Source organism: Leifsonia sp. NPDC058230 (assembly GCF_042882245.1).
Lineage (GTDB): Bacteria > Actinomycetota > Actinomycetes > Actinomycetales > Microbacteriaceae > Leifsonia.
In genome coordinates this window covers 886,098-981,128 of the sequence record NZ_JBHVWM010000001.1, presented here as the reverse complement: position 1 = coordinate 981,128, position 95,031 = coordinate 886,098, and the positions used below count along the sequence as shown (strand labels likewise).

At 67.5% G+C, this 95,031-nt stretch carries 93 protein-coding genes, 1 tRNA gene and 1 pseudogene; 42 read left to right on the top strand and 53 right to left on the bottom strand.

Going from position 1 to position 95,031, the window contains the following annotated elements; translation table 11 throughout:
* Positions 1–142: 142 nt before the first annotated feature.
* Positions 143–484, top strand: coding sequence for an Lsr2 family protein (locus ACFVV0_RS04965; protein ID WP_387059041.1), 342 nt, complete (start codon positions 143–145; stop codon positions 482–484).
* A gap of 12 nt (positions 485–496) precedes the next feature.
* On the opposite strand, the gene ACFVV0_RS04960 is transcribed toward ACFVV0_RS04965, so the two are convergent.
* The gene (locus ACFVV0_RS04960) at positions 497–2,380 is read right to left on the bottom strand and encodes an ABC transporter ATP-binding protein (RefSeq protein WP_387059038.1); all 1,884 of its coding nucleotides are present in this window, start codon (positions 2,378–2,380) and stop codon (positions 497–499) included.
* A 164-nt stretch (positions 2,381–2,544) separates the two neighbouring features.
* On the opposite strand from ACFVV0_RS04960, the gene ACFVV0_RS04955 reads away from it, so the two are divergent.
* The 5 genes from ACFVV0_RS04955 to ACFVV0_RS04935 all read left to right on the top strand — a co-directional run bounded on the left by ACFVV0_RS04955 (position 2,545) and on the right by ACFVV0_RS04935 (position 7,134).
* Positions 2,545–3,822, top strand: coding sequence for an ABC transporter substrate-binding protein (locus ACFVV0_RS04955; RefSeq protein ID WP_387059036.1), 1,278 nt, complete (start codon positions 2,545–2,547; stop codon positions 3,820–3,822).
* A gap of 84 nt (positions 3,823–3,906) precedes the next feature.
* Positions 3,907–4,944 carry a carbohydrate ABC transporter permease gene (locus tag ACFVV0_RS04950; RefSeq protein ID WP_387059033.1) on the top strand — a complete coding sequence of 346 codons (1,038 nt, stop codon included), beginning with the start codon at positions 3,907–3,909 and terminating at the stop codon, positions 4,942–4,944.
* Positions 4,941–5,855 (top strand): carbohydrate ABC transporter permease, encoded by a 915-nt coding sequence (locus ACFVV0_RS04945; RefSeq protein WP_387059030.1) that lies wholly within the window; start codon positions 4,941–4,943, stop codon positions 5,853–5,855. The genes ACFVV0_RS04950 and ACFVV0_RS04945 overlap by 4 nt, the downstream gene beginning before the upstream one ends.
* Positions 5,856–5,859: 4 nt before the next feature.
* Positions 5,860–6,111 (top strand): hypothetical protein, encoded by a 252-nt coding sequence (locus tag ACFVV0_RS04940; protein WP_387059027.1) that lies wholly within the window; start codon positions 5,860–5,862, stop codon positions 6,109–6,111.
* 15 nt (positions 6,112–6,126) lie between these two features.
* A complete protein-coding gene (locus ACFVV0_RS04935) occupies positions 6,127–7,134 on the top strand; it encodes a LacI family DNA-binding transcriptional regulator (RefSeq protein ID WP_387059024.1) in 1,008 nt (335 codons plus the stop codon).
* Between the two features lie 104 nt (positions 7,135–7,238).
* Here ACFVV0_RS04935 and ACFVV0_RS04930 read toward each other — a convergent pair whose 3' ends face one another.
* The 8 genes from ACFVV0_RS04930 to ACFVV0_RS04895 form a co-directional block, all read right to left on the bottom strand.
* Positions 7,239–8,477 (bottom strand): MFS transporter, encoded by a 1,239-nt coding sequence (locus tag ACFVV0_RS04930; RefSeq protein WP_387059020.1) that lies wholly within the window; start codon positions 8,475–8,477, stop codon positions 7,239–7,241.
* 92 nt (positions 8,478–8,569) lie between these two features.
* The gene (locus tag ACFVV0_RS04925; protein WP_387059017.1) at positions 8,570–9,040 is read right to left on the bottom strand and encodes a MarR family winged helix-turn-helix transcriptional regulator; all 471 of its coding nucleotides are present in this window, start codon (positions 9,038–9,040) and stop codon (positions 8,570–8,572) included.
* Positions 9,041–9,071: 31 nt separating this feature from the next.
* Positions 9,072–9,722, bottom strand: a complete 651-nt coding sequence (locus tag ACFVV0_RS04920; protein ID WP_387059015.1) for a class I SAM-dependent DNA methyltransferase — start codon at positions 9,720–9,722, stop codon at positions 9,072–9,074.
* Between the two features lie 65 nt (positions 9,723–9,787).
* Positions 9,788–9,931, bottom strand: coding sequence for a hypothetical protein (locus tag ACFVV0_RS04915; RefSeq protein ID WP_387059012.1), 144 nt, complete (start codon positions 9,929–9,931; stop codon positions 9,788–9,790).
* 280 nt (positions 9,932–10,211) lie between these two features.
* Positions 10,212–10,598 carry a 50S ribosomal protein L7/L12 gene (gene rplL / locus ACFVV0_RS04910; RefSeq protein WP_387059009.1) on the bottom strand — a complete coding sequence of 129 codons (387 nt, stop codon included), beginning with the start codon at positions 10,596–10,598 and terminating at the stop codon, positions 10,212–10,214.
* Positions 10,599–10,658: 60 nt separating this feature from the next.
* Entirely contained in the window at positions 10,659–11,174 is a 516-nt protein-coding gene (gene rplJ, locus ACFVV0_RS04905; protein ID WP_387059006.1) for a 50S ribosomal protein L10, read from the bottom strand.
* Between the two features lie 256 nt (positions 11,175–11,430).
* Complete coding sequence (locus tag ACFVV0_RS04900) at positions 11,431–13,041, bottom strand: sensor histidine kinase (RefSeq protein ID WP_387059003.1); 1,611 nt, start codon at positions 13,039–13,041, stop codon at positions 11,431–11,433.
* A complete protein-coding gene (locus tag ACFVV0_RS04895; RefSeq protein WP_387059487.1) occupies positions 13,038–13,793 on the bottom strand; it encodes a response regulator transcription factor in 756 nt (251 codons plus the stop codon). Before ACFVV0_RS04895 ends, ACFVV0_RS04900 begins: the two co-directional genes overlap by 4 nt.
* 208 nt (positions 13,794–14,001) lie before the next feature.
* On the opposite strand from ACFVV0_RS04895, the gene ACFVV0_RS04890 reads away from it, so the two are divergent.
* The 3 genes from ACFVV0_RS04890 to ACFVV0_RS04880 all read left to right on the top strand — a co-directional run bounded on the left by ACFVV0_RS04890 (position 14,002) and on the right by ACFVV0_RS04880 (position 17,163).
* On the top strand, positions 14,002–15,549 hold the full coding sequence (locus ACFVV0_RS04890) for an ABC transporter permease (RefSeq protein ID WP_387059000.1): 1,548 nt from the start codon (positions 14,002–14,004) through the stop codon (positions 15,547–15,549).
* 26 nt (positions 15,550–15,575) lie between these two features.
* Positions 15,576–16,247: an ABC transporter ATP-binding protein gene (locus ACFVV0_RS04885; RefSeq protein ID WP_387058997.1), complete on the top strand. Its 672-nt coding sequence runs from the start codon at positions 15,576–15,578 to the stop codon at positions 16,245–16,247.
* Positions 16,248–16,317: 70 nt separating this feature from the next.
* Positions 16,318–17,163, top strand: a complete 846-nt coding sequence (locus tag ACFVV0_RS04880) for a phosphotransferase (protein ID WP_387058994.1) — start codon at positions 16,318–16,320, stop codon at positions 17,161–17,163.
* A gap of 38 nt (positions 17,164–17,201) precedes the next feature.
* Here ACFVV0_RS04880 and ACFVV0_RS04875 read toward each other — a convergent pair whose 3' ends face one another.
* The 5 genes from ACFVV0_RS04875 to ACFVV0_RS04855 form a co-directional block, all read right to left on the bottom strand.
* Positions 17,202–17,783: a pentapeptide repeat-containing protein gene (locus ACFVV0_RS04875; protein WP_387058991.1), complete on the bottom strand. Its 582-nt coding sequence runs from the start codon at positions 17,781–17,783 to the stop codon at positions 17,202–17,204.
* A gap of 48 nt (positions 17,784–17,831) precedes the next feature.
* Positions 17,832–18,890 (bottom strand): sugar phosphate isomerase/epimerase family protein, encoded by a 1,059-nt coding sequence (locus ACFVV0_RS04870; RefSeq protein WP_387058987.1) that lies wholly within the window; start codon positions 18,888–18,890, stop codon positions 17,832–17,834.
* The gene (locus ACFVV0_RS04865) at positions 18,887–20,056 is read right to left on the bottom strand and encodes a Gfo/Idh/MocA family protein (protein ID WP_387058985.1); all 1,170 of its coding nucleotides are present in this window, start codon (positions 20,054–20,056) and stop codon (positions 18,887–18,889) included. The genes ACFVV0_RS04870 and ACFVV0_RS04865 overlap by 4 nt, the downstream gene beginning before the upstream one ends.
* 69 nt (positions 20,057–20,125) lie before the next feature.
* On the bottom strand, positions 20,126–21,220 hold the full coding sequence (locus tag ACFVV0_RS04860) for a Gfo/Idh/MocA family protein (RefSeq protein WP_387058982.1): 1,095 nt from the start codon (positions 21,218–21,220) through the stop codon (positions 20,126–20,128).
* Positions 21,217–21,939 (bottom strand): sugar phosphate isomerase/epimerase family protein, encoded by a 723-nt coding sequence (locus ACFVV0_RS04855; RefSeq protein WP_387059484.1) that lies wholly within the window; start codon positions 21,937–21,939, stop codon positions 21,217–21,219. The genes ACFVV0_RS04860 and ACFVV0_RS04855 overlap by 4 nt, the downstream gene beginning before the upstream one ends.
* 179 nt (positions 21,940–22,118) lie before the next feature.
* Here ACFVV0_RS04855 and ACFVV0_RS04850 point away from each other — a divergent pair, with 179 nt between their 5' ends.
* The 5 genes from ACFVV0_RS04850 (at position 22,119) to ACFVV0_RS04830 (ending at position 27,396) form a co-directional block, all read left to right on the top strand.
* On the top strand, positions 22,119–23,324 hold the full coding sequence (locus ACFVV0_RS04850; RefSeq protein WP_387058980.1) for an ROK family protein: 1,206 nt from the start codon (positions 22,119–22,121) through the stop codon (positions 23,322–23,324).
* A gap of 137 nt (positions 23,325–23,461) precedes the next feature.
* Positions 23,462–24,625 carry a Gfo/Idh/MocA family protein gene (locus ACFVV0_RS04845; RefSeq protein WP_387058977.1) on the top strand — a complete coding sequence of 388 codons (1,164 nt, stop codon included), beginning with the start codon at positions 23,462–23,464 and terminating at the stop codon, positions 24,623–24,625.
* A gap of 2 nt (positions 24,626–24,627) precedes the next feature.
* A complete protein-coding gene (locus ACFVV0_RS04840) occupies positions 24,628–25,371 on the top strand; it encodes a ThuA domain-containing protein (protein ID WP_387058974.1) in 744 nt (247 codons plus the stop codon).
* Between the two features lie 227 nt (positions 25,372–25,598).
* Positions 25,599–26,657, top strand: coding sequence for a Gfo/Idh/MocA family protein (locus ACFVV0_RS04835; RefSeq protein ID WP_387058971.1), 1,059 nt, complete (start codon positions 25,599–25,601; stop codon positions 26,655–26,657).
* A gap of 19 nt (positions 26,658–26,676) precedes the next feature.
* A complete protein-coding gene (locus ACFVV0_RS04830) occupies positions 26,677–27,396 on the top strand; it encodes a YqaJ viral recombinase family protein (RefSeq protein ID WP_387058968.1) in 720 nt (239 codons plus the stop codon).
* A 29-nt stretch (positions 27,397–27,425) separates the two neighbouring features.
* On the opposite strand, the gene ACFVV0_RS04825 is transcribed toward ACFVV0_RS04830, so the two are convergent.
* Positions 27,426–28,154, bottom strand: coding sequence for a DUF998 domain-containing protein (locus ACFVV0_RS04825; protein WP_387058965.1), 729 nt, complete (start codon positions 28,152–28,154; stop codon positions 27,426–27,428).
* Between the two features lie 140 nt (positions 28,155–28,294).
* Here ACFVV0_RS04825 and ACFVV0_RS04820 point away from each other — a divergent pair, with 140 nt between their 5' ends.
* Entirely contained in the window at positions 28,295–29,263 is a 969-nt protein-coding gene (locus ACFVV0_RS04820; RefSeq protein WP_387059481.1) for an NADP-dependent oxidoreductase, read from the top strand.
* A 16-nt stretch (positions 29,264–29,279) separates the two neighbouring features.
* Here ACFVV0_RS04820 and ACFVV0_RS04815 read toward each other — a convergent pair whose 3' ends face one another.
* From ACFVV0_RS04815 to ACFVV0_RS04785, 7 genes are all read right to left on the bottom strand, one after another.
* On the bottom strand, positions 29,280–29,831 hold the full coding sequence (locus ACFVV0_RS04815; RefSeq protein WP_387058962.1) for a GNAT family N-acetyltransferase: 552 nt from the start codon (positions 29,829–29,831) through the stop codon (positions 29,280–29,282).
* Between the two features lie 78 nt (positions 29,832–29,909).
* Complete coding sequence (locus ACFVV0_RS04810) at positions 29,910–31,907, bottom strand: protease pro-enzyme activation domain-containing protein (protein ID WP_387058960.1); 1,998 nt, start codon at positions 31,905–31,907, stop codon at positions 29,910–29,912.
* A gap of 243 nt (positions 31,908–32,150) precedes the next feature.
* Entirely contained in the window at positions 32,151–32,840 is a 690-nt protein-coding gene (gene rplA / locus ACFVV0_RS04805) for a 50S ribosomal protein L1 (RefSeq protein ID WP_387058957.1), read from the bottom strand.
* A gap of 91 nt (positions 32,841–32,931) precedes the next feature.
* On the bottom strand, positions 32,932–33,363 hold the full coding sequence (gene rplK, locus ACFVV0_RS04800; RefSeq protein ID WP_387058953.1) for a 50S ribosomal protein L11: 432 nt from the start codon (positions 33,361–33,363) through the stop codon (positions 32,932–32,934).
* 104 nt (positions 33,364–33,467) lie between these two features.
* Positions 33,468–34,391, bottom strand: coding sequence for a transcription termination/antitermination protein NusG (gene nusG / locus ACFVV0_RS04795; protein WP_387058950.1), 924 nt, complete (start codon positions 34,389–34,391; stop codon positions 33,468–33,470).
* A gap of 51 nt (positions 34,392–34,442) precedes the next feature.
* Complete coding sequence (gene secE / locus ACFVV0_RS04790; protein ID WP_387058947.1) at positions 34,443–34,715, bottom strand: preprotein translocase subunit SecE; 273 nt, start codon at positions 34,713–34,715, stop codon at positions 34,443–34,445.
* A 42-nt stretch (positions 34,716–34,757) separates the two neighbouring features.
* Positions 34,758–34,830 (bottom strand) — tRNA-Trp (locus ACFVV0_RS04785).
* A gap of 216 nt (positions 34,831–35,046) precedes the next feature.
* On the opposite strand from ACFVV0_RS04785, the gene ACFVV0_RS04780 reads away from it, so the two are divergent.
* Both ACFVV0_RS04780 and ACFVV0_RS04775 read left to right on the top strand, forming a co-directional pair.
* Positions 35,047–36,258 carry a pyridoxal phosphate-dependent aminotransferase gene (locus ACFVV0_RS04780; RefSeq protein ID WP_387058944.1) on the top strand — a complete coding sequence of 404 codons (1,212 nt, stop codon included), beginning with the start codon at positions 35,047–35,049 and terminating at the stop codon, positions 36,256–36,258.
* A 153-nt stretch (positions 36,259–36,411) separates the two neighbouring features.
* The gene (locus ACFVV0_RS04775; RefSeq protein ID WP_387058942.1) at positions 36,412–37,407 is read left to right on the top strand and encodes a hypothetical protein; all 996 of its coding nucleotides are present in this window, start codon (positions 36,412–36,414) and stop codon (positions 37,405–37,407) included.
* On the opposite strand, the gene ACFVV0_RS04770 is transcribed toward ACFVV0_RS04775, so the two are convergent.
* Positions 37,373–38,080, bottom strand: a complete 708-nt coding sequence (locus tag ACFVV0_RS04770; RefSeq protein WP_387058940.1) for a LuxR C-terminal-related transcriptional regulator — start codon at positions 38,078–38,080, stop codon at positions 37,373–37,375. The genes ACFVV0_RS04775 and ACFVV0_RS04770 overlap by 35 nt on opposite strands.
* Positions 38,077–39,336, bottom strand: coding sequence for a PspC domain-containing protein (locus ACFVV0_RS04765; protein ID WP_387058937.1), 1,260 nt, complete (start codon positions 39,334–39,336; stop codon positions 38,077–38,079). The genes ACFVV0_RS04770 and ACFVV0_RS04765 overlap by 4 nt, the downstream gene beginning before the upstream one ends.
* Before the next feature lie 113 nt (positions 39,337–39,449).
* Here ACFVV0_RS04765 and ACFVV0_RS04760 point away from each other — a divergent pair, with 113 nt between their 5' ends.
* The 4 genes from ACFVV0_RS04760 to ACFVV0_RS04745 are packed head-to-tail and all read left to right on the top strand — an operon-like array spanning position 39,450 to position 43,393.
* Positions 39,450–41,129, top strand: a complete 1,680-nt coding sequence (locus tag ACFVV0_RS04760) for a PspC domain-containing protein (protein ID WP_387058934.1) — start codon at positions 39,450–39,452, stop codon at positions 41,127–41,129.
* Entirely contained in the window at positions 41,126–41,683 is a 558-nt protein-coding gene (locus ACFVV0_RS04755) for a hypothetical protein (RefSeq protein ID WP_387058931.1), read from the top strand. Before ACFVV0_RS04760 ends, ACFVV0_RS04755 begins: the two co-directional genes overlap by 4 nt.
* A gap of 7 nt (positions 41,684–41,690) precedes the next feature.
* The gene (locus ACFVV0_RS04750) at positions 41,691–42,584 is read left to right on the top strand and encodes an ABC transporter ATP-binding protein (RefSeq protein WP_387058929.1); all 894 of its coding nucleotides are present in this window, start codon (positions 41,691–41,693) and stop codon (positions 42,582–42,584) included.
* Complete coding sequence (locus ACFVV0_RS04745) at positions 42,581–43,393, top strand: ABC transporter permease (RefSeq protein ID WP_387058926.1); 813 nt, start codon at positions 42,581–42,583, stop codon at positions 43,391–43,393. The genes ACFVV0_RS04750 and ACFVV0_RS04745 overlap by 4 nt, the downstream gene beginning before the upstream one ends.
* 6 nt (positions 43,394–43,399) lie before the next feature.
* On the opposite strand, the gene ACFVV0_RS04740 is transcribed toward ACFVV0_RS04745, so the two are convergent.
* The 7 genes from ACFVV0_RS04740 to ACFVV0_RS04710 all read right to left on the bottom strand — a co-directional run bounded on the left by ACFVV0_RS04740 (position 43,400) and on the right by ACFVV0_RS04710 (position 50,368).
* A complete protein-coding gene (locus ACFVV0_RS04740) occupies positions 43,400–45,493 on the bottom strand; it encodes a RecQ family ATP-dependent DNA helicase (RefSeq protein ID WP_387058923.1) in 2,094 nt (697 codons plus the stop codon).
* A gap of 180 nt (positions 45,494–45,673) precedes the next feature.
* Positions 45,674–46,438, bottom strand: a complete 765-nt coding sequence (locus tag ACFVV0_RS04735) for an ABC transporter permease (RefSeq protein ID WP_387058921.1) — start codon at positions 46,436–46,438, stop codon at positions 45,674–45,676.
* 46 nt (positions 46,439–46,484) lie between these two features.
* Positions 46,485–47,447 (bottom strand): ATP-binding cassette domain-containing protein, encoded by a 963-nt coding sequence (locus tag ACFVV0_RS04730; RefSeq protein WP_387058919.1) that lies wholly within the window; start codon positions 47,445–47,447, stop codon positions 46,485–46,487.
* A 185-nt stretch (positions 47,448–47,632) separates the two neighbouring features.
* Positions 47,633–48,310 (bottom strand): PadR family transcriptional regulator, encoded by a 678-nt coding sequence (locus ACFVV0_RS04725; RefSeq protein ID WP_387058916.1) that lies wholly within the window; start codon positions 48,308–48,310, stop codon positions 47,633–47,635.
* Positions 48,311–48,327: 17 nt separating this feature from the next.
* Positions 48,328–49,503: a UDP-N-acetylmuramate dehydrogenase gene (locus ACFVV0_RS04720; protein WP_387058913.1), complete on the bottom strand. Its 1,176-nt coding sequence runs from the start codon at positions 49,501–49,503 to the stop codon at positions 48,328–48,330.
* Positions 49,500–49,922 carry a MaoC family dehydratase gene (locus ACFVV0_RS04715; protein WP_387058910.1) on the bottom strand — a complete coding sequence of 141 codons (423 nt, stop codon included), beginning with the start codon at positions 49,920–49,922 and terminating at the stop codon, positions 49,500–49,502. The genes ACFVV0_RS04720 and ACFVV0_RS04715 overlap by 4 nt, the downstream gene beginning before the upstream one ends.
* Positions 49,922–50,368: a MaoC family dehydratase N-terminal domain-containing protein gene (locus ACFVV0_RS04710; protein ID WP_387058907.1), complete on the bottom strand. Its 447-nt coding sequence runs from the start codon at positions 50,366–50,368 to the stop codon at positions 49,922–49,924. Before ACFVV0_RS04710 ends, ACFVV0_RS04715 begins: the two co-directional genes overlap by 1 nt.
* A 648-nt stretch (positions 50,369–51,016) precedes the next feature.
* Between ACFVV0_RS04710 and ACFVV0_RS04705 the strand changes: the two genes are divergently transcribed.
* The 5 genes from ACFVV0_RS04705 to ACFVV0_RS04685 all read left to right on the top strand — a co-directional run bounded on the left by ACFVV0_RS04705 (position 51,017) and on the right by ACFVV0_RS04685 (position 54,690).
* Positions 51,017–51,373, top strand: a complete 357-nt coding sequence (locus ACFVV0_RS04705; RefSeq protein WP_387058904.1) for a hypothetical protein — start codon at positions 51,017–51,019, stop codon at positions 51,371–51,373.
* Positions 51,374–51,567: 194 nt separating this feature from the next.
* Positions 51,568–51,897, top strand: coding sequence for a hypothetical protein (locus tag ACFVV0_RS04700; protein WP_387058902.1), 330 nt, complete (start codon positions 51,568–51,570; stop codon positions 51,895–51,897).
* Positions 51,898–51,929: 32 nt separating this feature from the next.
* Entirely contained in the window at positions 51,930–52,961 is a 1,032-nt protein-coding gene (locus ACFVV0_RS04695; RefSeq protein ID WP_387058899.1) for a peptidoglycan-binding protein, read from the top strand.
* Positions 52,958–53,593 carry an ABC transporter ATP-binding protein gene (locus tag ACFVV0_RS04690; RefSeq protein WP_387058896.1) on the top strand — a complete coding sequence of 212 codons (636 nt, stop codon included), beginning with the start codon at positions 52,958–52,960 and terminating at the stop codon, positions 53,591–53,593. Before ACFVV0_RS04695 ends, ACFVV0_RS04690 begins: the two co-directional genes overlap by 4 nt.
* 68 nt (positions 53,594–53,661) lie before the next feature.
* A complete protein-coding gene (locus tag ACFVV0_RS04685) occupies positions 53,662–54,690 on the top strand; it encodes an FtsX-like permease family protein (protein ID WP_387058893.1) in 1,029 nt (342 codons plus the stop codon).
* A gap of 94 nt (positions 54,691–54,784) precedes the next feature.
* Here ACFVV0_RS04685 and ACFVV0_RS04680 read toward each other — a convergent pair whose 3' ends face one another.
* Complete coding sequence (locus tag ACFVV0_RS04680; protein WP_387058890.1) at positions 54,785–55,384, bottom strand: TetR/AcrR family transcriptional regulator; 600 nt, start codon at positions 55,382–55,384, stop codon at positions 54,785–54,787.
* A gap of 163 nt (positions 55,385–55,547) precedes the next feature.
* Between ACFVV0_RS04680 and ACFVV0_RS04675 the strand changes: the two genes are divergently transcribed.
* Both ACFVV0_RS04675 and ACFVV0_RS04670 read left to right on the top strand, forming a co-directional pair.
* Complete coding sequence (locus tag ACFVV0_RS04675) at positions 55,548–56,201, top strand: NAD(P)H-binding protein (RefSeq protein ID WP_387058887.1); 654 nt, start codon at positions 55,548–55,550, stop codon at positions 56,199–56,201.
* 30 nt (positions 56,202–56,231) lie between these two features.
* Positions 56,232–56,696 carry a nuclear transport factor 2 family protein gene (locus ACFVV0_RS04670; protein ID WP_387058884.1) on the top strand — a complete coding sequence of 155 codons (465 nt, stop codon included), beginning with the start codon at positions 56,232–56,234 and terminating at the stop codon, positions 56,694–56,696.
* Between the two features lie 26 nt (positions 56,697–56,722).
* On the opposite strand, the gene ACFVV0_RS04665 is transcribed toward ACFVV0_RS04670, so the two are convergent.
* Complete coding sequence (locus ACFVV0_RS04665; RefSeq protein WP_387058881.1) at positions 56,723–57,385, bottom strand: hypothetical protein; 663 nt, start codon at positions 57,383–57,385, stop codon at positions 56,723–56,725.
* Between the two features lie 177 nt (positions 57,386–57,562).
* Between ACFVV0_RS04665 and ACFVV0_RS04660 the strand changes: the two genes are divergently transcribed.
* The 3 genes from ACFVV0_RS04660 to ACFVV0_RS04650 all read left to right on the top strand — a co-directional run bounded on the left by ACFVV0_RS04660 (position 57,563) and on the right by ACFVV0_RS04650 (position 62,091).
* On the top strand, positions 57,563–58,777 hold the full coding sequence (locus ACFVV0_RS04660; RefSeq protein ID WP_387058879.1) for a HupE/UreJ family protein: 1,215 nt from the start codon (positions 57,563–57,565) through the stop codon (positions 58,775–58,777).
* Positions 58,778–58,969: 192 nt separating this feature from the next.
* Positions 58,970–60,901 carry a fibronectin type III domain-containing protein gene (locus ACFVV0_RS04655; protein ID WP_387058876.1) on the top strand — a complete coding sequence of 644 codons (1,932 nt, stop codon included), beginning with the start codon at positions 58,970–58,972 and terminating at the stop codon, positions 60,899–60,901.
* Between the two features lie 110 nt (positions 60,902–61,011).
* On the top strand, positions 61,012–62,091 hold the full coding sequence (locus ACFVV0_RS04650; protein WP_387058874.1) for a WxL protein peptidoglycan domain-containing protein: 1,080 nt from the start codon (positions 61,012–61,014) through the stop codon (positions 62,089–62,091).
* 120 nt (positions 62,092–62,211) lie between these two features.
* Here ACFVV0_RS04650 and ACFVV0_RS04645 read toward each other — a convergent pair whose 3' ends face one another.
* Positions 62,212–65,307: a DUF5107 domain-containing protein gene (locus ACFVV0_RS04645; RefSeq protein ID WP_387058871.1), complete on the bottom strand. Its 3,096-nt coding sequence runs from the start codon at positions 65,305–65,307 to the stop codon at positions 62,212–62,214.
* Between the two features lie 92 nt (positions 65,308–65,399).
* On the opposite strand from ACFVV0_RS04645, the gene ACFVV0_RS04640 reads away from it, so the two are divergent.
* A complete protein-coding gene (locus tag ACFVV0_RS04640) occupies positions 65,400–66,260 on the top strand; it encodes an AraC family transcriptional regulator (RefSeq protein ID WP_387058868.1) in 861 nt (286 codons plus the stop codon).
* A 16-nt stretch (positions 66,261–66,276) separates the two neighbouring features.
* On the opposite strand, the gene ACFVV0_RS04635 is transcribed toward ACFVV0_RS04640, so the two are convergent.
* The 6 genes from ACFVV0_RS04635 to ACFVV0_RS04610 are packed head-to-tail and all read right to left on the bottom strand — an operon-like array spanning position 66,277 to position 74,874.
* Positions 66,277–67,206: an aldose epimerase gene (locus tag ACFVV0_RS04635; protein ID WP_387058865.1), complete on the bottom strand. Its 930-nt coding sequence runs from the start codon at positions 67,204–67,206 to the stop codon at positions 66,277–66,279.
* Entirely contained in the window at positions 67,203–69,332 is a 2,130-nt protein-coding gene (locus tag ACFVV0_RS04630) for an alpha-galactosidase (protein ID WP_387058862.1), read from the bottom strand. The genes ACFVV0_RS04635 and ACFVV0_RS04630 overlap by 4 nt, the downstream gene beginning before the upstream one ends.
* Before the next feature lie 2 nt (positions 69,333–69,334).
* Positions 69,335–70,198 carry a carbohydrate ABC transporter permease gene (locus ACFVV0_RS04625; protein ID WP_387058859.1) on the bottom strand — a complete coding sequence of 288 codons (864 nt, stop codon included), beginning with the start codon at positions 70,196–70,198 and terminating at the stop codon, positions 69,335–69,337.
* The gene (locus ACFVV0_RS04620; RefSeq protein ID WP_387058856.1) at positions 70,191–71,147 is read right to left on the bottom strand and encodes a carbohydrate ABC transporter permease; all 957 of its coding nucleotides are present in this window, start codon (positions 71,145–71,147) and stop codon (positions 70,191–70,193) included. Before ACFVV0_RS04620 ends, ACFVV0_RS04625 begins: the two co-directional genes overlap by 8 nt.
* Positions 71,147–72,409: an ABC transporter substrate-binding protein gene (locus tag ACFVV0_RS04615; RefSeq protein WP_387058853.1), complete on the bottom strand. Its 1,263-nt coding sequence runs from the start codon at positions 72,407–72,409 to the stop codon at positions 71,147–71,149. The genes ACFVV0_RS04620 and ACFVV0_RS04615 overlap by 1 nt, the downstream gene beginning before the upstream one ends.
* Before the next feature lie 26 nt (positions 72,410–72,435).
* Positions 72,436–74,874 (bottom strand): glycoside hydrolase family 97 catalytic domain-containing protein, encoded by a 2,439-nt coding sequence (locus ACFVV0_RS04610; RefSeq protein ID WP_387058850.1) that lies wholly within the window; start codon positions 74,872–74,874, stop codon positions 72,436–72,438.
* 338 nt (positions 74,875–75,212) lie between these two features.
* Here ACFVV0_RS04610 and ACFVV0_RS04605 point away from each other — a divergent pair, with 338 nt between their 5' ends.
* Complete coding sequence (locus tag ACFVV0_RS04605) at positions 75,213–76,133, top strand: NADP-dependent oxidoreductase (RefSeq protein ID WP_387058847.1); 921 nt, start codon at positions 75,213–75,215, stop codon at positions 76,131–76,133.
* 30 nt (positions 76,134–76,163) lie between these two features.
* Here ACFVV0_RS04605 and ACFVV0_RS04600 read toward each other — a convergent pair whose 3' ends face one another.
* The 6 genes and pseudogenes from ACFVV0_RS04600 to ACFVV0_RS04575 form a co-directional block, all read right to left on the bottom strand.
* Positions 76,164–76,913, bottom strand: coding sequence for an SDR family NAD(P)-dependent oxidoreductase (locus ACFVV0_RS04600; RefSeq protein ID WP_387058844.1), 750 nt, complete (start codon positions 76,911–76,913; stop codon positions 76,164–76,166).
* Positions 76,910–77,770, bottom strand: a complete 861-nt coding sequence (locus ACFVV0_RS04595) for a fumarylacetoacetate hydrolase family protein (RefSeq protein WP_387058841.1) — start codon at positions 77,768–77,770, stop codon at positions 76,910–76,912. The genes ACFVV0_RS04600 and ACFVV0_RS04595 overlap by 4 nt, the downstream gene beginning before the upstream one ends.
* Before the next feature lie 168 nt (positions 77,771–77,938).
* On the bottom strand, positions 77,939–78,871 hold the full coding sequence (locus tag ACFVV0_RS04590; protein WP_387058839.1) for a LysR family transcriptional regulator: 933 nt from the start codon (positions 78,869–78,871) through the stop codon (positions 77,939–77,941).
* A 104-nt stretch (positions 78,872–78,975) separates the two neighbouring features.
* Positions 78,976–79,839 (bottom strand): annotated as a pseudogene (locus ACFVV0_RS04585) (ROK family protein); the annotation flags it as partial.
* A complete protein-coding gene (locus tag ACFVV0_RS04580) occupies positions 79,836–80,744 on the bottom strand; it encodes a cupin domain-containing protein (RefSeq protein WP_387058836.1) in 909 nt (302 codons plus the stop codon). The pseudogene ACFVV0_RS04585 and the gene ACFVV0_RS04580, both read right to left, overlap by 4 nt.
* 73 nt (positions 80,745–80,817) lie before the next feature.
* Complete coding sequence (locus ACFVV0_RS04575; RefSeq protein WP_387058833.1) at positions 80,818–81,567, bottom strand: GntR family transcriptional regulator; 750 nt, start codon at positions 81,565–81,567, stop codon at positions 80,818–80,820.
* A gap of 100 nt (positions 81,568–81,667) precedes the next feature.
* Here ACFVV0_RS04575 and ACFVV0_RS04570 point away from each other — a divergent pair, with 100 nt between their 5' ends.
* The 5 genes from ACFVV0_RS04570 (at position 81,668) to ACFVV0_RS04550 (ending at position 86,240) form a co-directional block, all read left to right on the top strand.
* Complete coding sequence (locus ACFVV0_RS04570; RefSeq protein WP_387058831.1) at positions 81,668–82,786, top strand: Gfo/Idh/MocA family protein; 1,119 nt, start codon at positions 81,668–81,670, stop codon at positions 82,784–82,786.
* A 21-nt stretch (positions 82,787–82,807) separates the two neighbouring features.
* Positions 82,808–84,169, top strand: a complete 1,362-nt coding sequence (locus tag ACFVV0_RS04565; protein ID WP_387058828.1) for an ABC transporter substrate-binding protein — start codon at positions 82,808–82,810, stop codon at positions 84,167–84,169.
* 94 nt (positions 84,170–84,263) lie between these two features.
* On the top strand, positions 84,264–85,103 hold the full coding sequence (locus ACFVV0_RS04560) for a carbohydrate ABC transporter permease (protein WP_387058826.1): 840 nt from the start codon (positions 84,264–84,266) through the stop codon (positions 85,101–85,103).
* The gene (locus ACFVV0_RS04555; RefSeq protein ID WP_387058823.1) at positions 85,100–85,912 is read left to right on the top strand and encodes a carbohydrate ABC transporter permease; all 813 of its coding nucleotides are present in this window, start codon (positions 85,100–85,102) and stop codon (positions 85,910–85,912) included. The genes ACFVV0_RS04560 and ACFVV0_RS04555 overlap by 4 nt, the downstream gene beginning before the upstream one ends.
* 4 nt (positions 85,913–85,916) lie before the next feature.
* Positions 85,917–86,240: a DMT family transporter gene (locus ACFVV0_RS04550; RefSeq protein WP_387058820.1), complete on the top strand. Its 324-nt coding sequence runs from the start codon at positions 85,917–85,919 to the stop codon at positions 86,238–86,240.
* A gap of 7 nt (positions 86,241–86,247) precedes the next feature.
* On the opposite strand, the gene gap is transcribed toward ACFVV0_RS04550, so the two are convergent.
* The 7 genes from gap to ACFVV0_RS04515 all read right to left on the bottom strand — a co-directional run bounded on the left by gap (position 86,248) and on the right by ACFVV0_RS04515 (position 92,195).
* Positions 86,248–87,246: a type I glyceraldehyde-3-phosphate dehydrogenase gene (gene gap, locus ACFVV0_RS04545; protein ID WP_387058817.1), complete on the bottom strand. Its 999-nt coding sequence runs from the start codon at positions 87,244–87,246 to the stop codon at positions 86,248–86,250.
* A 102-nt stretch (positions 87,247–87,348) separates the two neighbouring features.
* Positions 87,349–88,314, bottom strand: a complete 966-nt coding sequence (locus tag ACFVV0_RS04540) for a GlxA family transcriptional regulator (protein ID WP_387059478.1) — start codon at positions 88,312–88,314, stop codon at positions 87,349–87,351.
* Between the two features lie 15 nt (positions 88,315–88,329).
* Positions 88,330–89,526 carry an MFS transporter gene (locus ACFVV0_RS04535; protein ID WP_387058814.1) on the bottom strand — a complete coding sequence of 399 codons (1,197 nt, stop codon included), beginning with the start codon at positions 89,524–89,526 and terminating at the stop codon, positions 88,330–88,332.
* A 69-nt stretch (positions 89,527–89,595) separates the two neighbouring features.
* Positions 89,596–90,822, bottom strand: coding sequence for an RNA polymerase sigma factor (locus ACFVV0_RS04530; RefSeq protein WP_387058811.1), 1,227 nt, complete (start codon positions 90,820–90,822; stop codon positions 89,596–89,598).
* A gap of 29 nt (positions 90,823–90,851) precedes the next feature.
* The gene (locus tag ACFVV0_RS04525) at positions 90,852–91,274 is read right to left on the bottom strand and encodes a YciI family protein (protein ID WP_387058808.1); all 423 of its coding nucleotides are present in this window, start codon (positions 91,272–91,274) and stop codon (positions 90,852–90,854) included.
* Positions 91,275–91,418: 144 nt separating this feature from the next.
* A complete protein-coding gene (locus ACFVV0_RS04520) occupies positions 91,419–91,556 on the bottom strand; it encodes a hypothetical protein (RefSeq protein WP_387058806.1) in 138 nt (45 codons plus the stop codon).
* 108 nt (positions 91,557–91,664) lie between these two features.
* Positions 91,665–92,195 carry a DUF302 domain-containing protein gene (locus tag ACFVV0_RS04515; RefSeq protein ID WP_387058803.1) on the bottom strand — a complete coding sequence of 177 codons (531 nt, stop codon included), beginning with the start codon at positions 92,193–92,195 and terminating at the stop codon, positions 91,665–91,667.
* A gap of 46 nt (positions 92,196–92,241) precedes the next feature.
* Between ACFVV0_RS04515 and ACFVV0_RS04510 the strand changes: the two genes are divergently transcribed.
* The 4 genes from ACFVV0_RS04510 to ACFVV0_RS04495 all read left to right on the top strand — a co-directional run bounded on the left by ACFVV0_RS04510 (position 92,242) and on the right by ACFVV0_RS04495 (position 94,974).
* Complete coding sequence (locus ACFVV0_RS04510) at positions 92,242–92,667, top strand: hypothetical protein (RefSeq protein ID WP_387058801.1); 426 nt, start codon at positions 92,242–92,244, stop codon at positions 92,665–92,667.
* 88 nt (positions 92,668–92,755) lie between these two features.
* A complete protein-coding gene (locus tag ACFVV0_RS04505; protein ID WP_387058798.1) occupies positions 92,756–92,986 on the top strand; it encodes a DUF2283 domain-containing protein in 231 nt (76 codons plus the stop codon).
* A 135-nt stretch (positions 92,987–93,121) separates the two neighbouring features.
* Positions 93,122–93,871: a sugar phosphate isomerase/epimerase family protein gene (locus ACFVV0_RS04500; protein ID WP_387058796.1), complete on the top strand. Its 750-nt coding sequence runs from the start codon at positions 93,122–93,124 to the stop codon at positions 93,869–93,871.
* Entirely contained in the window at positions 93,868–94,974 is a 1,107-nt protein-coding gene (locus tag ACFVV0_RS04495; protein WP_387058794.1) for a Gfo/Idh/MocA family protein, read from the top strand. The genes ACFVV0_RS04500 and ACFVV0_RS04495 overlap by 4 nt, the downstream gene beginning before the upstream one ends.
* Positions 94,975–95,031 lie beyond the last annotated feature (57 nt).

The following is a 95,031-nucleotide window of genomic DNA, read 5'->3' as shown; positions in this document are numbered from 1 at the left end:
CCCCCCGCCCCCCGCCCCGCCCCCCGCCCCCCCCCCCCCCCCCCCCCCCGCGACTGTGCGCAGTGGGCGCGGGCGAAGCAGCACGGGCATGCACTAGATTCATCGACAACGTCAGCACACGGCAGATCCACGAGGAGACACCATGGCCCAGAAAGTGATCTACCAGTTGGTCGACGACCTCGACCAGAGCCCCCTCGGCGATGGCGACGGCGAGACCGTCAGCTTCGGGCTCGACGGCGTGGAATACGAGATCGACCTCTCCGCCGCGCACGCGAAGGACCTCCGGGATGCGCTCGAGCCGTTCGTCTCCGCGGGCCGGCCCCGATCCCGCCGCTCGACCACCACCACGCCACGCCGCGCGACGCCGGTCAAGCGAGACCTCGAATCCGTGCGTGCCTGGGCGAACGAGAACGGCTTCACGGTGTCCAGCCGTGGACGCATCCCCGCCGCCGTGTCCGAGGCGTACCACGCCGCGAACAAGTAACCGCGGCGCCGCTCAGTCGTCGAGCAGCGCGGTCTCGGTCTGCTCCCGGTAGAGCCGGGAGTAGACGCCGCCGAGCTCGAGCAGCTCGCGGTGGCTCCCCCGCTCGACCACCTCGCCGTGGTCGATCACGAAGATCACGTCGGCGCCGACGATCGTCGACAGGCGGTGCGCGATCGCGATCGTCGTGCGTCCTCGAGACGCCGTGTCGAGCGCAGCCTGCACGACCCGCTCCGAGATCGAGTCGAGGGCGCTCGTCGCCTCGTCGAGGATCAGCACTTCCGGGTCTTTGAGCAGCACGCGCGCGATCGCGATGCGTTGCTTCTCCCCGCCCGAGAGCCGGTACCCGCGCTCGCCGACGATGGTGTCGTAGCCATCCGGGAAGCCGGCGATCGTGTCATGGATGTTCGCGGCGCGCGTCGCCGCCTCGACGTCAGCCTGCGACGCATCCGGCTTCGCGTAGCGGAGGTTCTCGCCGATGGTCGCGTGAAAGAGGTAGGTCTCCTGGCTCACCACTCCGATGTGCGACACCAGGGACTCCTGCTGCAGGTCGCGCAGGTCGGTGTCGCCGAACACGATCCGCCCGCTCGTCGCGTCGTAGAAGCGAGGGATGAGGTACGACACCGTCGTCTTGCCTGCCCCAGACGGCCCGACGAAGGCCGCGAACTCGCCGGGCTCGATCACGAACGAGACATCGTCGAGCGTGTTGCGCTCGCCGGCCCGCGCATCCGGATACCGGAAGACCACGTGATCGAACTCGATGCGGCCGAGGTCACGGCTCGGGTCGACGGGCACCGCTTCGGGCGCGTCTGCGATGGCGGGCTTGAGGTCGAGGTACTCGAAGATGCGAGCGAACAGGGCACCCGAGGTCTGCAGGTCGAGCGCCACGCGCATGAGGCCGAGCAGCGGGAACAGCAACCGCGCCTGAACGGTGGTGAAGGCGACGATCGTGCCGGCCGTGATGTCCGTCGCTCCGCCGAGCACGAGCCATCCGGAGACCAGGTACACGATCGCCGGGATCGACGACAGGAAGATGTTGACCATCGCGAAGAACCACTGGCCGCTCATCGACTGCGACACCTGCAGCCGGATCTGGTTCTGGTTCTCATCGGCGTAGCGCCCGACCTCGGTCGCCTGACGGTTGAAACTCTTCGACAGCAGGATGCCGGACACACTCAGCGTCTCCTGCGTGATCGCCGTCATATCGGACAGCGACTCCTGCGTCTTGGTCGCGATGCGCGCGCGCACCTGACCCACCCGCCGCTGAGCGATCACCAGGATCGGCATCAGCACGACGGCCACGACCGTCAGCTGCCAGTTGAGCAGCAGCATCGCCACGAACGCGGCGATCACCGTGACGGTGTTGCCCAGGATGCTCGACATCGTGTTCGTGAGCACGTTCGCCACGCCACCGACATCGTTCTGCAGCCGTGACTGGATGATGCCCGTCTTGGTCTTGGTGAAGAAGCTCAGCTCCATCGACTGCAAGTGCGAGAACAGCCGCACGCGCAGTGCGCCCATCACCTTGTTGCCGACGGATGCGGTCAGGTAGGTCTGCCACACGCCGAGCAGGGCGGACCCCACGTACACGACGATCATCAGCACGACGATCTCGATCAGCACCGGCATGTTCGGTGTTCCCGACGGGGGGAACAGTCCGTCGTCGAAAGCCCGCTGCGTGAGCAGCGGCGGAACAACCGACAGCGCCGCGCCGATCAGCACCAGCACCATCGTCATGACGATCGCCGTCTTGTGCGGAGCGAACAGCTCCCCGATGCGACGCAGAAGATGCGGGATCTTCGGCGCTGTGGCGTTCAGCGCCTTCTGCGCCGCCGCGTCGCCACCGCTCACGCGGCCGCGCCCGCCGCCTCCGCCGCCAGCTCCGCGCATCCCGCTCATGAGTTCAGGGTAACCCCGCCTTCCGACGCCGCAGACCAGCCCATCCTGAGACCCAACCGTGATGCAAGCGCTTGACGTAAACGCTTGCACAAGTCGCAATGCCCAGGTACGTTGGCGGCGGGCGCAACAGCGCGCCTGCACCAAGAAGCTCAACGAGGAGTGAAATGAAAGCAGCACGTCTCTCCGTGATAGCCGGAGTCGCTGTCGTCGGCCTCGCTTTGGCGGGATGTACCGGCGGAGGATCGGGTGGTGGTGCGAGCGGAGACGCCGGCGCCAACATGACCAGCCGAGGCCCGATCACCTACGTTCAGGGCAAGGACAACTCCAATGTCGTCCGTCCGCTGATCGACAAGTGGAACTCGGCCCACCCCGACGAGAAGGTCACCTTCAAGGAGCAGTCCGACCAGGCCGACCAGCAGCACGACGACCTCGTGCAGCACTTCCAGGCCAAAGACGCCAACTACGACGTGGTCGACGTCGACGTCGTCTGGACCGGCGAGTTCGCCGCCAAGGGCTGGTTGCAGCCGCTGACCGGCGACTTCAAGATGGACAACTCGAAACTGCTCGCACCGACGGTCAAGTCGGGCACGTACAACGGCACGCAGTACGCGGCGCCGCAGACATCCGACGGCGGCATCCTGTACTACCGCAAGGACCTGGTCCCGACACCTCCGGCAACCTGGGATGAGATGCTCAAGGACTGCGACATCGCCAAGGCCAACAGCATCAACTGCTACGCCGGACAGTTCGCCAAGTATGAGGGCCTGACGGTGAACGTGGCCGAGGCCATCAACACCGACGGCGGCACCATCGTCGGCGACGACGGCAAGACGGTCACGGTCGACAGCCCCGAGGCCGCAAAGGGCCTGACCCGACTGGCTGACGGCTTCAAGGACGGGACCATCCCCGCCGAGGCCATCACCTACCAGGAGGAGCAGGGCCGCCAGTCGTTCGAGGCAGGCAAGCTCTTGTTCCTGCGCAACTGGCCGTACGTGTACAACCTCGCCAAGACAGACGGAGACTCGAAGGTCAAGGACACCTTCGGCGTCGCCCCGCTGCCCGGCGTCTCCGGACCCGGCGTCTCCAGCCTGGGTGGTCACAACGCCGCGATCAGCGTCTACTCGAAGAACAAGGCGACCGCCTTCGACTTCGTGAAGTTCCTGCAGACCGAAGAGACCCAGCGCTTCTTCGTGACGCAGGGATCGCTGGCTCCGGTCGTCGCCTCGCTCTACGATGACGCCGACCTGAACACGCAGCTGCCCTACCTGTCGACCCTGAAGACGTCGATCGAGAACGCGGTTCCGCGTCCCGTGTCGCCGTTCTACCCGGCCATCACGAAGGCCGTCCAGGACAACTCGTACGCCGCACTCAAGGGCGACAAGTCGGTTGAGGACGCGCTGAAGGACATGGCTGCAGCCATCAAGACGGCGAGCGCCGGCTAACCATAGATACGGCAACCGGGCGGCGGGATCCATCCCGCCGCCCGGTCCCCCTCTACCCGAGACAGAACTTCCCGGAGGCCTCACATGTCAGCGTCGAACGTCGTCGCCCCACCCGGAACCCGCAACCCCAAGTCGCCCGAGAAACGCGCCGGGGTCAAGAAGAACCGCCAGCAAGAGGGCCGCTGGGCCTTCTACCTCATCATCCCGACCATCATCCTTCTGGCCATCGTCATCGGCTACCCAGTGGTCAGCGCGATCATCATGTCCTTCCAGAAGGATGCCGGACTCGATCCCGCGACCGGCCTGTTCGTACAGGGCGGATTCGCGGGCTTCCAGAACTACGCGCACTGGTTGTTCCAGCAGTGCTCCGGGCCGAACGGCGAGACGATCTCATGTCCGCCCGGCAACCTGGGGTCCCAGTTCTGGAACGCCGTCTTCGTCACGTTCTTCTTCACCGTGACGACGGTCGTGTTCGAGACCCTGCTCGGCCTGTGGTTCGCGCTCATCATGAACCGCGCGTTCCGCGGACGCGGCCTCGTCCGGGCCGCCATCCTGGTGCCGTGGGCCATCCCCACCGCCGTCACCGCGAAGCTCTGGTTCTTCATCTTCTCGGTCGCAGGGGTCGCCAACGCCGTGCTGGGTGCGCACATCCTGTGGACCAGCGACGAATGGGCATCCCGGTTCGCCGTGATCATCGCCGACACCTGGAAGACGACGCCGTTCATGGCGCTGCTCATTCTGGCCGGCCTGCAGATCATCCCCGAGGAGGTGTACGAGGCCGCCAAGGTCGACGGCGCCACCACCTGGCAGCGTTTCTGGCGGGTCACCCTGCCCCTCCTGAAACCGGCCCTTCTCGTAGCAGTGCTGTTCCGCGTGCTCGACGCGCTGCGCATCTACGACCTCCCGCAGATCCTCACCGGCGGAGGTGGTGGCACCGGTAATGCCACGACCACGCTCTCGATCCTGGTGGTCGATCAGATCAGGCAAGGCTTCAACAGCGCCTCCGCCCTGTCGACGATCACTTTCATCATCATCTTCCTCGTCGCTCTGATCTTCGTCCGGTTCCTCGGAACGAATGTGGCGCAAACGCAGGAAGCACAGCAGAAGGGAGCGAAGAAATGACCGCCGTAGCCGGCCCGGCGTCCGCGACAGCGGAGGCCGAAACCCTCCCCCGCCCGAAGACGAAGACCAAGGCCAAGAGCCGCAACCGCAACCAGGGCATCCGCACCGGGGTCAGCGCTATTGTGATCGTTCTCTGGTGTCTCCTCCCGTTCTACTGGATGGTTGTCACATCGTTCCGTGACGTCGGGTACACCTTCGAGACGACGCCGGCGCCCACGCACTTCACCTGGGACAACTACATCACCGCGTTTTCGACCCAGCTGGGCAACCATCTCGGTCAGGCCCTGCTGAACTCGCTGTTCATCGGTGCCTGCGTCACGATCATCGCCCTGGCCGTCGGCACGTTCGCCTCATACGCGCTCGCCCGGCTCGACTTCAAGTTCAAGGCCATCGTGCTCGGCATCATCCTCGGAGCCTCGATGTTCCCGGGCGTCGCCCTCATCACCCCGCTGTTCCAGCTGTTCACGAACATCGGGTGGATGGGCACGTACCAGGCGCTGATCATCCCGGAGATCTCGTTCGTGCTGCCGCTCGCGGTGTACACGCTCACGTCGTTCTTCCGGGAGATGCCGTGGGACCTCGAAGAGGCGGCCCGCATCGACGGCTGCACCCGTGCGCAGGCCTTCCGAAGGATCATCCTTCCCCTGGCGGCGCCCGCCGTGTTCACGACAGCCATCCTGGCGTTCATCTCGTCGTGGAACGAGTATCTGATCTCGAGCCAGCTGTCGAGCGACGCGACGCAGCCGGTCACCGTGGCCATCGCCTCCTTCGCCGGCAGCCAGCCGCACCAGGAGCCGTACACCGCGGTCATGGCAGCGGGCACGATCGTCACGGTTCCGCTGGTGATCCTGGTGCTGATCTTCCAACGCCGGATCGTCGCCGGGCTGACCGCCGGCGGCGTGAAGGGCTGACGCGATGCGCTGGAACGATTCGCTGGAACTGGTCGACGTCGGGATCGGCATCGTCGGGTTCTTCGCGTTCGCCTTCCTGATCGTGACGATCGTGGTGGAGTTCACGGGCGCCGACGCCCTGGGCTGGGCGTTGACGTTGCTGGCGCTGGTACTCATCCTCGTCGTCCTCTGGCAGGCGCGGCGCCGCATCGTGGCGTCGCGTCGGCCGGTGGAGGAGACGGAGCACACCGCGCACCTGCCGAACAAGAGTTCCTGAGCAGGGAGCGACCAGATGGCAGGGATCGACGAGGTCGCGCGCGCGACGGGCGTCTCCACAGCTACGGTCTCCCGGGCCCTCCGGGGGCTGCCGAACGTCTCCGACACGACCCGTGCCGCGGTGCGGAGGGCGGCCGACGAGCTGGGTTACGTGGCTTCGTCGAGCGCATCGGGCCTGGCGAGCGGACGCACTCTCGCAATGGGCGTCGTCGTGCCGTCGGTGAGTCGCTGGTTCTACACCAGCGTGCTGGAGGGCGTCGACGCCGCGCTCCGAGCGGCCAGCTACGACATGATCCTGTTCAACCTGGGCGGGCATCGCGGTGACCGCGAACGGGTCTTCCACCGCAGCATCCTTCGGAAGAGAACGGATGCGCTGCTCGCGCTCTGCCTGGACTTCACCGCTGACGAACGCCATCAGCTCGCATCCCTCGGCCACCCGACCATCGTCGTCGGCGGGCCGGTGAAGGGTCTCCGCAGCGTGGGGATCGACGAGAAGCACACGGCCAGCGCGGCGACGGAGCACCTGATCCAGCTGGGCCACCGGGACATCGCCCACATCGGCGGTGAGGACGAGGAGGGCCTCAACCGGCAGGTGCCGATCGGCCGCCTCCACGGTTTTCAGCAGGCGATGCGCTCTGCGGGCCTGACGGTGCGTCCCGAGTGGGTTCTGCCGGGCCGGTTCTCCCTTCCCGACAGCCGCGCCTCGATGAACGCACTGCTCGATCGGCCCGGGCCGCGCCCCACCGCGGTGTTCGCCGGCTCGGACGAGATGGCGATCGGCGCCATTCTCGCCGCCCACGACCACGGACTCTCCGTTCCGCACGATCTCTCGGTGATCGGCATCGACAACCACGACTTCGCGGAGTCGTTCGGACTGACCACGATGGCGCAGAACCCGTTCGAGCAGGGGGCCGCCGCCACCCAGATCCTGCTCGACGAGCTCGCGGGCGCCGAGCCACGCACCCGCTCCGTGCGCTCCCCCGTCACCCTCATCACGCGCACCTCCACCGCCCCACCCGCCTGACCCCAACAGCCGAGTACGCGGATTCTCTGCGTACTCGACAGTTTTCGGGCGACTTCTCGCGTACTCGCGAGGTAGTTCGTGCGGACTCGGGGGCGGCGCCGCGGTCAGGAAGCGTCGGCGAGGGTGAGGGCCTGGGCCTCCTCGACGGGCGACTCCTCGACGCCGTCGACGCGCTTCAGGTGCTTGTGGCCGATGAGCAGGAGCGCGACGGCGATGAGAACCGCGATCGCTCCCCCGAAGAACGGCGTGGCCGGCGAGATGGTGGAGGCGAGCAGGGTCGCGGCAGGCGGGGCGATCGCTCCGCCGAGGAACCGCACGCCCGAGTATGCGCTCGACGCCACCGTGCGGGGCAGGTCCGTCGACTCCATCACGCACTCCGTGAGCACCGTGTTCAGGATGCCGAGCAGCAGTCCGCCCACGATGACGCAGACGATCAGGCCGACGACGGATGCGATGAAGAGTGCGGCCGCCGCGAGGTCGATGGCGAGCAACGGCATGACGATCCAGAGCACACGGGTGCGCGGCATCCGGTTGGTCAGCAGTGGAGCACCCCACACCGAGGTGATCGCGAGCGCGACGCCCCAGCCGAAGAAGATGAACCCGAGGCTGATGGCCGAGTCGATGCCCAGCGGCACCAGTGCGAACGGCGTGTAGGCCAGCAGCACGAAGAAGCCGATGTTGTAGAAGAGCGCGGCGGCGGCGAGGAAGCCGAGGGCCGGCCTCGCGAGCGCCTTGAACGGCGCGCTCAGGGAGGTGGGGGTCGGCTTCTCGGGGTTCTTCTTGAGCAGGAGGACGATCGCGATGAACCCGATGGCCATCAGCACCGCCGTACCGAAGAACGGCCCGCGCCAGCTCCAGCTTCCAAGCAGACCACCGAGCAGCGGCCCGATCGCGATGCCGAGGCCGAGCGCCGCCTCGTAGAGGATGATCGCCGACGACGTTCCGCCGGATGCCGCTCCGACGATGGTCGCCAGCGCGGTCGAGATGAAGAGCGCGTTTCCGAGCCCCCAGCCGGCGCGGAACCCGATGATGGCTTCGACGTTGGGCGACAGCCCCGCAGCGAGCGCGAACACGACGATCAGAGCGAGCCCGATCAGCAGCGTCTTCTTCGCGCCGATCCGGCTCGAGATCCAGCTCGTGAAGAACATCGCTGCGCCCGTGATGAGCAGGTAACTCGTGAAGAGCATCTCCGTCTCGGTCGGTGTCGCCTTCAGGCTGGCCGCGATGGCCGGCAGGATCGGGTCGACCAGGCCGATGCCCATGAAGGCGATGACGGACGCGAATGCGACCGCCCAGACGGCGGTCGGCTGTTTCAGGATGCTCGTGGGCTTGTCGTGGGACATGAAGGGTTCAGGGCTCCGATCGTCGGTGTGACGGCGTAGTGGTCGAGGTGGTGGCACGGGAAGGTGCCGTGCGGGATGGGTTGTGCAGCGGGTCAGTGCGAGCCGGTGACGGCCTGGGACGTCGCCGTCGAGAGGTCGACGCGCGACCCGATGATCTCCACGGTGCGGCGCAGTGCAGCGACCTCTTCTTCGCTGAGGTCGGCGAACATCGGCACGAGAGCGCTGGTCAGCTCGTCGCGCCAGTCTTGCAGGGCCGTGGCCCCCTTGGGCGTGATCGCGATCTGCCAGGCGCGGGCGTCGTCGGTGTCGGCGATCCGTTTCACCCATTCGGAGTCGACCAGGTTGCGCACGATCTTCGTCATCGTCGGCTGGGACACCCGGCTGTTCGCGGCGAGCTCCCCCAGGCGCATCGCGCCGCCGGTCTGCAACACACTGAGCGTGCGCCAGGTCGCCGGGGATTCGGTGTTGCCGGTCACCCGGGCGGCGAGCCGGGCTAGTCGGTGGCTGGCGACGACGAGGTCGCCGAGTGTCTGGTGGAGTTCGCTGAGGTCGGGTCGAGACATGTCACCAGTATATATAGCTTGTCTATATAAATCAAGCGTGCAATGAAACTGCCAGCACGTACGCCTGAGCCGACTTCTCCGGCGCAACGGGCTCACGCACGGTCCGCGCGAACTCCGCGAGCCCGGCGCCCTCGAGCAACTCCCGGATGCGCTCCGGCGACTGCCGCCGCGTGTGGAGGTCGATCTCGTGGCCGTACGCGCGCTGCAGATGCACGACCTCGTCGCCGACCTGGAAGGCGAGCAACAACCAGCCGCCCGGCCGCAGCACGCGGGCGAACTCCGCGAAGATCCCCGCCTGCCGCTCGGGTGGCGTGTGGATGATCGAGTACCAGGCCACCACTCCGGCGAGTGACGCATCCGGGATGTCCAAAGACGCCATCGTTCCCACGTCGAACCTGAGCTCCGGATGCGCGGCCCGGGCCACACCGACCATCCCGGGCGACAGGTCCACGCCGAACACGTCGAGCCCGAGGTCCGCGAGGTACGCGGTCACCCGGCCGGGACCACAGCCGAGATCGGCGACCTCGCCGCCGCCGGACGCGACCACATACTCGGCGAACGCACCGAGCACCGCACGGTCGATCGGCTTCTGCGCCAGTTCGTCCCGCAGCAGCTCCTCGTAGTCGGCCGCGACCGTGTCGTAGGCGTTGCGAGTGGCGGCGACATCGAGCGGTTCGGACATGACTCCGAGTGTAAAGAGAGAGCCCCCGGCCGTTCCAGGGCCGGGGGCTTTCGAAGGGATGGAGGCTACCGCAGGATCGGCCCGTGCTGGGCCGAACTGCGGTACAGATCCGGCGGGTGCGCTGTGCGCGCCCGCACCTCCCCCGTGAGGACGGCGACAGCGAGCTGCCGCCAGTACACGGCATAGCCGCGCAACTTGTCGGTGTTCATCGTGGTTCTTTCTCGGATGTGCGTCCTTGCACACCTTCCGCCCGCAGGCGGGCGCGATCGGACGCTGGGTGAGCCGCCACCGGTTGGTGGCGGCCGGCCCGGGCATCCGCGCTGCCTGACCCTGTGGTTCGGCCCAGACGGGCTTAAAACACAGAGGGCGTCGTTCCCGTTGCGGGGAACGACGCCCTCGCAACGCGGATACTCGGTATGAAGGAGTCCGCGTCGCGACGTGCGTCAGGCGTGTCAGCCTGCGGTAGAAAGAGCCCCGATGGGGCGCAGACTACTTAAGGGTGACGGTGGCGCCAGCTTCTTCGAGCTGAGCCTTCGCCTTGTCAGCGGCTTCCTTGGTGGCGCCTTCGAGCACGGTGCTCGGGGCGCCGTCAACGAGTGCCTTCGCCTCACCGAGGCCGAGGCTGGTGAGGGCGCGCACCTCCTTGATGACCTGGATCTTCTTCTCGCCGGCCGCCTCGAGGACGACGTCGAACGCCGTCTTCTCTTCGACCTCTTCGGCGGGGGCAGCAGCGCCGGCGCCGGCCGCAGCAACGGCGACGGGGGCGGCGGCGGTGACCTCGAAGGTCTCCTCGAACTTCTTCACGAACTCGCTCAGTTCGATGAGCGTGAGCTCCTTGAACGCGTCGAGCAGCTCGTCAGTCGACAGCTTTGCCATGATTTTCTCCTTAGATTTTTTCGTGTACTCAACCGCTTGGTAGGCATCCCGGGGGATGGACTACGCAGCGGACTCCTGCTTCTCACGCAGCGCGTCGACCGTGCGAACGGCCTGCGACAGCGGTGCGTTGAACAGATATGCGGCTCCGAACAGCGAGGCCTTGAAGGCGCCGGCGAGCTTCGCCAGCAGAACTTCACGAGACTCGAGGTCGGCGAGCTTGCCTACCTCTGCTGCGGTCAGCGGGTTACCGTCGAAGTAACCGCCCTTGACCACCAGGAGAGGGTTTGCCTTGGTGAAGTCACGCAGCGACTTCGCGACGGCGACAGGGTCTCCGTGCACGAAGGCGATCGCGGACGGCCCAACGAGCTCCTCGTCGAACGACGAGATGCCGGCGTTGTTGGCCGCGATCTTGGTCAGCGTGTTCTTCACCACGGCGTACGTCGCGTGCTCACTGATCGATGTGCGCAGCTGCTTGAGCTGAGCGACAGTGAGACCGCGGTACTCGGTCAGCAGAACGGCGGTCGAGCTCTTGAAGAGATCCTCAAGCTCGGCAACCGCGGCTTCCTTGTTCGCCATGGCCTACTCCTCTGATTTTGCGTCGCACACCGCGGGAGCGATGTGCGCCTCGACCGCGGGCAAAGAAAAAAGCTCCGGCGCAAGGGCACGGAGCTGGCGGCGCAAACGGGAGCTTGCGAAACTTGCTTCACACACCTGCGCGGGCCCTCACCTGAGTGAATCTTCGTTCGCATGCTTGCGCACGCGACGACCAGCGGTCTTTGGCTTCGTACAGGCTACGGGATGCGCGGGCACAGAAGCAAATCGAGTCGGCGCCTCACGCGGTGGCGTCGGCCGAATTTTCGTGAGCGGAGGCCTCGTGAGCGGGCGCCTCGTCGCCGGTCGCCGTGCGCGCGGGCAGCGACACCGTGAACACGGTCTCCCCCGGATCGCTCTGTACGGTCACGTCGCCTCCGTGCGCTTCGACGACAGCGTGCACGATCGCCAGGCCGAGCCCGGTCGACCCCGTCGCACGGTTGCGCGAGCTGTCGCCGCGGGCGAACCTCTCGAACAGCGTCGCCTTGAGCTCCTCCGGGATGCCGGGGCCGTTGTCGGTGACCGTCACGATCGCCCGGCCACTCTCTTCGTCCAGGCTGAGCGCCGCGGTCACCTGGGTTCCTTCAGGCGTGTGCACGCGGGCGTTCGCGAGCAGGTTCACGACCACCTGGTGCAGTCGGGCGCGGTCGCCCAGAACCTCGACCGGCTCCTCGGGCAGCACGATGGACCACGTGTGATCCGGACCAGCGGCGTGCGCGTCGCTCACGGCGTTCACCAGCAGCATCGACAGGTCCACCGGGTCGCGATCGAGCTCGCGGCCCTCGTCGAGCCGGGCGAGCAGCAGCAGGTCCTCGACGAGCGAGGTCATCCGCGTAGCCTCCGACTCGATGCGGCCGAGCGAGCGCGTCACGTCGCCCGGGAGCTCGTGCGGTGAGCGCCGCGTCAGCTCGGCGTAACCGCGGATGGACGCCAGCGGTGTTCGCAGCTCGTGGCTGGCGTCGGCGACGAACTGCCGCACCTTCTGCTCGCTCGCCTGCCGGGCGGTCAGCGCGGAGGCGACGTGGCCGAGCATCCGGTTCAGCGCCGCCCCGACCTTGCCGACCTCGGTGTGCGGATCGGTGTCGGCGTCGGGAACGCGCACCGAGAGCGCGACGTCGCCGCGGTCGAGCGGCATCTCGGCCACTTCTTGCGCCGTCTCCGCGACGCGTTCCAGTGGCCGGACGGCCAGCCGCACGATGAAGCTCGCAATGAGGAACGCGAAGATCAGCCCGGAGAGCGACACCAGAACGATGACGAACGTCAGCTGGCGAACGGTGGCGTTCACATCGTTCAGCGGCAGGCCGATGATGACGCTGTCGCCGTTCGTGAGACTCGCCGCGGCCACTCGGTATTCGCCGAGCGTGGGACCGAGGTTCACCGTTCGCGGCTTGCCGTCCGAGGGGAGCGTGTAGAGGGCCGTCGCGGTGATCGGGACGTTCTGCGGACCGAGGTCGTTCGGGGCGCCACCGGCCGTCTGCTTGGCCAGGATCACCGGATACAGCAGCAGGCTTCCGCTACGCACGAGTCCGAAAGTGCCGACCGGCTGTCCGGGAGCGGCGACGATACCGGTCACGTCCGGACCGGTGGGGGCATTCCCGTAGATCCTGTTCGCCGCACGCTGACCGCGTTCGACGGCGCTCGTGAGCTGCCCGTCCAGGCGGCTCATGAGATATCCCTGCAGCGCGAACACACTGACCGTGCCGATCACTGCGCCCAGCACCGCCAGCATTGCGACGACGACGAGCACCACCCGGCTCCGGATGGTCCACGAACGGAACGGGCGGATGCGCAGTCTTGCGCCGCGCTTCCGCGTCTCCGATGTGTGCTCACCCGTCGCAGGGGCAGCGGTCACGTCGCAGCCTTCACCATGTAGCCGGCACCGCGCACCGTGTGGATCATCGGCGCACGGCCGGAGTCGATCTTCTTGCGGAGGTAGGAGATGTAGAGCTCGACGACACTCGACGATCCGCCGAAGTCGTAGCTCCACACGCGGTCGAGGATCTGCGTCTTGCTCAGCACCCGGCGGGGGTTGCGCATGAGAAACCGCAGCAGCTCGAACTCGGTGGCTGTCAGCTGGATGGCCTCGCCGTCGCGGTGCACCTCGTAGCTGTCCTCGTCGAGCACGAGATCCCCGACGATGAGCACAGGATCGCTGTGGTCGGCCACTGCCGCACGCGAGCGACGGAGGAGGCCGCGCAACCGGGCGACGAGCTCCTCGAGGCTGAACGGCTTCGTCACATAGTCGTCGCCGCCCGCGGTCAGGCCGGCGATGCGGTCGTCGAGCGAGTCCTTCGCCGTCAGGAAGAGCACGGGTGCCTCGTTGCCGTCGGCGCGCATCCGGGACAGTACCTGCAGACCGTCGATGTCGGGGAGCATGATGTCGAGCACCACGACGTCGGGCTTGAACTCGCGGGAGATGCTGAGGGCCTGCTGGCCGTTGGAGGCCGTCTTCACGTCCCAGTCCTCGTAGTGGAGGGCCATCGAGAGCAGGTCGGTGAGCGTCGACTCGTCGTCGACGACCAGCACGCGGATGGAGCTGCCGTCGGCACGGCGCAGCAGGGTGCGGGTTTGGCTGGGGGTGCCGGGCACGGCGCGGGAGTTCATGGTCACCTTTCCTATTATCGCGAGCCGCCTCCGCGCGGACTATGCGAAACCTATGTGAAGTCTGTGAAGTATGCGCGCCGATCCGGGTCGCCCGGATGCGTGACGTCAGCCAACCCATAGGTACGGCAAAGCGCCGACAAATAGCGCGACTCTACCGTCGCACCGTTCACCTCGAACATGTCAGTCCTCGAAGAGAAACCGGAAGCCTATGTTCGGCACCTATCTGCGCCGCGAGCTCGTCAACCGCCGCAAGCAGACGATCATCATCGCCGTGGGCATGGCCCTCGCGATCGCCCTCGTCATCATCGTCAACGCCGTCTCGGCCGGGGTCAAACAGGCCCAGGCCAGCGTGCTCGAATCGGTCTACGGGGTGGGGACGGACATCACCGTCACCGAGCCGGCGACGGCTCAGGCCGCGACGGCCCAGCAGGGCGCGGGCGGCGGACCGCGGTTCGACTTCGGAGCGGACGCCGGAACGGATACGGGCGCGGGCCGGGCGGTCGACACGTCCCGGCTGGAGCCGACGCGCGGCGCCACCGTCATGGACGCGAAAGCCCTCGACACAGCGCAGAGCGTCTCCAACGTGTCGGCTGCCGCCTCGGTGCTCTCCCTGACCAACACGAGCTTCAGCGGAACGCTGCCCGACTTCCAGCAGCTCCGTGACCAGCGCCAGGGTGGCGGCACCGACGGATCCACCGCCGTCCCGGCGCCCGCGCCCACCGGCGGCGCAGACGGCGCCGGCGGCAGCTCGTTCACCGTCGACACGTTCTCGGTGATGGGGCTGGACCCATCGGGCGCGTCCGTCGGCCCGCTCGCATCCGTCACCCTGTCGAGCGGTCGCACGTTCACCAAGGCCGATGTGGGGGCGGATGTGGTGGTGCTCGATGCGGGATACGCCAAGACCGCGAGCAAGGCGGTCGGCGACACCATCACGATCGGCGGAACGGACTTCACGGTCATCGGGATCGTGTCGGCAACCGGCAACGACGCCACGACGGCCGCCAACACGTACATCCCGCTGGACGTCGCCCAGACCCTCTCCGGTCAGGCGGGCAAGATCAGCGCCGTGTACGTGACCGCCGCCTCATCCAGCGACATCGGCCAGATCAAGACCGATCTCGCCAAGGCCCTGCCGACGGCGACCGTGAGCACCCAGGCCGACCTGGCCTCGAGCGTCTCGGGCTCGCTCGGCACCGCGGGCGACCTGATCGCCGACCTCGGCACCTGGCTGTCCATCATCGTGCTGGCGGCGGCGTTCCTCATCGCCATCCTCTTCACCATCTCGGGCGTCACCCGGCGCACCCGCGAGTTCGGCACCCTCAAGGCGATCGGCTGGAGCAACCGCCGCATCGTCGGGCAGGTCGCCGGCGAATCGGTCGTTCAGGGTCTCATCGGCGGCGTCATCGGCATCGCCGTCGGGTTGATCGGCGTGCTCGTCGTCAACATGATCGCGCCGACTCTCTCCGGCGGCGTCGGCAACGGCTTCGCCGACGCCGCCGGAGGGGCTGACCGCATCGCTACCGGCGGGAGCACGGCGGCGCCGGGCGGAGGCGGCGGGTTCGGTGGCGGGGCGTTCCAGGCTGCCGCCAACGCCGCATCCACGAGCACCAGCATCGCGCTGCACGCCCCCGTCACCCTGTGGGTCGTCCTCATCGCCGTCGGCCTCGCCGTTCTCGGCGGCCTCCTGGCCGGAGCGATCGGCGGATGGCGCGCCTCGCGTCTTCGCCCCGCCGCCGCCCTCCGCTCGGTCGCCTGACCCCTCACCCCATCCCGGAGAAGATCATGTACATGCTCACCGACGTCACCAAGACGTACACCCAGTCGAAGCGCCGAGTGACCGCGCTCGACAACGTCAGCCTCGAGATCCCGGACGGCCAGCTCGTGGCGATCCAGGGCCCGACGGGCGGCGGCAAGTCCACGCTGCTGCAGATGCTCGGCGCCCTCGACCGGCCCACCTCGGGCACGGTCGAGCTGGAGTCGTCGAGCCTGTCCGGCCTGCGCGACAGCCGGCTCACGCGCATCCGCGCCACCGAGATCGGGTTCGTCTTCCAGGGTTTCAACCTGATCCCGACGCTGACGGCGCAGGAGAACGTGGAGACGGCCCTCGCCCCGCTGAAGGTGGGCGCCGCGGAACGCAGGCGGCGCGCAACAGAAGCCCTCGCATCCGTGGGCCTGGGAGATCGCGGCACCCACCTGCCATCGGAGCTCTCCGGCGGTCAGCAGCAACGGGTGGCCATCGCCCGCGCTCTCGTGAAGGACCCGGATGTGCTGCTCGCGGACGAGCCCACCGGCAACCTCGACGAGGAGACCCGCGACGAGATCATGGACCTCCTCGAGGGGCTCTGGCGTGACCGCGGGCTCACCCTGATCGTCGTCACGCACGACAGCGCGGTGGCCAAGCGCGCGCAACGGCGGCTGCACATCAAGCACGGTCAGGTGAAGGAAGTCGCTTGAGCGCGTCGCCACGCGACTCGCTCGAGCGGTGTCATCCCGCAGCCGGACGACACTCTGGCAGCATGAGGGGATGACCGCCGAGCCCCTCCGTTACGTCGAACCAGCCGATCCGGACCCCGAGGTCCCCCTGCTCGGCGGTGACGTGACGGAGGGGCTCGTTCGCGTCGGAGACACGGTCCGCCGCCCGGTGAGCGACGCCTCGCGCCGGGTGCGCGGTGTTCTCGACTTCCTCGCAGCGGCCGGGTTCACGGCTGCGCCACGCTTTCTGGGCGTGGATGCGGCGGACCGGGATGTGCTGACCTACGTCCCCGGCGAGGTCGCCGGCCGGCCCTGGCCGTCGTGGGTGGGCGACGAGACGCGCGCGCTCAGTGTCGCCCGCCTCGTTCGTGCGTACGACGACGCGGTGCAACCTCTCGGCGTTCCCGAGTGGGCGCTCGGCCCGCGACGGGTCGACCCGCCCGGATGCCCGGCGTCCATCTCCGGCACCCCCGGCTTTCTCGCCCACCTCGACATCACCCCGGAGAATGTGGTCTTCCGCTCGGGTCGCGCCGTCGCCCTCATCGATTTCGACCTGGTGCGGCCGGCTACGCGGCTGGACGAGGTCGCCAATCTGCTGCTGTGGTGGGGCGCCTGGATGTCGCCGGAGGACCGCGACCCGGCCGTGCGCGACGTCGACCCGGTGTCGCGGGGCGCTGCCCTTCTCGACGCCTACGATCTCTCTGCGGCCGACCGTGAACGCGTGGTGGACGTGGCTCGTAACGGCGCCGAGCGATCCTGGCACACGATGCGGCGGAACGCCATCGAACGCGGCGGGGGCTGGAAACGGATGTGGGACGACGGCGTCGGGGACCGCATCCTGCGCCGCCAGGGCTGGCTCGCCGACAACGCGCCCGCGCTGCACGCCGCCATCACCTGACTCCGCGCGGATGACCGGATGCGGTCAGCGGATGCGGGTCAGCCGATGACGATGAGACCGAGGGACTCGACGATGGTCACGGCCTGGCGTTCGTCGATGGTGGCGTTGGTGAGCGTGACGGTCTGTGGGTCGAGGCCCGTGAGGTCGCTGCCGCGGAGGTCGGCTTTCGTGAAGTCCGCGCCCTCGAACGTCGAGGCGGAGAGATCGCATCCGGTGAACGTCGCTCCGGTGCAGCGCGCGCGGGCGAGGTCGGCTTCGCGCAGGCGCACTCCGGTGAAATCGGCGCCGGCGAGTTCTGCGCGGGGTAGGCCGACGAACGACCAGTTGCCTCCGTCGACCGTGAGGAGCCCGAACTCGCATCCGTCGAAGGTGCTGCCGGTGAGTTTGCAACGGCGAAAGGTGGCGTCGAAGAAGTTGCACCGGAAGAACGTGCAGTTCACGAACGCGCTGTCGGTGTGCTCGCTGACGTTGAACTTCACGTTGCGGAAGGTGCACCGAGTGAAGACGGCCGCCCTGCTGACGAGTTCTGTCAGGTCGACATCGATGAACTCGACGTCTTCGAACTCGTCGCCGTCGAGCTCGCGCCCGTACCAGTCTTCGCCCCGAACCGTGCTCTCCATGCGCTCATCCAAGCAGGAGCCGCCGACCCTCGTCGCCGCAGTCGCCGGTCAGTCCTGGTTGCTGAAGGCGGCGTCGAAGGATGCGGTCGGCAGCTTCCAGAGCAGCGACCGGATGTAGCCCACGGCCTCCTTCGCCCCGTGCAGCCTGTCCATCCCCGCGTCCTCCCACTCGATCGAGATCGGGCCGGTGTAGCCGATCGATTCGAGCGCGCGGAACGAGTCCTCCCAGGGAACGTCGCCGTGGCCGGTCGACACGAAGTCCCAGCCACGACGCGGGTCGCCCCACGGCAGGTGGGACCCGAGCACGCCGGCCCGCCCGTTCTTGGGGCGCAGACGAGTGTCTTTGCAGTCCACGTGGTAGATGCGGTCCTTGAAGTCCACGATGAAGCCGACCGGGTCGATGTCCTGCCACATCATGTGGCTCGGGTCCCAGTTGAACCCGAACGCTTCGCGGTGATCGATCGCCTCGAGCGAGCGGACACTCGACCAGTAGTCGTAGGCGATCTCCGACGGGTGCACCTCGTGCGCGAACCGGACGCCCTCACTGTCGAAGACGTCGAGGATGGGGTTCCAGCGGTCGGCGAAGTCCTGGTAGCCGGCGTCGATGACCGACGCGGGAACGGGCGGGAACTGAGCGACGTACGGCCAGATCTTCGAGCCGGTGAAGCCCACCACGGTGTCCACTCCGAGCTTGCGCGCGACCGTGGCGGTGAGCTTGAGCTCTTCTGCGGCCCGCTGACGCACACCCTCCGGGTCGCCGTCGCCCCACACCTTCGACCCGACGATCGCCTGATGGCGGAAGTCGATGGGATCGTCGCAGACCGCCTGGCCCTTCAGGTGGTTGGAGATCGCCCAGACCTTGAGGCCGTACTTGTCGAGGATGTCGAGCCGACCCTGCAGGTAGGCGTCGTCCTCCGCCGCGCGCCACACGTCGAGGTGCTCACCGGAGCATGCGATCTCGAGGCCGTCGTATCCCCAGTCGCTCGCGTACTTGGCGACCTCCTCCAGGGTCAGGTCGGCCCACTGCCCGGTGAAGAGCGTGACCGGATGCGTGCTCGCCAGCTCCTTCGCGGCGCCGGAATCGGTCGTGCTCGTCGTGTCAGTCATTTCTCTGTTCCCATCTCGATCCAGGTGCCCGCCTCGGCCGAGTCGAGCACCGCATCCGTCACCCGAACCGCGCGGAGGCCGTCGGCGAAGCGCGGCAGTCCCTCGGGTTCGGCGCCATCGACCGCCGCGTAGGTGTCGGCGACGAAGGCGTTGAACGCATCCTGATAGCCCTGCGCGTGCCCGGCCGGCACGACGCAGAGACGCGCGGCATCCGCATGCAACTGATCGGCGTCACGCGGAAGCAGGATGCTGCCCTTCCGTTTGCCGACCCAGAGGGTCTCGGGCTGCTCCTGGTCGAAGCCGACGCTTTCTGCGCTGCCGGCGATCTCGAGGTACAGCCGGTTCTTGCGCCCGGGGGCCACTTGCGAGACCAGGAGGGTGCCGAGCGCGCCGGAGCGGGTCTCGATGACGACCGCGACCGCGTCTTCCGTGGTGATCCCCGAGTGCGACGCCCGCTCGCTGAAGACCGTCTTCTTGGTGGCGGCCACGCGAGACACCCGGTCGCCGCTGACGAACTCGACCAGGTCGACGAGGTGCGATCCGATGTCGGCGAAGGCACGCGAACGACCGCCCTGAGCCGAATCGACCCGCCAGTTGTCGTCGTCCACTCCGAGCAGCCAGTCCTGCAGGTAGGAGGCGTTGATGCTGAGCACCTCGCCCGCTTCGCCGGAGCGGAACCGTGCCCTGGCCTCGCGGACCATCGGGTGGAACCGGTACACGAATGGCACGGTGGCGGTCAGCGGGCCGACCGCCGCGACGAGCGCCTCGGCGTCCGAGACCGTCGTCGTGAGCGGCTTCTCGCACACCACGTTCTTGCCGGCTGCGAGCACCGCGGCCGCCTGTTCGGCGTGCAATGTGTTCGGCGTGCAGATGTGGACGACATCGATCGTGTCGTCGGCGAGGAGTTCGTCGAGCGATCCGTAGGAGCGATCGAACCCGAGCGCCTCCGCTGCTCGCGCGGACTTCTCGGGCGTCGACGACACGATTCCGACGAGCTGCGCCCGGGCTGCCCGCGCAGCACGTGAATGCACCTCTGCCATGAAGCCGCCACCGACGACCGCGATCCGGGGCGGGCGCGAACCCGATCCGCTCACGCCGCCGCCGTGTGGACCGCTCAGACTCGAACCACCTGAACTCGGGCCACCCGGGCTCTCACTCTTCGCCATACATCCATCCTCTCGGCGACGACGCGCGCCGCCCTCCATCCCGCCGGTCTTCCACTGCGACGCCGACTGCTAGAGAGTCGCCGCCCGCGGGTCCCAGTCCTCCGGAAGAGCCGGTGCGACCGTGACCGTGCTTTCGACGGTGACCGGCAGGCCGCTCAGGCCGGCTTCGATGGTCGAGACCATGACGTCGAGCACGTGGTACGCCTGCTCACCGGAAGCGCGTTCCGGTACGCCGGCGCGGATGGCGCGGGCAAGCTCGACGACGCCGGTACCGCGGCTGCTGGTCGAGCCTGTCGAGGGGATCGTCTCGATGCCGTCGGCGCCGTGCACGATGAGGTCTCCCACGAAGGTGTTCGGATCGGGGACCACGAGCGTTCCGTCGACTCCGGCGACCTCGAACTGCGTGCGGCCCAGCTTCGAGTCGAAGCTGAAGATGCTCTGCGCCGTCTGACCGGCCTCGAACTCGTACAGCGCGCTCACATGGGTGGGCACGGTGACGGCGAATTCTTCGCCCGCCCGTGGGCCCGAGCCGATGATGCGCGTCTCGCGCGACCTCGAAGCGACCGCGGTCACTCGCGCGATCGGCCCGAAAAGCTGTACGAGGGTCGTGAGGTAGTACGGCCCGATGTCGAAGAGCGGTCCGGCGCCCTCCTGGAAGAGGAAGTCGGGGTTCGGGTGCCAGGACTCGGGACCGGGGCTCTGCATCAGGGTGAGCGCAGTGAGCGGTGCACCGATCGCGCCGCTCTCGACCAGACGACGCGACGACTGGATGCCCGCACCGAGGAACGTGTCGGGCGCTGTCGCCACCCGCAGCCCCTTAGCGTGCGCCGCCTCGAGCAGCTGCTTTCCGCTCTCGCGGTCGAGCGCGAACGGCTTCTCGCTCCAGACGTGCTTGCCCGCCTCGAGCGCCCGGAGCGCCACCTCGACGTGCACCTTCGGCAGAGTGAGGTTGACGACGATCTCGATCTCGTCATCGGCGAGGAGCTCGTCCACCGAGCCGGAGCCGGCGATGCCGAAAGCCGCAGCCTGGGTGCGGGCGCGCTCCTCGTCGATGTCGGCGACGAAGCGGACCTCGACGTCGGGGAACGTGGTGAGATTCTTCAGGTATTCCGAGCTGATGACGCCGGCGCCGATGACACCGACGCCGACGCGGCCGCCGCTCATGCCAGTCCCTTAGAGGTGAGGAAGGTGTAGCTGTCGGCGATGGCCTGGAATCGGTCACCGCGGGAGTCGTCGAGCTCGATGACGCGCAAGGCGTCGGGCGCCGCAGCGACGATGGCTTCGATCGGCAGCGAGCCGTGACCGACGGCGACCTGGTCTTTCGTCTCCGTCGTGCCGGGACCGTCTTTGACGTGCAGCGCGACGACGCGGTCGCCCAGCTTGTGCAGCAGCTCGACGGGGTCGTGCCCGCCGACGACCACCCAGTAGGTGTCGAGTTCGAGCACGACCTTGTCGGACAGCTTGCCTGCGAAGTACTCGAGCGCGGTGACGCTGTCGATGGTGCTCTCGAGCTCGTGAGCGTGGTTGTGATAGCCGACGCGCACACCGTAGCGGGCAGCGACCTCGGCGGCCTCGTTGAGCTGGGCGGCGATCTGGTCGACGCTCTCGGCGGTCTGCCAGCGGGTGGGATCGACGAACGGGTCGATGACCGTCTCGATGCCGAGCGCCTTGGCTGCTTCGAAGACGGGCTCGAGCTCGGCGCCGATGAAGCTCTGGTGGGTGGTCGGGGCGGACAGGCCGGCCTCGCTGAGACCGCGACGGAGGTCGTCGCCGAAAGACAGGAATGCGAACGGCTCGACCTGGGTGAACCCCAGGTCGGCGATGCGCTTGAGCGTGCCTACCGTGTCTTCGGTGAGAAGTTCACGCACGGTATAGAGCTGCACGGAGAGTTTGGACGTCGACACTGTTCTCCTCGTCGAGTGATTCATTGGGAGCGCAAGAGCGCGGATCGCGCAGTAGCGCGCTTGACCATTCAAGCAGACTTCTGCCGATTGTCAATCAAAAGGTGACGCAAGCAAAACAGACTTTGGATCGCTGAGGAACGGTGTGCTTCAATGACCTCATGACCGATAGCGTGCGCGAGTCGACGCTGGTCGCGCCGGACGCCGCCCAGCTGCTCTCGATCCTGCGCGACGGTGTCCCACGCACGCGCGCCCAGCTCGCCGAACTCACCGGACTCGCGCGCTCGACCATCGCGGTGCGCATCGACAGCCTGACCGCGAGCGGCCTGGTCGCGCCCGCGGGCGACGACGTGTCGACCGGGGGTCGGCCGCCCGCCCGGATCGCCTTCAATCCGAGCTCGCGCATCGTGATCGCCATCGACCTCGGAGCGACGCACGGGGTTGTGGCGATCGCAGATCTCGCGGGCACCATCCTGCACAGCGATTCCCGCCGCATCCTCATCTCCGACGGGCCCGAGGTCGTGCTCGACTGGGCGCTGACGACGGCCGGCATCCTGTTCGCAGAGTCGAATCGGCCCGACGGCGATCTGATCGGGATCGGGATCGGTGTGCCGGGGCCGGTCGAGCACTCGAGCGGCAAGCCCGTGAACCCGCCGATCATGCCCGGATGGGATCGCTTCGACATCCCCGCGTATGTGCGCAGGAGTTTCGACGTTCCCGTGCTCGTCGACAATGACGTGAACCTGCTCGCCCTGGGCGAGCACGCCACCAGCTGGCCCGACCAGTCGGACCTGCTCTTCGTCAAGGTCGCCACCGGTATCGGGGCCGGCATCATCAACGGCGGCCGGCTGCAGCGCGGCGCTCAGGGATCGGCCGGTGACCTCGGACACGTGCGCGTTCCCTTCGGCGCCGAGACGCCGAGTCACGGCGCCCAGGACGCCGACCTCGAGGCGCTCGCGAGCGGCCCGGCCATCGCGCGCGCCCTGACCGGCGCGGGCATCCCTGCCGAAACGAGCGAAGACGTGGTCACCCTCGCCCGCACCGGCAATCCGATCGTGCTGCAGGCCATCCGGCAGGCGGGGCGCGACCTCGGCGAGGTCGTCGCGACCTGCGTGAACCTCCTCAACCCCTCCGTCGTCGTGGTGGGCGGCAGCCTGTCGCGCGTCGGCGAGCAACTCCTGGCCGGCGTTCGCGAAGTCGTGTACCAGCGCTCCACCCCGCTCGCCACGCAGTACCTCACGATCACGCAGTCGCGCGCTGGCGCCACCGGCGGCGTTCTCGGCGCGGCGATCATGGTCATTCAGAACGCCCTCGATCCGGATGCGGACCGCCGCGCATCGGCGCCCCCCAGATCCTTGGGCCGCTGAGCCCACCTCCGCCGAACGAGACCCCTCGCCGCTCCATCTCGCCGATCGAATCGTTTCGAGTCCCCTCGGATCACTAGCAACCCACGACCAGTAGCGGTACAACGAGAATCACCATCGAGAGAACCGGAAGGACCGTCGTGACCACCACCGCGGAAGAACCAACCACAACGAGCACACCCCTGCGAGCCGGCGTGATCGGCCTCGGCTGGGCCGGCCAGCAGCACATGGAGGCGTATTCGAACCTGCCCGGCGTCGAGCTGGTGGCCATCGCCGGCATGGAGGACGGTCCGCGCGCCACCCTCGGCACGAAGTACGGAGTCACGCGCCTCTACCGCGATTGGAAAGACCTCGTGGCCGACGGCGACCTCGATGTCGTCAGTGTCGCCGTGCCCACCTTCCTGCACGCGCCGATCGCGGTCGGTGCACTCGAGGCGGGCATCCACGTGCTCAGTGAGAAGCCCATCGCACGCACCGCCGTCGAGGCGCAGGCGATGGTGGATGCCGCCCACTCCAGCGGTCGCGTGCTCGAGGTCGCGTTCAACCACCGCCGGCGCGGCGACATCGAGGCGCTCAAAGCTGCGATCGATGCGGGACAGATCGGCCGGCCGTACCACGGGCGCGCCACCTGGCTTCGCCGCGAAGGCATCCCGGCCCTGGGCAGCTGGTTCACGAACCGGGAGATGGCCGGCGGCGGCCCGCTCATCGACATCGGCGTGCATGTGCTCGACTACGCCATGTTCCTCTTCGGCGAGCCGCGCGTGACGGCCGTCTCAGCCGTAACGCACTCCGAGCTGGGGTCGCGCGGCCGGGGTGGCGCATCCGCCGACAAGCAGGACGTCGGCTCCGCGTACGAGGTCGAAGATCTTGCCAGCCTGCTGCTGCGGCTCGAGGGCGGCGGGTCCCTCGTGCTCGAGACGAGCTGGGCCGCCTATCGCCCCGCCGGCGACGAGTTCGGGATCACCCTCTACGGCACCGAGGGCGGCGCCGACCTGCGCGTGGTCGACTACGCTCCAGCCGGCGAGTTGACCATCTTCACCGGTGACGGCGAATCGACGGCCGATGTCCACGTCGCCGCCGACCCGGGTCGCGGCCACACCGCCGTGGTCGAGACGTTCCTCGAGCATGTCTCGGACGAGCCGAACTGGTCGCGCTACGACGGTTCGGTCGCGCTCGAACGCGCCCGCATCATCGACGCGGCGTACGAGTCCGCCGCCCGCGGTGCCGAGGTGCGATTGGATGCGGAGCCCGGCGACGCCGGCACGGCGACCACGAACTCACTCACCGCTTCGAAGGGAGCCTGACCATGTCCGCTCTGCGCGTCACCGTCTGGAACGAGGGTGTCCACGAGACCACCCAGCCCGAGATCGCCGCGATCTACCCCCACGGAATCCACGGTGCGATCGCCGAGGGCCTCGGCGAACTGCTGGGACCGGACGCGAGCATCCGCACCGCCACGCTCGCGGACCCTGAGCACGGCCTCTCCGAGGAGGCGCTCGCCGACACCGACGTGCTGCTCTGGTGGGGTCACATCGCCCATGACCAGGTCTCCGACGAGGTCGTCGAGCGCGTGCGGCAGCACGTGCTCGGGGGCATGGGTCTGATCGTGCTCCATTCCGGGCACTTCTCGAAGATCTTCATCCGGATGCTCGGCACCACGTGCTCCCTCGCCTGGCGCAATCCGGAGGGCGGCGAGCGCGAGCTGGTCTGGACGGTCGCCCCGACGCATCCGATCGCCGAGGGCATCGAGCAGCCCATTCTGATCGAGGCGCAGGAGATGTACGGCGAGTTCTTCGACATCCCCACTCCAGACGACCTCGTCTTCATCAGCTCGTTCACCGGCGGCGAGGTCTTCCGCTCGGGTGTGACCTTCACCCGCGGCCGCGGCAAGATCTTCTACTTCAGCCCGGGCGATCAGGAGTACCCCGTGTACTTCCACCCGCAGGTGCGTCGCGTACTCGCCAACGGCGTCCGCTGGGCGGCGCCGCTCCCCGGCCCGCGCCGGTCGCCCGAGGTGTCGAATCCGGATGCGGGGGTCTGGCCGCGCTGAACCCCGGAGGGGCGCGCGGTGGGGTTTTGGGGGGAATCGAACCGCGCGCCCCGTCTCATAGCCGACGAGCGCGCCGACGATGTCGCGCCCGGTCAGCAAGTCTGAAGCACTGTGTGAGTATGGCTTTTATGCCTTAGGTACGTCTACCTTAATGCACTTCGAACGATCGTCAAGCGAAAGTCGCGCGATCGGCGCCGGAATACGTGCATCTAGTGCAGACTGGAGACATGACCCGTGTCTTCCAGACCCTGCCCAGTCCCCGGTTTCCCGACCCCGCGGATGCTCCTGCGCTGCGCTGGGGTGTTCTGGCCCCGGGCGCCATCGCCGCAGACTTCACGGATGCGCTGCACACGCACTCAACCCAGCGCGTCGTGGCCGCCGGTTCCCGCTCCGCCGACCGTGCAGCCGCCTTCGCCGCCGCGCACGGCGTCGAACGGTCGTACGGCTCGTACGAGCAGCTCGTCGCCGATCCGGAGGTCGACGTCGTGTACGTCGCCTCACCGCATCCGCAGCACGCAGAGCTCGCCCTTCTGGCGATCGCGGCGGGCAAGAACGTCCTCATCGAGAAGCCGATCGCCGTGCGGCCGCACGAGGCCCGGGAGATCGCAGCCGCCGCACGGGAGGCAGGCGTCTTCGCGATGGAGGCCATGTGGACGCGCTACCTCCCGCAGACCGACATCCTGCGCCAGCTCCTCGCCGACGGCGTGTTCGGTGAGGTGCGCGTCGTGACCGCCGACTTCGGATTCGCCGCCACCTTCGACCCCGCCAGCAGGCTCTTCGACCCGGCCCTGGGCGGCGGCGCACTGCTGGACCTGGGCGTCTACGCGGTCTCCTGGGCGTCGTTCGCCCTCGGCGCCCCCGCCGGCGTGATCGCCAGCGGCACACTCGCCCCGACCGGCGTCGACGAGCAGGTCGCCCTCATCCTGAACTCCGCCGACGGCGCCCAGGCACTGCTGAGCACGGGGCTGCGATCCGGCACGCCATCGCTTGCGACGATCTGCGGATCGGCGGGCCGGGTCGAGACCGACAGCCCGTTCTGGGCGCCGAGCGGGCTGCGGTTCCACGAAGCGGACGGCACGCTCTCCATCCACTGGGAGGACCCGTACGGCCGGCCCGGTCGCGAAGGGATGGTGTACGAGGCCGCGGCGCTGGCCCGCTACGTCGCCGAGGGCCTCACCGACTCCCCGCTGCATCCGCTCGACGAGGCGATCAGCACCCTCGAGACCATCGACGAAGCGCGGCGGCAGATCGGTGCGCTGGGCGTGGGCGCTGCCGCAGCCGGGTGACACGGGGCAGAATGGGAGCATGTTCGACCTCGCTCTGACCCGCCCGCTCGCTCTCTCCGAGCCGGCGGCGCCGGAGCTCGACCTCGGACTTCCCGAGCGCACCCCGCCGGGCGCGCGTGCGGGCGCGGGAACCGCATCCGGGGCTCCCGTCGTGACCGGGCACCTCGGCCGCGTGGTCGCCCGCTCGAGCGACCGCGTCGCCTGGCTGCGGGCACGTAGCCGCGGGATCACCGCGACCGATGTCGCGAAGCTCTCCACTCCCCGTTCCGTGCAGAGCGCCGCATACGACAAGCTGCACGGCACGGGCTTCGGCGGGAATGTCTACACCCAGCACGGGCGGGACCGCGAACCGCAGATCGCCTCGTGGGTCGCCGCGACTCATGGCATCCACCCCAGCGACGCGCTCTTCCATGCTGAACGGGATCGCCGCCACCTGGCGACGCCCGACGGTCTCGCGCTGCGGTCGACGGGATCGCTCGAGCTGGCGGAGATCAAGACGACGAACAAGGAGTTCCGCAGCATCCCGCGCAACTACCTGCGTCAGATCTGGTGGCAGCAGTACGTGCTCGGCGCCGAGCGAACCCTGTTCGTCTGGGAGCAGCACGTGAACTTCGTCCCGGTGCACGAGGAGCCCCAGTGCCAGTGGGTCGACCGCGACGACGCCGAGATCGCCACGCTCGTCGCGCTGGCAGGCGACCTCATCGCGGTGCTCCGGCAGCGCACGCAACCCGCCGGCTGAACGGCCGGCCGCACGGTCGGGCGGCGCAGCTAGCGCGTATCCCCGACCAGCACGCGAACGCGCGCCAGAGACACTCCGTAGACCGCCAGCCACGCGATCGCGACCGTTGTGCCCGCGAGCTCGAGCCAGGCGCCCACCTCCACCGCGACGTGCACCAGCGCGAACAGACCACCGACGATCGTGATCGACGCGACCAAGACGCAGCAGAGCAGCGAGAAGCGCGCGATGCGTGGCAGTGCGGCGGCGAAGGCGACCTGCAGCATGGCATAGCAAGCCGCCGCGAATCCGAGAACGGCTGTCAGGGTGTGCACCAGGTCTTGCACGGTCGAGCGCGGGTCGATGAGGGGAACCGGGCAGGCCGCTGTGCATGTGATCTGCGATGCGACCACGAAGCACAACCCCGCGAATCCAAGAGTGAGCGCGGGTGCCCAGCGTCCGAGCACCGGCGCGGCCGACCGGATGTGCCCGCTCGCCAACGCGATCGAGAACCCGCCCGCCGCGATGCTGAGCAGAGCCACCGCGAAGGGTTCGGCCGTCGGCGCTCCGTTCGCACCGAGCTCGCTCACGTACACCGGATACGGCACCGTGAGCCGCGCAGCCCAGATAACGGTGAGGCCGCCGAGAACCGCGATGGTCCCGATCGCGAGCAGCACCGGAACGGCGCGCTGCCAGCCGCGGGCGAGCAGTGGAACGGCGAACGGCTGACGAACGATCCGCAACAGCCGCACTCGGCCATCGGATCGGAGCAGTCGGGTCACGTGCAGCATCATAACCAGCGAAATCGGGAAGACGGCCTGGGGGTATCCGAAACGGATTGTTCACAAGCGGTGACGCCCTCGTAACACCGGCGAATCATTGGCGGGCTTGACTGAGGAACGAACCGACGATGGGACGACGAATGTTGACGACGATGCGGGCAGCTCTCCTCCGCCGGCCCGGCACTCCCGACGAGCTCGAGATCGCCGAGACGGCCGTGCCCGACCGGGTGAACGCCGAATTCCTCGTGAAGGTCGTCGCCTCGAGCGTCAACCCGATCGACGCCAAGACACGTGCCGGGCGCGGAGTGTTCGGCGCCATCCACACCCTTCCCGCGGTGCTCGGCCACGACTTCAGCGGCGTGGTCGTGCAGTCGCCGTACAGTGCGCATCCGATCAAACCGGGCGACGAGGTGTTCGGGATGGTCATGGTGCCCCGGTTCAGCGGAAGCTACGCCGAGTACGTCTCGGTGCCGAGCCTGAGCGTCGTGCGCAAGCCGAGCACCCTCTCCCACATCGAGGCGGCCGGAGTCCCGCTCGCCGCCCTGACGGCGTGGGGCATGGTCGTCGAGGTGGCGAAGGCCCACGAGGGGCAACGGATGCTCATCCACGCCGGCAGCGGAGGCGTCGGCCACTTCGCGGTGCAGTTCGCCTCGTACTTCGGTGCGCACGTGATCGCCACGACGTCGACGCCGAACCTCACCTGGCTGCGCTCGCTGGGCGCGACCGAGCTGATCGACTACACGACGACGCGTTTCGAAAACGTGGTGCGCGATGTCGACGTCGTCATCGACCTGGTCGGCAACGTGCACGACGACACGGGAACCCGGTCACTGAAGGTGGTGCGGCCCGGCGGACTCATCGTGAACGCGCCGACCGGCAGCTGGCCGACCTTCCAGGAGGATGTGGCGGCGGCCGGGATGCGCGGCACCGACTTCAAGGTCGCCCCCGACGGCAACGCTCTCGCCGTGATCGCGCGTCTGCTCGAATCGGGCAATGTGAAGGTTCACGTGCAGCAGATCTTCGCGCTCGACGAGATCGCCGACGCCCACCGCGCCATCGAAAGCGGACACACCCGGGGGAAGATCGTCGTCAAGGTCGCCGAGGGCTAGGCGGGGCGCGCTCGGTTCACGGCAGCGATCGCTCCATCACCCAGTCGTCCTCCCAGCGCTCCCCCACCAGGAACCGCTTCGAGCCGACCCGCTCGAACCCGTGCTTGCCGTAGAAGCGCTGCGCCCGCCCGTTCTCCTCGTTCACGCCGAGCCAGATTCCCTCGGCTCCGCGGGCCGCGGCGGCTTCGAGGCTCGCCGTCATCAGCGAGGCAGCGACACCGCCGCCGTGGTGACCCGCGAGCACGTAGCACTTGCTGAGCTCGCTGGTGGGCCGGATGCGGATCGCCGACTGAACGTCCGCATCCGCCGGCTCGCCGACGTTCACCATGGTGTAGCCGAGCGCGACCGCACCGCCGTCCTCCTCGTCGACGTCCTCGGCGATCAGGAGCACGCGCCGGTCATCGGCGAGGTACTCCTCGAACCGGGTCTCGGAGAGCACCGTCGCGATGAACTGGGCCTTCGCCTCTTCGGTGGTGTGCGGCGGGCAGGCGAGCGAGAAGGTCTCGGCGGCGACGGCGGCGAGCGCCCCCGCATCCTGAACCCCTGCGGGGCGGATCGTGACGGTCATCTCTTCACTGTATCGCCGTGCGCGGGCACGGAGAGGGCCGGCCACCTGGTGAGGCGGCCGGCCCGGTGATCCGTGGCGCTAGTGGCGCCCAGAGGCCACCAGAGACAGCAGCGAGAACGAGACGCCGCCGAGGCCGGTGACGTTGTCGTATCCCTTCGCCGTCTTCAGCGAGGTGTCCTGATCGAACGAGACGAGGTAGCTGTTCCCACTGCTCGCACTCGTGTAGGCGACCGCCTGCGTCGGGTTCTGCGGTACGACGTCGCGGAAGCTCTTCGGCAGCACCCGGTCGACCGCATACAGCGTCGGGTTGGCGAACCCGATCGACGTGTGGGTCGACTGCTGCACGATCGCGATCTGCGCGGCGACGATCGGCGAGGCGAGCGAGGTTCCGCCGTACGTCTCGTTGATGAAGTCGCCCGTCTCGAGGGTGTCGTCGTCGATGATCGGACGGATCCCGATCTGGAACCCGGTGTACGGGTCGGCGAGCGCTGCGACATCAGGCGAGACCCGGTGCCCACCGGCGAGCGCGGCCGGAACCGCGTACTTCTGGTAGTCCGGCTGAGCGAATACTGCGCTGGTCCCGCCGCCGGCGCCGCCGACGAACCGCGTACCGGGCAGCGTCTCCGCGTAGGCGAGGTTGCCCGACGCGTCCTTCACGATCTGGTCGACCTTGTCGCCCCAGCCCGTCTCGTAGAGGATCTTGCCGTTCTTGTCGATGGCCATGCTGGTTCCGCCCACCGAGGTGACCCACGGCGACGAAGCCGGGAAGTCCGGCGACGGGTAGCCGAGGTTCGCAACCTCGTCACCGTTGTCGCCGCTCGAGAAGTAGAGTCCGATGCCCTCGCCGGCGGCCTGGATCTGCAGGTTCGCCTCGCCCTGGAGCACGTCGGCCGGAACCGCCTCGCCAACATTGCCGTAGCTGTTGCTCACGATGGTGGCGAGCTTGTTGTCGAGGATCTTGGACATCGCCACGTCGAGCCCGCCGCCGCAGTTCGTGCCGCCGACATACAGGATGCGCGCACCGGGTGCGACGCCGTGGACGGATTCGACGTCGAGCGTCTGCTCACCCTGCCATCCGCTCGGGAACTGGCACGCCGCCTGGTCGGTGAACTCGCTCGGCTTCGGCACCAGCTGCTGGTAGCTGGAGTTGGTGAGGCCGGGCTCGCCGTTCGCGGCCGAGTAGGTGTTCACATCGTTCAGGATGGTCGGGCTGGCGTAGGCATCGATGATCGCCACGGTCTGCCCGGAGCCGTTGATGCCCTGCTTGCTCAGTCCGTCGAGGCCGTAGGCCGAACGCAGCTGAGCCGGGGTGTAGCCGCAGTTGAAGGTGCTGTACTGCGTCTGCCCGTTGTAGCTCGGCGGCACGGTGACGACGTGCTCGCCGATGTAGTGCGAACACGGGGTGTCGACGACGGGAGCTGCGGCTGCCTTGCGGCTGAGCTGCGGTTCACCGGATGCGCCCAGGTCGCCCTGCTTGATCGAGTCCGGCTTGGTCAGCATCCGGGACTGCTCGATGCTGATGCCCGACACCTTCGAGCCCACCGCTGCCGGAAGCGACGGGGCCGAGGTCGGGGCGACGAGCTGACGGCCCGCGTAGTTGAACGCGTGCAGCGAGGTTCCGAAGATCGAACCGAGCTGCTCGGCCGTTCCGCGGAACACCACGTACTGACGGCTCGCCGGAACTGCGGAGATGGTCAAGCCGGCCGTCTTGAGAAAGCTCACGATCGCATCGGAGTCCGCCTGGGTCGGCGAGAACCGGTTGATCCACTGGCTGGGGCTGAGCGATTTGCGGAACGCCAGGTTGATGGGAGACGACACCGCCTTCGCCAGCGCCTCCGCGCCCCGCTGGTCGCGCAGCGGGAGGTAGATCTCCCCTTCGAACGTCTCGTCGGTCGGGGCAGCTCCGGCGTCGTTGGCGGAGGTCGCCCAGGCGGGAACCGAATCGGCGAAGGCGACCCGGTCGGCGGCGTTGGCCGCCCCCACGCCGGATAGCGACAATGCCACCACGGCGGTCACGGTGGCAACGATTCCGACGGCCCTCTTGTGGAGTGGCCGCCGGTTGATGCGAGTTGTCATCTCAAGCAATCCTTACTGGGGCAGTGAGCCCCTACTCGACTGTGAGCTGGCACGCGGTGCGTACCAAGCGCGAGAGTAGACCCGAGTGTTCTACCACCACAAGAGGGGGTAGACAGGTCTGTCATTATGATTGCCCCAAATGAACTATCCTCATGTCGCTCGAGGGGTTCCGGATGCGTACACGCCCCCACAACGACGAAGGCCCGCTCCTTCACGGAGCGGGCCTTCGAACGAGCACGAGGACTAGATGGCGTTGACGTCCAGCGGGATGCCCGGGCCGAACGTGGTCGACACGGCGCCCTTCTGGATGTAGCGGCCCTTCGACGAGGACGGCTTCAGGCGCATGACCTCTTCGAGGGCGGCGCTGATGTTGTCCTGGAGCTGCTCGGTGGAGAAGCCCGCCTTGCCGACGACGAAGTGCACGTTGGCGTGCTTGTCGACACGGAACTCGATCTTTCCGCCCTTGATGTCGGAGACGGCCTTGGCCACATCCGGGGTCACGGTTCCGGTCTTCGGGTTCGGCATGAGGCCGCGCGGGCCCAGAACCTTTCCGAGACGACCGACCTGGCCCATGAGCTCCGGGGTGGAGACGGCCGAGTCGAAGGCGGTGTAGCCGCCGGCGACCTTCTCGATGAGCTCGGCGCCGCCGACCTCGTCCGCACCGGCTGCGATGGCGGCCTCGGCGGCCGGGCCCGTCGCGAACACGATGACGCGCGCGGTCTTACCGGTACCGTGAGGAAGAATCACGGTGCCGCGGACCATCTGGTCCGCCTTGCGCGGGTCGACGCCCAGCTTCAGCGCGACCTCGACGGTCGAGTTGAACTTGCTCGAGCCGGTCTCGCGGGCAAGCGAGACGGCCTCTGCGGGGGTGTAGTACTTTCCGGCCTCGATCTTCTCGGCCGCGGCCCGGTAGGCCTTTGACTTCTGTGCCATTTGTTTCTCCTATCGAGAATGTGGTGCGAGCCTGGCGAAGCTCTGCCACGAATGTGTCTGTGCTGGCGTCCTGGGATGGACGGAGGGCTGTTTAGGCCTCGACCGTGATTCCCATGGAGCGGGCCGTGCCGGCGATGATCTTCGACGCAGCGTCGATGTCGTTCGCGTTGAGGTCGACCATCTTCTGCTCGGCGATCGAGCGCACCTGCTCCTGGGTCAGCTTGCCGACCTTGGTGGTGTGCGGAACTCCGGAGCCCTTGGCGACGCCTGCGGCCTTCTTGATGAGCTCTGCGGCCGGCGGGGTCTTGAGGATGAACGTGAACGAACGGTCCTCGTAGACGGTGATCTCGACCGGGATGACGTTGCCGCGCTGCGACTCGGTCGCCGCGTTGTACGCCTTGCAGAACTCCATGATGTTGACGCCGTGCTGACCCAGCGCCGGACCGATCGGCGGAGCGGGGTTGGCGGCGCCGGCGTTGATCTGAAGCTTGATCAGACCAGTGACCTTTTTCTTCGGTGCCATGTTTCTTCCTTCTTTGTGTATTCGAGCGTTCAGGATGCATCCCGAACGGCTCTCCCGGTTTCTCGGCCGTTCCGAGACCCGGTGTTCTGAAAATCTGGGGGCGGTTAGAGCTTCGTGACCTGGTCGAAGCTGAGCTCGACCGGCGTCTCGCGCTCGAAGAGGGAGACGAGCACGGTGAGCTTGCCGCTCTCGGGCTTGATCTCGCTGATCGAACCGGGAAGGCCCGCGAACGAACCCTCCTTGATGGTGATGGTCTCGCCGATCTCGAAGTCGACCTCGGCCGGGATGACGCGCTGAGCGGTCTTGGCGCCCTTGGCGGCGCCGCCCTTGGCCGGAGCCTCCTGCACCTGCACGAGGCTCTTGAGCATCGAGAAGGCTTCTTCGAAACGAAGGGGGGTGGGGTTGTGCGCGTTGCCGACGAATCCGGTGACGCCCGGCGTGTGACGGACGACGGACCAGCTGTCTTCGTTCAGGTCCATGCGCACGAGCACGTAGCCCGGGATGCGCACGCGGTTGACCATCTTGCGCTGGCCGTTCTTGATCTCGACCACGTCTTCCATGGGAACCTGCACCTCGAAGATGAAGTCCTCCATCGACATCGAGACCATGCGGTTCTCGATGTTCGACTTCACGCGACGCTCGAAGCCGGCGTACGAGTGGATGACGTACCACTTGCCGAACTTGGCGCGCAGCTCGGCGCGGAACTCTTCGTACGGGTCGGTGGCGTTCTCGTCTTCGTCTTCGACGGCTTCGAGAGCAGCCTCGGCCTCGTGGTCGTCGTCCACTTCGAGAGCCTCGTCGACGGCGCGGTCGGCCTCGGGGTCGACGGCCTCGGCCATCGCGTCGAGCACGGCATCGAGATCGATCTCGGTTCCGTCTTCGGCGACGACGTGGAGAGCCTCGTGCTCGGCGGCGTCGACGGAGTCTTCATCGGCGGCCAGAACGTTGCCGGTCTGCGCCTCATCGTCTTCGGAGGACTGCTCGGCTGCGGTCGCCCAGTCCACGTCGTCGCGATTTGTCTCAGACACTGAATTCATTCCATTTCTGTCGTTGGCCGCATGCGGCGCAGACTGCCGTCGTTAGGACGGATTGCCGAACACCCAGACGACTGCGAGCCCGAAGACCCAGTCGAACAGGGAGACGATCCCCATCATGATCACCACGAAGACCAGCACGACGCCGGTGTAGCTCAGCAGTTCTTTGCGGGTAGGTGTGACCACCTTCTTGAGCTCACCGATGACCTGCCGGATGAACAGGGCGATCCGTGCGAAGGGTCCACGCTTCGCAGCGCGCTCTTTCTTCGCGTTTGCGACGACTTCCTCGCTCGGCTCGTCGATAACTTTTCGGGCCACCTCGTTACACCTTTCGTGGGCCGGCATCGGAATGCCGGCTTGCAGGGCGGACAGGACTCGAACCTGCAACCTGCGGTTTTGGAGACCGCTGCTCTACCAATTGAGCCACCGCCCTAGGAAAGTGGAAACCGCGACACTCGATCGCGCACATCCTCGGACAAGGCTAACCGATCACACTCCGAGATTACTCCGGGAGGATTTCGCAGTCGCTCTGCCGCTGTGTTTTCACGTGACGTGCTTACACATGAAAATGGGCGCAAAAAAGCATGGCAGATTTCAACTACCGCGACCAAGTGTATGTGACGGATGCGGGACTGTAAAGTTGGGCACCGTGACCGACCAGCACCGTGATCTCCCCCGCATCTCCCGCCGGATCGGCGCCATCGCCGAGTCTGCCACCCTCAAGGTCGACGCCAAGGCGAAGGCCCTCCGGGCGCAGGGCCGTCCGGTCATCAGCTTCGCCGCGGGCGAGCCCGACTTCGTCACTCCGTCGAACATCGTGGACGCGGCGCTGGACGCCGTCGGCGACCCGCGCAACTACCGGTACACCCCCGCGGCCGGGCTGCCCGAACTGCGTGAGGCGATCGCCGCCAAGACGCTGCGCGATTCCGGCCTGGCGGTGTCCCCGTCGCAGGTCGTCGTCACCAACGGCGGCAAACAGGCCGTCTACCAGGCATTCGCCACTCTGCTCGACCCGGGCGACGAGGTGCTGGTCCCCGCGCCGTACTGGACGACGTATCCCGAAGTCATCAAGCTCGCCGGCGGAACGCAGGTCGACGTGTTCGCGGGCGCCGACCAGGACTACCTCGTCACCGTCGATCAGCTCGAGGCGGCCCGCACCGACCGCACGAAGGTGCTGCTCTTCGTGTCGCCCTCGAACCCGACCGGTGCCGTGTACTCGCCGTCGCAGGTCGAGGAGATCGGGCGATGGGCGGATGCGCACGGCCTGTGGGTCATCGCCGACGAGATCTACCAGAACCTCACCTACGACGGCGTGAGGGCGGTCTCGATCGTGGAGGCGGTGCCCGAGCTCGCAGACCGCACCATCCTCGTCAACGGCGTCGCGAAGACCTACGCGATGACCGGTTGGCGAGTGGGCTGGATGACCGGGCCCGCCGATGCCATCGCGGCGGCAGCGAACCTCCAATCGCACCTCTCGTCGAATGTGTCGAACATCTCCCAGCGCGCAGCGCTCGAAGCGCTCACGGGGCCGCAAGAGCCGGAAGAGCAGATGCGCCTCGCCTTCGACCGGCGCCGCCGAACGATCGTGGCCGAACTCAACGCGATCCCGGGCATCCGCACCCCCACCCCGCTCGGCGCGTTCTACGTCTACCCCGACGTGTCGGGACTGCTGGGACGACCGTGGGGTGGAATCACCCCGACGACATCGCTCGAGCTCGCCGACCTGATCCTCGACCAGGCCGAGGTCGCCGTCGTGCCCGGCGAGGCGTTCGGGCCCTCGGGCTACCTCCGCCTCTCCTACGCGCTCGGCGACGACGAGCTGCTCGAGGGCGTGCGTCGGCTGCAGCGGCTCTTCGTGTAGCGCGCCTTTTCCTGGCTCGCTTTTCGTCGAGTCGCGGCAAATCGACCTTCCGGTGTCGCGGGAAGGTCGATGTGCCGCGACTCGGGCTGTGGATGGGTGAGAGGCCCTGGGGATAACCCGGGCGGAGCGTGCTTCGGCGGGCAGTGTGGAGGCATGAGACCACGCATCGAACTCCCCCCGCCGTTCCGGGAGGCGCCGTTCTCGGTGCGTGCTGCGCGCCAGGCGGATCTCGGCGAGCGACGCCTCTACGGCAGCGACCTCACGCGCCCGTTCCATGGGGTGAGGATGCCCGCGGAGGTCGAAGACGATGTCCTGGCCCGATGCGTCGCGTTCGCCCTGAAAGCGCCGCCCGAGGCATTCTTCAGTCATGTCACGGCCGCCGAGATCTGGGGCGTTCCGCTGCCGATCGGTGCGACATCCCCCACGATCGACGTCTCGGTCGAGTGGCCACGCCGGGCACCCGAGGGGCGCGCGGTGAGGGGGCACGCGGTACGGTTCCACGCGACGGACGTTGTCAGCCGGAGTGGGTTGCGCGTCAGCTCGCCGCCGCGCCTGTGGTGCGAACTCGGGTCACGTTTGAATCTCGAAGACCTGGTCGCTGCGGGCGACTTCATCATTCGACGCGCGAACCCGCTGGCTTCGCCGGAAGAGCTCGCGGCTGCGGTGGAAGAGTACCCGGGGCGACGCGGTCGGCGAACGCTCCAAGCGGCCCTTCCCCTGGTGCACGAACGCTCCGAGTCGCCGCAGGAATCGCGAATCCGGATCGCACTCGTTCGAGCCGGCGTTCCCGGACTCAGCATCAACGCCCCGGTGCATGGCGCGAGCGGGCGCGAATATCGCGCAGACTTCGCCTTCCTCGACCGTGGGCTGATCCTCGAATACCAAGGCGACCACCACCGCGAACGCGGACAATTCCGCCGCGATCTGACACGCACGCTCGACCTGCAGGCCGCAGGATCGACCGTGGTCCTGCTCGGGCCCGACGACATCCGTTCCGAGGCCGCCGTCGTCACCCTCGTACGGGACCTTCTCCATATGCGCGTCGAGTCGCGGCAGATCGATCTTCCCGCGCTCCGGGAAGGTCGGATTGCCGCGACTCAGCGGAGTCGCGGCGCTAGAGGAGCTTTCGCTCCAAGGCCCAGGCGGTGAGCTCGTGACGGGAGGAGAGCTGCAGTTTGCGGAGAACCGCGGAGACGTGGGTCTCGACGGTCTTGATCGAGATGAAGAGGTCGGCGGCGACCTCTTTGTAGGAGTGGCCTCGTGCGATCAGCCGCATGACCTCGCGCTCGCGTGCGGAGAGGCGATCGAGCTCGTCCGTGGTCTCGGCCTGCTCGCCCGCGGCGACACCGAACGCGTCGAGCACGAACCCGGCGAGGCGTGGCGAGAACACGGCGTCCCCGCTCGCGACGGCCACGACGGCGTCGCTCACCTGGCTGCCGGAACTTCCCTTCGTGAGATAGCCGCGGGCGCCCGCGCGGATCACGCCCACGACATCCTCGGCGGCATCGGACACGCTCAACGCCAGGAAACGGGTGTCGGGGCAGTGGGCGATGGTGCGGCGGACGACCTCGGCGCCCCCGCCACCGGCGCCTCCGGGGAGGTGCACGTCGAGCAGCACCACCTCTGGGCGGGAGCCGAGGATGGCGGCGACCGCAGCATCCACGTCAGCCGCTTCAGCGACGACGGAGAGACGCGCGTCGAGGTCGGCACGCAGCCCCGAGCGGAAGATCGAGTGGTCGTCGATGATGGCGACCGAGATCGGGGTGGTGGCCGGGGTCGCCGGGGTGGCCGGATCGGTCGGGGTGGTGTGGTCGTCGCTCATGGTGCCTCGTTCGCAAACTCGATGCTCAGGTGTACTTCGGTGCCGGAATCACGGGAGGAGACGGTCGCGCCCCCGCCGGCGCGTTTCATGCGGCCGATGATCGACTCCCGAACGCCGAGGCGCCCCTCAGGCAGGGAGTCCACGTCGAACCCGGCACCGCGGTCTCGCACGAAGACATCGACCGCGCCAGGGCGGCTTTCGACGTACACCGAGATCTCGCCGCCGGCGTGGCGTGCGGCGTTCAGCATCGCCTCGCGCGCGGCGGCGGCGAGTTCAGCCGTTCCCCGCTCGACCGGTTCCCCCACTGCGACGACATCGATGTGCACCGGATGGTCGATCTCCAGTGCCGCCGCGAAGTCGCGCAGGTCGGTGGCCAGGTCGCTCGACGGAGCCTCGGCGCCGGCGAACAGCCACTCGCGCAATTCGCGCTCCTGGGCGCGGGCGATGCGTGCCACCTCGCTCGACGCGCCGGCCCGGTTCTGGATGAGGGCGAGGGTCTGGAGCACCGAATCGTGCAGGTGGGCGGCGATCTCGGCGCGCTGCTCCTCCTTGATGCGGGCGGTGCGTTCCGAGATGAGTTCGCGCCAGAGGCGGAAAGCCCACGGGGCGAGTAGAACGGCCGCGCCGGCGAACGTGACGGCGATGATCGACGCCCAGACCCATCCGGAACCGACGCGGCTCGGAGTGGCGGCCAGCGCGACCGCGATGAAGAGGAGGAATGCACCCGAGACGACTCGGAGGAGGGCCGAGGATGCGCGACCGCGCGCCGCATCCCCGACGTCCACGAGCTGGTCCCAGCTCACGGCGGCGACGGCGAAGGCGATCATCAGACCGACCAGCGCGAGCAGGCCGAACGGGTTCCCGCCGAAGACCGCGGTCACGATCGTGCCGATTCCGGCTACGGCCGCAAGCGCGAGAAGGACCCAGGCCACCGGGACCGTGCGCTGCACACCGTCGACCGGCCCGCCCGGTGTTGGCGCGCCCGCTGGGTCGGCGACTACCGGAGCACGCAGGGGCGTGAGTGCCCACAGCCAGAGGTAGAGGAGCACCCCGGCGCCTCCGAACAGCGAGAGTCCGACGAAGATCCACCGCACGGCCGTGACGGGCCACCCCAGGTGGTCGGCAAGCGCCTGACTCACCCCGCCGAGCACACAGACCCGCGGTCGCGCGAGCGGCATCCGCGAGGCGGATTGCCCGCGCGGCGCCCGCGGAGCCCGCGGCGAGCGCGGAGCATGCGAGGAAGCGGTCTGGGTCATGGTGAAATCCAAGCAGACTCGGGAGAGCCCCGACACCCCAGTCGGAGGGAATCAGGGGCGGCTCAGGGTGATACCCCATAGCAGGCCGTCCGGCGGAAGGCCACGATCGAAGCATGTCACAGCACGAATCGACGCCTCCGCCTCCCCCACCGCCGCCCAATGCAGGCGCCGGCACACCCTCATCGCCGTACGGCGGCCCTCAGACCGGTCTCTCGGGGCGCGGCACCCGCTTCTTCGACTGGATGCGCGGGCTCGGGCTCGTGCGCACAGACGGCTGGATCGGCGGTGTCTGTGCCGCGATCGCCAACCGGCTCGGGATCGACCCGATCATCGTGCGCGGCATCGTCGTCGTGGCGGCCATCCTCGGCGCCCCTGTGCTGCTGCTCTACGCGGCGGCGTGGGCGTTACTCCCCGACCGGGAGAACCGCATCCACCTGCAGCGGCTGATCGAAGGCGACTTCCAGCCCGCGATCGTCGGGATCGGCGCGATGGCTCTGCTGTCACTGCTCCCGATGGCACAGGGACTGTGGTGGGTCGGAGGCGGGTTCTGGAACACGCCATCCTGGGCCGACGCTGTCGGACGGATCATCTGGACGCTGATCGTCCTCGGCGCGCTCGTCGCCCTGGTGATCGTCGCCACGCGCCGAGGCGGAACCTGGAGCGGGTTCCCTGCGTCGGCGTCTGCCCCCGCGGGGGCGCCGTACGCCTCGACGGCGGCGCCGGCCACTGCGGCCGCGGGTGCGGGTGCTGCGGCCGCCGGTGCGAGCGCATTCGCAGCTGCTGCGGCACCGACCGAGTCACCGGCCCCGGCGTCGGCAGCATCGGACGCTCCGGCCTCCACGGGAGCCGCCGCTGGTGCAACGGGCACGGACGCGACCGTGCCCGCCGCCCCATCCCTCGACACCTCTTCCGAGCCCTCGGAGCCGCCGGCCCCCACGGTCGGGGCATCCAACCAGGACGTCGCCGACTGGCAGGCCCGGCACACTGCCTGGCAGGCCGAGCACGCCCAATGGAAACAGCGGCTCAACGAGGACATGCGCGCCGTGAAAGCCCAGCGTTCGGCTGAGATCCGGGCACAGTCCGCGGCGTTGTCCGCACGGGCCGCCGCCGAACGGAGGGCGCGGCGCGCCGCGAACCCTCGCGTCGGCGCAGCCGTCGGCTGGGTCGTCATCGGAGTCGCTCTCGTCGGAGCCGCGCTCACGCAGGCTCTGTGGCAGATGACCGATCTGCCGGACTACGGCCTCACCGCCGCCTTCGCTGTGGCGACCGGCGTGTTCGGGGTGGCCGTGCTGATCGCGGGCCTCGCCAAGCGCCGGAGCGGCTTCCTGATCTTCCTGGGCATCCTTCTGGCGGCAGTGACGGTGGTGAGCGCCCTCATCCCCCGGGATCGGCAGCTCGTCTTCGACGGCGCCTACCTGAACGTATCGGGGAGCAAGAGCATCGCGCAGCCGTACGGCTACACCGACCTGGTCCTCGACCCGGGGCTCGCTGCCTATCCCACAGCGCCCGTGGTGGACCTCGTCAAGGGCGCAGGCACGACCACGGCGACGGTTCCGTCCGACCTGACCGTGGAGATCAAAGCGGAACTGCACGGCGGGAGCCTTTACGTCGTCGACGAGTCGAACGGGCAGTCCGTTCAGCACAGCTGCACTCCGGATCGGAGCGGCACCTGCACTCTCGACGTGTTCGTCGGGCCGGGTGGCACGCCCGACTCGATCCTCCGCATCCAGCAGACCGGAGAACTGACCGTCCAGATTCTCGACCCCGACCAGAACGAGGGAGCCGAACAATGAGCACCAACGGAGACAACCCGACCACGGAAACCGGCGCCGGCGCCCGCAAGGCCGCTGGCAAGCCCGCCGGAAAGGCCACGGGCACGCCCGAAAGCACGACCGAAATTGTCCCCGAACCCACGACCGAAACCACTCCCGGGGCGAGCGGGCCCACCGAGCAGCTCGAGTCGATCGCGACTCCCGCGGCGGATGAGGCGACGGGCGAGACCTCGCCGACGTCGCCCGACCCCTCTGCGCCGGCCGCGCCGGTTCCGCCGACGCCTTCGCCTGCGTGGACGTACGCTTCCACACCCATCGCGACGGAAGCCGTCGCGGTCGGTCGGCCGCACGTCCGCTGGGGCGGGGTCGTGTGGGGCGCGATTCTCGTGGCGATCGCCGGCTTCGTGCTCTACACGGTGTCGTCCCCCGATCGTAAGCTCGCGTTCGAGTCGTGGGTGGAGGCTCTGACGCCGGGAGCGGCGTGGACGCTGGCCGTCGTCGCGGTCGGGGTGTTCATCCTGATCCTCGCCTTGTTGGCAGTGGTGAGGAGCGCTCAACGCAACCGCCGGGCATGATGGTCACATGACCTCCTCCCCCGCCGTCGCGGTCCGCGAGCTCCGCAAGGAATACGGCGCGTTCGAGGCGCTCCGGGGGGTGAGTTTCGAGATCGCCGCCGGGGAAACGTTCGCCCTGCTGGGGCCGAACGGCGCGGGCAAGAGCACGACGATCGAGATCCTCGAGGGCTACCGGGATCGCAGCGGCGGCGAGGCCAGCGTTCTCGGCGTCGATCCGCACCGGGGCCGACTCGACTGGAAGGCGCGGATCGGAATCGTGCTCCAATCGAGCGGCGAGGCCGGCAACGTGAGCGTTCGGGAGCAGTTGACCCATTTCGCGCGCTTCTATCCCAACCCTCGCGATGTCGAGGAGGTCATCGCGGCCGTCGGACTCGCCGACAAGGCGAAGACCCGCATCAAGAATCTGTCCGGCGGGCAGCGGCGGCGCGTGGATGTGGCCCTCGGGGTGATCGGACGACCGGAGCTGCTGTTTCTCGACGAACCGACCACTGGTTTCGACCCGGAAGCGCGCCGCGACTTCTGGGAACTGATCCGCGGGCTGAAGCGGGAGGGCACGACGATCCTCCTCACGACGCACTACCTCGATGAGGCCGCCCAGCTGAGCGACCGGGTCGCGGTGATCGCCAGCGGCCGGCTCATCGACATCGGCGATGTCGATTCGATCGGGGGTGCGGATGCGCGGGTTCCGATCGTGCGCTGGCGCGATCAGAACGGTCAGGCACGATCCGAGCGCACGGATGCGCCTGCCGCGGTCATCGCGCGGCTCACGGCCGAGCTCGGCGGCGAACCACGGGACCTCGAGGTGATCCGGCCCAGCCTGGAGGACATCTACCTCGACCTGGTGCGGGAGGCGACCGAGGCGGAAGCGCTCGGGCAGCCGGGAGCGGGGTCGGCCCGATGAGGACTGTCGCGCTGGGGATCAACCGAGTGAGCTACGAGGTCGCCGTCTACTTTCGTCAGGGTGACACGATCTTCTTCACCTTTCTCTTTCCCGTTGTCATGCTCGGGATCTTCTCCGTCGCGTTCCAGGGTCTGGGCAACGTCGGCGCGGCGCCTGACGGCACAGGCGGGATCACTCAGGCCGCCTACTATCTGCCCGGGATGATCGCCGCCGGCATCCTGCTCAGCGGCGTGCAGAACCTGGCGGTCGATATCGCCATGGAGAAGGGCGACGGAACTCTGAAGCGCCTCGGTGGCACCCCGCTTCCGGTCGTCTCCTACTTCTTCGGCAAGATGGGCCAGGTCATCGCCACGAGCGCTCTGCAGGTCCTGCTTCTGCTGCTCGTAGCCCGCTTCGCATTCGATGTCGCCCTGCCGACCGACCCCGCCCTCTGGCTGCGGTTCCTGTGGGTCTACCTGCTCGGAATCTTCACCTCCGCTGTGCTCGGTATCGCTCTTTCGTCCGTGCCCCGCACCGGCAAGAGCGCGACCGCTGTGGTCATCCCGATTGTGCTGATCCTTCAGTTCATCTCTGGGGTGTACCTCGCCTTCAATCTGCTTCCGGAGTGGCTGCAGAACATCGCCAGCATCTTTCCGCTCAAGTGGATCGCGCAGGGGATGCGCAGCGTCTTCCTCCCGGCGAGCTTCGAGTCGCAGGAGCCCAGCGGGAGCTGGCAGCTCGGCCTGATCGCTCTGGTGCTCTCCGTCTGGCTGGTGGTCGGACTCATCGTCTGCCGCCTGACCTTCCGGTGGATCCGCAAGGACCGCTGACGCCCGTCAGCTCCGCAGCGCAGCGGCGAACGGCAGCACAGCGGATGCGCCTGCGCGTCTGAGTTCGCGTCCCGCGACCGTGATGCTCCACTTGCTGTCCACCACGTCGTCGACGAGGAGCACCGGCTGCCCCACCGGCAGCTGAAGGCCGCCCACGCCGAACCGTTCCCACACCGACGCCAGCCGGAACGCACTGTTGCCGCCCGGACCGCCGGTCGGCCCTCCCGCCAGCATGTCGAGCGACCCGAGGTATGGCAGCCGCCCCGCCTCAGCGAACCCGCGCGCCAGCGAGGAGACGAACTCCGGCCGGCGCCGTGACGGCATGCTCACCACCGCTGCCGGACGCTCGGCCCAGTTCCAATCCGCGAGCACCCGGATGCACGCCGCGAGCACCTGCGCCGGGATCGGCTGGTCTGCCGCATCCGCACCCAGCAGCTCGCGCAGCGGTCCGCCCCAGCCGAGGTCCGTCAGCCGGGCCAACGCGCGTCCCGGCGCGAGGGTCTCCTCGGGAGCGATCTTGCCCCGCACCGGCACACCGAGTCGGTCGGCTCCCGTCGGCCAGAGCTTGCGCGGCTCGATCTCCACGCCCACCCGGTCGAGCGCGGTGGCAACGGATGCCGCCGCCCCCGACGCGACCTCGCTCGGGTACCAGGGGCCGGCGCAACGATCGCACCGGCCGCACGGCTCGCCACTGACATCGTCGAGCGCCCGCTGGAGGAAAGTCATGCGGCATTCGGCGGTCGTCTCGTACTCGAGCATCGACTGCTGCTCGGCCTGGCGCGCGGCGGCTATCCGGCTGTAGCGCTCCTCGTCGTAGACCCACGGCTCGCCCGTCGACACCCAGCCCTTGGGCACGCGCCGAACGGCACCGTCTACGTCGAGAACCTTGAGGAGGAGTTCCAGCGTGGAAGCCTTGAGGTCCACTTGGCTCTCGAGCGCTCGGGTCGACTGAGGATCGGTGCCGAGCGCGCCGAGCACCGCATCCGCTTTCGGTTTCGAAGGCATGGATGCGGTGGCGAAGTAGTCCCAGATGGCGCGGTCCTCCGGCCCCGGCAACAGCAGCACATCCGCGTTGTCGGTCGCCCGGCCGGCGCGACCGACCTGCTGGTAGTAGGCCACCGGCGACGAGGGCGCTCCCAGGTGCACGACGAACCCGAGGTCGGGCTTGTCGAATCCCATGCCGAGCGCACTGGTGGCGACGAGGGCTTTGACCTCGTTGCGTTTGAGTTTCGACTCCAGCTCTTCGCGTTCGGCCGTGTCGGTCTGACCCGTGTAAGCGAAGGTCTCGTGTCCGGCGTCGCGGAGGAGGCGCGCAGTGTCTTCGGCGGCCGAGACGGTCAGCGTGTAGATGATGCCACTGCCGGGGAGGGCGCCGAGGTTGCTCACCAGCCACGCGAGCCGGGCCCCCGCATCCGGAAGCGTCAGCACGCCGAGCCGCAGTGACTTCCGCGCCAGCGGCCCGCGCAGGGTGAGCACGTCGCTGTGTGCGCCGGCGCCCATCTGCTCTGCGACATCGGCCACCACGCGCTCGTTCGCCGTGGCGGTCGTGGCGAGCACCGGAACACCGTCGGGCATGGTTGCGATGAGATCGCGCAGCCTGCGGTAGTCGGGACGGAAGTCGTGACCCCAGTCGGAGATGCAGTGGGCCTCGTCGATCACCAGAAGACCGCTGCGCGCGATGAGGGCCGGGAGGTACTGGTCGCGGAACTCCGGGTTGTTGAGCCGCTCGGGTGAGACGAGCAGCGCATCCACCGTGTCGTCGCGCAGTGCCTGCATGACGTCTTCCCACTCGTGCCGATTGGCCGAGTTGAGCGTGACCGCGCGCACGCCGGCGCGTTCAGCGGCCGCGACCTGGTCGCGCATGAGCGCCAGCAACGGCGACACCAAAATAGTCGGCCCGGCACCGCGGGCCCGCAGCAGCATGGTGGCCACGAAGTACACGGCGGACTTGCCCCAGCCCGTGCGCTGCACCACGAGAGCCCGACGCCGTTCGTCGACGAGTGCGGCGATCGCCTCGAACTGCCCGTCGTGGAATGCGGCATCTTCTCGGCCGACGAGGGCACGCAGGGTGGCGAGGGCGTCTTCTCTGGTGGTGCTCATGGCTCCATCGTTTCAGAGCCCACCGGCACTCCCCCCGGAGGAGCCGGAATCTGTGGAGAACCGGAGGATGTGGATGCCGCAGCAACTCCGGAGATTTCAGCCGACGCGCCGACAAAACGTCCGTCAGGACGGAGTATGCAGGCCGAAAAGCGCCGAATCTCCGGAGTTGCGAACGCGCGGCTAGGCGTTGTCTTTGCGGAAGGTGCGCGTGCCGACCCACAGGCCGAGGGTGAACAGGATCAGGGTCCAGACCACGCCCCAGAGCACGGTCGTGGTCCAGAAATCGCCCGTGAAGGTGGACCGGATCCCGCTCACGATGTACTTGATCGGCATGAAGTCGCTCAGGGTGACGAGCCACTGCGGCGCTCCCGTCTCCACACTGATCGGCAGCAGGATGCCCGACAGCAGCAGCACGGGAAGCGAGATGCTGTTCAGGATCGGGGCGAGCGCATCCTCGCTCTTCGTCGTCAGCGCCAGGGCGTTCGACGCCGCCGAGCACGCACCGCCGAGCAGCACGGTCAGCACGAGTCCGAAGATCATGCCCGGGATCGAGCCGGTGAGGCCGAAGGCGAACCCGAGGGCGACGAGCACGATGCCCTGCACGGTCAGCAGAGCGAGATCGCGGAGCACCCGGCCGAGGAGCAGTGCGGTGCGGCTGGCCGGGGTGACGCGTTCCGCCTCGATGACGCCCTCGCGCCACTCCGAGATGAGGCCGAAGCCCGCGAACAAGGCGCCGAAGAGGGCGAGCTGAACGAGGAGTCCGGGCACGAAGAAGGTGTAGGCGTTGTCCGTTCCGATCTGGGAGGCCAGCGGTTCCAACAGCGGGCCGAACAGGCAGAGATACAGCACCGGCTGGGCGAGTCCGATGATGACCCAGGCGGGGTTGCGGAGGGCGAGGCGCATCTGGCGCCTGAAGATGATCCAGGTCTGGGCTGCGAAGCTCATGGTCGTTCCTTCGAGGTCGAGAAGTTCAGTAGCGGGGATGCGCGACTCAGGCGTCTTCGCGGAGCGAGCGACCGGTCATGGTGAGGAAGACGTCGTCGAGGGTCGGCCGGCGCACCTCGATGGCGGCCAGTTCCACCCCCGCGGCGTCGAGCGAACGCAGCAGCGGTGGAAGCTCGGTGCCGGCGTTGGGCACGCGGACGCTGACGACGCGATCGCTCACGTCCGCATCCACGCCCGCCAGACGGCTGAGCTGTGCGGCGGCGACGCCGACCTGGGCCTCGTCGTGCAGGACGAGTTCGATGAGGTCGCCCGCGACCTGGCGCTTCAGGGCGTCCGGGGTGTCGGAGGCGACGATCGAACCGTGATCGATGACCAGGATGCGGTCGCAGAGCGCATCCGCTTCGTCCAGGTAGTGGGTGGTGAGGAACACGGTGCTGCCCCGTTTGGTGCGGAGGTCGGAGATGTGTGTCCACAGGTTGGCACGCGCCTGCGGGTCGAGCCCCGTGGTCGGCTCGTCGAGGAACACGAGCTTCGGGTCGTGCACGAGGCCCATGGCGATGTCGAGGCGGCGGCGCTGACCGCCGGACATCGTCTTGGGCTGCCGTGCCCACATCCCGTCGAGGTCGAGCTGCTCGAACAGCTCCTTTCCCCGGCGTGTGGCCTGAGCGGCGCTGATGCCGTAGAGCAGCCCGTGGTCGACGATCTCTTCGCCGGCCCGGGCCTCGGATGCGGTCGAGCCGCTCTGCGAGACGTAGCCGATGCTCTTGCGCACGTTGATCGGGTCTTTCGCGAGGTCGTAACCGGCGACCGTCGCGGTTCCCGTCGTGGGTTTGAGCAGGGTGGTCAGCATGCGCAGGGTCGTGGTCTTGCCTGCCCCGTTCGGGCCGAGGAAGCCGACGATCTCGCCCTCTTCGACGTCGATGTCGACGCCTGCGACCGCCTTGACGGCGACCTTCTCCCTGCCTCGCTTGGTGTCGAATGTTCGGGCGAGCCCTCTGGCGTGAATCACCGCGGATCCCTTCGGTTGGGTTGGATTCTGACTGTTGACGCGTGAACCACGGATCGAGATATAACGTGATCGACGGCACTCACGTTATATCGCGAAAGCGAACCCGCGCAAGCAAATAGTGGAACTTAGTCAAAATTGATTATTCAAGTTTGAATAGACGTTGTCAAAGGCGGTGCGGCGACGCCCTACCGGTGCGTTTCGGTGACTGTTTTGTGCAGCTGTTCGAGCTGTTCCCGGTAGCGGTCGCCCTCGTGGGCCATCTCCCACCCGGCATCGTCGGGTGGGGCGACCCAGCCTCCCGGCTCGCCGGAGAATTCGAGCCCTCCCCCGCGCACCGTGGCGAGGAGGTCGTCGATCCAAGACGCCTCGGCATCGAGGAGCCGCCCCTCCAGGCTCAGCGAGTACGAGACGTGCGGCGGCGCGTACTTCACCGCGAGGATGCGTTCGGCCTCCGCCTTCAGAGTGACGGCGTCGACCCGCACGGTGGCGAGCCGCTCCTCGAGCAACGCGACGAAGTCGTCGCGCTCGAGCAGGGGCGCGAAGCTGAGGGCGACGCGGAATCCGGTGGGGTCCATGGCCGCGACCGTGCGCATCCCCTCACGGATGAGGCGGTCGAGCTCCTCGATGCCCGCCTCGGTGATCGTGTAGACCGTGACCGTGCGGGCGCCGTCGGGGAGCACGTGCGCGTCGAGCATCCCCTGCTTCGTCAGGGTCGCCAGCATGGAGTAGATCGAACCCGGGTTGACCTTGGCCCAGTGCTCGACGTTCCAGGAAACGAGTTCGCGACGCAGCTGATACCCGTTGGCGGGCGAGAAGAGGCGGAGCACTCCCAGCACGAGCGTGCGTGTGGAGGTGGCGGCCATGTGGCCATTCTAGGGAGCTAGAGAACGACGCCCACGAGGATGGGCTCCGGCTGGAGCAGCACCCCGAACTCCGACTGCACGCGTGCTTGCACGTAGGAGGCGAGCTGCACGATCTCCGATGCGGTCGCGCCTCCGCGGTTGGTGAGGGCGAGGGTGTGTTTGCTCGAGATCGCGGCTCGCGATCCGGGCAGCGAGAACCCGCGGCGGATGCCCGACTGCTCGATCAGCCACGCGGCGCTGAGCTTGACGTCGTACGGCCCGCCGGCCAGCTTCGGGATGTCGAGGGGATGCACGCCGCCGGCGCCCAGCCCGAGCACCGTGTCGGGCTCGGCCGCGGTGACCGGCCAGCGCGGCGCGTTCGAGGGAAGGGAGCGCGCGAAGTTCTCGGACACGATCGGGTTGGTGAAGAAGGATCCGGCGCTGACGGTGTCCTGGTCGTGCGGGTCGAGCACCATGCCTTTCGAACTGCGGAGCGCGAGCACGGAGCGGCGCAGTTCGGCGACAGGCACCCGCGATCCGAGTGCGACGCCGAGCGAGTCCGCGAGCTGCCCGTAGGCGACGGGCGCGCTCAGCGGCGCCCCGATGCCGCCCGGTGCGTTGCCGTCTGCGAGCTCGAGATCGACGGAGAGCACGACTCCGCGCATCCCCCGCTTGAGCGCGGACGTGCGGTAACCCAGCCCGAGGTCGGCGCGGGTGAGCCGGCGGACGTCGTGGGTCGCTTCGTCGAGGAATTCGATCGCGAGCAGGCTCGACTCGAGTTCCTGCCCGTAGGCGCCGATGTTCTGCACGGGTGCGGCGCCGGTGGAGCCTGGGATGCCGGAGAGCGCCTCGATCCCCGACCAGCCGTTGCGGACCGCGTGGGCCACGAGCTCATCCCACGGCTCCCCCGCCTCCACGCGGAGTCGCACAGCGCCGGCCGGTGCGTCGAGGCGTTGGATGCCGCGCGTGACGATCCGGATGACCGTTCCCGCGAATCCGTCGTCGCTGGCGATCGTGTTGGAGCCGCCGCCGAGCAGCAGCCAGTCGCCGCCGTCGGACCAGACCTCGCGTGCGGTGGCGACGAGCTGGTCGCGGGTTGCGGGGGCGAGCATGCGCTCGGGGGCGCCGCCGACCTGCATGGTGGTCAGCGACGCGAGTGCCGGAGCCCGCTCCGCGCCCCGGGCAGCGGAGTGGTCGTCGGCGCTGTCGGTCATCGCGGAAGCGTGACGCGCACCTGCGCCTTGCCGAGCACGGTGTCGCCGTTGAACGTGACGGTGAGGTCGATGCGGGCGACGTGCGCTTCCGCATCCAGCTGCCCCACCTTGGCGGTGATCGAGACGGATGCGCCCTCCGCCGGGTCGACGACGACCGGCCGGGTGAACCGCACCTGGTAGTCGGTGACCGCGGACGGGTCGCCGGCCCAGTCGACGACGGGCTGGACGGCCAGTCCCATGGTGAGCATCCCGTGGGCGATCACGCCCGGGAGTCCGACGGACTTGGCGATGTCGTCGCGGTAGTGGATGGGGTTGAAGTCTCCGGATGCGCCCGCGTACCTCACGAGGGAGTCGCGGCTGATTGCGGTGACGCGTTCGGCGACGACATCGCCGACCGTGAGGCTGTCGAAGTCGGGCATCACTCGTCTCCTCGGACGACCAGGGTGGACGTGGCGGTGACGACGTGCCCGCCGTCGGCGCCGACGATGGTGGATTCGGCGGTCACCATCGAGTGCGCTCCGAGCGTCTTGACGCTGGTCACCGTGAGTGTCGCGGTGAGCTCGTCTCCGGCCACGATGGGGCGGGAGTAGGTGAAGCGCTGGTCGCCGTGGACGACGCGGCTGAAGTCGATCCCGGAGTCCTCTTCGGCCAAGAGCTGAGCGAGCGTGCGCTCTTGCACAACGATCGGGAAGGTGGGCGGCGCGACCAGGTCGGCGTGACCGGCGGCGCGTGCTGCCTCGACGTCGAAGCTGAGCGGGTTGGTGGCGTAGACGGCGGCCGCGAACTCGCGGATCTTCTCCCGTCCGACTAGGTAGGGGCTGACCGGCGCGAACGCCCGCCCCTGCAACTCTGGGTTCACTGGCACCCGACCATTCTACGGACGCGCCTGCGGCGGCCTGGAAACGGGAGAACCCCGGCGGCCTTTCGGCTGCCGGGGTTCTCGAGCTCGGTGCTAGCGCCTTACTGGCAGCTATCGCACTGCAGCAGGTCCATGGGGTCGACGGGAACCGAGTAGCCGCCAACGCTGTCACTGTTTTCGTAGTCCATGATGGCCTCCCCTTGAAGTCTTTTTGTCACCGCGTCTTGCGGTGTTCACCCACTATATAACCCGAATGACACTCTTGTCATTCCACTACATGTAGTGTTTCGGAACTTTTTTTGATCTTCTTCCAGAGTAGCCGGGACCACCGACATTGGAGCGTCTGCCGCGTGCACTCAACATCTCCGGGTTCTGTGAGTCGTGCCCGATTAACGGCGGATGCATCTGGGCAAGGCGGTTCACAGCGCCAACGTGCCGACCCCCAATCACGCGCAGGCGACAGAAGCGTGACCGACACCGCCGGTGCCTCCAAACTGCGCCATTAGGACAACGGGCTACCCGATAGGCGACTTCGTTCAAGCACACGAGGAATGGGCGCTGTGGCTGCCTAGCAGTCTTGCGCGAGCTTGGTTACATCTAATATGTTTGTAGATGTCTCGCGGCGGGGGTCCGCGATACAGAAGGGAAATCCAATTGAAAAAGTCGAAGTTCATCCTGGGTACGGCTACCGTGCTACTGATCAGCGCGGGGGTCATTGCGATTCCCTCGGCTGCGAACGCGGCTGAGCGGGCGACCGGCGCGATCAACTGCCAAGGGAACTCCTTCGCGATCAAGGAGATTCACACAGTGTCGAATTCCAAGGGGAACGTCACCCACCAGATCTATGGCTCGATCGGGCACAGCACCCCCTTTGATCACACCAATTCAGTGACGGCAGGCTATTCGGCCACGTATGCGTCGTGGAACACCCACCACGTGTGGGAGTTCAAAGCCAAGGGCGGAAAGGTGTTCGCGACTGGCGTCACATCCGCACGGGTGCAATGCGAGTAGCGATTCGTTCGCTTGCCAGGGGAGGCGGCGCCAGCGCGCTTGCGCTGGTCGCCGCCTCCCTTCTCGCCGGCTGCACGATTGGATCCGACATTCGGGCGAGCGCAAGCTCACTCAGCCCCTTGCGTAGTCAATATCCTGAGCCGGTCGACCTCGCCCGCGCCCGCGCAAAATGCTTGGAAGAGCAAGGCTGGGTCGTGAAAGTCGGCGGCGACGCGACGATCACCGCGCAGCTGAAACCAGGCACCGAAGTCGAGTACAGAAAGGACGACACAGAGTGTCTCAGGAAATTGGGTGTTGATCCCGACGCTCCGCCGACTGAAGCCCAATATAAGCAGGCATACAGCGACTCGAAGAGTGGGGCGGTTTGTCTTCGAGAGGGCGGCTGGCACATCAGCGAACCGCCAACATACCTAACCTTCAAGGACACGTACGACACTGATCCGTGGTACCCGTGGGCGCAGGTTCCGGAAATCGACTTTGAGGAAGCAGTAAAGAAGTGTCCGACTCCAGAACCGACATATTGAGGAGTAGCCGTTCAAGCACTAAACGGCTTTGGGTGATCATCGCGCTCCTGACTGCGATCAGTGTCGGATCCGTGACCTGGGCGAGCGCTATCGTGATATCAGCAACGTCTGCACTTCCATCACAAAAGCCCTTCGCTACGGTCACTGCGGCCAACGGCACGATTGAACTGACGCTGCCTTTGCGGGCCGAAGCGCGTTGGGAACGCATGCTTGTTGCCCGCAACATGATGCAAGGGACCGTAACGTCGCTCGACCTGGATTCAACGGCGCGGACGAGTACTGGCGACAAACTGTACTCAATCGACTTGAAGCCGGTCTTCGCAGCAGAAGGGACCGTGCCTACATTTCGTGCTTTGGAGGAGGGCGCCAGCGGGCCCGACGTCCGACAGCTTCAGGCAATGCTAAAAGTCAGGGGTTGGTTGCATTCGGCGATCGACGGTGCGTTCGGCGCGTCGACAACGGCGGCAGTTAAGCGATGGCAAGCCCACGAGGCAATGGAAGCGACAGGCGTTGTCGAGCCGGGTGTCGTGTTGTTCATCGCTGAGCTGCCCGCTCGCCTTGTCGTCGACTCGGAGACGCTTGCACCGGGTAAGTCAGTCGCAAGCGGAGAACCCGCGATCCTGAAGCTCAGTGAGCAGCCGGCTATCGATGCTCCGATTGCGAACGACGTTCTAAGCGAGATCGAGCAAGGCACAGCGGTACATCTGCTGGCAGGCGAGACCACGTGGACAGGACTAGTCAGAGCCATAGAGGCTCACGAGGACGGAACTACGGTTGCGACCCTTTCTGCACCAGATGGAAGCAGCTGCGGCGAGACATGCCCGTTCGCCCATACCGGGGAGGACAGATTGCAGCTCCGGGGTTTCGTCGTCCTAGTGCCACGCACATCGGGCGTAATCGTCCCTACTGCTGCCATTCGGACCGCCTCTGACAGCCAATTCGTGATTAACGCCACCGGCCGAAAGCACCAGGTCAAAGTCACCGCAACAGCGTTGGGCGAGTCCGTAGTCAAAGGTATCGACGCAGGTACACGAGTAAGGATCAGCCCATCAATGAGCGAGTGATCAGCGCGCACGGTGTCGGCCACTCGTATGACAGCGACGCGCAGGTCCTCGATGCGATTGACTTCACCGCGTCCGCAGGCGAAGTGATCGCCTTGACCGGCCCCTCTGGTCGCGGTAAGTCGACCCTGCTTTTCATTCTCGGGATGTTGCTCAGGCCGACGCGAGGTGAACTACGGGTTCTCGGGCAGGACGTCCAAGAAATTCCAGATCGGGCGCGCTCGCGAATGCGCTCGACGATGTTCGGCTATCTCTTCCAAGACGCCGCACTCGATGCGACTCGATCGGTCATCGACAATGTCACGGAGCCCGGCCTCTATGCAAACGGGCTCGGGCGCAGTGCTTTGCGACCTACGGCCGAAGCGCTGCTAAAGGAGTTTGATGTTTCAACGCGGTCGCGCGCGCGTCCCGGCCGGTTGTCGGGAGGTCAAGCGCAAAGAATCGCTCTCTGTAGGGCGCTAGTGCTCGACCCCAAGATTGTGATCGCAGACGAGCCGACGGGCAATCTGGACCAGGAGACGTCGAACCTGGTCATCAATGGACTGAGAAGCCGCGCCAGAGCGGGGAGCACAGTGATCATCGCGACTCATGATGAGCGAATAGTCTCCGCGTCCGATCGGGAAGTGCGACTGTGAACCACTTGAGGTCATTCGCTTTCGAAATCGTCGTCGGGCTCCGCGCACGATGGATACTGTCGACAATCGTGGCGTTGACCGCCGGCGCCGCAATTGCGATGAGCTTGATTTCAGCCGGCCGCAGCGCCTCGCTGGCCGAAGACGTTCGGGCCCGAATCGAGTCCGCCGAGGCACGCACCATCGTCGTTCAAGCATCACCTGCCGACCGCCTGACCGCCAAAACGATGAGGCCGATCGAACGAGTTGATGGATTGGAAAGCGCCGTGGCATTCGGCCAGTCGACCGACGTGTCGAATGAAGCCCTCTCTGGAGGCGCCGCCGTTCCTGCCCGTCGAGTGTGGACCTCGGATTGGGCTGCCCTCGGAGTACCAGCACCCACATCCGAGAGTACGAGCACAGCCTGGGCCGACAGCTCATCGGTGTTAAGACTCGGCATCGCCGCATTCCCCGCCGCGGTTCGCTCGCCTAGTGGATCGAGTATCGCCATCGCAGGCCCAACCCAGGTATCTCTGTCGCTGACCGAATACGCCAACGGCGTCCTCATCCCAACGAACCGGTCGCGCGACTCCGAGCCTGTAACTGCGATCGTCATCGTCGCAAAAAGCGCGGATGACGTACAGTCCCTTCTGCGAATAGTTCGCACGACACTTCACAACACCAGCTCGTCGACGATCAAGATCAGAACAAGCTCGGCTCTCGTCGAAGTGTCAGGCGTTGTCCGATCCGTATTGGACTCATATGGCCGCAACACACTCGTAGGTTCATTCATTGGCGCCGCTGCGCTGGTCGCAACCCTTCAAATTGGCGTAGTGCTCGCTCAACGACGCGATTTCGGAAGACGGCGGGCAATCGGCGCCACACGGTTCATGATCGCCGGACTCGTCATTGGACATACAGTGACGAGCACAGGGATAGGCATCCTGTTCGGTTTCCTCGGCTCATGGATCTATCTCACGGCTACCAGTGCTGCGGCTCCCCCACCTGACCTCTGCGTAGCGTTCGCCGTCCTACTGCTGGCGGCGACGGGATTCCTCGCTGTGATCCCCGCTTCCCTTGCAGCGCGCCTCAACCCGGCGACCGAAATGCGAGTCCCTTGACACCCCCGGACTACTCTCACCAATTCTGAGCCAGCGAATACCAACAGCAAAGGCGCACGATCAGTCAGAGTGGATCCCCACGGACATCGGAGCCCTACGGCACCCGCGGCGATTCGTCGCTGGGCCGTCGGCGGAAGAATCCGTACCATTGCGCGGCGCCGAGGTCGCGGGCCAGGGCGGCATCCTCATCCGCGTCGCGGCGGATGACATGGGTCGCGATGACGTACTCGCCTCCGCTGATGAGGATGTCCGCCGCGGCCTCGGCGTCGAAGGTGTCGTCCGTGAGGCCGCGCTCCTGCTCCGTCCTGAGGATGTCGGCGACCCACGCGATGTACCGGTTCTGAGCGGTGACCCACTGCTCCCCGACCCGATCGTCGAACTGGATCGCATGGTTCACCGCCGCGAGCAGCGCAGCGTGCTCCCGGTACCGTCCGATGATCCGTTCCAGAGCGGTGACATAGGAGGCGAGATCGTCGAGGGAACGATCCTCTTGCGGGGCGACGCGCACCTCGAACAGCTGATCTTTGAGCCAGTGTGTCGCCAAGGCCAGCAGCTCGCCCTTGTCTGCGAAGTAGAGATAGAAGGTGGACCTGGAGATGCCCGCGCGCGTCGCGATCGCATCGACGGGGACCTCCGCCAGCGGTGTCCCGTCCCCGAGCACGTCCTCGAGAGCGGCGATGGCCCGCGATTCCACTTCTGCTCGCCGAACCGGAGAAGAGGACGCACGTTTCACCGGCTTCGACACGACTCCCCCTCTCGATCCGCCCGAGACTTCGGCTGCCAGCCTATCGGACACTGTGTCCGAATTTGGGAGTATTCTTGTTTCGGACACAGTGTCCGAAAGAGCGAGGTGTGGAATGGGCCGGTACGCGGTCTTCGGTGCAACGGGCGGCACTGGCCGAGATGTCGTCGCTGTTCTTCTGGCCGGCGGAGACCAGGTGGTCGCCATCGGCAGGAGCACCAAGCGGCTGCAGGCTCTGGCCAAGCGGAGCGTGGAAACGGTCGCCCTCGATCTCACCCGTGCCACGGTTGAAGAACTGACCACGATTCTGACGGGATGCGACGGAGTCGTCTTCCTGGCGGGCAGCACCGACCCAGGGAAGGTGATGGCCGTCGATCGTGACGGCTCCTTCCGCGCCATCGCGGCTGCTCAGCTCGCGGGTGCCGAACGGTTCGTGCAGATCTCGTCGATCGGCGCCGGCGATCGGATTCCCGCTGAAATCGACACTCCGATGTTCGCCCCGTTCTACGAGGCAAAGCGAGCGGCCGACGAGCGCCTGCGCGCATCCGGTCTGAAGTGGACCATCATCGAGCCCGGCTATCTCGTCGATCGGCCGCCCACTGCGTGCATCGAGCTTGGCGAGCGCGGGATCCCGCTGGGCGAGATCCCCCGGGCAGACGTGGCCGCCACCCTCGTGGCCGTGCTCCACGACAACCGGACCATCGGCCGTCAGTGGCAGCTCGTCGGGGGCGATACGCCCATCCGTGCGGCGATCGACGCTCTCGTCTAGTCCAGCTATCCAGAACAGAAAGAAGAAGGTATGAACCCGACCGCCCCCGAAATCCAGCAGCTGACCGACCAGGAGCAGATCCGCCACCTGATCGACGCGTATGCCCACAACGCCGATCGCAGAAACCCCGCAGCTCAAGCAGCCCTCTTCACCGAGGATGGGCGGGTCACCGTCTACGGTGGCGACCCGGCGGTCAATGAACCCGCCCAGATCGTCACCGGCCGCGCCGAGCTCGAGGCCGCGTTCTCCGGGCTGAACGCCTACGCAGCGACGACGCACTTCAACGGGCAGAGCACCATCACCGTCAGCGGTGACACCGCGACCGGAGAGACCTACTGTCTCGCGCATCACCTGCACGACGTCGACGGTGTTCGAACCCTGATGGTCATGTCGATCCGCTACGACGAGAGCATCGTGCGCGTCGAGGGACAGTGGCTGTTCGCCGAGCGCAAGCTGATCATCGACTGGACCGACAGCCGGCCCTCCGCCGGCTGAGCCAGGTGCTCAGCTGACCCAGCTTTTCAGTCGATCCAGAGCACAATGCCGGTGAAGTCGTGCAGTACCGCCGCGACCCCGGCTCGCACGGCCGCGCCGCAGCGCTCGGCCGTGAACGACTCCGGATCGTAGGTCGACGATGTGCCGAGCCCCTCGCCTCGGAACGACGCCCCGGTCCAGTCGACCGCCGTCACGTTCTCGGTCGGTTCGGCGACCTCGGCTCCGACGACGAGGAACTGCTGGTCGAGGTGATTCGCGGTCACGGTCGCGAGCGGGTCGATCAGGTCGTTGCCCGCACTCACGATGAGGTCAGGCTTCAGTTTCATGGCCTGGACGATCGCATCCAGGGGGTTCGCCTCGACCGTCACGGTGCGCAGGTCGACGTCTTCGTCGGCCGCCCAGCGCTCGACTGCCCCGACCACGGTACGCGTCGGCTTGTCGTCGCCCGCGGTGATCAGGACGACCCGGTAGCCGGCTGACGGGCGCACGTCGTTCCACGACCCGGGTCTCGGAACGACCGTCGCCTCGGGGCTGGGCGAGGCCGAGGGTTCGAAGCCCGCACCGAGGGCGCCCACCGGGGTGGGCGCGGCGTGCGGTTCGGACCAGCTGTCGGCGGCGCATCCTGTGAACAGAAGGGCGGTGACGACCGCTGTCGCGAGAAGGGTGGCGGTCCGCGTTGGGGGGCGCAAGGGGATCGTCCTCCGGGGGTGCGATATCTGCAGAAACGTGCTTTGCGAGTCTGCGTCACATCCCGCCCGGAACACCAGCCGCCCCGGTGACTGTTCCTCAGTTGTTTATCGACGATCTTCCTTTCGTTCACGGATGCTCGACAGCCTTCTCCCAAACCGGTTCACTGAAGGAGATCCATGTCGCACGGCATCCGCCGCACCGTTCTGGCCGTATTCGGGGGCGTGCTGGCTGTCGTGGTCGCTGTGCTCGTCGCGGAGCCCGCCTCAGCTCACGGATTCTCCTCGGTCGTGTACGTCGACGTCAGCTCCGACAAGACGGGGCACGTCCGCACGGAGCTGCAGCTGGAATACGACCTCCTGGTGGTCTCGGCGGCGGACGCCGGGCACGACGATCCGTTGTTCCGCGACGGCACCGCCGCCTTCGACGACGGGGACGCCACTGCCCAGGCGGCCGCACTCGAACAGCACGCCGACACGGTGTCCCGCTACATCGGCGACCGCTTCACCATCACCTCGGACGACGTGCCCTGCACGCCGAAACGTGTCGGCGACATCACCATGACGGAGCAGCAGGGTGTGCCGTACGCCGTGCTCGTCTTCGACAGCACCTGTTCCCGGCTGAACGACGCGCACGTGGTGACGAGCAAGCTGTTCGCCGATTCAGAGGGGTACGTGACCGGGACGAAGACGATCCTCACCTATGAGATCGACAGCCGGTCGGGAAGCGCCGCGCTCGATTCGGAGCAGCCTTCGTTCTCGACGGAGCAGAGCACCGCCGAACGCTTCTGGGAGTTCTTCCGCCTCGGTGCCGAGCATCTGCTGACGGGGATCGACCACATCCTGTTCCTGCTCGCGCTCATCGCGGGATCGAGGCGGCTTCGCGAAGTCGTGCTCGCGGCGACCGCGTTCACCATTGCGCATTCGGTGACGTTCATCCTCGCCGCGACCGGCCTGATCTCCGCGTCGGCCCGGATCGTCGAGCCGACCATCGCGCTGTCGATCGCCATCGTGGCCGCCTGGCACCTGTGGAGGCTCTGGCGTCGCGGCGGCGCGGCCAACGAGCTCGACGCATCCAGTGGTCCGCTCGGCCTCGACCGTGCCGGGTGGCTGCGGCTCGCCGTGGTGTTCCTGTTCGGCCTCGTCCACGGTCTCGGGTTCGCGAGCGCGCTGGGCATCGACGAGCCCTGGTCGTGGACACTGCTCTGGTCGTTGCTGGTCTTCAATCTGGGGATCGAGGTCGTGCAGCTCACGATCATCGCCCTGGTCTTCCCGCTGCTGATCCTGTTGCGCCGGCGTGCGCCGCGGCTCGGCCTGTGGGCGACGGGGGCGCTTGCCGTGTCCGTCTCCGCGGCCGGTCTGATCTGGTTCGTGCAGCGCGTGTTCAGCCTGTGAGACCTCTCAAGTTGAGTGTTCCCCATGATGCAACTGTGAGGGAGCCTCATGTTCAACAAAAGTTCATTTGGGAGGCAAATCGTACTGAGTGCCCACCGTTCCCACCCCGGGAACCTCAAAAGAGAACGGACGACAATGTCTTCCCTCAGTGCAACAGCACAACCGCGGCGGCGCCATCACCGCCGCGTTTCTGTGTGGCTCACCGCCGTCGCGATCGGCACATCCTTCGCCGTCGGCGGCTTCCTCGCCGCCCCGGCGACGGCCGTGGAGACCGCGAACCTGACCGGCGTCATCCTCGGCGTCGGTGCGAACGAGTCACAGCGCATCGTCACCTGGTACTCGTCGGCTGACGCCGCGCAGTCGGTGCAGGTCGCGCCGACCTCGTCGCTCGTCGCCGGTCAGTTCCCGGCGGACGCCGCGACCTTCTCGGCCACCGGCGGCGCCAACCTCGCAACAAGCGGCGGCTTCAACCGCCACGCCACCATCTCGGGCCTCACCGAGAACACGGCGTACTCGTACCGGGTCGGCTCCGACGGCAACTGGTCGACGGCCTACGAGTTCAAGACGCAGTCGTTCGACGGCGCGTTCGACTTCCTGTTCTTCGGTGACCCGCAGATCGGTTCGTCGGGCGACGTCGCCAATGACGGAGCAGGCTGGAAGGACACGCTGGACGTGTCCCTCGCGGCCAACCCGAACGCCGAGCTCCTCGTGTCTGGCGGTGACCAGGTCGAGACCGCGAACAACGAGACTCAGTGGGATGCGTTCCTCGCTCCCGACAAGCTGCGTCAGTACCCGTGGGCCGCGACCATCGGAAACCACGACGTCGGCGGCAAGGCGTACGAGCAGCACCTGTCCACGCCGAACACCGACCGCAGCGCCGCGTACTACTCCAACGGCACCCCTACGTCGAACACGTCGGGCGGCGACTACTGGTACATCTACAAGGACGTGCTGTTCATCGACCTCAACAGCAACAGCTACGCGACCGCGCAGGGCGGCGGCGGCGACGCCGCTCACGTCAGCTACGTCACCGACGTGATCAACCAGCACGGTGCTGAGGCCAAGTACAAGGTCCTCGTCTACCACCACTCGATCTACTCCCCGGCCGACCACGCCAAGGACGGCGACAACAAGGTGCGACGTGTCGACTTCCCGACGACGTTCTCCAACCTCGGTGTCGACCTTGTTCTGCAGGGTCACGACCACAGCTACTCGCGGAGCTACGAGATCAAGAACGGCGCGAAGGCGAACCCCGACGAGCAGCCGGGTGCGGCCGAGGTCTACCCCGGCCCCGGCGGCGTCATCTACGTGACCGCCAACTCGGCCTCGGGATCGAAGTACTACGACATCACGGCTCCGGACTCGAGCGGCACCAGCGGTGCCGGTAACGGCGCGGACCCGCTGAACCCGGGCAACTACTGGTACAACTCGGTTGAGAACCAGGAGCACGTGCGCAGCTACGTCAAGGTGCAGGTGCAGAACGACCAGCTCGTCGTCGAGGATGTGCGCAGCGGCACGTGTGCCGCTCCGAACGCCGCCGTCGAACGTGGCAACGTCGACTGGTGCGGTCCGGACAGCGGCGCTTCGGCGGCCCAGCCGGTCGGCTCGATCGTCGACTCGGTCACGATCCACGCCAGCCACGGCAACGGCGAGGACATCCAGGTCGCGGTTCCGGATGCGGCTCCCGGTGAGTTCGGCTGGACTGTCGACGGCCACAACGGCCTCGTCGACCTCGGTACGGCCGTCGAGCACGGCGACTACTTCGAGGCGTCGGGACAGCTGAACCCGATCACCGTCTCGGACACGCGTCACTCGCAGGCTCCGTGGTCGATCTCGTCGTCGGTCGGCGACTTCCAGGACGGCACGAACACGTTCTCCGGCAAGTACCTCGGATGGACGCCGAAGCTGGTTCAGACCGGTGCCGGCGCCACCCCCGGTGACGCAGTGCAGTCCGGATACGACTCGGGCGACGGTCTGTCCGTCGCACGCGAGCTCGGCTCGGCATACCAGGGTCACCCGCGCGGCACCGCCAAGCTCGGCGCCGACCTCGACCTGAAGATCCCGAACACGGTCGACAAGGGTAGCTACCGCGGCACCCTGACCATCACGGCTCTGAGCAACTGAGCACCGAGCAGTTGATCAGTACCGACTGACCCCGGTGGGGTGGACGCCGCACGGCGCCCACCCCACCGGGCATTCGCCATTCACCCTCCCCCGGACCGTTGAGGAACACCATGAACGCGCTCGCAACGCATCCCATCCGCGCACTCGTCCACATCGTCGTCATCGCCGTGCTCGTCGCGCTCGGCCTCTCGCTGGTTCCCGCCGGCTCGGCGCAGGCCGCCGGCGACGACGTCACGTGGACGGTGCGCACAGCATCGAACGGCTTCGGCGCCGAGCGCACCGGCTACAACTACACGATCAACCCCGGCTCCAAGGTCGACGATGCCCTGGTCGTCTCCAATCACGGCGACACCGCGCTCGAACTCGGCATCTACGCGGCCGACGGGTACACGACCGAAAGCGGTCAGTTCGACCTGGTCGTCGGCGGCGCGAAATCCGTGAGCATCGGTGACTGGGTTCACGGCGGAACCGACCACATCACCGTCGCCCCCGGCCAGTCGGTCGACTATCCGTTCACGGTGACCGTCCCCAAGAACGCGACCCCGGGCGACTACGCCGGCGGCATCGTCACGTCGCTCGCGCAGGAGGGTGAGACTCAGGGCATCACGGTCGACCGCCGCCTCGGCATCAAGATCACGCTGCGCGTGAGCGGCGACCTCAAGCCCTCCCTCGCGGTCGAGAACCCGCACGTCGACTGGAACGGTGGGCTCAACCCGTTCGCCGGCGGCGACTCGACCATGACCTACACGATCCACAACACGGGCAACGCGCTGGTGACCGCCAAGCAGGTCGCGGGTCTCACGGGACCGTTCGGCATGCTGCCCACCTCGGCCGGAACGATCAAAGCCCCGCCGCAGCTGCTTCCCGGGGAGAAGTGGGACGTGTCCGTCCCCATCCACGATGTGCCCGCTTCCGTGTGGCTCGCTGCGACGGCGACCGTGACGCCGGTGGTGACCGACGCATCCGGATCGACGAACACGCTCGACCCGATCACGGCGACGGCGACCGGATGGGCGGTCCCCTGGATGGTGCTGCTGATCGTTGTCGTTCTGGCCGCCCTGGTCTTCGTGGCTCTGCGCCTGCGCACACGCCTGCGCGCGCAGCAGAAGGCGCGCGAGGACGCCCGCGTGAATGACGCGGTCGAACGTGCGCTCGGCACGAAGGGAGCCTCGGCGTCGAGCGCCGGGTGACCGAACGGCTCACGTACACACGACGTCGATTGTCAACTGCGGCCCGACGCGATGTGAATTAACCTGGCGTTTGCAGTCGACTGACGGCACAGCTCCTCGCCATGGTCGCCAAGGAATGCCTTACGAGAATGCGGCTTCCGCCTCATCGGCTGGACGATTCGCTGACAGTTTCGGGGCGGACCGGAACAGCAGCAGTTCAGGCAACGAGGTCGCGAAATAGTCGGGTGCCGGCGAGCGGTCCGGGGTCACCGGATCCTGCCTGTCTGCGATCTCCCTCGCCTCGCGAGCTGTCGTCTCAGCGCCCACCATCGTGGCGAGCTCCGCGATGCGCAGATGGATCTCCCTCGTGTTCGCCAGCGGGTGCCGGGCCTCGCCGAGCGTCTGCGGAGGAGTCAATGCCGCCGACGCCACGGCGAGCGCGGCTTCGATGTCGCCAGCGGCCTCCGCATCGGAGCTCAGGGCGAGATGAACCTGTTCCCACGCTGCGAGCGCGAGCCCTTCTCCGCCCTCCCACGGTGCGAATTCGCGCGTGCTCAGAATGGCGAGGGCGCGTTCGGACCGTCCCGCTGCGGTCAACAGCCCGCAGTACGCGATGGTGAGGTCGTCCCGCTCGAACACTGCATCCGGATGCCGCTCGAGGGACGAGATCCGCCGCGAGACGTCGGCTCCGGTGCGCTCGAGGAGCTGGTCGTATTCGTAGAGGAGCCGCGCCGACGCTTTCACACCGATTGCCGCCTCGTACCAGCGAACCGCGTCATCGGTCTCGCCGGTCAGGTTGACGGACGCTATTGCAGCGTTGCGCAGGGTGACCGGGTCGGCGTCACCGTTGCCGATCACCCTCTCCCACAGGTTCAGTGCCTCGGACTCCCGTCCTGCGTCGTAGAGCAGCATGCCCAGGAGGCTCGCTGCCAGACCGTCCTCGGCATCCCGGGCGACGATCGACTGCAGGAGGTCGTGATCGGCGAGGCCCGACGGGAAACAGCGCGTGGTGTCGCTGCGATGGGCGCGACGGAGCGCGTCGAGGGAATCTCGGTGCCGGCCGCTGTTCTCCAGGATCAGCGACTGGTGGAGGTACGCCAGCGGGACGACGTTGCCTGCGGTCGTGGAGGGCGCGTCCGCGGCTTTCTGCAGCATCCGGATGCCGTGGTCGGTCTCGCCGTACGCGGCCAGCTCCAGGGCGACGTCCATCATGGTTCGCGGGTCGGCGCTGGCCGGGCGGCCGGCGAGCACGAGCGACACCTGGTCGAGCGGGTCGATCGCCAATCGGCGCTGCAGCTGGAGCTCGGCGTCGTCCGCACGCCCGACGCGGCGCAGCAGCACGGCACGGAGGGCATTCGCGCGCGAGTCTTCCGGATTCTTCGCCAGTGATCGCTCGACGGCGACCAGTGCGGCATCGCTCCTGCCGCCGCGCGCGAGGAGTTGCGCGATCTCGAACTGCGCCGGCGCCTCCCATCGTGCGTCCCACGCCGCTTTCGCGAACGCGTCGATCGCCTCTCGTTCGCGCCCGGTTCTCGCGAGGATGAGGCCGAGGAGATACCGGGCCTCACCATCGCGCGGGTTGCCGTTGCGTCGCGTCTGCCGTTCCAGCGCCCTCCGGATGTGGATCTCGGCGACGCCGTACTGCCCGCGGCGGTAGAAATGGTCGGCGACGGCGGTGTTGCACCGGCTGTCCAGCGGGTCACGCGCCAGTGCCTCCATCCAGTACGGTAGCGGCGAGCGCGTCGGGTGCCGGTTCTGGGCGAGGTGGATCCCGGTGTAGTACAGCTCGTCCGCGCTGTCGATCTGCTGCGGCGCCGGCGGCTCGGTCGCTGTCCACGGCTCCTCCCCGACGCTGTCCGGCCGAGGCCGCCACCGGATCAGCTCCTGACCTGCCGAGGACACGATCAGTTCGTAGTCCGGGCCGTATGACGTGGGCACCTCGACGTCGAAGGCGAACGGCGCGCCCGGTGCGATGCGGACGGAGTTCTCGTAGAGCACGCTGGAGCCGGTGACAAGCCGGATGTCGGCGACATGCTCGCCGGTGACCGCGACGCCCGCGGTCAGCACGCCCCCGTCGATGTCCATGCGGACCGCGGCGTCGGCAGTGGCCTGGTGCGCGGGCCCGATCCGGTGGATCGGATACCAGAGCTGCGTGAAGTCCTTCGTCTCGCCGGGTTCGAGCCAGGCGAAGTCCGGCTGGTTGTCGGTGTAGACGCCGGCCATCAGCTCGACATACGGACCGTTCTCGTCGGTGAGGAGGCGGTCCCACGCCTGCCCGAATTCGGCGTTGCCCCAGGTCCACTGCTTCTTGCCGGGCGCGATGTGCCGGTCGGCGACGTGGACGAATCCCGCGCCGGCCTTGTGGTCGTATCCGCCGAAGAAGTCGTCCTCCGTGTCGGTGACCATGTACGACGTCGGCACGGGGATGTTGCGGTAGAAGTCGATCCGGTCGCCGCCGGTCGCCGCGCGCGCCGGGTAGTCGATGCCGTAGTACGGCCGGTCGGCGGCGGGGAACGCGGTGATGGCGCGACGGGCGTGATCGGCGACGTAGTGCACATCCGTCGGGAAGAACGATTGATAGTCGTCGTGCACCCGCGCAGCGACGTTGGCCCACCAGAGGAACGTCTGAACCTCGCTGGTGCGGTTGTGCAGCCGTGCGACGAGCTCGACCACGGCCTTGTCCGGGTGGAGCCGGATGCCGTGCATTCCCTTCATCCGGGTGAACGGGTCGTGGTCGGAACACCACACCGTCACAGCGCCGTCCTCGTGCTGCTCGATGGTGACGTCGACGGGGAGGAAGGTTGCCGGCCGGTGGTGCTGCGGCCAGTTGAACTCGACTCCCCCGGAGATCCACGGTCCGGCAAGACCGACGAGTGCGGGCTTGATGACGTCGTTGCGGTAGAAGAAGTCGTAGCCGGCGGTCTTGTCGTAGCCGATGTGGATGCGGCCGCCCAGCTCGGGGAGGATCACCAGGCGCAGCCAACGGTTCTCCAGGTGAATGGCCTGCCACTGACGTGGATGCGCCTCGGAGGCGACGCGATCGATGAACGGAATCGGGTAGACGCGGCCGCTCGAGCCCTGATAGACCCGCCGATCGAGGAACATCGGGAACTCGTCGGGTTCGGCCGGTTCGTAGGTGTCGATCACGACCGGCGCACTCCAGGCGATGCTCCCTCCCTCGGCGAGGCGGGAACGGAGGTCTTCGGGTGCGTCCGGGCATAGGTCATCGCTGAGCATGTCCTCATCCAATCGGGGGAGAACGCCTCGCTGAATGCATGATGATCGTTGCCCCCTGGACAATTCGACTGTTCTGCCGACAGAATGTCGCCATGCCCATCCAAGAAGGCTTCCGCGGTCAGCGGCTGGTCGTCGTTCCGCGCCCGGTCGTCGCGGAGGCGTTGAAGCGCCCGGTAACCCGCCGCCTTCTCGTCACCGATGTCGGCTACTACCCGGTCGCCCTGGACCACCAGATGAACCGGCCGCGCGGCACGGAGGAGACCATCGTGATGGTCTGCGCCTCCGGCACCGGATGGGCGCGCATCGGTGACTCGGAACATCGGGTGGGCGCCCAGCAGGCCCTCGTCATCCCGCGGGGTGTTCCTCACGCATACGGCGCGGACGCTACCCACCCCTGGACGATCTGGTGGGCGCACGTCGCCGGAACCGACGTGTCGGACCTCCTGGAGGGGATGGACGTATCGCCGGGTCGCCCGATCGTGCCGATCCGGGGGATCGAGCGCGCTGTCGCCCTTCTCGATGAGATCGTGTCGAACCTCGAACGCGACCAGTCGCCGCCGCGCCTGCTGTCCGCCTCGGGGTCCGCGTGGAAGCTGCTCACTCAGCTCGCGGTCGACAGGCTCCTCCCCGAACCGGACGATCCGCTGCAGCGCGCGATGAACTACCTCGGCGAGCGTCTGGACGGATCGGTGCGGGTCCCCGATCTCGCTCGCTTGGTCGGTGTCTCCTCCTCACATCTGACCGCCCTGTTCCGCCGGGCCACCGGCGGCGGTGTGCTCGCCCACCACACGGCCCTGCGGATGGCGCGGGCCAGACAGCTGCTGGACACGACCGACGCGACGATCGCGGAGATCGGTCGCGAGGTCGGCTACGACGACGCGTTCTACTTCTCCCGGCACTTCCGCAGGCACCATGGGATGAGCCCGTCCAGCTTCCGCGACCGCGACGCGTGAGTCAGCGGCTCGTGAGTCAGCGGCTTCTGAGCCTGATCCCCCACGACACCTGCCATCGTTCGCCGGGTTCCAGCCAGGTGAGGCCCTCGCCGCTTCGAAGCGCGTTGGGCGGGGCGGTCATGGGTTCGATCGCGACGGCTTTGCGCGGCCCGTCGTCCGAGGGGAAATCGCTGTCGATGTACAGCTGGGTCCACCGGTAGGCGGGGTCCGCCCACAGTTCGACGCCTTGCCCGTCCTCCGTCTGCAGGGAGTGGACGATCGTGCCGGTCGCCGGGGCGAGCTCGAACGTTCCGTGAGCGGGGGCCGCGGCGATGTTCGTGGGCTCGCGAAGATCCCACTGCGTTCCGTTCACGGCGAATCTGTCGCGAGGGATGTGCCGCTCGTCGAGCTGATAGGCATGCGTCGCCTCGACCGTCACGAGCAGACGGTCGGCGGGTGTCGCCCCGACGCGGAGGTACGGGTGGGCTCCCAGCGCGACCGGTGCGCGTTCGCTGCCCCGGTTCTCGACCGTCGTCGTGACGGTGACCCCCGATTCGGCCATGGTGTACGTGACAGACAGGTCGAGCGAGAAGGGATAGCCCTGCGGGTGACGAATCCTGGTTCGGAGGGTGGCCGCGTGGTCCGCGGAATCGGTCACCTCGAAGTCGTCGTGCGTGACGAGCCCGTGGTTCGCGTTCCCCAGTTCGGGTTCCGTCAGGTTCAGCCTGAGCTCGTTCCCGTTGTGCCACCAGGTCGCATCTTCGACACGGTTCGGCCACGGCGCCAGGGTCGCTCCGGCCATTCCGGGGTGGCCGCCGGCGGCCACGGCCGGCTCGACCAGGTCGAGACCGTAGACGGTGAGCATCCGCAACGATGCGGCCCGGGGCGAGATGACCGCGAACGCCCGCCCGGTGCGATCGACGATCCTGACCAGGGACCGCGGTGATGCGATCGTTTCGACGGTCATACCGCGACGAGGTGGAACAGGGCCGTCCGATCGGTGTCCAGCGACGGGGCTTCCAGTCCCAGTGCGGCGAGTACCTCTCCGGAGATCGTCACGTCGGCAGACATCCACGGCGGCTGCTGGCCGGTGGGGACTGCTCTGCCGGGGCTCATGAGCCGAACCGTGTAGCGGCGGGTGGGATCGAGGCCGGGCAGGCGGAGCCGCGGGGGCGGCCAGGCCGCCGGCCGGCTGAGGACGGTGTAGGAGAAGATCGCTTCCGCGTGGTCCTGTGCGACGACGCCGTCGACGCGGATCTCCGGGATCGTGTCGGCGTGCACGACTCGACCGGTGTGGAGGAGCCCGCGGTGCTTCTTGTGGGCGTCGACCCATCCCTTGAGCGCCTCGAATGTCTTCGGGTTCAGCTCTGTGAGGTCGAGCTCGACCCCGAGGTTGCCCCAGAATGCCGTCGACGCCCGGAAATCGAGCGTGGAGACGCGATGCGTGGTGTGCGATTCGCCCGCACCGATATGGGTGCCCTGCAACTCCGGTGGGAGCAGGAGCGAGGTCCACCTCTGTATGTCGACGCGCTCGTGCGGGTCGTTGCAGTCCGAGGTCCACACCCGGTCGGTGCGTTGGAGCACCCCGAGATCGATCCGTCCTCCGCCGCTGGCGCACGATTCGATCTCGAGGTTCGTGTGCCGTCGTCGGAGCTCGTCCATCATCGCGTAGGCGGCGAGTGTCTGATCGTGGACTCCCGCCCGACCGGAGCCGCTGTGGCCGGCGTCGGTGAGGTAGCGGTTGTGATCCCACTTGATGAAGTCGATACCCAGACGTTCCACGAGCGTCGACATGTGTGCGAGCACGTGCTCGTATGCTTCCGGATGCGCCAGGTCGAGAACGTGCTGGTGCCGCGACGGCAGACCCGGACCGTGCCCGGCGTCGAACACCCACTCCGGATGCGCGCGGGCGAGTTCCGAGTCGAGGTTGACCATTTCCGGTTCGAACCAGAGGCCGAACTGAAGGCCGAGGTCGTGAACGTGCGCTGCGAGCCCGTCGAGCCCGTCCGGCCAGACCACCGGGTCGACCTCCCAATCGCCGAGCGAGGTGTGATCGTTGCGTCGGCCGAGGAACCAGCCGTCGTCGAGCACGAACCGCTCGATGCCGAGTTCAGCGCTCTTGTCGGCGAAGGCCTTCAGCTTCGCGAAGTCGTGGTCGAAGTAGACGGCCTCCCAGGTGTTGGACAGGACGGGCCGTGGCTGCGAGGGATGCGACGGCCGAGCGCGCAGCATGGCGTGGAACCGGTCGGCGACCTGATTGAGACCGTCACCCCACGATCCGTACAGCGTCGGCGACTGGTAGCTCCCGCCGGCTGGGAGGACGATTTCCCCGGACAGCAGCAGCTCGCCTGCTCGGAGGATCCTGGTGCCCGCAGGAGTGCGTTCGGCGGCGAGGAGCTGGTTTCCGCTCCACCCGAGATGGATGCCCCACACCTGCCCGCGTTCGAACCCGAAGCCCTTGACTCCGGCGGAGAACAGGGTGGAGTGGTCGAGTCCCGGCTTGCCCCCGCGGCTTTCGCGGACCCACGATCCGATCGGGAACTCGTGACGCTGCGGGACGCGTTCCCGAGCCCAGCGCCCGGTGAGGTCGAGGAGTTCGTCGGCGACATCCGGAACCGGGAGTGTCAGTTCGAACGCGTCCAGAGCGTACGGTTCCGCCCCGTCGTTCCGGATGCTCCCGGCCGCGGTGACGAGTCCCTCGGACCCCAGGCGGAGCAGGATCGTGACGGAGAGCTCCGATTCCGGGTCGGTGGCGGTCGTCTCGATCGACGCATCCGTGACCGTACTCACTGCGTTGCGGAACAGCGGTGCGAAGTCGCGGCCGGCTCGATTGCCCGCCACACCGGGACGGCCGAGCCAGCCCTCCGCGAGCTGCGGAATCACGGGCACGGGTTGCGGATACGTGACGATGCTGTCGCCGACGGTCGGTCGCGTGATCGTACGGAGCTGCTCGAGCTCGGCGGCTTCGAGTTCGCCGAGGTCGGAGCCCCAGTGCAAGATCCGGGGAAGCCTGCCGTCGCTCAGGTCGACGACGAGGCTGGTGCCGCCCCCGCGGAGGTGTACGAGTTCGTGGTGTGTGGACGTGTCGCCCATCCCTAACCTTTCAGTCCGCTGCTGGCGATGCCCGCGAAGAACTGGCGCTGCAGCACGATGAACACGATAACGAGTGGGAGCGTGCAGATCAGTGCGCCCGCCATCAGAGCCGGATAGTTGGTGCCGAACTGCCCCTGCATGCTCGCCAGGCCGACCGTCAGCGGCCGGTTGTCTCCCGCGGGTGTGACGATCAGCGGCCACAGCAGGTCGTTCCACGAGTACAGAGACGTGAGCACGGCGAGCGCCGCGAGCATGGGTCGCGCCATCGGGAGCATGACGCTCCAGAACACCCGGAGGGTGCCCGCGCCGTCGAGGCGAGCCGCCTCCTCGTACTCCTTCGGCATCGTGACGAAGGCCTGGCGCATCAGGAAGGTCCCGAACGCACTGAAGATCCCGGGGATGGCGAGGGCGGGAATGGTGTTGAGGAGCCCGAGACCCTTCATGATGTCGAACTGTCCGAGGAGGAAGAGCTGACTCGGCACCATCAGCATGAGCAGGAACAGCGCGAAGATGACATTCCTGCCGGGGAATCGGAGCCGGGCGAACGCATACCCGGCGAGCGCCGCGACGAGCACCTGCCCGATGACGCGCATGATCAACGACATCGCGGAGACGCCGAACTGCATCCAGAACGGAACACTGGCGAAGAACGTCTCGAAACCGGCGAACGTCGGGTTGGACGGGAAGATCGTCGGAGGCAGCGACGAGACCTCGTTCGAGGTCTTGAACGAGGTCAGGATCTGCCAGACGAACGGGATGACCATGAGCACGACGGCGATGATCAGGAACAGATGGATGCGCCACTGGCCCCGGCTCGATGCCGAGCGACCGGTCGCGCGCCGAGGACGGCTGACGACTTCAGTCATAGTTGACCCACCTCTTCTGCAGACGGAACTGGATCGCTGTCGCGATCATGATGATGATCAGCAGAACGATCGCGATCGCTGCGCCGTAACCCTGCTTGAACTGCACGAACGCCGCCTCGTAGAAGAGGTACACGATGGTCTTCGATCCGTCGATGGCCGTGTTGTTGACGCCGCCCAGCATCACGAACACCAGGTCGAACATCTGGAGCGCCGAGATCGTGGTCAGCACGGTGACGAAGAACACGCTCGGGCTGAGCAGCGGCAAGGTGATCGAGAAGAACTGGCGGATGCGTCCGGCGCCGTCGAGCGCGGACGCCTCGTAGAGGTCGACGGGGATCGACTGCAGACCCGCGCCGAGGATGATCAGGTTGATTCCGAGGCCCATCCAGATGCCGACCGCGGCGAACGCGTAGATCGTGAAACGTGCATCCGCCACCCAGTACTCGCCGGGGATGCCGACCAGCGACAGGAGGTAGTTGAGGATCCCGAAGTCGCCGTTGAGGATGAACCGCCACACCATGCCGACGGCGACGGGAAGCGTGACCACCGGGAGAAAGAGGAGGACCCGGTAGAAGGTGCGGCCCTTGGCCACCTGTTCGATCAGCGCCGCGAGCACGATCGCGACGGGGACCCCCAGAAGCACGAGGACCGTGTACAGCGCGGAATTGCCGAGAGCGCGCCAGAAGTCTTCGTCGCTCAGCAGTTTGCTGTAGTTGTCGAGTCCGTTGAACGTGCCCTGGCCGAACACGGGCACATTCATGAAGCTCTTGAAGAACGTGGAGAGGAACGGCCAGAGGTACAGTGCGCCGAGGCCGAGCAGCGCCGGCGCGATCATGGCGTACGCCCACCAGTCGATCCTGTTCCGGCGACGCCGCTGCGGCGATGGGGCGGGGGTCAAGCCGGGGCGGTCGGCGTTCAGCCGCCCCGGCTTGGTGAGAGTGGAGGTCATTACTTCTCGGCCAACACCTTGTCGATCGCGTCCGCGTACTGCTTGGTCGCGTCGGCGACACTGGTGGTGCCGTCCCAGGCGCCCGTGAGGTACTTGGTCTGGTCGCCCTGCCATTCGGCAGCGTTGCCCTGCACGGGCAGCGGCACCGAGTACTTCTTCGCGTCGATGAAGACCTGCAGGTTCTTGAAGTCGGGCATCGCTGCCATCCACTTCTTCTCTCCGCCTTCGTACGCGGGGAGAACAGCGCCGGTCTTGGCCTGGATGTCGGCCGCCTCCTTGCCGCTCGCGAAGAGCAGGAACTTCTTCACTGCATCCGGGTGCTTGGTGTTGGCGTAGCCGACGTTCTCGATGCCGCTGGTCACGGTCGCCTGCTTCACTCCGGTCGGCATCGGAGCGATGTCGACGTTCGGTGCGATGTCCTTGTTGTTGTACAGCTGAAGGGCCCAGTATGCGCCGGACATGTACATTCCGATCTTGCCCTGCTCGAACAGCGTCTCGGCCTCCGTGTCGGACAACTGCTTCAACGTCGGCGATGACTTGTCGGCCTGCAGGTCGGTCCAGAACTTGATGCCGGCCTGCGCCTCCGGGGAGTCGATCTCGGCCTTCGTGCCGTCCTTGGAGATCACCTGTCCACCGGCCTGGAGGATCGTGTTGTAGTAGCCGCCCTGGTAGTCGATCGGCGCGGCGACTCCCCAGACGCCCGCGGCGGGGTCGGTGAGCTTCTTGGCGGTCTCACGGAAGTCGTCCCACGTCCAGTCGGATTTCGGATAGGCGACGCCCGCTTTGTCGAAGATCGCCTTGTTGAACCAGACGGCGTTCGTGTCGACGTCTTTCGGGAGTCCGTAGATCTTGCCATCGCCCTGATCGTAAAGGTCGAGGACGGCCTTCGGGTACTTGTTCAGGTCGACATTCTCGGCCTTGATCTCGCCGGAGATGTCGAGGAGCTGGCCGCCGGACGCGTACGGGCGGATGTTCTGCGCGAGCATCCAGAACGCATCCGGTGCCGTGCCGCCCGCCGCCCCGGTCTGCAGGGTCGACCAGTACTCGGGCCAGGGACGCTCCTCCACCTTGACGGTGATGTTCGGGTTCTCCTTGGTGAACGCGGCGGCGATCTCCTTCATCGCCGGGGTCTGGGTTCCCGCCCAGACGCCGTACGTGATGGTGACCTTCTCATTGCTGCTGGGTGTGGACCCGCTCGAGCACGCCGTCAGCAGCGCAGCGGCTGCGACGATCGCGGGAGCGATGAGCCATCTCTTGTGCATGGGTTTTCCTTTCGTGTACGCGATCGTCAGTGATCTGCGCGTGATGTGATTGCGTCGGGTTGGTTGGTGGTCAGGTGGATGGACGCCCAGTCCACGTGCGCGGCGAGCGGAGAGCCTTGCTCGGTCTGGAGTGTCAGAATCGTCACTCCGCGCACGTCGAGGTCGAACGGGAGGGGCTCCGCTCCGGCGGTGAGCTCGCCGGCGAACAGTTCGCGGCCGTCCCCGAGGATGGCGATGCGGGCCGAGGTCTCCGGGGTCTCCTCATCGATGCCGACGCGGCCGACGACCCTGTCGGCGTCGGGGCCGATGTACAGGTCGAACGTGGACGGCGAGGAGACGCCGAATCCGCTGTCGTACTCGGTGCCGGCGATCCTCATGCGCTGACCGTCGTTCGGGTTGCCGCCGCCGTTGCTCTGGTCTCGTTCGACCGGGCCGCTCTCGTTGGTGAACGACAGCATCGGCAAGGTGGAGAGGGCGACGACGCTCGCGTCGACGGGGCGGATGAGTCGAGCGTGGCTGACGAGCGCGACACCGCGTCGGCCCGTGCGTTCGACGGTCACGACCCCCAACGCACCGCTGGCGAGGGTCGCCGGGGCGGTCACGGTCCAGGTCAGGTCGGTGGTGCGCGTCGCACGCCATCCCGGCGGCACCCGGATGACGGCATCCGGTGAGACGGTCAGTTCGGCGGTTCCGCTCTCGTCGAGGACGCCCAGGGCGGGTTCGACCGACGGCACCGCTTCCGGCTGGATCGGCACGGCGCGGAACAGGTCCGCCCCGCGAGGAGCGAGGATGCCCGCGAATCCCCCGTCTTGATCGAGGTGCACCGTCAGCACATCGTCGACGAGCGACAGTGCGTCCGCCAGTCCGTCCGCACCCTCGGCGTCGTTCACGATCCAGCTCTGCCAGCCGCTGCCGCCGAGGCGGCTCAGAGGGACCTGCAGATCGCGGGCGGGGCCGGCGGCGATGCCCCCGATGAACCAGCGGTCGCCCGAGCGCCGCGCCAGCACGGCCTCGGTGTCGGGGGTCCCGGTGAGCAGCCTGGTCTCGTCCCAGGTCGCGGGGAGCTCTGCGAGGAGTTTCGCGGCGAGTGGTCGTTCGAGGTACGCGTCGACGCCGTCTGCGTAATGCGTGATCCCGCATTCGAATGCGACGCTCATCCCGAGTTCGTGTCCATCGCTCGTCGTGCGGCCGGGCGCGGTGAACGCGGTCGGCGTGTAGTCCATCGCTCCGACGATGTTCCGGGTGAACGGCTGGATGACATTGTGCTCGGCGGTGAGCGGCAGGTCGTTGTAGAACACGTAGTACTCGGATCCGCGGATGGCTTCGTAGCCGACGACCTGGGGCCACGTGCGCGCCCACCCTCGCGGGATGACCGATCCGTGGAAATTCACCATCAGGCCGAGACGCGCGGTCTCCTGCAGCACTGAGTCGTACCAGCGGTAGCGGTCCTTCGACTCCGACTCCATGAAGTCGACCTTGATGCCGACGACGCCCCACGACCGCCAGAGTGCCAGCTTCTGCAGCTTCTCCGGCCCGTCGATGTCGTGCCAGATCGTCCACAGATGCACCTGGATGCCGAATCGGCTGGCGTGCGCGACGATCTCCGGAACCCAGGTCTCTTCCCAGCCGCAGTCGATGAGGAGGTGCTCCCAGCCGAGTCGGGCGGCGACGTCGACGAAGTGCTTCTGCTGCTCGAACTGCGCGCTGGAGTAGAAGTCCGACCACCACGACCAGGCTGCGCGCCCGGGTCGAACCCATGACGCATCGCCCATCGTCGGATGCGTCGGCGGTGCGAGCTCGTCGACGAGCTGACTCTCCACGACGGTGGCGAGGTCGCCGACGATGAAGACGCGCCAGGGGGTGATCACCCCTCGGGCGACCTCGACGGATGCGTCGGCCTGGATGAATCGGAGTTCGCCGGCGGCCGAGTCGATGCGTGCATGGGCTCCGCTGAACCGGCCGTCGATGTCGGACTCGGTGACGAGCACGTAGCGATCGTTCGCAGCTCGGAGCAGGATCGGCAGTCCGTAGTCGCCGTCGGGGAGCTCAGACACGTCCTGACCGAATCGCGGTGTCTCGTACCAGGTCTGGTACGAGAGAACCCAAGCGCGCTCGAAGGTGGACAGTTCGAGCGCGGTCGATTCCGAATCGAGAGAGGTGACGCCCTGGAGATCGGGGATGGCGTATCGCACGGCGACACCGTCGTCGGCGACTCTGACCACCAGTTGCCACTCGAGCCCGGATGCGTGGACCAAGGTCGAGGTGAGCTGGTCCATCTCATGCGTCGACGGTTTCGTCCTCTTTCCGGATACCGGCCGGAGCGTCTCCGTGACCGTTTCGACGGTCGACCGGAGCAGCGAACTCGCTACCGACAGATCGACACCTCCGATCGTGGCGCCGAGCCGAACGCTCAGGAGCTCGCCATCGCCGTTCTCGACGATCAGGCGCAGTCCGGTGTCTTCCACATGAACTGTCGCGCGTAGCCCTCCGCGGACGAGGGTTGCGGGAGGGAAAACGTCTGTGACCACTCTGTCTCCGTGCTTGCTTCCGGGTGGCGGCATTGGCCCGCCACTGACGAGATTAGGGTGCCGTACGTGGCGTGTTCTAGGACTGTTCGATTCGAACGCCTGGACATTTCACTTATGCTCTGCTCTCCGAGATCGATTTACTGACACCGGCATTGCGGGTACTGGGCGGTCCAACGTTTCAGACCGTCATCGTGAAGATGGATGAAGTACCGGTCCACAGTACTGGCGCGAATCGACCGGGAGGTTGCAGGATTGAGGGTGAGGAGGCACAACTGATGCGAGCTGTGACCATTGCCGATCAGGCAGCCGGAGTAGAGGGTCTGGAACTGAGCGAGATCGGCTTTCCGCACGCTGCCGAGAACGATGTCGTCGTCGAGGTCCACGCCGCCGGGTTCACCCCGGGCGAGCTCACCTGGCCCGCAACATGGACCGACCGAGCGGGCCGAGACCGCACGCCGAGCGTCCCCGGACATGAGGTGGCCGGGATCGTGACCGAGCTGGGCTACGGAACGACCGGGCTCACGGTGGGCCAGCGCGTGTTCGGTCTCACGGACTGGGCGCGGAACGGCTCACTCGCCGAGTACGTCTCGGTGGAAGCACGCAACCTCGCCCCTCTTCCCGCGACCGTCGACTTCACGATCGCGGCCGCTCTGCCGATCTCGGGACTCACCGCGTGGCAGGGGCTCTTCGAGCACGGTCGGCTGCAGGTGGGTCAGACGGTGCTCATCCACGGGGCTGCGGGAGGTGTCGGCTCCATCGCGATCCAGCTCGCTCGCAGCTCGGGCGCTCGAGTGATCGGCACCGGACGCGCAGCCGACCGGCAAACGGCTCTCGACCTGGGCGCCGACGAATTCTTCGACCTGGAGAACGACCGCCTGGAGGACGCCGGCAGCGTCGACCTGGTCCTGGACGTCATCGGCGGCGACATCTACGCGCGCTCGCTCGCCCTTGTCCGCCCTGGCGGCCGCATCGTGACGATCGCCGCCCCACCGCCCGCTCAACCGGAGAACGGTGAGGCTCTCTTCTTCGTCGTCGAACCGGACCGCGTGATCCTGGCCGAACTGGTGAAGCGGGTCAGCGCGGGCGACCTGGTCCCGATCGTGGGCGCGGTGCGCCCGCTCGAAGAGGTCGTCTCGGCCTTCGCGCCCGCCATGCGGGTTCACGGGAAGACGATCATCTCGGTTCGAGGGGACTGACCGAGCAAGCGCCCTGCCTGGCCGTTACGGTTACCGCGTCGGCGCGGGAACCCGGACCCCGCCCATCCCGCCGTCGACCGTGAGCAGGGTGCCTGTCGTCGACGCAGCGAGCGGGCTCGCCAGGTAGGCGATCGCGTTCGCGACCTCGTCCGCGGTCACCAGCCGGCCCATCGGCTGGCGCCGCGTGAGCTGTTCGCGCGCCGATGCGGCGTCGTCCGCGGCATCGAGCAGCCGGGCGACCCACGGTGTATCGGCCGTACCGGGCAGCACCGCGTTGACCCGGATGCGCCCGACGAAGTCCGCCGCCGTCGCTATCGTCAGCGCCTCGATCGCGCCCTTGGATGCGGAATACAGCGCGCGCTGAGGAAGGCCCACCCTCGACGCGATCGAGCAAGTGTTCACGATCGCGGCGACCGGAGACCGGACCAGCTGCGGGATCGCCGCGCGGGTCACGCGCACCGTGCCGACCACGTTGAGATCGAGAACGCGCCGCCACTCCTCGTCGTCGTTCGCGGTCACGTCTCCGACGGCTCCGACCCCCGCGTTGTTGACGACGACATCGAGTCGTCCGAACGTCGCGATCACGCGCTCGATCGCGGCGACCACGCTCGCGTCGTCGGTGATGTCGGCTTCGCAGAAGAGCACGGCGGGATCGCTGCTCGGGTTGCGGTCGAGCACGGCGACCCGCGCTCCGCGCTCGGTGAGCACCCGAGCGGTGGCGGCTCCGATCCCGCTCGATCCGCCGGTCACCACCGCGACGAGGTCGTCGAAGTCGCTCATCGCGGCGCCACCACATTCTGGCGCTGCTCGCCGAGACCGTCGATGCCGAGCTCCATCCGGTCGCCTGCTACGAGATACTGGGGCGGGTTCGCGCCCATGCCGACTCCGGGCGGGGTTCCGGTGTCGATCAGGTCGCCCGGCTCGAGCACCAGGAACTGGCTGAGGTAGTAGACGATGAAGTACGGATCGAAGATCATCGTGGCGGTCGAGCCCGTCTGCTTGCGCTGACCGTTGACGTCGAGCCACATGCTCAGCGCGCTGACGTCGGGGATCTCATCCGGGGTCACGAGCCATGGGCCCGTCGGGTTGAAGGTCTCCGCCGATTTGCCCTTCACCCATTGACCGCCGCGCTCCATCTGGAATGCGCGCTCACTGACGTCGTTGACGAGGACGAAGCCCGCGATCGCCGCACGCGCCTCCTCCGGCGACGAAAGATAGCTGGTGCGGCGGCCGATCACGATCCCGAGCTCGACCTCCCAATCCATCTTCGTCGACCCGCGCGGGATCCGCACGTCATCGTTCGGCCCGACGAGTGTGTTGGGGGCCTTGTTGAAGACGATCGGTTCGGAGGGAACGGCCTGCCCGGTCTCTGCCGCATGATCCCGGTAGTTCAGACCGATGCACAGGAGCTGATGCGGACGCGCGATCGGCGCACCGATGCGCTCCCCGTCGAACGTCTCGACCTGCCCGCGCTCCGACCGTTTGGCGACCTCGGCCCGCACCCGCTCGAGACCGCGCGTCCGGAAGAACGCTTCATCGAAGTCGGTCACGACATCGGAGACGTCGACGTACTCCTGGTCGTTCAGGCGGACGACGGGTCGTTCGGCGCCGAACGGGCCGATACGCATCAGTTTCATTGCACCGCTTTCTCTTCGGACCGCGAGGTCCGAGAGACAGCCGGGCCGGTGCCCGGGATGCCGGACACATCGCAGCTTCAGCGTGCGTCGAGCCGACCGACCGCGTCAACGTCGTCTTTCGTATGCACGGTATCCGCCATGCGAATACGCGCCCGCCGCCGAGCTGCGTCAGCGAGCTGCAGGGACCTCCCAAGTGCCCTCCGGTCGGGGCGCGGCGATCACCGTCGCGATGAAGGCCTGCGCTGCCGCGGTGAGCGGGCGGCCCGAATGCCACCAGATGCCGACGTCACGATAGTGATCGACTCCGAGTTCACGGATCTCCAGGCCGTCCTGCTTGATCATCGCGAAACCGAGGTAGTTCATCACGCCGATCCCATGACCCGCCCGCACCATCGCGCCCAGGGTCGACGGCTGATCGGACACGGTTCCGGCGGGCAGCTGCCGGTCGACCGAGCTGAACGCCGACTCCGCTTCGGAGCCGAGCCCCTCATCCGCGAGCGGGTTACCGATCGTGATCACGCGTTCGCCGCCGAGCTGCCGGGGGTCGATGACCTCGTCGGCGAGCAGAGGATGACCGGTCGGCAGCACGACGACGAACGGCTCACGCCACAGCGGCCGTACCGAGAACGAGCGGTCCCGCGGTTCCGGTCGCACGGGCCGCAGGGCGACGGCGACTCGACGCTCGGAGAGCGCAGCCTCGATGGTGCGCACATCGCCGTCGCGGATGGAGAGCTCGATCCGCGGGTGCTCGCGCTCCAGCCGGGTGATAACGGCCGGGAGGAACTCCGAACTGGCGCTCGCGAAACTGGCGACCTTGACCGACCCGGAGACGATCCCCCGCTCGGCCAGCACGCCGGCCGTCAGCTCATCGGCGGCGGCCAGGACCGCACGTGCGCGCGGAAGCAGCGCCTTGCCCTCTTCGGTCAGGGTCAGCGGGCGTACCCGACGTTCGATCAGCGTGCATCCGAGCTCCTTCTCCAGGTTGGAGATGTGTGCCGAGACACGAGGCTGGGAGAGGTGCCCGAGTTCGGCCGCACGCGCGAAGCCGCCCGCGTCGACGACGTCGACCCACGTTCTGAGCCAGGTGAGGTCGAGGGCCATCGTGAACACTCCATCGCTCGGGCAGCAACCGGTGTCGATCCTAGTCGCGGGCGCCGCGCGGCCCCGGTCTCAGCTCGTGGCGCGGAACGCGAGGAGGCGGCGCCGAGTTCGCCCGAGCGCGCTCCGAGTGCGGCTTGGCGGAGGTCGATCGGCGCGCGTTCGGGGATCGGCTGGAGCGCCGCTGATTCCAGTTCGTCCCAGAGCAGGGTGGCGGCCGATCCGAGACCGCCGCCGATGACGATGCGCGCGGGATCCAGCACCGCGTAGAGCCGTCGGGCCGCGTCGCCGAGAGCAGCTCCCGCCTCGCGCAGGATCGTGTCCGCGACGGTGTCCTCCCCCGCTCGCTCAGCGAGCTGCCGGGTCGAGAGCGACCGGCCCGTGGCGCGGAGGTACCGGCGCTCGATCCCCTGACCCGAGGCGAACTGCTCCAGATTCCGCCGCTCCGGATGCGCGTCGAGCACGCTCGGAGGCGCGGGCCATTCCCCGAGCGAGATCGCGGCCCCGCGCGCCCCTTCGAGGAGGTCCCCGCCCGGGAGCACGAACGCCGATGACACGCCGGTTCCGATGGAGAAATACAGAAGGCTGAGGTGCGGGTCGCCCATCGCATGCCATTCGGCGAGAGCGGCGCAGCGCACATCCGAATCGATCCGCAGCACAGCGCCGGTTCCCGAGCCGCTGAGCTCGCTCACGACAGCCGACCGCCCGGCCGGGCCGAACTCGACGACCATGGACGTCAGAACGTCGCCGTCGCGCACGTACTCGGGCAGGCCGATCCCGCACGCGTCCACTGCGAGGTCGTGCCCGGATGCCGACAGCTCGCGGATGCCCGCCAGGATCGCCGCGGCCGCATCCCGCGTATCGGTCGGCTTCTCCGTGCGCCCGACGGGCGTGAGACCCGAATCGGGATCAGCGCTGAAGAGGGCGACGCGAGTGGTCGTCCCGCCGACGTCGATGCCGAGGATCTTCACAGATCGTCCGGTGTCCACCCGTCGGGGACCGTACCGCGTCCCAGAAGGTAGCGAGCGGTCTCGGCTGCTCGCACGAGCATCCGTTCGTGGGTTCCGACCGGGAGGAACATGGCGTCCCCGGCGCGCAGCACGTTCGTCGCCGAGTATCCGCCCTCGACGCTCCAGACGTCGACCCACAACTCGCCCTCGGTGACGACGACGACCGACTCGTGCGTCACCGGCGCGAACTCCTCGACATGTCCCGGATGCACCTCGCCGGAGACGAGCTGGAGGTACTCGGTGCTGGTGAGCGTCGAACGCAGGTGGGTGGCCTTGTCGTCACGGAATTCGAGCAGGCCGTTCTCGAAGCAGACCAGGGTCAGCCGGCGGGCGGCGAATTCCTCATCGCGCGCATCCGGCCAGCGTCCCTCCCAGCGTGTGTCCCGATACGTCGTCTCGGCGAGCGGCTCCTGGCGTCTGGCGAAATCGGATGCGGCGCCGAGCGCGGGCGGCGGGCAGAAGTACTCGACGACACGAACGGTCTCCCGATACGGATTGAACGCGTTGTGCCAGGTGCCGGCCCTCATGAGCACGCCCTGCCCGGTGTCGAGCGTGTGCACCTCTCCACAGCTCGGGTCGGCGATGATCATCTTGCCGGCGACGACCATGTAGACCACGTCGGCGCCGAAGACCGTCCGGTTGCTGTCGCTGTGGCGGAACTCGCCACCCGGCGGAAGCTCGTATTCGAGGACGTGCAGGCGGCGCGTCGAGCTGAGAACGCGATCGGTGACGTATCCCGCCTCCTGGTCGCCCCACACGTGGTGGAGGGCGTCCTCACGACGGATCATCCGCGGCTCGACATGCTCCGGGCGCGGAGTGGGGCGCCGGCCTTCCGGCATTGCTGGGGCGACTGTCTCTGTTGACATGGCATCGACGGTACCATACCAATTCAACCAAAAGGGCCGAGTGGGATGATCGAGTGTCATCCGTTCGCGCGTGTCAGTCGCGCGCGGCAGCAAAAGAGCCGATCCGCGAGAGCTCCGCCGAGAACCGATACGCGTCGCCCCGGTAGTCGAGCACGGAGATGAGCACCGGGGTGCCGTCCTTCGCGTATCCGGTCGAATCCAACTCCAGAAGCGACTCCCCCGGGTCGAGGTTGAGGTACTCCGCGGTCTCCTGACTCGCTCCATGGGCGCGGAGGATGCAGGTCGTGCGCTCGATGTCGACACCGCAGACCGTTTGCAGCCGCTCGTACAGGGATGCGCGCTCGAACGTCTCATCCCGGAGCGCACCGCACAGTTTCACCGGCAGCACCGCGGTGTCGACGCACGTCGGCACATCGTCGAGCAGGCGAACCCTGCGCAACTCGAGAACAGGACTCGCGGGCGGGATGCGCAGCCGCTCCGACTCGTCGAGGGTCGCCGGCCGCTCGACGAAACGCAGCACGCGGGACGAGGGGGTGAACCCGCGCTTCCCGGCGATTTCTGTGAAGCTCTCAAGCTCGGTGGAATTGTCGGCGACGGTCCGGTCGTCCGTCACATACCAGCCGCTCTGCGGCCTTCCCGAGATCACACCCGCGTTCTCGAGCTCACGGAGAGCGGCGCGCAAGGTCGTCCTGCTGACCCGGAGATCCTGCGACAGCGCCCGCTCGCTCGGCAAACGCCCACCTGGTCCGGTTAGACCTTTGCGGGCATACGAGAGGATCCCCTCCACCGCGTAATTGACTGCAGGGCTGACCTCGATATCCATAGCGAAAACTATACCAACCAAATTGGTGCGAATTGGTACGGCTGTGGTACCGTGTGCGTCTGTGCACTCAGAGCACGGGACCATCACACAAGGGAGTGGAATGTCAGAGTACGTTTCGGTCGGCATCATCGGCTGCGGCCGTGTTGCACAGAACGCCTATATGCCTTTGGTTCTCAGCCTCGTCGCCAAGGGCTCCGTCAGCAGCGTCAGCGGTGCGGACGTGAACCCCCGTCGCCTGGAGGAGATGCAGGCGAAGTTCCCGATGCGTCGCGTCTACGACGACCCGGCCGACCTGATCGCCGACCCGGAGATCGACGTCGTGCTGGTCCTGACCTCGATGCCCCAGCACGGGGAGTTCGCGATCGCGGCCCTCGAAGCGGGAAAGCACGTGCTCGTCGAGAAGCCGATGGCGACCACGCGGGAGCAGGCCGCGCAGCTCATCGAGGTGTCGAAGACCTCGCCCGGCTACCTCGTGTGCGCGCCGCACGTGATGCTCAGCCCCGACTACCAGGAGATGTACCGCACGATCGCATCCGGCGGCGTCGGCCGTCCCCTGCTCGCTCGTTCCCGCTACGGGTGGGACGGTCCCGACTGGGGCCAGTGGTTCTATGCTCCGGGCGGCGGCCCCCTGTTCGACCTCGGCGTCTACAACGTCACGAGTCTCACCGGACTGCTCGGCCCGGTGGCGAGGGTCTCGGCCATGTCGAGCCTGACGCGTCCGGAACGTGTTGTCGATGACGAGCTCATCGACGTGCAGACCGACGACACCTTCCAGATCGTGCTCCAGCATGAGAGCGGTGCGCTCTCGACGGTCACGACGGCGTTCGGCATCCAGCGCTACAAGGGAGCGGCGCTCGAGGTCTACGGCCTCGACGGGACGATTCAGATGCTCGGCGACGACTGGGCGCCCGCCGGTCTCGAGTACTGGCAGAACGAGGTCGGGGCGTGGCAGCTGCTCGACTCGCGGAGCACGTACTGGCCGTGGACCGACGGTCTCAGCCACCTCGTCGAGTGCGCGATCTCGGGAACCGAGCCGTATACCCGGCCCGAGCACGCATTCCACGTTCTCGACATCATGCTCTCCGCGATGACCGCGGCCGAGACCGGTCAGACGCAAGACGTCCAGAGCCGCTTCGTTCCGCCCGCGCCGCGGGAGGGCTCGTTCCGTCAGGACTCCCACCGAGTGCACGACAAGACCCACGAGGACGCCCAGCACTAGGTGCGGGCAGAGGACATGAACATGAAGAAATCACGATTCATCGTCGCCGGCGCGATCGCGACCGGGCTGATGCTGTCTCTCGCCGCCTGCGCGCCGGGAAGCAGCGCCGCGAACGCCGGCAATGCCGACGCGAACACCGCGGTGGTGACCGACCCGAGCAAGATCGCCGCCACGACGATCACCGAGTTCGACTCCTTCACCGATTCGACCTCGGGGCTGAGCCAGTACATGGACAAGGTCAACGCCGCGTTCATGGCGAAGTATCCGAAGATCAAAGTCAAGCGGCAGACAGCGGGTGGCGACATCAACACCACGCTCAAGCTCAAGATCTCGGATCCGTCCGGACCGGACATCGTTCCCGCGAACCAGGGCTGGGCGGGCATCGGCGACCTGAGCGCATCCGGTCTGCTGCTCAACCTCGACCCCTATGCCAAGGCGTACGGATGGGACAAGACGTTCCCGACGAGCCTCCTGCAGCAGCACTCCGCCACGACCGACGGCAAGCAGTTCGGCTCCGGCAGCGTCTTCGGCGTCCCGGTCAACCAGGGATCGTTCGTGACGGTCTTCTACAACCGTGACAAGCTCTCCCAGCTCGGGTTGAAGGTTCCCACGACCATCGACCAGTTCCAGGCCAGCCTGTCCAAGGCCAAAGCGGCGGGGATCACACCGGTGCAGATCGGCATCCAGGACCAGGCGGCCACCGCCATCCTGCTGGCGCTCCAGGATGCGTACGGCGACCCGACCAAGATCCGCGACTTCGTCTACGGCGAAGGCAACGTGAAGGCTCAGGACACCGGCATGACCCAGGCCGCGGACACGTTCGCGAAGTGGGCGAAGAACGGATACTTCCCCAAGGACTACCAGGGCATCAAGCTCGGGGACTCGGCGACGTCGTTCGTCAACGGCGACGGGCTCTACTTCTTCTACTACACCGGCTATCTTCCGGCGAGCGGACCACAGCTCGACAAGTTCGGAACGTTCATCATGCCCCGCAACGACGGCGAGACCGCTCCGGTCACCGGTTCGTCGTCGCAGAACTTCTCGATCGCGAAGAACTCGAAGTCGCCGGATGCGTCCGCGCTCTACCTCAACTTCATCTCCTCGGTGAAGAACGGCCAGATCTCCATCGATGTGCTCAACACGCCCATCATCGGTCAGTGGAAGGAGAACACCTCGTCCGCGATGCTCAACGACACGCTCGGCGTGTTGAACCAGGCGGACAAGGCGAACGGCTACCTGCCCTACTTCGACTGGTCGACACCCACGATGCTCGACACCCTCTCGAAGAATCAGTCACTGCTCGCTGCCGGTCAGATCGACGGTGCGGGCATGAGTAAGGCGCTCCAGGATGACTACGCAGCTTTCCGCGCCAAGAAGAAGTAGCGACACGACCGGTCGGCCCCGTGAAGGCGGGACCGACCGGCCGAGGCCGCGACGCAGATCGCGGTTTCCCAGCTGGCGGAGCCTCAGCGGCTGGGTGTACGTGCTGCCCGCCCTCGCCATCTACGGCTACGTGGTCATCGTGCCGACCATCCAGAGCGTCTGGTATTCGTTCTGGGATTGGAACGGTGTCGGAGCGGCGACCTGGGTGTGGTTCGGCAACTACGTCGACTTCCTGAGCAACCCGCGCCTGGGCCTCGCCCTGCAGCACACGCTCGTCTTCATGTTCTTCTACGCGCTCCTCCCGATCTGCCTCGGGCTGGTGTCGGCCGCGTTGGTGTCCCGCTCGGGGACGCGCGGCAACGGCTTCTTCCGAACGGTCATCTTCCTTCCTCAGGTGCTCACGTCGGTCGTGATCGTCGTGATGTGGAACGAGCTGTTCTCCACCTCCGGGCTGGTGAACTCGACGCTCAAAGCGGTCGGCCTCGACTCGCTCGTCCAACCGTGGCTCGGGAGCTTCCAGTGGGCGCTTCCGGTGCTCGGCCTGGCCGGAACGTGGACGACGATGGGGCTCTGCATGCTGCTCTTCATCTCCGGCGTCGGAAACATCCCCGGCGAGCTGTACGACGCGGTGCGCGTGGATGGGGCCGGAGCGTTCCGGGAGTTCTTCTCGGTCACCCTGCCCGGTCTGGTTCCGCAGATCGCCGTTGCGCTGACGCTCACCATCATCGGCGCGCTCCGGGTCTTCGACCTGGTCTGGCTGACCACGCGCGGCGGCCCGGGCGACTCGACGGTCACCCCGTCTCTGTTGCTCTACCAGACGGCGTTCACCGAGGGCGAGGTCGGCGGCGGCGCAGCCGTCGGGGTGTGCCTCGCGGTCGTGTCGATCGCCATCGCCCTCGTCATCGTGTCATTCACTGATCGGAGAAACGCATGATCGGACGCGCAGAACGCGTCGCCTCGTATGTCGTCCTCATCGTCTTCGCGGCCGTCGTCTTCGTTCCCATCGTGCTGCTTCTGCTGACCGCCCTGAGCCCCCAGCCGAACGGTCAGATCGTCCTGACCGATCTGCGCTGGCAGAACTTCGCCGACGCCTGGCTGAGATCCGATTTCGGCTCGCACCTCCTCCTGAGCCTGATCCTCGCCGGCACGGTGACCGTGATCACGGTGCTGATCGCGCCGCTCGCGGCCTATGCCATTGCGGTGCTCAAGATCCCCGGTCACCGGGCGCTCTTCGCGCTGTTCCTGGTCGGCATCATGATCCCGCTGGAGGGCATCATCGTGCCGCTGTACTTCACGATGCGTGCCACCCCGTTCGCCAGCACCATCGGATCGCTGATCATCGCACAGGTGGGTCTCTCGGTCGGCTTCGGGGTGTTCTGGATGCGCGCGGCCTTCCTCGCGATCCCGCCGAGCCTGCTCGAATCCGCGAGCCTCGACGGCGCCAGCCGGTTCCGCCTGTACCGCAGCATCGTGCTGCCGCTGGCGACGCCGGCGACCATCACGCTCGCGCTGCTCACCTGCATGTGGGTCTGGAACGACTACTTCCTCGCGTTCGTGCTGGTGAACAACCCCGACCAGTTGCCGGTCACCGTCGCGCTCGGCGACTTCACGAACAAGTACGCGACGCAGGTCAACCTGATGTCGGCCTGTGCGGTGCTCGTGGCGTTGCCGATCGTGATCCTCTACCTCTTCTTCCAGCGTCGATTCATCGCGGGTGTCCTGTCCGGCGCCTTGAAAGGATGACCCCGTGGCATGGCTGATGCTCGCCTGCGCGATCGCATTCGAGGTACTGGCGACGACGTTCATCTCGTCCACCAACGGCTTCTCCCGGCTCTGGCCGACGGTCGGCGTCCTGTCGGCGTACGCCGTATCCTTCTTCGCCCTCTCCCAGGCGGTGAAGAAGCTCGAGATCGGTGTGGTCTACGCGATCTGGTCGGGCGTCGGCACGGCGATCATCGCCACGATCGGAGTCATCTTCTTCGGCGATTCCATCAACGCGATCAAGGTCCTCGCGCTGGTGCTCATCATCATCGGTGTCGGGATGCTCAATCTCTCGACTGTGCATCCCTGACCCCGAATCAGCTGGTCGCGAGGAGACCGAGCGTGTCGAGCACGCGGTTGGAGAAGCCCCACTCGTTGTCGTACCAGGCGACCACCTTGATGTGACGGCCGTCGACGCGGGTGAGGGCCGAGTCGAAGATCGAGGAGGCGGGGTTGCCCGTGATGTCGGATGACACGAGGGCATCGTCCGAGTACTCGAGGATGCCCGCGAGCGGCCCCTCCGCTGCCGCGCGGTACGCAGCCAGCACGTCGTCGCGCGTCACGTCGCGGGCGACGGTCGTGTTGAGCTCCACGATCGAGCCAACCGGCACGGGGACGCGGATCGCGTCGCCCGACAGCCTGCCGTCGAGGTTCGGGAGCACGAGCCCGATCGCCTTGGCCGCTCCGGTCGTGGTCGGCACGATGTTGGCGGCGGCCGCCCGGGCACGACGGGGATCGCGGTGCGGACCGTCCTGGAGGTTCTGCTCCTGCGTGTACGCGTGCACGGTCGTCATGAAGCCCTGCTCGATGCCCGCGAGCTGGTCGAGCACTGAGGCCAGCGGCGCGAGCGCGTTGGTCGTGCAGGAGGCGTTCGAGATGATCGTGTGCACAGCGGGGTCGTAGGCATCGTTGTTGACGCCGAACGCGAGCGTCACGTCCGCGCCGTCCGACGGCGCGCTGACGAGCACCTTCTTCGCGCCGGCGTCGAGATGCACGCGGGCGGCCGTGGCCGACGTGAAGCGGCCGGTCGACTCGAGCACGATTTCGACACCGAGCTCGGCCCACGGAAGCTTCGCCGGCTCGCGCTCGGCCAGAACAGCGATACGACGGCCGTCGACGACGAGCGTGTCGCCGTCGACGCTCACCGGGCGGCCCAGCCGACCGGCGGTCGTGTCGAAAGCGAGCAGCCGGGCGAGGGTTGCGGGTTCGGTGAGGTCGTTGATGGCGACGACCTCGAGGTCGCTGTCACGTTCGAGCAGCGCACGCAGCACATTGCGTCCGATGCGGCCGAATCCGTTGATGGCGATACGAGTCATGGATGTTTCCCTTCGGTTCACCACCAGGTTCGCTCGCGCCGCGCGCCCCTGACAGCGGCGGGAGCGCCATGGTTCGAAAGGATCGCGCCAGTCGCCGTCGGGCTACTCCCCTGGGGTGAAGGTGCGCCGGTATTCGCTCGGTGTGGTGCCCAGGATGCGCTGGAAGTGCATCCGGAGGTTCGCGCCGGTGCCGAGGCCGACGTCGGCCGCGATCTGCTCGACGCTCCGCTCCGACCGCTCGAGCAGCTCACGGGCGACATCGACACGGGCGCGCATGACCCACTGCATCGGCGTGTACCCGGTGTCTTCGACAAAGCGGCGCGAGAACGTGCGCGGTGATACGGCCGCATGCTTGGCGAGCACCTCGAGGGTGAGCGGGTCGCCGAGGCGGTGCAGCGCCCACTCGCGGGTGAGCGTGAAGCGCTCCCCGAGCGGCTCGGGCACACTGCGCGGCACGTACTGCGCTTGACCTCCACTCCGGTAGGGGGCGGCTACCAGGCGCCTCGCCGCGTGATTCGACGCGGCCACCCCGAGGTCACCGCGGAGGATGTGCAAGCAGAGGTCGATGCCGGAGGCGGCGCCTGCCGACGTCAGCACGCTTCCCTCGTCGACGAACAGGACGTTCTCATCGACCCGGATGTGCGGGTACTTCGCCGCCAGCGCCCTCGTGTAGTGCCAGTGCGTCGTCGCCCGCTTGCCGTCGAGCAGGCCCGTTGCGGCGAGCGCGAACGCGCCCGTCGAGATGGCGGCGAGTCGCGCTCCCCGGGTGTGCGCTGCGATCAGCGCGTCGACGACGGTCTGCGGCGCGTCGTCCCGGTCGGGGAACCGGTAGCCGGGGATGAAGACGATGTCGGCCCAATCCAGGGCTTCCAGGCCGTACGCCACGTGGTACGACAGGCCGTCTCCGCCGGTGACGAGACCCGGAGCCGCACCGCACACCCGCACCTCGTACGGCATGCTCGCACGGGTCGTGAACACCTGCGCGGGAATCCCGACATCGAGCGGTTTCGCACCCTCGAGCACGAGGACGGCGACGCGATGCAGGCGGGGAGCTGGCACAGGCACCAGGGTAGTTGCTGGACCCTAGTGCGAGGTGACGGTCGCCGGCCGACGGAGGTTCGCGATCCAGGCCACGACGGCGAGCGCGATGATGATCACGATGACCAGGCTCGCGGCGGGGTTGAGCCCGAGCGGCTCGTCGAGCGCTCCGATCGCCAGCACGGGCACCGCCAGTCCGCTCTGGGCGGCGATGAAGTACGCGGCGATGCTCTTGGCGCGGCTTTCCACCGGAACCGCGCGGCCCAGCTGACCCAACCCACCCATGAAGGCGAGACCGGCACCGAATCCGCCGACGACCGTGCCGGCGGCGAAGAGCCCGACGCTCGCCGCGAGCAGGCCGGCGAGGACGAACCCGAGCGCGACCACCAGCAGGATCAGGCCGAGCAGGATGGACCACCGCGGAGCACGGGAGCGGAACGCGAGCTGCGCGACGACCCCGATCTCGAACACGATGAAGGTCGCGAGCCCGCCGACCAGCAGATTGTGGATGTGCAGGGTCCCACCGATGAACTGCGGCGAAAGACTCGCGAACACGCCGAGCAGCGCGAAGGTCGGGAACACGGCGAGCGCGGAGCGCCAATACACCCCGAGCGCGCTGCGCGGCACGCCGACGCGGGGCGTCCAGTCGACCGTGGTCGCGCGCCGTGCAATCGTCTCGGGGACGAAGACCGCGAGCACGGTGGCGACGACGACCAGCACGAGGTAGAAGACGAAGACGAGCTGGGCGGGATCGGGAAGGTATTGCGCGAACAGCCCGGCGAGGAGCGGGCCCAGCCCGAGGCCGCCCATGTTCACGGCCGTCGACACCATCGCCGGGAACGCCTTGTTCGCTCCTCTGTACAGTTCGACGAGCGCGGCGGTCGCGGGCGACGTGATCAAGCCGACGCTGAACCCGCTGAGGAGTCGGCCGATGAGCAGCATGGGCGTGTTCGCCGCGAAGACGAAGAACACGGTCGACGCGATCGCGGTGAACAGGGCGGCGATCACGAGCGGTTTGCGCCCGATCTGGTCGGACAGGGCCCCGAAGAAGATCAGGGCGATCAGAGTCCCGAGCACATAGGTCGAAAAGATCCACGTAGTGATCTCGGGGTCGAACCCGAACTCCTTCTCCCACACCGTGTAGAGGGGTGTGGGCAGGGTTCCGCCGGTCGTGACGAGCGCGAAGGTGGCCGCGGTGATGCTGAAAGATGCCGCCGTGCCGAACACCGGTGTGCGAGCCACGTCACTGCTCCGTTTCGAAGCGTTCCTGGATCGTCAGAGTCTAGCAATCAGGGGTTCTGCGGCCCAGCCTCAGAGGCCTGCCGCCTTCGCCCGCAGCACCGCGCTCTCCCGTTCGTTGCCGGCCAGCCCGGCCGCCGTCAGCAGCTCGGATCGTGCCTCCTCCGTGCGGCCGAGCCGGGCGAGCAGTTCGCCGCGCACGCTCGGCAGCAGATGCGACCCGCGCAGCGCACCCTCGGCAGCGAGCTGGTCGACGATGCGAAGGGCGTTGGCGGGCCCCGTCACCATCGCCACGGCGACCGCACGATTGAGTTCGACGACCGGGCTCGGGGCCAGCCGGCCGAGCGCCTCGTAGAGGAGCACGATCCGTTCCCAGTCGGTCTCCTCGAAGGTCGGCGCGATCGCGTGGCATTCGGCGATGGCCGCCTGCAGCCCGTAGCTTCCACGGCCTCGGCCGACGGCATCCGCCAGCGTGAGGGCGGCCCGCCCGCGTGCGATCTGTGCGCGATCCCAGCGCGATCGGTCCTGCACGTCCAGCAGGATGGGCGCGCCGTCGCGGGTGACACGGGCCGAGAACCGGGACGCCTGGAACTCCATCAGGGCGACGAGCCCGTGGACCTCCGGCTCCCGCGGGAGCAGACCCGCGAGGATGCGCCCGAGACGGAGGGCCTCGTTCGCCAGCTCCGTTCGCACCCACCGATCTCCGGACGTCGCCGCGTACCCCTCGGTGAAGATCAGGTACACCACCCCCAGCACCGCCCCGAGCCGCGCGGGCCATTCGTTCGGGTCGGGCGCCTCGAACGGAACGTGCGCCGCCGACAGCGTCTTCTTCGCCCGCACGATCCGCTGCTGCACGGTCGCGACCGGCAGGAACAGCATCCGGGCGATCTCCTCGGTGCTCAGACCGCCCACGATCCGCAGCGTCAACGCCACCTGAGCCTCCCGCGAGAGCACGGGATGGCAGGCCGTGAACACCAGCCGCAGCATGTCGTCGTCGATCGGCTGCCAGTCGTGCTCGGTCGTCTCGGAGAGATCGCGCGCGATGGCCCGGTAGCGCTCGTCGAGCCGTTCCCGCCGCCGCCAGCCGTCGATGGCCTTCCGTTTCGCGACGGCCGTGAGCCACGCGCCCGCGTTGCGCGGAACCCCCGTCTCGGGCCACTGCGACAGTGCGTCCACGAACGCCTCCTGCGCGAGGTCCTCGGCGAGGCCGACGTCGCCGGTCATCTTCGCGAGGGTCGCGACGATCCGCGATCCCTCGATGCGCCAGACCGCGTCGGCCGCCCGCCGGGTGTCCGTCATCGTGGCCTCCGGATGCGCCGGGCGACCCGTCAGCGCTGCTCCGCCTCTGCGCGCCAGCCGGCTTCCTTCTGGATGTACTCGTTGTCCGCGTAGTCGGCGAAGTCGCTCTCGTCGGTCACGCGGCGCACCTCGAGTTTGCTTCCGGCGGTGAGCGGCGCCCGCTGGGCCCACTCGGCCGCTTCCTCCTTGGTGGAGACCTCGATGATCCAGAACCCGTTGAACAGTTCGTGCGTCTCACCGTACGGGCCGTCGGTGACGATCGGCTTCTCTGCGGCGAAGTCGACCACGAAGCCTTCCTTCGCATCCGACAGTCCCTCGCCGGCGAGGAGCACGCCGGCCTTGATCATCGACTCGTTGTACGCGCCCATCGCGTTGATGATCGCCTCGAAGTCGGTGGCCTCGTAGGCCTGAACGGCCTCGTCGTTGGAGCGCATGATCAGCATGTACTTCACGGTTCTTCTCCTTCGTCACGGGGTCGCGGTTCGCGTCCCTCTACTATGGCGTCGAATGAGCGCGGGGGAAATCGACAACGCCGCCCCGACTTCTCGCGAAGTCGTGGCGACGCCGTCGATCGAATCGGCTACCGGATGCGGTGCCTAGCGCTTCTTGACGTTCGTCACGACGTCGGCGGCGTGGTCCTGCCGGTCGCTCTTCGCCTTCTTGTCGGCGCGCTTCTCTTTGAGGGAGCGCGCGGCCGGTTTAGCGGTCGCCTTGCGTGCGGATTTCTCGGCCATTGTGATTCCTCCATCGGAGCCACGGTGGCTCGGTAGTCGAAGGCTATGCCCATCGCCGCTCCTGGCCCAGCATTCCCACGGATTGGCAGCGAACCCCCACCCGCGCCGTCAGCGCCGGAGAACGGATGGCCGCGGCAGGCCGAGCTCCTCGAGGAGGTCGCCGAGCATCCGGTCGAGCTCGTAGCCGGTCTGCGTGATCTTGTTGTTCCCGAAGCTCACCAGCTGCGCGCTCGGCTGGTCGACGCTGAGCACCGTCTTGCCGGCGCGATCCACGTGCAGCTCGACCCGCAGCGGTGCGTAGAGCATCACGCCGGGGTCGTGGCGAAACATCCGCGCCGCGGTGGCGTAGTCGCCGATGAGGTAGCTGGCGCTCGGCCGATCCGAGCCGCCCGCCCGCATGATCTCGCTCGGGTAGCTGCGCCAGAACACGACGAAGCTGTGGATGCCGTTGCCCGCAGCCGCCTGCACGAACCGCCGCCACTCCGCCCCGTCCGCGACGAGCCGCCGGAAGAGGTCCTCGTCGAGCGGAGGCACCTCCGCCTCGAAAGCCTGCCGGAGTCGCTCGAACGGAACGTCGGCCACGATCTCGATCCGGGTGCCCGAAACCGGCACGATCCTCTCGAACGCCTGAATAGTCATCGAGTCCTTTCTAGTCCGTCCCCTCCCCCGACGTAACGTGGAGGGCATGGATGCCTGTTCCGAGCTCGCGGATGCCGCCACCCGGCTCGCAGCGACCGCCACCAGCCCGCGCACCTTCCTGGTCGAATTCGGACGCGTCGCCGCGGGCGTGCGTCGCGGCCCGCTCTGGATGCTCGACGCCGGGAAGGGCGGCAGGAATCATTTCTCGGGGCGCGGCTTCCGCCGACCCGTGGATGACGACACCGACGGACAGGCACGCCACTTCGCCGGGATCGTGGCGGTCTCGGCACGCGTCGGCACCCGGCTGACCCGCATCCTCTCGATCGCTGTCGGCGGCGACAAGCCGACCAGCGCCGACGGGCGGCTCACCGACCAGGCGCTCGAGTTCACCCGCCTGGTCCGCAGCGGCCGGCTCGCGCCGGGCGACTCCGGAGACTGGATCCGCGCGCGGTTGTGCAAGGCGAGGTCGTGAGCTCGTCACCCGCGCGGCGGAGCGATCCGGCGTCCGGTTGGTACGAGGGTCCGACGACACGAGACGCCGCGTTTTCTAGCCTTGAAGCATGCGACTGATCTACGATGCAGAACTCGACGTCGCCTACCTGAGGGTGGATGACGACGCTCAGACCGCGCTGCCCGCGCACTCGGGAGAGGCCGCGACGCCGGCCGGTGGGGCGTATGTGAGTGCCGAATACGACGCCGACGGCTACTTCGTGGGCGTCGAGATACTCGGGGCGCACCGCGTTCTCAGTCCTGCCGTGCTCGCCGACGCCGAACGGCTCGCACGCCCATAGAGGGCAGCATCCGCTCGGCTTCGAACAATCCTGGCGCCTGTGTGCCGACGTTCCAATACGCACAGATATTGTTCTCAATCTCACAACGTTGATAGGATGCGAACCAAAGCAAAGCGTCAACGTCGAAAGGTTGCTGTGTCACATCCATCCGTCTCCCTGCAGTTGTACAGCGTTCGGGATGCCCTCGAGCTCGACATCCCCGCCACCATCGAGCGCGTCGCCGCGCTGGGCTTCACCCAGGTCGAAGCCTCCTACAAAGTGCTCTCCCGGGGGCCCGAGCTGCTCGACGCGATCAAGCGCAACGGCCTGATCTCGCCCACTATGACCTCGCCGCTACTCGACGCCGACTACGACGCCGTCTTCAGCACCGCTGTCGCGCTGGGCGCGCACACGGTCGTCGAGACCTTCGTTCCCGAAGAGCACTGGACGACCCTCGACGATGTCCAGAGCATCGCCGACCGGCTGAACGCCGCTGCCGCCAAGGCCGCGGACTTCGACCTCCGCGTCGGCTACCACAACCACTGGTGGGAGCTCGAGCACCGGTTCGACGGCCGCACCGCCCTCGACCAGCTGGTGGACCGCCTCGACCCGCGCGTCGTGCTGGAGGTCGACGCCTATTGGGTCGCCGTCGGCGGAGTCGACCCGGTCGAGTACGTCGCCAGCCAGGCCGACCGCGTGCGCTTCCTGCACCTGAAGGACGGCCCCGTCTCGCGCGACAACAAGCAGCAGGTTCCGGCCGGGCAGGGTTCGATGCCGCTCGCCGGGATCATCGCGGCCGCCACGAACCTCGAGGTCGTCGTCGTCGAGTTCGACGACTACGCCGGCGACGTCTTCGAAGCCATCTCGCCGGCGCGCGAGAAGCTGACCGAGCTGGTCTCCGCATGAGCTCGGGCAAGCCGTTCGGTGTCGGGGTCATCGGCGCCGGCACGATCAGCAACCAGTACCTGACCAACCTCACGAGCTTCCCCGACATCGAGGTGCACATCGTCGGCGACCTGTTCCAGGACAAGGCGGCCGAGCAGGCGGAGGCGTTCGGCGTTCCGGCGTCGGGTTCGCCGGAGGACGTGCTCGCGCATCCGGATGTCGAACTCGTCGTGAACCTGACCATCCCGGCCGCGCACGCACCGGTGTCGCTGGCCGCGCTCGAAGCGGGCAAGCACGTCTGGACCGAGAAGCCGTTCGCGATCGACCGTGAATCGGGCCTCGAGCTGCTCGAGAAGGCGCGCGAGACGGGACTGCGGATCGGCGGGGCGCCCGACACGATCCTCGGGGCGGGCATCCAGACGGCGCTCCGGATGATCCGCCGCGGCGACATCGGCGAGCCGATCAGCGGGCTCACGCTGTTCGAGGTGCCCGGGCCGGTCGACGACCACCGCAACCTCGAAGTGCTGCTCTCCCGCGGCGCGGGACCGCTCTGGGACATGGGCCCGTACTACCTGACCACGCTCGCGCAGGTCTTCGGATCGTTCCGGTCGGTCGTCGCGGCCGGCGGTATCGCCCGGCCGAAGCGCATCCTCCAGAACGGGCCGAAAGCCGGGCAGGAGATCGCCGTTCAGGTGCCGACCCACATCAGCATCCTCGCCGGGTTCGACTCGGGCGCCTCGACCACGAGCGTGCTCAGCTGGGACTCCCCCCACCGTCGCGTCGGGCATGTCGAGATCACCGGAACCGAGGGCACGCTCTCGATCCCCGACCCGAACATGTTCGACGGCGACCTGCGTCTGCGCCGCAAGGACGACGACGACTGGACGGTCATCCCGGCGTCGGGCGCGGCCGGCGGCCGCGGATCGGGCGTGCTCGACATCGCCCGGTCGATCAGGGCGGGAGTGCCGCACCGGGTCACCGGTGACCTGGCGTTCCACATCCTGGACACGATGGCGGCGGTGACGGATGCGGCCGACAGCGGCGAGCGCACCTCCGTCACCAGTACGGCTCCGCTCATGGAGATGCTGCCCGAAGACTGGGACCCGCACGCGGCGACCCTCTGACCCGCGAACCTGACAGACGCGCGAACCTGACAGACGCGCGAACCTGACAGACGCGCG

Coding starts and splice junctions, on each gene's coding strand:
- ACFVV0_RS04965 (WP_387059041.1), top strand. CDS start 143: ATGGCCCAGAAAGTGATCTACCAGTTGGTCGACGACCTCGACCAGAGC.
- ACFVV0_RS04960 (WP_387059038.1), bottom strand. CDS start 2,380: ATGAGCGGGATGCGCGGAGCTGGCGGCGGAGGCGGCGGGCGCGGCCGC.
- ACFVV0_RS04955 (WP_387059036.1), top strand. CDS start 2,545: ATGAAAGCAGCACGTCTCTCCGTGATAGCCGGAGTCGCTGTCGTCGGC.
- ACFVV0_RS04950 (WP_387059033.1), top strand. CDS start 3,907: ATGTCAGCGTCGAACGTCGTCGCCCCACCCGGAACCCGCAACCCCAAG.
- ACFVV0_RS04945 (WP_387059030.1), top strand. CDS start 4,941: ATGACCGCCGTAGCCGGCCCGGCGTCCGCGACAGCGGAGGCCGAAACC.
- ACFVV0_RS04940 (WP_387059027.1), top strand. CDS start 5,860: ATGCGCTGGAACGATTCGCTGGAACTGGTCGACGTCGGGATCGGCATC.
- ACFVV0_RS04935 (WP_387059024.1), top strand. CDS start 6,127: ATGGCAGGGATCGACGAGGTCGCGCGCGCGACGGGCGTCTCCACAGCT.
- ACFVV0_RS04930 (WP_387059020.1), bottom strand. CDS start 8,477: ATGTCCCACGACAAGCCCACGAGCATCCTGAAACAGCCGACCGCCGTC.
- ACFVV0_RS04925 (WP_387059017.1), bottom strand. CDS start 9,040: ATGTCTCGACCCGACCTCAGCGAACTCCACCAGACACTCGGCGACCTC.
- ACFVV0_RS04920 (WP_387059015.1), bottom strand. CDS start 9,722: ATGTCCGAACCGCTCGATGTCGCCGCCACTCGCAACGCCTACGACACG.
- ACFVV0_RS04915 (WP_387059012.1), bottom strand. CDS start 9,931: ATGAACACCGACAAGTTGCGCGGCTATGCCGTGTACTGGCGGCAGCTC.
- rplL (WP_387059009.1), bottom strand. CDS start 10,598: ATGGCAAAGCTGTCGACTGACGAGCTGCTCGACGCGTTCAAGGAGCTC.
- rplJ (WP_387059006.1), bottom strand. CDS start 11,174: ATGGCGAACAAGGAAGCCGCGGTTGCCGAGCTTGAGGATCTCTTCAAG.
- ACFVV0_RS04895 (WP_387059487.1), bottom strand. CDS start 13,793: ATGAACTCCCGCGCCGTGCCCGGCACCCCCAGCCAAACCCGCACCCTG.
- ACFVV0_RS04890 (WP_387059000.1), top strand. CDS start 14,002: ATGTTCGGCACCTATCTGCGCCGCGAGCTCGTCAACCGCCGCAAGCAG.
- ACFVV0_RS04885 (WP_387058997.1), top strand. CDS start 15,576: ATGTACATGCTCACCGACGTCACCAAGACGTACACCCAGTCGAAGCGC.
- ACFVV0_RS04880 (WP_387058994.1), top strand. CDS start 16,318: ATGACCGCCGAGCCCCTCCGTTACGTCGAACCAGCCGATCCGGACCCC.
- ACFVV0_RS04875 (WP_387058991.1), bottom strand. CDS start 17,783: ATGGAGAGCACGGTTCGGGGCGAAGACTGGTACGGGCGCGAGCTCGAC.
- ACFVV0_RS04870 (WP_387058987.1), bottom strand. CDS start 18,890: ATGACTGACACGACGAGCACGACCGATTCCGGCGCCGCGAAGGAGCTG.
- ACFVV0_RS04865 (WP_387058985.1), bottom strand. CDS start 20,056: ATGGCGAAGAGTGAGAGCCCGGGTGGCCCGAGTTCAGGTGGTTCGAGT.
- ACFVV0_RS04860 (WP_387058982.1), bottom strand. CDS start 21,220: ATGAGCGGCGGCCGCGTCGGCGTCGGTGTCATCGGCGCCGGCGTCATC.
- ACFVV0_RS04850 (WP_387058980.1), top strand. CDS start 22,119: ATGACCGATAGCGTGCGCGAGTCGACGCTGGTCGCGCCGGACGCCGCC.
- ACFVV0_RS04840 (WP_387058974.1), top strand. CDS start 24,628: ATGTCCGCTCTGCGCGTCACCGTCTGGAACGAGGGTGTCCACGAGACC.
- ACFVV0_RS04835 (WP_387058971.1), top strand. CDS start 25,599: ATGACCCGTGTCTTCCAGACCCTGCCCAGTCCCCGGTTTCCCGACCCC.
- ACFVV0_RS04830 (WP_387058968.1), top strand. CDS start 26,677: ATGTTCGACCTCGCTCTGACCCGCCCGCTCGCTCTCTCCGAGCCGGCG.
- ACFVV0_RS04820 (WP_387059481.1), top strand. CDS start 28,295: ATGTTGACGACGATGCGGGCAGCTCTCCTCCGCCGGCCCGGCACTCCC.
- ACFVV0_RS04815 (WP_387058962.1), bottom strand. CDS start 29,831: ATGACCGTCACGATCCGCCCCGCAGGGGTTCAGGATGCGGGGGCGCTC.
- ACFVV0_RS04810 (WP_387058960.1), bottom strand. CDS start 31,907: ATGACAACTCGCATCAACCGGCGGCCACTCCACAAGAGGGCCGTCGGA.
- rplA (WP_387058957.1), bottom strand. CDS start 32,840: ATGGCACAGAAGTCAAAGGCCTACCGGGCCGCGGCCGAGAAGATCGAG.
- rplK (WP_387058953.1), bottom strand. CDS start 33,363: ATGGCACCGAAGAAAAAGGTCACTGGTCTGATCAAGCTTCAGATCAAC.
- ACFVV0_RS04775 (WP_387058942.1), top strand. CDS start 36,412: ATGAGACCACGCATCGAACTCCCCCCGCCGTTCCGGGAGGCGCCGTTC.
- ACFVV0_RS04770 (WP_387058940.1), bottom strand. CDS start 38,080: ATGAGCGACGACCACACCACCCCGACCGATCCGGCCACCCCGGCGACC.
- ACFVV0_RS04765 (WP_387058937.1), bottom strand. CDS start 39,336: ATGACCCAGACCGCTTCCTCGCATGCTCCGCGCTCGCCGCGGGCTCCG.
- ACFVV0_RS04760 (WP_387058934.1), top strand. CDS start 39,450: ATGTCACAGCACGAATCGACGCCTCCGCCTCCCCCACCGCCGCCCAAT.
- ACFVV0_RS04755 (WP_387058931.1), top strand. CDS start 41,126: ATGAGCACCAACGGAGACAACCCGACCACGGAAACCGGCGCCGGCGCC.
- ACFVV0_RS04750 (WP_387058929.1), top strand. CDS start 41,691: ATGACCTCCTCCCCCGCCGTCGCGGTCCGCGAGCTCCGCAAGGAATAC.
- ACFVV0_RS04745 (WP_387058926.1), top strand. CDS start 42,581: ATGAGGACTGTCGCGCTGGGGATCAACCGAGTGAGCTACGAGGTCGCC.
- ACFVV0_RS04740 (WP_387058923.1), bottom strand. CDS start 45,493: ATGAGCACCACCAGAGAAGACGCCCTCGCCACCCTGCGTGCCCTCGTC.
- ACFVV0_RS04735 (WP_387058921.1), bottom strand. CDS start 46,438: ATGAGCTTCGCAGCCCAGACCTGGATCATCTTCAGGCGCCAGATGCGC.
- ACFVV0_RS04725 (WP_387058916.1), bottom strand. CDS start 48,310: ATGGCCGCCACCTCCACACGCACGCTCGTGCTGGGAGTGCTCCGCCTC.
- ACFVV0_RS04720 (WP_387058913.1), bottom strand. CDS start 49,503: ATGACCGACAGCGCCGACGACCACTCCGCTGCCCGGGGCGCGGAGCGG.
- ACFVV0_RS04715 (WP_387058910.1), bottom strand. CDS start 49,922: ATGCCCGACTTCGACAGCCTCACGGTCGGCGATGTCGTCGCCGAACGC.
- ACFVV0_RS04675 (WP_387058887.1), top strand. CDS start 55,548: ATGGGCCGGTACGCGGTCTTCGGTGCAACGGGCGGCACTGGCCGAGAT.
- ACFVV0_RS04670 (WP_387058884.1), top strand. CDS start 56,232: ATGAACCCGACCGCCCCCGAAATCCAGCAGCTGACCGACCAGGAGCAG.
- ACFVV0_RS04660 (WP_387058879.1), top strand. CDS start 57,563: ATGTCGCACGGCATCCGCCGCACCGTTCTGGCCGTATTCGGGGGCGTG.
- ACFVV0_RS04650 (WP_387058874.1), top strand. CDS start 61,012: ATGAACGCGCTCGCAACGCATCCCATCCGCGCACTCGTCCACATCGTC.
- ACFVV0_RS04645 (WP_387058871.1), bottom strand. CDS start 65,307: ATGCTCAGCGATGACCTATGCCCGGACGCACCCGAAGACCTCCGTTCC.
- ACFVV0_RS04640 (WP_387058868.1), top strand. CDS start 65,400: ATGCCCATCCAAGAAGGCTTCCGCGGTCAGCGGCTGGTCGTCGTTCCG.
- ACFVV0_RS04635 (WP_387058865.1), bottom strand. CDS start 67,206: ATGACCGTCGAAACGATCGCATCACCGCGGTCCCTGGTCAGGATCGTC.
- ACFVV0_RS04630 (WP_387058862.1), bottom strand. CDS start 69,332: ATGGGCGACACGTCCACACACCACGAACTCGTACACCTCCGCGGGGGC.
- ACFVV0_RS04625 (WP_387058859.1), bottom strand. CDS start 70,198: ATGACTGAAGTCGTCAGCCGTCCTCGGCGCGCGACCGGTCGCTCGGCA.
- ACFVV0_RS04620 (WP_387058856.1), bottom strand. CDS start 71,147: ATGACCTCCACTCTCACCAAGCCGGGGCGGCTGAACGCCGACCGCCCC.
- ACFVV0_RS04615 (WP_387058853.1), bottom strand. CDS start 72,409: ATGCACAAGAGATGGCTCATCGCTCCCGCGATCGTCGCAGCCGCTGCG.
- ACFVV0_RS04605 (WP_387058847.1), top strand. CDS start 75,213: ATGCGAGCTGTGACCATTGCCGATCAGGCAGCCGGAGTAGAGGGTCTG.
- ACFVV0_RS04600 (WP_387058844.1), bottom strand. CDS start 76,913: ATGAGCGACTTCGACGACCTCGTCGCGGTGGTGACCGGCGGATCGAGC.
- ACFVV0_RS04595 (WP_387058841.1), bottom strand. CDS start 77,770: ATGAAACTGATGCGTATCGGCCCGTTCGGCGCCGAACGACCCGTCGTC.
- ACFVV0_RS04590 (WP_387058839.1), bottom strand. CDS start 78,871: ATGGCCCTCGACCTCACCTGGCTCAGAACGTGGGTCGACGTCGTCGAC.
- ACFVV0_RS04580 (WP_387058836.1), bottom strand. CDS start 80,744: ATGTCAACAGAGACAGTCGCCCCAGCAATGCCGGAAGGCCGGCGCCCC.
- ACFVV0_RS04575 (WP_387058833.1), bottom strand. CDS start 81,567: ATGGATATCGAGGTCAGCCCTGCAGTCAATTACGCGGTGGAGGGGATC.
- ACFVV0_RS04570 (WP_387058831.1), top strand. CDS start 81,668: ATGTCAGAGTACGTTTCGGTCGGCATCATCGGCTGCGGCCGTGTTGCA.
- ACFVV0_RS04565 (WP_387058828.1), top strand. CDS start 82,808: ATGAAGAAATCACGATTCATCGTCGCCGGCGCGATCGCGACCGGGCTG.
- ACFVV0_RS04555 (WP_387058823.1), top strand. CDS start 85,100: ATGATCGGACGCGCAGAACGCGTCGCCTCGTATGTCGTCCTCATCGTC.
- gap (WP_387058817.1), bottom strand. CDS start 87,246: ATGACTCGTATCGCCATCAACGGATTCGGCCGCATCGGACGCAATGTG.
- ACFVV0_RS04530 (WP_387058811.1), bottom strand. CDS start 90,822: ATGACGGACACCCGGCGGGCGGCCGACGCGGTCTGGCGCATCGAGGGA.
- ACFVV0_RS04520 (WP_387058806.1), bottom strand. CDS start 91,556: ATGGCCGAGAAATCCGCACGCAAGGCGACCGCTAAACCGGCCGCGCGC.
- ACFVV0_RS04515 (WP_387058803.1), bottom strand. CDS start 92,195: ATGACTATTCAGGCGTTCGAGAGGATCGTGCCGGTTTCGGGCACCCGG.
- ACFVV0_RS04510 (WP_387058801.1), top strand. CDS start 92,242: ATGGATGCCTGTTCCGAGCTCGCGGATGCCGCCACCCGGCTCGCAGCG.
- ACFVV0_RS04505 (WP_387058798.1), top strand. CDS start 92,756: ATGCGACTGATCTACGATGCAGAACTCGACGTCGCCTACCTGAGGGTG.
- ACFVV0_RS04495 (WP_387058794.1), top strand. CDS start 93,868: ATGAGCTCGGGCAAGCCGTTCGGTGTCGGGGTCATCGGCGCCGGCACG.